The sequence below is a fragment of the Rhodococcus sp. BP-316 genome (assembly GCF_019836105.1).
In the GTDB taxonomy this organism is placed as follows: Bacteria; Actinomycetota; Actinomycetes; order Mycobacteriales; family Mycobacteriaceae; genus Rhodococcoides.
The window spans coordinates 1-115343 of record NZ_JABUEE010000010.1 but is presented as its reverse complement, the minus strand read 5'-3'; the positions used below and the strand labels follow the sequence as shown (position 1 = coordinate 115343).

Annotated in this window: 88 protein-coding genes, 1 tRNA gene and 1 pseudogene (1 of these 90 running past the window's edge); 62 read left to right on the top strand and 28 right to left on the bottom strand. The window is 66.4% G+C overall.

Annotated features, from left to right (window positions below; all coding sequences use genetic code 11):
- On the bottom strand, positions 1–24 hold the 5' end (the start) of the coding sequence (locus HQ312_RS19060) for an ABC transporter permease subunit (protein WP_222640626.1). Its footprint begins 1104 nt before the window's first position; 24 of the gene's 1128 nt are visible here — the first part of the coding sequence; the start codon lies at positions 22–24; its stop codon lies off the left edge, out of view.
- A 1-nt stretch (position 25) separates the two neighbouring features.
- Positions 26–883: an ABC transporter ATP-binding protein gene (locus tag HQ312_RS19055; protein WP_222640624.1), complete on the bottom strand. Its 858-nt coding sequence runs from the start codon at positions 881–883 to the stop codon at positions 26–28.
- 452 nt (positions 884–1335) lie between these two features.
- On the opposite strand from HQ312_RS19055, the gene dnaK reads away from it, so the two are divergent.
- Genes dnaK through HQ312_RS19035 form a run of 4 tightly spaced genes read left to right on the top strand, consistent with a single transcriptional unit; the run spans position 1336 to position 5460 of the window.
- Positions 1336–3180: a molecular chaperone DnaK gene (gene dnaK / locus HQ312_RS19050; protein WP_027506927.1), complete on the top strand. Its 1845-nt coding sequence runs from the start codon at positions 1336–1338 to the stop codon at positions 3178–3180.
- Positions 3177–3785 (top strand): nucleotide exchange factor GrpE, encoded by a 609-nt coding sequence (gene grpE, locus HQ312_RS19045; RefSeq protein WP_222640622.1) that lies wholly within the window; start codon positions 3177–3179, stop codon positions 3783–3785. Before dnaK ends, grpE begins: the two co-directional genes overlap by 4 nt.
- 43 nt (positions 3786–3828) lie before the next feature.
- Entirely contained in the window at positions 3829–5010 is a 1182-nt protein-coding gene (gene dnaJ / locus HQ312_RS19040) for a molecular chaperone DnaJ (protein ID WP_027506926.1), read from the top strand.
- A 27-nt stretch (positions 5011–5037) separates the two neighbouring features.
- Positions 5038–5460, top strand: coding sequence for a heat shock protein transcriptional repressor HspR (locus HQ312_RS19035; protein WP_027506925.1), 423 nt, complete (start codon positions 5038–5040; stop codon positions 5458–5460).
- A 3-nt stretch (positions 5461–5463) separates the two neighbouring features.
- Here the strand turns inward: HQ312_RS19035 and HQ312_RS19030 are convergent, their stop codons facing one another.
- The 3 genes from HQ312_RS19030 to HQ312_RS19020 all read right to left on the bottom strand — a co-directional run bounded on the left by HQ312_RS19030 (position 5464) and on the right by HQ312_RS19020 (position 7995).
- A complete protein-coding gene (locus HQ312_RS19030) occupies positions 5464–6219 on the bottom strand; it encodes an FAD-binding oxidoreductase (protein ID WP_308123933.1) in 756 nt (251 codons plus the stop codon).
- A 13-nt stretch (positions 6220–6232) separates the two neighbouring features.
- Positions 6233–7708, bottom strand: a complete 1476-nt coding sequence (locus HQ312_RS19025) for a trehalose-6-phosphate synthase (RefSeq protein WP_027506923.1) — start codon at positions 7706–7708, stop codon at positions 6233–6235.
- Between the two features lie 119 nt (positions 7709–7827).
- Positions 7828–7995, bottom strand: coding sequence for a hypothetical protein (locus tag HQ312_RS19020; protein WP_200933864.1), 168 nt, complete (start codon positions 7993–7995; stop codon positions 7828–7830).
- 163 nt (positions 7996–8158) lie between these two features.
- On the opposite strand from HQ312_RS19020, the gene HQ312_RS19015 reads away from it, so the two are divergent.
- From HQ312_RS19015 to HQ312_RS19000, 4 genes are all read left to right on the top strand, one after another.
- A complete protein-coding gene (locus HQ312_RS19015) occupies positions 8159–8971 on the top strand; it encodes an alpha/beta fold hydrolase (RefSeq protein WP_027506922.1) in 813 nt (270 codons plus the stop codon).
- Positions 8972–9002: 31 nt separating this feature from the next.
- Positions 9003–25127, top strand: a complete 16125-nt coding sequence (locus HQ312_RS19010; RefSeq protein ID WP_222640619.1) for a non-ribosomal peptide synthetase — start codon at positions 9003–9005, stop codon at positions 25125–25127.
- Between the two features lie 86 nt (positions 25128–25213).
- Positions 25214–26587: a lysine N(6)-hydroxylase/L-ornithine N(5)-oxygenase family protein gene (locus HQ312_RS19005; RefSeq protein ID WP_222640610.1), complete on the top strand. Its 1374-nt coding sequence runs from the start codon at positions 25214–25216 to the stop codon at positions 26585–26587.
- The gene (locus tag HQ312_RS19000) at positions 26584–26832 is read left to right on the top strand and encodes an MbtH family protein (protein ID WP_027506921.1); all 249 of its coding nucleotides are present in this window, start codon (positions 26584–26586) and stop codon (positions 26830–26832) included. Before HQ312_RS19005 ends, HQ312_RS19000 begins: the two co-directional genes overlap by 4 nt.
- Positions 26833–26835: 3 nt before the next feature.
- On the opposite strand, the gene HQ312_RS18995 is transcribed toward HQ312_RS19000, so the two are convergent.
- Entirely contained in the window at positions 26836–28305 is a 1470-nt protein-coding gene (locus HQ312_RS18995) for a threonine/serine exporter ThrE family protein (RefSeq protein WP_373425300.1), read from the bottom strand.
- Between the two features lie 203 nt (positions 28306–28508).
- Between HQ312_RS18995 and HQ312_RS22255 the strand changes: the two genes are divergently transcribed.
- The 3 genes from HQ312_RS22255 to HQ312_RS18980 all read left to right on the top strand — a co-directional run bounded on the left by HQ312_RS22255 (position 28509) and on the right by HQ312_RS18980 (position 30994).
- Positions 28509–29600, top strand: coding sequence for a GGDEF domain-containing protein (locus tag HQ312_RS22255; RefSeq protein WP_308123932.1), 1092 nt, complete (start codon positions 28509–28511; stop codon positions 29598–29600).
- Positions 29601–29760: 160 nt separating this feature from the next.
- Entirely contained in the window at positions 29761–30897 is a 1137-nt protein-coding gene (locus HQ312_RS18985) for a diguanylate cyclase (protein WP_056695894.1), read from the top strand.
- Positions 30898–30922: 25 nt separating this feature from the next.
- Positions 30923–30994, top strand: a tRNA-Thr gene (locus HQ312_RS18980).
- A gap of 286 nt (positions 30995–31280) precedes the next feature.
- Here HQ312_RS18980 and HQ312_RS18975 read toward each other — a convergent pair.
- The 4 genes from HQ312_RS18975 to HQ312_RS18960 form a co-directional block, all read right to left on the bottom strand.
- Complete coding sequence (locus HQ312_RS18975; RefSeq protein ID WP_222640609.1) at positions 31281–31538, bottom strand: cytochrome P450; 258 nt, start codon at positions 31536–31538, stop codon at positions 31281–31283.
- Between the two features lie 175 nt (positions 31539–31713).
- The gene (locus tag HQ312_RS18970) at positions 31714–33009 is read right to left on the bottom strand and encodes an MFS transporter (RefSeq protein ID WP_222640607.1); all 1296 of its coding nucleotides are present in this window, start codon (positions 33007–33009) and stop codon (positions 31714–31716) included.
- 38 nt (positions 33010–33047) lie between these two features.
- Positions 33048–33536 carry a DMT family transporter gene (locus HQ312_RS18965; protein ID WP_308123938.1) on the bottom strand — a complete coding sequence of 163 codons (489 nt, stop codon included), beginning with the start codon at positions 33534–33536 and terminating at the stop codon, positions 33048–33050.
- Positions 33537–33548: 12 nt separating this feature from the next.
- Positions 33549–33728: a hypothetical protein gene (locus HQ312_RS18960; protein ID WP_222640603.1), complete on the bottom strand. Its 180-nt coding sequence runs from the start codon at positions 33726–33728 to the stop codon at positions 33549–33551.
- Positions 33729–34267: 539 nt separating this feature from the next.
- Between HQ312_RS18960 and HQ312_RS18955 the strand changes: the two genes are divergently transcribed.
- The 10 genes from HQ312_RS18955 (at position 34268) to HQ312_RS18910 (ending at position 45201) form a co-directional block, all read left to right on the top strand.
- A complete protein-coding gene (locus HQ312_RS18955; RefSeq protein WP_222640602.1) occupies positions 34268–34693 on the top strand; it encodes a GGDEF domain-containing protein in 426 nt (141 codons plus the stop codon).
- A 494-nt stretch (positions 34694–35187) separates the two neighbouring features.
- Complete coding sequence (locus HQ312_RS18950; RefSeq protein ID WP_222626687.1) at positions 35188–36795, top strand: carboxylesterase/lipase family protein; 1608 nt, start codon at positions 35188–35190, stop codon at positions 36793–36795.
- A gap of 176 nt (positions 36796–36971) precedes the next feature.
- Positions 36972–37811 (top strand): citryl-CoA lyase, encoded by an 840-nt coding sequence (locus HQ312_RS18945; RefSeq protein ID WP_222626688.1) that lies wholly within the window; start codon positions 36972–36974, stop codon positions 37809–37811.
- Between the two features lie 4 nt (positions 37812–37815).
- Positions 37816–38715, top strand: coding sequence for a nitrilase-related carbon-nitrogen hydrolase (locus HQ312_RS18940; protein ID WP_222626689.1), 900 nt, complete (start codon positions 37816–37818; stop codon positions 38713–38715).
- Complete coding sequence (locus HQ312_RS18935) at positions 38715–39143, top strand: thioesterase family protein (RefSeq protein WP_222626690.1); 429 nt, start codon at positions 38715–38717, stop codon at positions 39141–39143. Before HQ312_RS18940 ends, HQ312_RS18935 begins: the two co-directional genes overlap by 1 nt.
- A gap of 79 nt (positions 39144–39222) precedes the next feature.
- The gene (locus HQ312_RS18930; RefSeq protein ID WP_222640600.1) at positions 39223–40749 is read left to right on the top strand and encodes a class I adenylate-forming enzyme family protein; all 1527 of its coding nucleotides are present in this window, start codon (positions 39223–39225) and stop codon (positions 40747–40749) included.
- A gap of 117 nt (positions 40750–40866) precedes the next feature.
- Positions 40867–41355: a MaoC/PaaZ C-terminal domain-containing protein gene (locus HQ312_RS18925; protein ID WP_222640591.1), complete on the top strand. Its 489-nt coding sequence runs from the start codon at positions 40867–40869 to the stop codon at positions 41353–41355.
- 4 nt (positions 41356–41359) lie between these two features.
- Entirely contained in the window at positions 41360–42418 is a 1059-nt protein-coding gene (locus HQ312_RS18920; RefSeq protein WP_308117881.1) for an alcohol dehydrogenase catalytic domain-containing protein, read from the top strand.
- A 26-nt stretch (positions 42419–42444) separates the two neighbouring features.
- Positions 42445–43761, top strand: a complete 1317-nt coding sequence (locus HQ312_RS18915; protein ID WP_222626694.1) for an NAD(P)/FAD-dependent oxidoreductase — start codon at positions 42445–42447, stop codon at positions 43759–43761.
- A 12-nt stretch (positions 43762–43773) separates the two neighbouring features.
- Entirely contained in the window at positions 43774–45201 is a 1428-nt protein-coding gene (locus tag HQ312_RS18910; protein ID WP_222640820.1) for an aminobutyraldehyde dehydrogenase, read from the top strand.
- Between the two features lie 82 nt (positions 45202–45283).
- Here HQ312_RS18910 and HQ312_RS18905 read toward each other — a convergent pair whose 3' ends face one another.
- The gene (locus tag HQ312_RS18905) at positions 45284–46954 is read right to left on the bottom strand and encodes a CdaR family transcriptional regulator (RefSeq protein ID WP_222640589.1); all 1671 of its coding nucleotides are present in this window, start codon (positions 46952–46954) and stop codon (positions 45284–45286) included.
- A 167-nt stretch (positions 46955–47121) separates the two neighbouring features.
- Here HQ312_RS18905 and HQ312_RS18900 point away from each other — a divergent pair, with 167 nt between their 5' ends.
- The 9 genes from HQ312_RS18900 to HQ312_RS18860 all read left to right on the top strand — a co-directional run bounded on the left by HQ312_RS18900 (position 47122) and on the right by HQ312_RS18860 (position 57840).
- The gene (locus HQ312_RS18900) at positions 47122–48369 is read left to right on the top strand and encodes an FAD-binding oxidoreductase (protein ID WP_222626696.1); all 1248 of its coding nucleotides are present in this window, start codon (positions 47122–47124) and stop codon (positions 48367–48369) included.
- A 122-nt stretch (positions 48370–48491) separates the two neighbouring features.
- Positions 48492–50126 carry a GMC family oxidoreductase gene (locus HQ312_RS18895; protein ID WP_222640587.1) on the top strand — a complete coding sequence of 545 codons (1635 nt, stop codon included), beginning with the start codon at positions 48492–48494 and terminating at the stop codon, positions 50124–50126.
- Positions 50123–50593 carry a hypothetical protein gene (locus tag HQ312_RS18890; RefSeq protein WP_222640585.1) on the top strand — a complete coding sequence of 157 codons (471 nt, stop codon included), beginning with the start codon at positions 50123–50125 and terminating at the stop codon, positions 50591–50593. Before HQ312_RS18895 ends, HQ312_RS18890 begins: the two co-directional genes overlap by 4 nt.
- Positions 50590–51000 carry a nuclear transport factor 2 family protein gene (locus tag HQ312_RS18885; RefSeq protein WP_222626699.1) on the top strand — a complete coding sequence of 137 codons (411 nt, stop codon included), beginning with the start codon at positions 50590–50592 and terminating at the stop codon, positions 50998–51000. The genes HQ312_RS18890 and HQ312_RS18885 overlap by 4 nt, the downstream gene beginning before the upstream one ends.
- Before the next feature lie 142 nt (positions 51001–51142).
- On the top strand, positions 51143–53323 hold the full coding sequence (locus tag HQ312_RS18880; protein ID WP_222640583.1) for an FAD-dependent oxidoreductase: 2181 nt from the start codon (positions 51143–51145) through the stop codon (positions 53321–53323).
- Positions 53324–53338: 15 nt separating this feature from the next.
- Entirely contained in the window at positions 53339–54118 is a 780-nt protein-coding gene (locus tag HQ312_RS18875; RefSeq protein ID WP_222640582.1) for an SDR family NAD(P)-dependent oxidoreductase, read from the top strand.
- 40 nt (positions 54119–54158) lie between these two features.
- Positions 54159–55007 carry a polysaccharide deacetylase gene (locus tag HQ312_RS18870; RefSeq protein WP_222626702.1) on the top strand — a complete coding sequence of 283 codons (849 nt, stop codon included), beginning with the start codon at positions 54159–54161 and terminating at the stop codon, positions 55005–55007.
- 39 nt (positions 55008–55046) lie between these two features.
- On the top strand, positions 55047–56213 hold the full coding sequence (locus HQ312_RS18865) for an acyl-CoA dehydrogenase family protein (RefSeq protein ID WP_204870069.1): 1167 nt from the start codon (positions 55047–55049) through the stop codon (positions 56211–56213).
- Between the two features lie 220 nt (positions 56214–56433).
- On the top strand, positions 56434–57840 hold the full coding sequence (locus HQ312_RS18860) for an APC family permease (protein ID WP_222640580.1): 1407 nt from the start codon (positions 56434–56436) through the stop codon (positions 57838–57840).
- 277 nt (positions 57841–58117) lie between these two features.
- Here HQ312_RS18860 and HQ312_RS18855 read toward each other — a convergent pair whose 3' ends face one another.
- Together HQ312_RS18855 and HQ312_RS18850 are read right to left on the bottom strand one after the other, a co-directional pair.
- Positions 58118–58426: a WhiB family transcriptional regulator gene (locus tag HQ312_RS18855; RefSeq protein ID WP_222640578.1), complete on the bottom strand. Its 309-nt coding sequence runs from the start codon at positions 58424–58426 to the stop codon at positions 58118–58120.
- Between the two features lie 321 nt (positions 58427–58747).
- Complete coding sequence (locus HQ312_RS18850) at positions 58748–59638, bottom strand: LysR family transcriptional regulator (protein ID WP_308123937.1); 891 nt, start codon at positions 59636–59638, stop codon at positions 58748–58750.
- Between the two features lie 99 nt (positions 59639–59737).
- Here HQ312_RS18850 and gabT point away from each other — a divergent pair, with 99 nt between their 5' ends.
- From gabT to HQ312_RS18835, 3 genes are read left to right on the top strand one after another with little or no spacing between them, the layout of a single operon-like run.
- Positions 59738–61108 (top strand): 4-aminobutyrate--2-oxoglutarate transaminase, encoded by a 1371-nt coding sequence (gene gabT, locus HQ312_RS18845; RefSeq protein WP_374198316.1) that lies wholly within the window; start codon positions 59738–59740, stop codon positions 61106–61108.
- A 21-nt stretch (positions 61109–61129) separates the two neighbouring features.
- Positions 61130–62599 (top strand): NAD-dependent succinate-semialdehyde dehydrogenase, encoded by a 1470-nt coding sequence (locus tag HQ312_RS18840; protein ID WP_222640573.1) that lies wholly within the window; start codon positions 61130–61132, stop codon positions 62597–62599.
- Positions 62600–62623: 24 nt separating this feature from the next.
- Positions 62624–65656: an NAD-glutamate dehydrogenase domain-containing protein gene (locus HQ312_RS18835; protein ID WP_222640571.1), complete on the top strand. Its 3033-nt coding sequence runs from the start codon at positions 62624–62626 to the stop codon at positions 65654–65656.
- 405 nt (positions 65657–66061) lie between these two features.
- Here HQ312_RS18835 and HQ312_RS18830 read toward each other — a convergent pair whose 3' ends face one another.
- The 4 genes from HQ312_RS18830 to HQ312_RS18815 all read right to left on the bottom strand — a co-directional run bounded on the left by HQ312_RS18830 (position 66062) and on the right by HQ312_RS18815 (position 70600).
- Entirely contained in the window at positions 66062–67270 is a 1209-nt protein-coding gene (locus tag HQ312_RS18830) for a cytochrome P450 (RefSeq protein ID WP_222640569.1), read from the bottom strand.
- A gap of 26 nt (positions 67271–67296) precedes the next feature.
- A complete protein-coding gene (locus HQ312_RS18825; protein WP_222640562.1) occupies positions 67297–68268 on the bottom strand; it encodes a PDR/VanB family oxidoreductase in 972 nt (323 codons plus the stop codon).
- 153 nt (positions 68269–68421) lie between these two features.
- Positions 68422–69147: an alpha/beta hydrolase gene (locus HQ312_RS18820; protein WP_068148396.1), complete on the bottom strand. Its 726-nt coding sequence runs from the start codon at positions 69145–69147 to the stop codon at positions 68422–68424.
- Between the two features lie 76 nt (positions 69148–69223).
- A complete protein-coding gene (locus tag HQ312_RS18815) occupies positions 69224–70600 on the bottom strand; it encodes an MFS transporter (protein ID WP_222640560.1) in 1377 nt (458 codons plus the stop codon).
- A gap of 246 nt (positions 70601–70846) precedes the next feature.
- Between HQ312_RS18815 and HQ312_RS18810 the strand changes: the two genes are divergently transcribed.
- From HQ312_RS18810 to HQ312_RS18765, 11 genes and pseudogenes are all read left to right on the top strand, one after another.
- Positions 70847–71488, top strand: a complete 642-nt coding sequence (locus tag HQ312_RS18810) for a 4-carboxy-4-hydroxy-2-oxoadipate aldolase/oxaloacetate decarboxylase (RefSeq protein WP_222640558.1) — start codon at positions 70847–70849, stop codon at positions 71486–71488.
- A gap of 111 nt (positions 71489–71599) precedes the next feature.
- A complete protein-coding gene (locus HQ312_RS18805) occupies positions 71600–72583 on the top strand; it encodes a hypothetical protein (RefSeq protein ID WP_082895498.1) in 984 nt (327 codons plus the stop codon).
- Entirely contained in the window at positions 72580–73242 is a 663-nt protein-coding gene (locus tag HQ312_RS18800; protein ID WP_222640556.1) for an RraA family protein, read from the top strand. The genes HQ312_RS18805 and HQ312_RS18800 overlap by 4 nt, the downstream gene beginning before the upstream one ends.
- Entirely contained in the window at positions 73239–73901 is a 663-nt protein-coding gene (locus HQ312_RS18795; protein WP_068148314.1) for an RraA family protein, read from the top strand. Before HQ312_RS18800 ends, HQ312_RS18795 begins: the two co-directional genes overlap by 4 nt.
- Before the next feature lie 5 nt (positions 73902–73906).
- A pseudogene (locus HQ312_RS22340) lies at positions 73907–75007 on the top strand (FAD-dependent oxidoreductase); the annotation flags it as partial.
- Between the two features lie 177 nt (positions 75008–75184).
- Entirely contained in the window at positions 75185–75679 is a 495-nt protein-coding gene (locus HQ312_RS22335; RefSeq protein WP_371829118.1) for a hypothetical protein, read from the top strand.
- A complete protein-coding gene (locus HQ312_RS18785; protein WP_222640554.1) occupies positions 75676–77283 on the top strand; it encodes a fatty acyl-CoA synthetase in 1608 nt (535 codons plus the stop codon). The genes HQ312_RS22335 and HQ312_RS18785 overlap by 4 nt, the downstream gene beginning before the upstream one ends.
- A gap of 3 nt (positions 77284–77286) precedes the next feature.
- On the top strand, positions 77287–77676 hold the full coding sequence (locus HQ312_RS18780; RefSeq protein ID WP_222640553.1) for a RidA family protein: 390 nt from the start codon (positions 77287–77289) through the stop codon (positions 77674–77676).
- A gap of 47 nt (positions 77677–77723) precedes the next feature.
- Positions 77724–78725, top strand: coding sequence for an amidohydrolase family protein (locus tag HQ312_RS18775; protein WP_222640551.1), 1002 nt, complete (start codon positions 77724–77726; stop codon positions 78723–78725).
- 99 nt (positions 78726–78824) lie between these two features.
- On the top strand, positions 78825–79502 hold the full coding sequence (locus tag HQ312_RS18770) for a GntR family transcriptional regulator (RefSeq protein WP_072680964.1): 678 nt from the start codon (positions 78825–78827) through the stop codon (positions 79500–79502).
- 59 nt (positions 79503–79561) lie between these two features.
- A complete protein-coding gene (locus HQ312_RS18765) occupies positions 79562–80230 on the top strand; it encodes an NAD(P)/FAD-dependent oxidoreductase (protein ID WP_308123936.1) in 669 nt (222 codons plus the stop codon).
- Between the two features lie 25 nt (positions 80231–80255).
- Here the strand turns inward: HQ312_RS18765 and HQ312_RS18760 are convergent, their stop codons facing one another.
- The gene (locus tag HQ312_RS18760; protein WP_222640547.1) at positions 80256–81266 is read right to left on the bottom strand and encodes a helix-turn-helix domain-containing protein; all 1011 of its coding nucleotides are present in this window, start codon (positions 81264–81266) and stop codon (positions 80256–80258) included.
- A gap of 180 nt (positions 81267–81446) precedes the next feature.
- Here HQ312_RS18760 and moaA point away from each other — a divergent pair, with 180 nt between their 5' ends.
- Positions 81447–82478 (top strand): GTP 3',8-cyclase MoaA, encoded by a 1032-nt coding sequence (moaA, locus tag HQ312_RS18755; RefSeq protein WP_222640545.1) that lies wholly within the window; start codon positions 81447–81449, stop codon positions 82476–82478.
- 112 nt (positions 82479–82590) lie between these two features.
- On the opposite strand, the gene HQ312_RS18750 is transcribed toward moaA, so the two are convergent.
- Positions 82591–83193 carry a TetR family transcriptional regulator gene (locus HQ312_RS18750; RefSeq protein WP_308123931.1) on the bottom strand — a complete coding sequence of 201 codons (603 nt, stop codon included), beginning with the start codon at positions 83191–83193 and terminating at the stop codon, positions 82591–82593.
- A 162-nt stretch (positions 83194–83355) separates the two neighbouring features.
- Here HQ312_RS18750 and HQ312_RS18745 point away from each other — a divergent pair, with 162 nt between their 5' ends.
- Together HQ312_RS18745 and HQ312_RS18740 are read left to right on the top strand one after the other, a co-directional pair.
- Positions 83356–84162 carry an SDR family oxidoreductase gene (locus HQ312_RS18745; protein ID WP_222640543.1) on the top strand — a complete coding sequence of 269 codons (807 nt, stop codon included), beginning with the start codon at positions 83356–83358 and terminating at the stop codon, positions 84160–84162.
- A gap of 26 nt (positions 84163–84188) precedes the next feature.
- Complete coding sequence (locus tag HQ312_RS18740) at positions 84189–85577, top strand: NAD(P)/FAD-dependent oxidoreductase (protein ID WP_261782476.1); 1389 nt, start codon at positions 84189–84191, stop codon at positions 85575–85577.
- 247 nt (positions 85578–85824) lie between these two features.
- On the opposite strand, the gene HQ312_RS18735 is transcribed toward HQ312_RS18740, so the two are convergent.
- The 4 genes from HQ312_RS18735 to HQ312_RS18720 form a co-directional block, all read right to left on the bottom strand.
- The gene (locus HQ312_RS18735) at positions 85825–86766 is read right to left on the bottom strand and encodes a dioxygenase (RefSeq protein ID WP_222640536.1); all 942 of its coding nucleotides are present in this window, start codon (positions 86764–86766) and stop codon (positions 85825–85827) included.
- Positions 86767–86810: 44 nt separating this feature from the next.
- Entirely contained in the window at positions 86811–87884 is a 1074-nt protein-coding gene (locus tag HQ312_RS18730; protein WP_222640534.1) for a maleylacetate reductase, read from the bottom strand.
- 73 nt (positions 87885–87957) lie between these two features.
- Positions 87958–89352 (bottom strand): hypothetical protein, encoded by a 1395-nt coding sequence (locus HQ312_RS18725; protein ID WP_222640528.1) that lies wholly within the window; start codon positions 89350–89352, stop codon positions 87958–87960.
- A gap of 41 nt (positions 89353–89393) precedes the next feature.
- Positions 89394–90197, bottom strand: coding sequence for an SDR family NAD(P)-dependent oxidoreductase (locus tag HQ312_RS18720; protein WP_222640526.1), 804 nt, complete (start codon positions 90195–90197; stop codon positions 89394–89396).
- Between the two features lie 108 nt (positions 90198–90305).
- On the opposite strand from HQ312_RS18720, the gene HQ312_RS18715 reads away from it, so the two are divergent.
- Entirely contained in the window at positions 90306–92954 is a 2649-nt protein-coding gene (locus tag HQ312_RS18715) for an AAA family ATPase (RefSeq protein WP_222640525.1), read from the top strand.
- A 6-nt stretch (positions 92955–92960) separates the two neighbouring features.
- On the opposite strand, the gene HQ312_RS18710 is transcribed toward HQ312_RS18715, so the two are convergent.
- Together HQ312_RS18710 and HQ312_RS18705 are read right to left on the bottom strand one after the other, a co-directional pair.
- Positions 92961–94139, bottom strand: a complete 1179-nt coding sequence (locus HQ312_RS18710; RefSeq protein ID WP_222640523.1) for a serine hydrolase — start codon at positions 94137–94139, stop codon at positions 92961–92963.
- A 50-nt stretch (positions 94140–94189) separates the two neighbouring features.
- Complete coding sequence (locus HQ312_RS18705) at positions 94190–96892, bottom strand: AAA family ATPase (RefSeq protein ID WP_222640522.1); 2703 nt, start codon at positions 96890–96892, stop codon at positions 94190–94192.
- 70 nt (positions 96893–96962) lie between these two features.
- On the opposite strand from HQ312_RS18705, the gene HQ312_RS18700 reads away from it, so the two are divergent.
- Genes HQ312_RS18700 through HQ312_RS18670 form a run of 7 tightly spaced genes read left to right on the top strand, consistent with a single transcriptional unit; the run spans position 96963 to position 102804 of the window.
- Positions 96963–98153 (top strand): NAD(P)/FAD-dependent oxidoreductase, encoded by a 1191-nt coding sequence (locus HQ312_RS18700; protein WP_222640520.1) that lies wholly within the window; start codon positions 96963–96965, stop codon positions 98151–98153.
- Positions 98154–98179: 26 nt separating this feature from the next.
- Complete coding sequence (locus HQ312_RS18695) at positions 98180–98593, top strand: cupin domain-containing protein (RefSeq protein ID WP_222640518.1); 414 nt, start codon at positions 98180–98182, stop codon at positions 98591–98593.
- Positions 98590–99462, top strand: coding sequence for an NAD(P)-dependent oxidoreductase (locus HQ312_RS18690; protein WP_222640516.1), 873 nt, complete (start codon positions 98590–98592; stop codon positions 99460–99462). The genes HQ312_RS18695 and HQ312_RS18690 overlap by 4 nt, the downstream gene beginning before the upstream one ends.
- A complete protein-coding gene (locus HQ312_RS18685; protein WP_222640514.1) occupies positions 99459–100364 on the top strand; it encodes an alpha/beta fold hydrolase in 906 nt (301 codons plus the stop codon). The genes HQ312_RS18690 and HQ312_RS18685 overlap by 4 nt, the downstream gene beginning before the upstream one ends.
- Positions 100365–100414: 50 nt before the next feature.
- The gene (gene purU, locus HQ312_RS18680; RefSeq protein WP_222640806.1) at positions 100415–101281 is read left to right on the top strand and encodes a formyltetrahydrofolate deformylase; all 867 of its coding nucleotides are present in this window, start codon (positions 100415–100417) and stop codon (positions 101279–101281) included.
- 15 nt (positions 101282–101296) lie between these two features.
- On the top strand, positions 101297–102154 hold the full coding sequence (locus tag HQ312_RS18675; protein WP_222640512.1) for a bifunctional 5,10-methylenetetrahydrofolate dehydrogenase/5,10-methenyltetrahydrofolate cyclohydrolase: 858 nt from the start codon (positions 101297–101299) through the stop codon (positions 102152–102154).
- On the top strand, positions 102151–102804 hold the full coding sequence (locus tag HQ312_RS18670) for a cyclase family protein (RefSeq protein WP_222640510.1): 654 nt from the start codon (positions 102151–102153) through the stop codon (positions 102802–102804). Before HQ312_RS18675 ends, HQ312_RS18670 begins: the two co-directional genes overlap by 4 nt.
- 4 nt (positions 102805–102808) lie before the next feature.
- On the opposite strand, the gene HQ312_RS18665 is transcribed toward HQ312_RS18670, so the two are convergent.
- A complete protein-coding gene (locus tag HQ312_RS18665) occupies positions 102809–104326 on the bottom strand; it encodes an FAD-binding oxidoreductase (RefSeq protein WP_222640509.1) in 1518 nt (505 codons plus the stop codon).
- A gap of 129 nt (positions 104327–104455) precedes the next feature.
- Here HQ312_RS18665 and HQ312_RS18660 point away from each other — a divergent pair, with 129 nt between their 5' ends.
- From HQ312_RS18660 to HQ312_RS18630, 7 genes are all read left to right on the top strand, one after another.
- Positions 104456–105331: an SDR family NAD(P)-dependent oxidoreductase gene (locus HQ312_RS18660; protein ID WP_222640506.1), complete on the top strand. Its 876-nt coding sequence runs from the start codon at positions 104456–104458 to the stop codon at positions 105329–105331.
- Between the two features lie 2 nt (positions 105332–105333).
- Complete coding sequence (gene folP / locus HQ312_RS18655) at positions 105334–106191, top strand: dihydropteroate synthase (protein ID WP_261782472.1); 858 nt, start codon at positions 105334–105336, stop codon at positions 106189–106191.
- 35 nt (positions 106192–106226) lie between these two features.
- Positions 106227–106934, top strand: a complete 708-nt coding sequence (gene pcaH, locus HQ312_RS18650) for a protocatechuate 3,4-dioxygenase subunit beta (protein ID WP_222640794.1) — start codon at positions 106227–106229, stop codon at positions 106932–106934.
- Positions 106927–107577 (top strand): protocatechuate 3,4-dioxygenase subunit alpha, encoded by a 651-nt coding sequence (gene pcaG, locus HQ312_RS18645; protein ID WP_222640498.1) that lies wholly within the window; start codon positions 106927–106929, stop codon positions 107575–107577. Before pcaH ends, pcaG begins: the two co-directional genes overlap by 8 nt.
- A 31-nt stretch (positions 107578–107608) precedes the next feature.
- A complete protein-coding gene (locus HQ312_RS18640) occupies positions 107609–108946 on the top strand; it encodes a lyase family protein (RefSeq protein WP_222640497.1) in 1338 nt (445 codons plus the stop codon).
- Positions 108936–110138 (top strand): 3-oxoadipate enol-lactonase, encoded by a 1203-nt coding sequence (gene pcaD / locus HQ312_RS18635; protein ID WP_222640495.1) that lies wholly within the window; start codon positions 108936–108938, stop codon positions 110136–110138. Before HQ312_RS18640 ends, pcaD begins: the two co-directional genes overlap by 11 nt.
- Positions 110139–110553: 415 nt before the next feature.
- Entirely contained in the window at positions 110554–112020 is a 1467-nt protein-coding gene (locus tag HQ312_RS18630; protein ID WP_308123930.1) for an MFS transporter, read from the top strand.
- Between the two features lie 195 nt (positions 112021–112215).
- Here the strand turns inward: HQ312_RS18630 and HQ312_RS18625 are convergent, their stop codons facing one another.
- Positions 112216–113784: an amidohydrolase gene (locus tag HQ312_RS18625; RefSeq protein WP_222640492.1), complete on the bottom strand. Its 1569-nt coding sequence runs from the start codon at positions 113782–113784 to the stop codon at positions 112216–112218.
- Positions 113785–113900: 116 nt separating this feature from the next.
- Positions 113901–115343: APC family permease (locus tag HQ312_RS18620; protein WP_308123929.1), on the bottom strand; the 1443-nt coding region annotated here is incomplete at its 5' end.

The window sequence follows — 115343 nt, the reverse complement described above, 5'->3', positions numbered from 1 at the left end:
CCAGCTGCTCGTCCGTGCCGCCACGTCAGGTCCTGTCCGCGTCGAGTGCGAGGTAGGTGTCCTCGAGCTGCGAGTCCACCCGGGCGAACTCGGCGACGAGCACTCCCGAGTCGACGACCGTGCGCAGGTGTCGCGCCGCGGCCTCCTCGTCGGGGAAGTGCAGGATGTCGGCCGACGATGCAGGCCGGCCCACCGCGCGTAGTCGCCACGATCGTTCGGTGGCGGGTGCCGACTCCCGCGTGCGCCCGTCCGTCATCACGAGCACGTCGTCCACCATCTCCGACAGTTCGGTGAGGATGTGGCTCGACACCAGCACTGCGCATCCGTTGTCGGCGAGCCGGCGGACCTCGTCGCGCAGTTCGACTCGCGAGCGCGGGTCCATGCCGGACGCCGGCTCGTCGAGTAGAAGTAATCGCGGTCGGTGCACCAGTGCGCGGGCGAACCCGAGCCGCTGCTTCTGGCCGCGGGACAACTCGTGCGCGGGTCGGTCGGCGCGGTCGTCGAGGTGCACCTGCTGCAGCAGTTCGGCGGCGCGGGCCCGGGCGTCCTTCGACGACAGGCCGTGCAGCCGCCCGAACGTCGACAGGATCTCGGTCGCGGTGAGGCTGTCCCAGGTGCCGAACACATCCGGCATCCACCCCACGGCCCGCCGAAGTGCGACCGTCTCGACCGGAGACCCATCCAGCTCGAGGGTCCCGGAGTCGGGAGCCAGGAGGCCGGCGAGCATCAGCAGCAGTGTCGTCTTGCCGGCGCCGTTGGGTCCGACCAGCCCGGTCACCCTGCCGGGAGTCAGAGTGACGTCGGCGTGGGCGACTGCTGTGTGGCGTCCGAACGTGCGGGTGAGACCTCGGGCCGTCAGGGTCGTGCCGGGAACCGGTGACATGCCGTGGACCCTAACCGTCGGACGTGCGTGTTCAGCCACACTCTCGCGTCGAGTTCCGCGGATCTGCAGAAAGCCTCGCGGTCGGGTGGGTTCACACGCGCCGACCATGCGTGAGTGCCCTCAACTCGCTGCCGGAGGCGGGATCCCGTCGATCCGGTCGACCTGTGGATGCTGAGGCACGGCCGAGTGCAGGTTTTGCCACATTTTCGCGTCGAATGCTGCCGATCCGCAGAAAGCCTCGCGATCGGGTGGGTCCAGACACGCGGACCACAGCCGGCCGACCACTCCGGGAACAAACTCGCACACCCCTCCGTTGAGCCGTACGACTGCCATTGAGCGTGGGTCACTCAAGTACGACTTGACGGGGCGAGAATCCGACAGGCAGACTTGAGCGCAGTTCGCTCAGGCAGACGCTCGAACGATCACAGCAGCATCTATCAGGAGGTCTTCACATGGCTCGTGCGGTCGGAATCGACCTCGGGACCACCAACTCGGTCGTGTCCGTCCTGGAGGGCGGCGAACCGGTCGTGGTGGCCAACTCCGAGGGTGCACGCACCACCCCGTCCATCGTCGCGTTCGCCAAGAACGGAGAGGTTCTCGTCGGCCAGTCCGCGAAGAACCAGGCCGTCACGAACGTCGACCGGACCATTCGCTCCGTCAAGCGCCACATCGGCACTGACTGGACCGTCGGCATCGACGACAAGAAGTACACGTCGCAGGAGATCAGCGCGCGCACGCTCATGAAGCTCAAGCGTGACGCCGAGGCGTACCTGGGCGAAGAGATCACCGACGCGGTCATCACGGTGCCCGCGTACTTCGAGGACGCACAGCGTCAGGCCACGAAGGAAGCCGGCCAGATCGCCGGCCTCAACGTCCTGCGCATCGTCAACGAGCCCACCGCCGCCGCTCTGGCGTACGGCCTGGACAAGGGAGAGAAGGAACAGACCATCCTCGTGTTCGACCTCGGTGGCGGCACGTTCGACGTGTCCCTGCTCGAGATCGGCGACGGTGTCGTCGAGGTCCGCGCCACGTCCGGCGACAACCACCTCGGTGGCGACGACTGGGACGAGCGCATCGTCACCTGGCTCGTCGACAAGTTCAAGGCTCAGAACGGCATCGATCTGACCAAGGACAAGATGGCTCTCCAGCGCCTGCGTGAGGCTGCGGAGAAGGCCAAGATCGAGCTGTCCTCGAGCCAGAGCACGTCCATCAACCTGCCGTACATCACGGTGGACTCGGACAAGAACCCGCTCTTCCTCGACGAGCAGCTCAGCCGCTCCGAGTTCCAGAAGATCACCGCCGACCTGCTCGACCGCACCCGCGCGCCGTTCCAGGCCGTGGTCAAGGACTCGGGCATCGCGGTCAAGGACATCGACCACGTCGTGCTCGTCGGTGGCTCCACCCGTATGCCGGCCGTCTCCGAGCTGGTCAAGGAGCTCTCCGGTGGACGCGAGCCCAACAAGGGCGTCAACCCGGACGAGGTCGTGGCCGTCGGCGCCGCACTGCAGGCCGGTGTGCTCAAGGGTGAGGTCAAGGACGTTCTGCTCCTCGACGTCACGCCGCTGTCCCTCGGCATCGAGACCAAGGGTGGCGTGATGACCAAGCTCATCGAGCGCAACACCACCATCCCCACCAAGCGGTCCGAGACCTTCACCACGGCGGACGACAATCAGCCGTCGGTGCAGATCCAGGTCTTCCAGGGTGAGCGCGAGATCGCTTCGCACAACAAGCTTCTCGGCTCGTTCGAGCTGACGGAGCTGCCGCCCGCCCCGCGCGGTGTGCCCCAGATCGAGGTCACGTTCGACATCGACGCCAACGGCATCGTGCACGTGACGGCGAAGGACAAGGGCACCGGCAAGGAGAACACGATCAAGATCCAGGAGGGCTCCGGCCTCTCCAAGGAGGAGATCGAGCGCATGGTCAAGGACGCCGAGGCTCACGCCGAGGAGGACAAGACCCGTCGCGAGGAGGCCGAGACCCGCAACCAGGCCGAGTCGCTCGTCTACCAGACGGAGAAGTTCGTCAAGGACAACGAGGACAAGGTTCCTGCGGAGACCAAGGAAAAGGTCGAGTCGGCCATCGCGGAGGCTCGCACTGCCTTGAACGGCACCGACATCGCCGCCATCAAGGCAGCGGTGGAGAAGCTGAGCACGGAGTCGCAGGCTCTGGGTCAGGCACTGTACGAGTCGGCAGCAGCCGACGGAGCAGGTGCCGACGGCGCAGCCCCGACCGACGGTAGCGACGATGTCGTCGACGCCGAGGTCGTGGACGAGCCGGTCGACACGGACAAGAAGTGAGTGCTGAGGACACCGGGAAGGTAGACGCACCCGACGTCGACCCCGCCGTGGAGGAGTCCCTCGCGGGCTCTGCCACGGCGCCCCAGCCCGGTGACGTGGAGGACGAAGCAGAGGTTCTCGAGGCAGAGCTGTCCGAGGGTTCCGTGGATTCTGAGACTGCACCCGAGAAGGACGAGCTGTCCGAGCGGACGGCCGACCTGCAGCGCCTCAGCGCCGAGTTCGCCAACTACCGGCGACGCGTCGCTCGGGACAAGCAGGTGGACATCGACAACGCCAAGGCGTCGGTGTTGGCCGAGTTGCTCGGTGTGCTCGACGATCTCGATCGGGCGCGCAAGCACGGTGACCTCGAGACCGGGCCGCTGAAGTCGGTGGCGGACAAGCTCGAATCCGTCATCACCGCACAGGGTCTCGTCGCCTTCGGTGACGAGGGCGACGCGTTCGACCCCGCGCTGCACGAGGCCGTGCAGCACGAGGGCGACGGCAACGATCCTGTCGTCGGCAGCGTGTTCCGCAAGGGGTACAAGGTGCGTGATCGAGTTCTGCGCACCGCCATGGTCGCCGTCGTCGACGGTTCGGGCGCCGACGCGGCATCCGACCAGGCATAGTTCGACCACAACGAAGATGTGATGTGAGAGGAGGAGGCGACCGGTGAGCCAACGGGAGTGGATAGAGAAGGACTTCTACAAGGAGCTGGGCGTCTCCTCCTCCGCGTCGCAGGACGAGATCAAGAAGGCGTACCGCAAGCTCGCGCGCGACAACCATCCGGACTCCAATCCGGGGGACGCGAAGGCGGAGGAGCGCTTCAAGGCGGTCAGCGAGGCCAATGCGGTGCTCTCCGACCCCGCGAAGCGCAAGGAGTACGACGAGGCCCGATCACTGTTCGCCAGTGGTGGTTTCGGACGCGGCGGATTCTCGCCGGGCGGCGGAACCAACTTCGGCGGCGGGGGTACGGCCGGCGGGTTCGACGTCGGTGACCTCTTCGGAGGTGCCGGTGGCGGAGCCGATCTCGGTGATCTGTTCGGCGGGTTGTTCAACCGTGGCGCGGCCGGTGGTCGTACCCAGGCCGCGTCGTCGCGTCCCCGGCGTGGGAGTGATCTCGCTGCCGAGGTGACGCTCGACTTCCGTGACGCGGCGGTGGGAACGTCTGTCCCGCTGTCCATCACGAGCCCGTCGTCGTGCACCACCTGCCACGGGAGCGGCGCGAAGCCCGGCACGAGCCCGCGGGTCTGCCCGCGGTGCAACGGTGCCGGTGTGGTCAGCCGCAACCAGGGCGCGTTCGGCTTCAGCGAGCCGTGCGACGACTGCCGGGGCACCGGCTCGATCATCGACGATCCGTGCACCGACTGCCGCGGCACCGGGGTGCAGAACCGCACCCGGTCGGTGACGGTGCGGGTTCCTGCCGGTGTCAGTGACGGGCAACGTGTCCGAGTGGCCGGACGAGGCGAGGCCGGTCTGCGCGGCGCTGCCGCCGGCGATCTGCTGGTGACCGTGCACGTGAAGAGCGACGCCGTGTTCGGCCGCACGGGTGACGATCTCACCCTCACGGTTCCCGTCGCGTACAGCGAACTGGTGCTCGGCACGACGCTGTCGGTGCCGACGCTCGACGGCCGAGTCGGTCTGAAGGTTCCGGCGGGAACGGTCGACGGCCGTACCTTCCGGGTGAAGGGTCGCGGCATTCCCAAGAAGTCGAAGATCGGTGACCTGTTGGTCACGGTGAAGGTGGCCGTGCCGTCCGAGTTGGACGACGCGGCACGCGATGCACTCGAGGCCTACGCTGCGGCGGAGAAGGCGAGTGGTTTCGATCCCCGCTCCGGGTGGCCCGGAGCCTGACGGTTCTGATGCGAGAGGAGAGATGAGATGACTCGGACGCCCAGCGATCCGCAGGATGCGCGCGACGCAGGCGCGGACCCGGATGCCCGGATCTTCGTCATCTCCGTCGCCGCCGAGCTCGCCGGCATGCACGCCCAGACACTGCGCACCTACGACCGTCTCGGACTGGTGACGCCGTTCCGCACCACCGGCGGTGGGCGACGGTACTCTCCGCGCGACGTCGCGCTGCTCCGCGAGGTGCAGCGTCTCTCGCAGGACGAGGGCGTCAATCTGGCGGGTATCAAGCGCATCATCGAACTCACCAATCAGGTGGAGGCGCTGCAGGCCCGCGTCACCGAGATGGCGACCGAGCTGGCCAAGGTTCACGCCGGGTACCGACGCGATCTCGTTCCGGTGCAACGCAGTAACGCGCTCGTCGTGTGGACGCCGCGCAACCCGAAGCAGACCTGACCCTCACCCCGTGCGGATGTTCTCCGCCGGGGTTCCCGTCGTGACCAGGGCACGCGTCGTGAAGCTCGACATCGCCGGTGATCCGCACACCAGCACGCGCTGCGACAGATACGGCCCGCGCCGCGCCACCACCTCGCCGACGCGGCCGACGAGGTACTCGTGAGGTGCGAAGCCGGAGTCGGGTGCCGTCTGCAGCCGCACGGCCTCGGCGGCATCGAAGAACTCGTCGCGGTACGGCGGGTCCACGGGCTCGTCCACCACCGGGATCACCGTGAGCCATGGCGCTGATCGCGCCATCAGGGACAGCATGTCGGCGGCATAGAGATCGCGGGGGTGCCTGCCTCCCACGTAGAGCCGCACCCGCGGAGGCCGTGGCCGACGTGCCAGGCCCAGCAGCAGCGCACGCATCGGTGCGAGACCTGTTCCGCCCGCGACCATCACGACGTCGTCGTCGGTGTCGTCGACACGCAGGTCGCCCGCCGGGTCGTCGAGAGTCCAAACGTCGCCCTCACGGGTCTCGCGAACGATGCTGCGACTGACCCAGCCTGCCGGTACCTCGCGAATGTGGAACTCGTACTTGCCGTCTCGCGACGGGGGCAGGGCGGGGGAGTACCGACGAGGCAGGTGCGGCGAGGTGGGCACCGTCACGGCGACGGACTGCCCCGCGGCGAACGGAACCAGATCGCCGACGAGGCGGACGATCAGAAGATCACGGCGCAGCCGATGGCACTGCACTACTTGCGCTTCGACCACGGTCACCGGTCTTCGCGCATCACATCGTCGCCTGACCGATGTCCCGGTTGGAGATCATCTGGTTGGGCTCCTCGTCGCCGGTGCGTCCCAGCGCGGCGAGGAACGACCGCGCCCAGCGATCGACGTCGTGCGCGAGCACCTGCCGCCGCATAGCCCGGATGTGGCGTCGGCCCGATTCCGGCGTCTGCTCGATCGCGGCCATCATCGCGTCCTTGACGCTGTTCAGATCGTGCGGGTTGCACTGGTACGCCTGGCGCAGTTCGGCTGCGGCTCCGGTGAACTCGCTGAGCACGAGGGAACCGCCCAGGTCGCTGCGGCACGCCACGTACTCCTTGGCGACGAGGTTCATGCCGTCGCGGATGGGCGTCACCAGCATGACGTCGGCGGCCACGTAGTAGGCGATGAGCTCCTCGCGCGGAATGGGGCGGTGCAGGTAGTGCACCACCGGATGCCCGACGCGGCTGAACTCGCCGTTGATGCGCCCGACCATGCCCTCGATCTCGCCGCGCATCTGCTTGTAGCTCTCGACGCGTTCGCGGCTCGGTGTGGCCAGCTGGATCATCACGACGTCTTCGGGATCCACCCGGCCCTCGGTCAGCAGTTCCAGGAACGCCTCGAGACGGACGTCGATGCCCTTGGTGTAGTCGAGTCGGTCGACGCCCAGCATGATCGTCTTCGGATTGCCCAGCTCTTCGCGCATCTCTCGTGCACGATCGCGCACCGGCTTGCGCCGCGACTTCTCGTCGAGATCGCCCGAGTCGATGGAGATGGGGAAGGCGCCCACGCGCACGGACCGGAAACCCACCTGCACCACACCGAGTTTGGAGCGGACTCCGATGTTGCCGCGCGAGGTCGGCTGGCCGGCGAGACGCCGTGCGAGGTAGAGGAAGTTCTGCGCGCCGCCCGGCAGATGGAAGCCGATGAGATCCGCGCCCAGCAGGCCCTCGACGATCTCGGTGCGCCACGGCATCTGCATGAACAGCTCGACGGGCGGGAACGGGATGTGTAGGAAGAAGCCGATCGTCAGATCGGGGCGCAGCATGCGCAGCATCTTCGGGACCAGCTGGAGTTGGTAGTCCTGGATCCACACGGTGGCGTTCTCGGCGGCCGCCTTGGACGTGGCCTCGGCGAAGCGTCGGTTCACCTCGACGTAGGCGTCCCACCAGCTCCGGTCGTAGACGGGCCGGACGATGACGTCGTGGTAGAGCGGCCACAGGGTGGCATTGGAGAAGCCCTCGTAGTAGTCGGCGACCTCCTGCTGCGAGAGCGGGACCGGGACCAGCTCGAGGCCGTCGTCCTCGAACGGGTCGACGTCGACGTCGGGGACACCGGCCCATCCGACCCAGGCGCCGTTGTTGCTCCGCAGGATCGGCTCGAGCGCGGTGACGAGACCACCGGGGCTGCGCTTCCAGACTCGGGAACCGTCGGGCGCCGTGTCGAGGTCGACAGGCAACCTGTTGGCGACGACGACGAAGTCCGAACCTGATGCGGTCACTGCTGATCCTCTGTCTCGACGTCGGGGCGCGCGGTAAGGCCGGCAGCCTGCCGCGACGGTGTCAGCACGTGCTTACCCCACTCGCCGAACGCCAATCGGAGTGCGGGAGCGAGCGGCGCTCAGGCGCGGACGGGCGGGTTGATCCCCAGCATGGACAGCAGCATGCGGCACTCGTCGGCGTCTGTTGCGTAGGCGGCGACGACGCGACGTGCCATGCGGGCGGTCTCGTCGGACAGGGTCTCGATCTCTTCGTCGGCGATGTCGGTCTCGGCGGGCTCGGTGGCCATGCGGGTCTCCTGGGGTCGAACGATGTGGTGGTGCAGCCCGGTGGGGCGCACTCGCGTACCTGAACTCTACGAGTTCGCGCTCGTTCCCGGCAAAACCGGACGCGCACCGTGACCGGTAGCGTCTGCCCCGAACAGCTGTCGTATCGGAAGAAGGACATCCGCCATGCCCATCGGCACCATCAACGGCATCCGCCTCAACTACACCGTGACGGGCAAGGGTCCGCTCGTCGTGATGGTCATGGGGACGGGCAGCCCCGGCCGGGTGTGGCAGCTGCATCAGGTGCCGGCGCTCACGGCCGCGGGATTCCGGGTGTGCACCTTCGACAACCGCGGCATCGCCCCGACCGACGAGTGCGCGGGCGGCATGACGATGGACGATCTGGTCGCGGACACCGCGGCGCTCATCGAGTACCTGCGGTCCGGCCCCGACGAGAAGGCAGCCGTCGTGGGCACGTCGATGGGTGCGCGCGTGGCGCAGGAACTGGCCTTGACCAGGCCCGACCTGGTGTCGCGAGCGATCTTCGCGGCCGGTCACGCCCGGCTCGACGAGTTCCAGAAGGTGCTCGGCGCCGGCGAGCGCGAGCTGGCTGACAGCTCGGCGACGCTGCCGCCGAAGTACGCGGCCGCAGTGACGGCGGCCCTGAACCTCTCTCCCGCGTCGCTCGCCGACCCCGCGAAGGCACGGGACTGGCTCGACCTGTTCGAGTTCTCCGTGCAGCCGCTGACCCCGGGCCAGCGTGCCCAGCTCTCTCTGGACGAGTCGTTCGACCGCCGGTCCGCGTACCGCGACATCACGGTGCCGTGCCTGGCGATGGGCTTCGCCGACGACCGGATGATTCCCGCCTACCTCTCGCGCGAGGTGGCCGACCTGGTTCCGGGCGGCCGCTACGTCGAGATCGCCGACGCGGGGCACTACGGATACCTGGAGAAGCCCGACGAGGTCAATCAGGCGATTCTCACGTTCCTCCGCGAGTAACGCCGGTCGAGCGTTAGGTTAGCCTACGTTCATGTCTCGGGGATCTGTCGTCACCACCGCTGTGCTGCCGTTGACCGCTGCCCAGACAGAGGTCTGGACCGCGCAGCACCTGCTGGGTGACCGCACCGACTTCGTCATCTCGCTGCTCGTCGAGATCACCGGCCCGCTCGACCTCGACCGCGCGTGTGACGTCATCCGGTCGGTCATCGCCGACGCGGACGCGCTGCACGTGCGATTCGACTTCTCCGGTCCCGAGCCCGTGCAGTACCGCAGTGACGACGAGTGGTCGGTCGGGGTCGTCGACCTACGCACGGCTGCCGACCCGATGGCGGAGGCGAAGGCCTGGATCGCGGCCGACATCGCGTCGGCGGACACCAGCGGCGCTCGCGATCTGTTCGCGACGGCGCTTCTCCGCCTGGGGGACGAGCACGTGCTCTGGCACCAGCGCTATCACCACGGCATCGTCGACGGCTTCGGCATGTCGATCATCTTCAACGAGGTCCGCGCGCGCTATGCGGATCCCGAGCGGGGAGTCGCGACCGCGGGCAGGCCGGAGGCCGGTCGTTCGAACGGAGGTGCGTGGGCTCTCGAGCCGCTGGTGGTGGCCGATGCGGAGTACCGCGCGTCCGAGGGTTTCCGTCGCGACCGCGACTACTGGCTCGACCAGATGGCCGACGCCCCCGAGCCGCCGGTGCTGCTGCCCGACGTGCCCGACACGGGGGCTGCGGTCACCGAGCGGGTCTCGGTGCCGATCGACCGCCTCGCCTCGCTGTACGACGTCGCCGAGACGGAGGACGTCCGACGCACCCGCCTCGCGCCGGCAGTGTGGATCGCGTACCTGTCCGCGGTCACCGGCCGTCACGATCTCGTCGTCTCACTGCCGTCGACCGCCCGCGTGGGCCGTCGTGCGCGGACGACGCCTTTCATGGCGTCGACCATCCTTCCCGTGCGACTGCGACTCTCGCCGTCGATGACGGTGGCCGACGTCGCGCGGGAACTGCAGCGGGCGTCGATCGGTGCGGTCCGGCACGGTCGCTTCCGCGGGGAGGACATCGCTCGGGAGCTGCGGGACTCCGGCGACCGCATGGTGCACGGGCCGGGCATCAACGTCCTCATGGTGGAGCACGGCATCGACATCGGCGGTTCGCCGGCGCACATGCACAGCCTCCAGACCGGACCCGTGCGCGATCTCGACGTCACCGTCACCGGCGGCCGGGACGACGAGCCGCTGGTCTTCGACCTGCGCTCGCGCCCCGGTGCCCACGACGCGCTGATCGGCCACCGGGACCGCTTCGAATGGGTGCTCGATCAGGTTCTCGCGCAGCCGGATCGGACGCTGTCCTCCCTGTCGACGATGTCGGAGCCCGATCTCGATCGCCTGCTGCACACCTTGAACGACACCGCGGAACCGTCCGTGTCGACGTCGGTGCCCGCTCTGTTCGCGGCGCAGGTCGCCGCCACCCCCGATGCGGTGGCCGTGGTACTGGGCGAGCGGACGCTCACCTTCACCGAGCTCTCGCAGCGGGTGCACCAGCTCGCCCATGCACTTCTCGACGCGGGCCTGCCCCGCGAGGGTGTCGTGGCCGTGTCGATGCCGCGCTCGATCGAGATGGTCGTGGGAGTGCTGGCCGCGATGGTGGCGGGCGGCGCGTTCGTCCCGCTCGATCCGGACTGGCCGGTGGATCGCCGCGAGCGGGTGCAGCAGGATGCGGACACCCGCGTCGTTCTCACGGGTGCGGGCGACGAGAAGAGCCGGTGGACGGTCGATCTCGACGACTGGCAGTTCGGCGACAGGCCGACGTCCGCTCCGGACGTCGTGGTGCACGGCTCGCAGCTCGCCTACGTCATCTTCACCTCCGGCAGTACCGGGACGCCCAAGGGCGCCATGATCCGCCACGAGGCCATCTGTGCCCGCATGGTGTGGCAGCGCGATCGGGTGCTCGGTTTCGGACCGGGCGACGCGTCGTTGTTCAAAGCGCCGTTGTCCTTCGACATCTCGGTGAACGAGATCCTGCTCCCGTTGCTGTCGGGTGGCACCCTCGTGATCGCCGAACCGGGGGGCGAGCGGGACGGTCTGTACCTCCTGGATGTCATCTCGCGTCGCCACGTCACCTTCGTCTACCTGGTGTCCTCCATGCTCGACGCGCTGCTGGCCCTCGACACGGACGGATCGTTGTCCGGCCTGCGGCACGTGTGGTGCGGCGGTGAGGTGCTCACGCCGGAGCTGTTCGCGCGCTTCCGCTCTCGACTCGGCACCACGCTGTATCACGGGTACGGGCCCGCGGAGGCCACCATCGGTGTGTCCCATGTGATCTACACGGGCGACGCTCCTCGCATCGCCACGTCGATCGGCCGCCCCAACCCGAACACGCGCCTCTACGTGCTCGATTCGTTGCTGCGCCCGGTGCCGGTCGGCGTCGGGGGAGAGCTCTACGCGGGCGGGTTCCTCCTCGGTCGTGGCTACGTGGGCGCACCGGACATGACCGCGTCGCGTTTCGTGGCCGATCCGTTCGGCCCCGCCGGCGCCCGGCTGTACCGCACCGGCGACCGAGCACGTTGGGCGGAGGACGGCACCCTCGACTTCCTCGGCCGGGTGGACAACCAGGTCAAGATCCGCGGCATGCGCCTCGAGCTCGAGGAGGTGGAGGCCGCGCTCGGCTCGTGCCCCGGAGTGCGACGCGCCGCCGTCGACGTGCGCCGAACCGGTGCGGGCGCGGCGTTTCTCGCCGCCTGGGTCGTGCCGGACGGCGCCGCGCTGACACCCGAGGTGCTGCGCTCGCACTGTGCACGCGTCCTCCCCGAGTACATGGTGCCGTCCACCTACGTGGTGCTCGATGCCTTCCCCACCACCGCGAACGGCAAGGTCGATCGGCGGGCTCTGCCCGATCCGGAGCAGGTGCGCGGCGACGCCGTGGCCCCGCGGACCGAGCGGGAGCGCGTGCTGTGCGAGGTGATGGCGTCGGCGCTCGGTGTGGAGAATGTGGGTGTCACGGACGACTTCTTCGCCCTGGGCGGCGACAGCATCGTGGCGATCACGGTGGTCGCGCAGGCCCGCGAACGAGGGCTGGCGATCGGCCCGCGCGACGTCTTCACCCTGCGTACCGCCGAGGCGATCGCCGGCGCGGCTCCGGCGGAGCTGGTGACCGTCGATGACGATCCTGTCGGCGAGGTGGTGGCCACGCCCATCGTCGCGCGGACACTCGAGCACGGCGGCATCGGCGCCGCGTTCCACCAGACCGCCTCCGTGGCACTGCCTCCGGGCACCGACCCGGCTCTTGTGTGTGCGGCCGTCGAGCTCGTCGTCGCCCACCATCCGGCGCTGCGTGCCGTGTGGAGCGAGGGTCTTACCGTGCCCGCCGACACCGTGTCCCCCGAGTTCGGCACGGGCTCCGTCGCGGACACCGTGGCCCGCCTCGATCCGACGCGGCCGGGTGGCATGGTGGCCGTGTCTCTCGAGGCCGACACGCTGATTCTGTCGGTGCACCACCTCGTCGTCGACGGGGTGTCGTGGCGCATCCTGCTCGGGGATCTACTGACGGCACTGGGTGCGCTGAGCGAGGACCGCACGCCCACGCTGCCACCGGTCACCACGTCGATCCGCCGCTGGGCGAGCCTGGTCGACGATGCCGCGGACGCCGGCCACTTCGACCACGAACTACCCTGGTGGCGTGAGGTTCTGACGACCTCGAGCGACACCGTCGGTGCTCGCACACTCACCGCGGCCGATCGACTGTCGGCGACGCACACGGTCACCACCCCCGCCGACGTCACGGCGGCACTGCTGACCGACGTCGCCACCGCCTACCGCACCGGGCCCACCGAGGTGCTCCTCGTAGCACTCGCCCGCACCCTCGCGTCGTGGGACGGGTACTCGGCGCCGTCGGTCGTCGTGGACGTGGAGGGACACGGCCGCGACGTCGAGGTCGTCGAGGCTGCGGGGGTCGAGGCTGCTGGGGTCGATCTGACGCGCACCGTCGGGTGGTTCACGACCGTCCGTCCCGTTGCACTGCCGACCGGTCCGGACCCGGACGCCGATGTTCTGCTGCAGATTCGGGACTCGCTGCGCTCGGCACCTGCGTCCGGCGTCGGATACGGCGCACTGCGGTACCTGCGCCGCGAGCCCGCTCTGGCGGAGGCCGCGGCGCCGAGCGTCCTGCTCAACTACCTCGGCCGCAGTACCGACGTGGGGGTGTCCGTCACCGGGGGCTCCGATCCTGATCAGCCTGCGGCGCACGCGCTGACGATCGACGTGATCGAGACCGGGGGACAGCTCGTCTCGACCCTGCGCTGGGTGCCGGGTGTGGTGGACGACAGCATCGTGGATGCGTGGACCGCCGCACTCGACCGCGTCGCCGGATCTGCGTCGAGCGCTCGCCGCACCTCCGCAGACTTCCCGCTCGCCGCTCTCGGCGCGGACGACGTCGCGGCGCTCCCGGACGACGTCGAGGACGTCCTGCCCCTCACCGCGGTGCAGGACGGCATCTACTTCCACAGCACTTTCGGAGACACGGACCCGTACGTCGTGGGCCAGGTGGTCGAGATCGGTGGCCCCGTCGACAGTGCCGTGCTCCGCACCGCGCTCGAGCACGTGGTGGCTCGACACGCATCGCTGCGCACCAGCTTCCGACCCCTCGCCGACGGGCGCGTGGTCCAGGTGGTGCATCGCACCGTCGATGTCCCGTTCACCGTGTCCGACAGCACTGTCGACGAGGTGCTGGCCGATCACGCCGGCGCCGGCATGGATCTGGGCACCGCTCCGCTGGTGCGCTACACCCTCGTCCGCCACGACGAGACCCGCTCGTCTCTCGTGCAGTCGATCCACCACATCGTCGCGGACGGGTGGTCGATCCCGATCATGCTGCGCGAGATGCTTGCTCACTACGGGGACACTCCGGCTCTTCCGGCGGTCACCGCGCCCGCGGCGTGGGTCCGCCACCTCGCCGAGCGCGACATCGACGCGTCGGCACGGGTCTGGCGCGCCGCACTCGCGGGTGTCCGCGAGTCGGTACCCGTCCCGGCGTTCGGCGCCGCCGGCAGCGGTACCGCATCCGTGCGGGTCGACCTCTCCTCCGACGTCACCGCCGTGGTGTCGGGACGTGCGCGCGATGCCGCGGTGACGCAGGGTTCCCTGCTGCACGGAGCCTGGGGTCTCGCGCTCGCACGCGCCACCGGTCGACGCGACGTCGTGTTCGGGTCGACGGTGTCCGGACGGTCGGCACCGGTCGCCGGTATCGAGTCCATGGTGGGGCTCTTCATCGACACCATCCCGGCACGATGGAGACTGCGAGCGGACGACACCGTCGCCTCCGCGGTACAGCGCTGGCAGCAGGAGCAGGCCGATCTGCTCGATCACCACCATGTCGGCGTGCCGACGCTGCGTCGTGTCGCGGGGGTGGACTCGTTGTTCGACTCGCTGGTCGTGGTGGAGAACTACCCGTTGGGCGACACCGCCATCGCCGATCCGTCCGGCACCATCGCGTTGACGGGTATTCGGGTCGAGGAGAACTCGCCGTACCCGTTGACGCTCATGGTGATTCCGGGTGATCGGTTGACGCTGGAGCTGAAGTACGACGCGGCGCTGGTCTCGGCAGCGATGGCGCAGTCGATGCTGGACACCGTCGTCGCGGTCGCGACCGCACCGGCCGACACCCTGGTGTCCGCCGTGATGCCGACGGACCGTCCGGCGGTCGTCGACGCGCCCTCGTCCGACAGTTCGACCACCCTGGTGGATCTCCTCGAGGTGCAGCGCCGGACCACCCCGAACGGCGTCGCCCTCGTCCACGGCGAGGAGTCCCTCACCTACGCCGAGCTGCACTTGCGCGCCGAGCGGGTCGCCGCCGGTCTTCGCGAGCGTGGCGCCGGTCCGGGATCGGTGGTGGCGGTGGCACTTCCGCGCTCGATCGATCTGGTGGTCGCACTGCTCGCGGTCGTCCGGTCGGGCGCGGCGTACCTGCCGCTCGATCCGGGGTACCCGGCCGAGCGTCTGGCCTTCATGATCGAGGACGCGCATCCCGCCGCGGTGATCGACGGCGATCTCGCACCGTTCGAGGCCGAGCCGACGGCAGCACCCGGGCCCGCCCCAGCCGACGCCGCGTACGTCATCTACACCTCGGGATCGACCGGCCGTCCCAAGGGAGTGGTGGTGCCGCACAGCGCCATCGTGCCCCGCCTCGAGTGGATGCGCGATCACACTCCGCTCGCCGTGGGCACCCGAGTGCTGCAGAAGACGCCCTCCAGTTTCGACGTCTCGGTCAGCGAGTTCTTCGGACCGCTGGTGTCCGGAGCGACGCTCGTGCTCGCGGACCCGGATGCGCACCGCGACACCGCCCGTCTCGTCGAGGTGATCCGCGCGCAGCAGATCACCTGGGTGCACTTCGTCCCCTCGATGCTCGACGCGTTCCTCACCGATCCGGACGTCGCGACGTGCACGTCGCTGCGCGTGATCGTCTGCAGCGGTGAGGCATTGTCCGCAGAGTCCGCGCGCCGCGTCGGCGCGCTGCTTCCACACGTGCGCCTGGACAACCTCTACGGCCCGACCGAGGCGGCCGTCGACGTCACCGCCGCACAGGGCGTGCAGAACCACCCCGGCGACGCTGTGCCCATCGGATCTGCGCTGCCCGCCGTCGGGTTCCGCGTACTCGACGGGTGGCTGTCGCCGGTGGGACCGGACGTGCCGGGCGAGCTGTACCTGGCGGGTCCGCAGCTGGCGCGCGGGTATCTTCGCCGCCCCGGTCTCACCTCCACCAGGTTCGTCGCCGGGCCGGACGGGGAGAGGCTCTACCGCACCGGCGACATCGTGCGGTGGCGCGACGGGGCGCTGGACTACCTCGGTCGCGCCGACACCCAGGTCAAAGTGCGGGGCTTCCGTATCGAGCTCGGTGAGATCGACGCGGCGCTGCGCTCGCATCCGTCCGTCGACCGGGCCGCCACGGTGGTGCGCACCGACCGCGGGACCGCGCAGATCGCCGCCTTCGTGGTGGGGTCGGTGGACGAGGCCGCACTGCGGTCGTACCTGGCCGACCGTCTGCCCGAGCACATGGTGCCGACGACGCTGTCCGTGGTGGCTGATCTGCCGACCGGCCCCAGCGGCAAGCTCGACCGGGCAGCGCTGCTGGCCGCCGTACGCGCGGACACTCCCACCACCACGGAGACGGGGTCGGGTCCGGTCGCGCTGCTGTGCACCCACTTCCACACCGTTCTCGGTGGAGCGGCGGTCGGTGAGGACGACGACTTCTTCGCCCGCGGCGGCGACAGCATCCTGGCCATCCGGCTCGTGAACCTGGCGCGGGGCAGCGGTCTCGAGATCAGCGCCCGCGACGTCTTCGAGAAGCGCACTCCGCGTGCGCTCGCGGAGGTCGCACGGGTCGAGTCTCCGCAGGCCGCCACGGTCGCGGAGTCCGGTGTCGGGGAGGTGCGCCCGCTCCCCGTGGTGCACCGACTGTCCGAGTGGTCCGGTAGCACCGATCGCTTCAACCAGTCACTGTTGCTGGTGGTTCCGGCTCCGGTCGACAAGACAACGCCGCAGCGCACCGTCGATGCGCTGGTGCAGCATCACGACAGCCTGCGCCTCGTCCTGACCCGTCACCTCCGCGGTGTCTGGACCACCGCGGTGCGCCCCGACGCCTCGGTCACCGTGCACCGCGTCCACGCGGTCGATCTCGACGAGTCTGCGTTCGCCGACCTCGTCGCGCGCGAATCCGATGCCGCCACCGACCGTCTGGCTCCCGAGGCCGGCGCCGTGCTCGAGGTCGTGTGGTTCGACCGTGGCTCCGAGCCCGGCCGGCTACTGCTCGTCGCGCATCACCTCGTCGTCGACGGGGTCTCGTGGGGCATCCTCGTCGAGGACCTCGCACTGGCGTGGATTGCGCACGACAGCGGCCAGACCCCGACGTTGGACCGCGTGCGGACCTCGCTGCGGGAGTACGGGCGCCTGCTCGACGAGAGTGCCCACAGCCCCGCTCGTCTCGCGGAACTGGACCACTGGATCGCCGTCACCGTTCCGGGCGGCGCGCTCATCACCGGCCGACCTCCGGTCTTCCCGCAGACACCGAGAGACACCGACCACGCCGTGGTCGGTCAGGGCGACGTCCGCACCGTCGACGTGTCGTCCGAGGTCACCGCCGAGGTGCTCGGCAGTGTGCCCGCTCTCGTGCGCGGCGATGTGACCGACGTCGTCGCCGCAGCGCTCCGGCTCGCCCTCACCCGGTGGTCCGTCGACCGCGACGTACTGGTCGACCTCGAGCGCCACGGTCGGTCGGATGCGGCGGATCTCTCGCGCACCACGGGGTGGTTCACGTCCATCGCTCCGGTCCGGCTGCGGCCGGGAACCGATCCCGTCACGGTGCTCGCGGAGACGAAGGAGGCCCTGCGTGCGGCGCCCGACGGTGGCCTCGGCTACGGGCTCCTGCGCTACGGGAACGCCCGCACCGCAGCCCTTCTCGCACGTGGTGAGCAGTCGCAGATCCTGCTGAACTACTTGGGCCGGGTGCCGGCCGCCGGGTCGGCCCCGTTCGACAGGGCTCCGGAGACCGTGCGTACCGATCCCGATGCCGACATGGGCGGTCCCTACCGTCTGGTGATCAACGCGCACGTGACGGACGGTGCACAGCCGACCCTCTCGGCCCAGTTCGCCTGGTCGTCCGCGCACCTGTCGTCCGAGGCGGTCACCTCGCTCACCGACGAGTTCCGCACGGCGCTCGGAGATCTCGCGGAGGCCGCCCGCACACACGACGGACCGCCGATCCTCACGCCGTCGGACGTCCCTCTCGTCGACCTCACTCCCGACGAGCTGACGGCGCTGACCGCACAGGGATCCGTCGAGACCGTGTGGCCGTTGACTCCTCTGCAGGAGGGACTGGTCTTCGAGAGCCTGTCCGCGGGGGAGCGCGACATCTACACGGCGCAGTTCGCGCTGGACTTCGATCACCGCCTCGATCTCGATCGGCTGCGTAGTGCCCTCGCCGGGCTGCAGCGCCGCCACCCACAGCTGCGCGCAGGGTTCACGCAGACGGCCGCCGGTGTGCCGGTGCAGGTCGTGTCGTCGTCGTGCGAGGTGCCCGTCCGCGAGGCACACGCCGGAGACGACGACGAGGCCGAGCGGTGGATGCAGGAGGACCGCGACACCCCGTTCGACCTGTCGACACCACCGCTGTGGCGGGTGCTCGTGCTGCATCTCGACGGTGGGCGCGATCGCCTGGTGATCAACCGGCAGTTCCTCGTCTGGGACGGCTGGTCCAACGGTGTGGTGGTGGGAGAGTTGCTCGCCCGCTACGAGAATCCGGGGCTGCCCGCGCCGGCGGACACCGCGTTCGAGCGGTACCTGACGTGGCTCGCGGAACGCGACCGCGTCGCGGCCCGCACCGCGTGGGCGACGGCGATGGCCGGTCTCGACGAGCCGACGCTGGTGGCGCACCGCGCCGCGCCGCCGGTCGGTATCCCGTTGCGTCGACGCGACGAGCTCGATGCGTCGACGACGGCCGCGCTCGTCGCCGCCACCCGTCAGCGCGGTGTCACGCTCAACGCCGTGGTCACCGCCGCTCTGGCACTGGCGATCTCGTCGGCCACCGGCCGCACCGACGTGGTCTTCGGCATCACGGTCGCGGGCCGACCGCCCGAGGTCGAGGGACTCGACACCGCACCAGGGATGTTCCTGTCGACGGTGCCCGTCCGTACCGTGCTCGATCCCCGCGAGAACGTCGACGCCCTGGTCCGCCGTGTCCAGGGCGACCGCGTGGAGGCGATGGAGTTCGATCACCTCGGTCTCGCCGAGATCATCGAGGTGTCGCCGCACCGCACTCTGTTCGACACGCTCTGCGTGGTGCAGAACTTCGTCTCCGAGGACTCGGCGGCGTCCCTGAACGCGGCGCACGGTGTCGCGGGCACCGACAGCATCGACCACACGAACTATCCGCTCACCGTCGTCGTCACGCCGGGTGCTCGGATCGCCGTGACGGTCGAGTACCGGCCGGAGGCGATCGACGTCGAGCGCGTCGACCTGATCGCGGACGAGTTCACCCGCCTGGTGGCCGGATTCGCGACCGAGGGGTCGCGTTCGGTTCTGCCGGCGCTGCCACGCCTCGACCGACAGGTCGACGAGGTTCCCGATCTCACCGTGACCGAGATGCTGCTCCGCACAGCGCAGAAGGATCCCGACGCGATCGCACTCGTCGCCGGGTCCGAGCACCTCACCTACGCCGGGTTGGCCGGCCGGGTGGAAGGTCTGGCGCGCGTCCTGCTGGGCCGCGGTGCGGGACCGGAGACCGTGGTGGCTCTCGCGTTGCCTCGCGGTCTCGACATGGTGGTCGCGCTGTTCGCCGTGTTGCGCACCGGCGCGGCCTATCTACCCCTCGAACTCGATCACCCCGATGCCCGTATCCATGCTCTGCTCGACGACGCTCGTCCGCTGTGCACCGTGACCACGGAGGCGGTCGGTCGCCGACTGAGCGGACGCGACGGCATCGTCGTGCTCGAACCACTCCACGACGAGTCACCGCTCACCGCAGCCGAACTGGGGGCGTTCGCGCCCGGAACGCCGCATCGGCTCGATCACCCGGCCTACGTGATCTACACGTCCGGGTCGACCGGGACGCCCAAGGGCGTCGTCACGCCGTACCGCGGACTGACCAACATGCAGCTGAACCACCGGTCCGCCATCTTCGACCCGGTGGTGGATGCGGCACACGGTCGGACACTGCGGATCGCACACACGGTGTCGTTCGCGTTCGACATGTCGTGGGAAGAACTCCTGTGGCTCGTCGAGGGTCACGAGGTGCACGTCGCCGACGAGGTGCTGCGCCGCGACGCCGATGCCCTGGTCCGCTACATCGACGAGGAGCGCATCGACGTCATCAATGTGACCCCCACGTACGCATCCCTCCTCCTCGAGACAGGTCTGCTCGACGGGCATCGACCGGCGCTCGTCCTGCTGGGCGGTGAAGCCGTCGGCGACGACGTGTGGTCCGCGCTGCGATCCACCGACGGCGTGCTCGGCTACAACCTGTACGGCCCCACCGAGTACACGATCAACACCCTCGGCGCGGGTACCGACGAGAGCGAGACGCCGACGGTCGGGTTGCCCATCCGCGCCACCGAGGCGCACGTGCTGGACGGCTGGCTGCGGCCCGTACCGGACGGCGTGGCCGGCGAGTTGTACATCGCCGGAGCCGGACTCGCCCGTGGCTACGCGGGACGGTTCGGCCTCACGGCGGACCGCTTCGTCGCCAACCCCTTCGGGACGGGGGAGCGCATGTACCGCACGGGTGACCTCGTGCGTCGCCGCGTCGGAACGGGACTGATCGACTACCTCGGCCGCACCGACGATCAGGTCAAGATCCGCGGTCACCGGGTGGAACTCGGTGAGGTCGCCTCGGTCGTGTCGTCGGTGGCCGGCGTCCGCCGCGCCGCGGTCGTCACCTCGACGGGGCCGGGCGGGCTGGCCCGGTTGATCGCCTACGTCGACACCGACGCGGATGCCGAATCGGTACGGGCGGCCTGCGCCGTGGTCCTGCCGGACTACATGGTGCCCACCGTCGTGCTCGTCTCGTCCTTCCCGATGACCGTCAACGGCAAGCTCGACGTCGCCGCACTGCCGGCGCCGGACGAGAGTGCCGTCGACGCTGTGCCGCCGCGGACCGAGGTCGAACGGCTGCTGTGCAACGTGTTCGACGACGTGCTCGGCCGCCGCGGCACCGGGATCCACGACGACTTCTTCGATCTCGGTGGCCATTCACTTCTGGCGACTCGCGTCGTCGGCCGTGCACGGACCGCGCTCGGCACCGAGCTGAGTGTGCGCGATCTGTTCGCCGCGCCGACCGTGGCGGGTCTCGCCGCGCTAGTCGGATCGCGAGGCGATGACGCGCGGCCGGCTCTGCGTCGGTACGACCGGCCGGATGTCGTGCCCATGTCGGCTGCGCAGCAACGGCTCTGGCTTCTGCATCAGCTTAATCCGGACTCGGCCGCCTACAACTTTCCGATCGTGCTGCCGCTCCCCGAGCAGCTGGACGAGGATGCGTTCCGGCTCGCCCTCGCCGACGTCGTCGAACGGCACGAGTCGCTCCGCACCGTCTTCGGCGATGCGGACGGCGTTCTGGCGCAGCACGTTCTGACGGACGCGTCACCGGAGTACTCGGTTCACGAAGGCGATGCCGCCGCCGTGGTCGCCGAGATGACGGCGCGGCCGTTCGATCTGCGCCGGGAGATCCCTATCCGTGCGGCGCTGATCCGGAACGAGGACACCTCGTGCGTCGTCGTGCTCGTCCTGCACCACATCACGACCGACGAGTGGTCGGACCGGCCACTGCTGGCCGACCTGATGGCGGCCTACGCCGCGCGACTGTCCGGTGACACGGATGCCCGTCCTCCGCTGCCCGTGCAGTACGCGGACTACACGCTGTGGCAGGCCGATCTGCTCGGCGACGCCGCAGATCCGGAGTCGCTCGCGGGGCGTCAGCTCGCGTACTGGCAGTCCGCCCTGGCCGGCGCTCCCGACGAGATCGAACTCGCGACCGACCGGCCGCGTCCGCCGCGGCCGAGTCATCGCGGATCGGTGGTGCGTCGCACCGTCGATCCCGAGACCGTGCGCGCCCTGCGGACACTCGCGCGGAGTCTCGACGCGAGTGTCTTCATGACCCTGCACGCGGCGTCTGCCGTGCTGCTGCACCGGATCACCGGGTCCGACGACATCGTGCTCGGCGCCCCGGTGGCCGGGCGCGGTGAGGAGGGGCTCGACCAGCTCGTCGGGTTCTTCGTCAACACGCTGGTTCTGCGCACCGCGGTCGACGGCCGCTCCACGCTGCAGCGGGCGGTGGAGGAGGCGCGCAGCGTCGACCTCGAGGCCTTCGCGCACGCGGATGTGCCGTTCGACGCAGTGGTGGCGCGGGTCGCTCCCGAGCGCAGCCTGTCGCGGAACCCGCTGTTCCAGGTCATGATCAGCCATCACACCGGTCCGCTCGGCGACGGTGACGCGGCGCTGATGACGCCGGCGAAGTTCGACCTGGTGTTCAACTACACCGAGGATCTCACCTCCGACCGCCTGGTGCTCGAGCTCGAGTACGCCGAGGATCTCTTCGACGCGTCGACCGCCGAGGCCGTCACAGCACGTCAGCTCGCGGTGCTCGACGCACTGGCGACCGACGCCACGGCGGTGGTCGACGACGTCGACATCTTCCTGCCCACCGAGCGCGACGACGTCCTCCGGCGCTTCAACGACACCGCCCGTGCGGTGCCCGAGGAGTCGCTGTTCGAGTCGTACCTGCGGTGGGTCGAGACGACTCCGGACGCGATCGCTGTGGTGGACGAGACCACGACGTGGACGTACGCGGATCTGCACGAGCACGTCCTCGACATCGCCGCGGAGTTGCAGCGGCGCGGTGTCGGTCCCGAGGCCGTGGTCGCGGTCGCGGTGCCGCGGTCGGTGTGGACCATCGCGGCGACCATGGGGGTCCTCGCGGTGGGCGCGGCGTATCTCCCGCTCGACCTGAAGCATCCTGCGGACCGGCTCGAGTACATGGTCACCGATTCCGGGGCGACCCTCGCCCTGACGTCGGCCGCGGCCACCGCGCAGGTGCCGTCGGCGGCCGAACACGTCCTCGTGGAGGACATCCCGCCGTCGACCGGTGTCGAGCTCGTGCGACCGGCTTCGCTCGAACTCGCGGCGTACGTCATCTACACGTCCGGTTCGACCGGCCGCCCCAAGGGTGTCGTGGTGCCGCACGAGGGCATCTCGTCACTCGTGGCCACGGCGGAGGACCGCATGCGACTCACCACCGGATCGGTGGTCCTGCAGTTCGCGTCGGTCGGCTTCGACGTCGCGGTCTTCGAACTCGCCATGGCCCTGTGCACGGGATCGCGACTGGTGATCGTGCCCGACGATGCGCGTGTGGCGGGTCCCGAGCTCACCGACTTCTGCGCCGAGCACGGGGTGACCCACGCGATCATCCCGCCGTCGCTCATGGCGGCGCTCCCGCCGGGATGTGCACTGCCCGAGGGGTGCACCGTGCTCGTCGGTACCGAGACGGTGCCGCCCGCGGTGATCTCCGCCTGGTCCGAGCATCTGAACCTGCTCGCGGCGTACGGACTGACCGAGGCGACGGTCAACAACACTCTGTGGCAGGCCCGTCCGGGCTGGACGTCGTCCGTGCCCATCGGCGTGCCCGACCCCAACGAGCGGGCGTACGTGCTCGACGATCGGCTGCGGCCCGTCCCGGTCGGGGTGTCGGGGGAGCTGTACATCGCCGGCCGCGGGCTGGCGCGCGGGTACCTCGGGCAGCCGGGGCTCAGTGCCCACCGCTTCGTGCCCGATGTCGCCGCTCCCGGCGGCAGGATGTACCGCACCGGCGACCGGGCACGCTGGCGTGCCGACGGCAATCTCGACTTCCTGGGGCGCGTCGACGACCAGATCAAGGTGCGGGGGTTCCGGATCGAGCCGGGCGAGATCATGGCCGCGATGGCGTCGTTCGACGGTGTCGATCAGACCGCCGTCGTCGTGCACGAGTCGTCCGAGGTGAGCCGACTCGTCGGATACGTCACCGGGCGTGACGACCTCACGGGGGCCGCGGTGCGGACGCACGCGGCGACGGTGCTGCCGGACTACATGGTGCCCACTCTCGTCGTGGTGGTCGACGGGACGTTGCCGTTGACACCCAACGGCAAGTTGGACCGAGCTGCGTTGCCGCAGCCGGAGTGGTCGTCGGTGGTCGGCGGCCGCGCTCCCACCACGGACGTCGAGCGTGCGCTGGTGCGCAGTGCCGCAGCGGTTCTGGGCCTGGACGAGCTGGGGACGGACGACGACTTCTTCGCTCTCGGCGGTCATTCGATGGCCGCGATGCAGTGGGTGTCGGCCGTCCGCGCCGAACTCGACGTCGACATCTCGGTGCGCGACGTCTTCGAGGCGTCGACCGTCCGCGCCTTGGCGGAGCGACTCGCCGATCGCGGTGGACACGAGGGACCGCACCTGACCGCGCACCCGGACAGGCCCGACGTGGTGCCGCTGAGTCCGATGCAGGAGACCAGGCTGCAGAACGGGCACGTGGTGCAGGCCGACCACGCTCTGGTTCTCGAGCTGCCCGACGTGGACACCGCGGTGCTCGCCGCCGCGGTCGGCGATGTCGCAGAGCGGCACGAACCGCTGCACTCGGTTCTGGTGCCGGGTGAGGGGTCCGCCCTCGGCGATCCGGTGGCGCTCGAGACCGTCGACGTCGGGACAGACGACATCCGCCGCCGCGCCTACGAGATCGCACAGGAACCCCTGGATCTGACGCAGCGACCCGGTCTGAGAATCATGCTGCTACAGAACGATTCCAGGGAAAGAATAGTTCTCCTGGTCATGCACTACTGGGCCGTCGACGAGTGGTCGGTCGTCCCGTTGCTCACCGATCTGATGCACGCTGCGCAGGCGCGCTCCGGTACCCAGGCGCCGGAGTTCACGCCGCTACCGCTGCGGTACAGCGACGTCGCGCGCTGGGCCGTCGCCCGACGGGAGGCCGACGACTCGGCGATCACATCGTGGCGCGAGACCCTGGACGGTGTGCCGAGTCGAGTGAGTCTTCCGATCGCACTGGGTGAGTCCGGATTCGACGCCGTCGCGATCGACATCGATGTCGACGTGGTGCGAGCGCTACGCAGCATCGAGGGTGCGGGTCTCGTGTCGGTTCTGCACGCTGCCTTCGCGTTCGCTCTCACCGACCTCGGTGCGGGTGAGGACCTGGCGATCGCCACGATGGTCGCCGGCCGCGACGACGAGAGCACGCACGCCATGGTGGGTGCGTTCGCCGACGTCGTGCCGATCCGCACGCGAACAGGATCCGATCTGGCGACGGTGGCTCGTCGGGTGCAGGCGGAGACCGTCGCGGCGTTGAGCCGTTCCGGTCCTTCCTATGTCGACATCGTCGAGGGCGCCGGCGTGCGCGAGATGTACCGTCCGCAGTTCCTGGTGGTGCACCACCACGTCGCAGATCTCGGCGACGCCGGCGCGGCACTCCTGCCGGTACCCGTCGGTCGACCGTGGGCTGACCTGACGCTGAGCGTCCACGAGAGCGAATCGGACCACGACGCTGCACTTTTCGCGCAGCTGCAGTTCGCTGCGGGCGCCGATCGCGGGGCGATCGGTCGGTTCGTGGAACGGCTCACTCTGCACCTGCGATCGGTCGTCGAGGGCTAGTGGACCAGCAAAGGCTAGGCTAAGCTGACCGACGGTCCCGACGTCCACGCGACGATCCGATCCGGGACGGAACGGGTGGGAGAAGCATGAGCAGTCCAGAAGTACTCGACGTCGTGGGTGTCGGTTTCGGACCTGCGAATCTCGCGCTGGCGATCGCGATCGAGGAACACAACGAGACGTGCGCGGAGCACGAGCGCGTCCGGGCGGTGTTCGTGGAACGTCAGGAGAGCTTCGGGTGGCATCCCGGCATGCTGCTCGACGGCGCGACGATGCAGATCGCGTTCCCGAAGGACCTGGTCACGTTCCGCAATCCGCGGAGCGGGTTCACCTTCTTCAACTACCTGTACGAACGCGACCGGCTGGTGGACTTCGTCAATCACCAGACGTTCTTCCCGACGCGGCACGAGTTCCACGACTACCTGTCCTGGGCTGCCGACCGGGTCGACGCCGACGTCCGCTTCAGTACGTCGGTCACGGACATCACGCAGGACGGCGACGTCCTGACCGTCCGGTGCGACGACGGCACAGTCGTGCGCACCCGCAACGTCTCCGTCGGCGCCGGGTTGACCCAGCGGGTCCCCGAGTGGGCATCGCTGTCCGCACGGTGCTTCCACAACCACGACTTCCTGCCACGTATGGCCGAGCTGCCGAAGCCGACCCACGGACGGTTCGTGGTGCTGGGCGCCGGCCAGTCGGCGGCCGAGGTGGTGCAGTACCTGCACGGTCACTACCCGCACGCCGAGGTCCACAGCGTCTTCGCGCGGTACGGCTACAGCCCCGCCGACGACAGCCCCTACGCCAACCGCATCTTCGATCCGTCCGCGGTCGACGAACTGCACCGGGCACCGGCCCTCGAGCGGGAGCGGCTCATCGCGCTGCACCGCAGCACCAACTACTCGGTCGTCGACATCGAGCTGATCGAGGAGCTCTACCGCGCAGAGTACGCGGAGCGCGTCAGCGGTCACCGCCGGCTGTTCATGCGCCGCGCGTCCACCATCGACGGCGTGGTCGAGACGGCCGACGGCATCGAGGTGACCATCCGGGACAGCATCGACGGCATCGCCGACACCCTCGACTGCGACGCGCTCGTGCTCGCGACCGGCTTCCGGCCCGCGCCTCTGCGCCCGCTCCTCGGCGAACTGGCGCCCGAGGACGGCGGCCCCCGCGTCGTCACACGCGACTATCGCCTGCTGGCGACACCGGAGGCCGACACCGCCGGTGCACCCGGTGTCTACCTGCAGGGCGGCACCGAGACCACGCACGGCATCACGTCGTCGTTGCTCTCGAATGTCGCGATCAGATCCGGAGAAATCCTGAACTCCATCGTTGCGAGGCGTGCCGGTGGCGCGGTCCTTGCTAGGGTCGACACCGGTTCCACAGGCGCGGCGACCCGCGCCGAGACCGACAAGGCCCGCCGGGAACGCCCGGCATCGACGTTTGCAGTGAGCGAGGCAAGATGAGCACCAACCCGTTCGACGACGAAGACGGACGCTTCTACGTGTTGGTCAACGACGAGGATCAGCACTCGTTGTGGCCCACCTTCGCCGAGGTGCCCCAGGGATGGCGCGTCGTGTTCGGCGAGGAGAGCCGGGCAGCGTGCCTGGAGTACGTCGAGAAGAACTGGACCGACATGCGTCCCCGCAGTCTCCGCGAGGCCATGGAAGAGGACGCCGCGGGTCGTCACCGCGTCGAGAATCCCTCCTGATCTCTACTTCCAGCGCGCCGCGGACCGTCTCCGCGACCTGACCGGAAGCTTCGAGCGCACCGAGTCCGCGCGGCCCAGTCTCATGATGGGTCGACGCAGGGACTCGGTGCGTTCGACTATGCGGGGGCGGCGCAGTGTGCGCGCACCCCATTCGCCCAGCGTGACGCCGCCGGCCAGTGCGCCGCCCGTGCCCACCGCCGCCAGCAGTGCGCTGAGGCCCAGCAACGTCTGATCGTTGAGCAGGGCGAAAAGGCCGCGGTACACCGACAGACCCGGCAACAGCGGGGTGATACCGGCGACCGCGACGATCAGCGGCGGAATCAGGGCGCGGCGAGCCATGAGACCACCGGCGAAGCCGACCACCGTCGCGGCGATCGCGGACGAGAGCACCGGCCCGAAGCCGACCTGCTGCGCGATGAGGAACACCAGCGCACCGGCGAAACCACCGGCGAACGCCGCCGTGAGACCTCGGCGCTCCGCGTAGCAGGCCAGTGCGTAGAAGAGGGCCGCGAAGGCGCCGGCAAGCACCTTGGTGGGCACCTGGGCGAGGTCCGGAGGCGCGACGTTGCTCATGACCGGCAGCTCCGCGCCCAGCAGCGCCGCCAGTCGCAGGGTGGTCGCCACGCCCGCGATGATGCCGCCCGTCATCATCAGCAGTTCGAAGAAGCGGGCCGCGGCGGTGATCGGGGCGCCCGTGATGGCGTCCTGCACCGAGCCGACCAGCGACAGCCCCGACAACAGCACTGTCACGCCGGCCGCGATGACCTGGGACGGCAGGATCGAGATGCCCAGTTGTTCCTGGAAGTTGTACAGCGTGATGGCGGGCGCCGACGCGATGAAACCGCCGACCACCTGCTGGAAGAAGAAGGGCAGACCGGCACGGTTCAGCACTCGGCCGACGCGGTCGATCACCATCGTCGACAGGAAGCTCACGGCGGCCACCAGCACACCGCCGCCGAGCAGCACCGAGATCGCCGCGGCCATGCCCGCCCACGCCAGGGTGGCGATCCACCGGTTGTAGGGGTGCGGTGCGCGGGTGACCTCCTTCAGCTCCGCCAACGCGACCGCCGGTGTCGGCACCTCCAGGCGGATCTTGCGGGCGAGAGCGTCCACGTCGGCCAGGCGCGTGAAGTCCATGGACCGGTAGTGCACGATGCGCATCGTGCTTGCCGGGGGGAGGGTCGGGCCGCGGTAGGCGCTGATGACGATCGAGTTGTAGGTGACGTCCACGTCGCACCGGGCCAGGCCGTACGTCGAGGCGATGAACTGCACCTGGTTGGCGGTGTCGATGGCACCGGTCCCGGCGGCCAGGGTCACCTCACCGACACGCACCGCGAGGTCGAGCACCTCCGACACGCTGGCGTCGTCGGTGAGGTCGATGGGCTGGAGCGGACTGGGTGCACCCGCCGGGGTGTCGACGATGGCGCGTCGCTCGCCTGTCATGCGTCGTAACGTCGACGCGAAGCCCTGCAGGTAGGTCATTCCTTCTCTCGGTCCGCTCTGGTGTCCGGTTGTCCCGACGAAGGTACCGGGTCCACCCGGGTGTTCCCTGACCGAGGCGGCTCACGCCCGCACACCGTTTTCGGCGTCCGGATGCGCCCACTCGTGGCACAGTGCTGGAACCACGTCGACCGTCGGGGGGCGACGACGTCCGACACTGCAAGGACGGCCCCACCGTGCGCGTGCTCCCCGGAATCCCGGCGGCCGACGTCGACTACGAGAGCGTCGTGGCGTACCACCGCCACGGCACCGCGATCCGGCGAGCGCCGTACCTCATAGCGTTCGCATGCGTCCTGCTTCTCGTGAAGACCGGTGCGGATCTGGCCACCGTCCGAGGTGCCGGGTTCCGTCCGACGGTTCTCCTCGTGTCCGCAGCGGTCACCGCCGCTCTCGCGCTGTGGTGGCTCCGCGGACGAATGCCGGGTCGCTACGGATCGGTCGCGTTCGTGGCCGTCGCCGACATCGTCGTCCTCGCCCCGCTGGTGGTGCTGCCCCCGTCGTCGGTGATCGTCGTTCAGAGCGTGCTGTTGCTCGCGGTGGGTAACTACGCGAGCGCGTTCCACGGCCTGCGCATGTACCTCGCGCACAGCATCCTCGTCCTCGGGGTGACGACGGCGCTGGTGCTGCGAGCGCTCGCCGTGGGGTCCGAGAGCCTGGTCGTCGTGGCCGCGACCGCGGTGGTCGTCGCGTTCGTCGTGTACGGCGGATCCACGCTGAACCACGTCTTCTTCACCCAGCTTCGCGACGACGCGGTGCGGGCCCATCACGATCAGCTCACCGGGCTGCGCAATCGTCTGGGCCTGCTCGTCGACGTGGAGAAGCAGATCCGTGACGCCGCCGGCGTGCCGGTCACCATGTCGATCCTGTGCATCGATCTCGACGCGTTCAAGTCCGTCAATGATCGGCACGGCCACGCGGCCGGCGACGAGGTCCTCAGACGCGCCGCCGGTCGGATCGCCGCGGTCGCCGGGGACGCCGTCAGCGCGCGGACGGGCGGGGAGGAGTTCGCCCTCGTGGTCGTCGGTGTGGGTGACCCCGCGCCGGAGATGGCGAACGCCCTTCTTGACGCCATTCACCGCCCCGACGATCCCACCCCCGTCACTGCGTCCGTCGGTGTGTCCAGCGTCCCCGTGCCGTTCGGACGCGTCGATGTGCGTGACCTTCTGGACACGGTTCTCGCCTCTGCTGATCGAGCCATGTACGAGGCGAAACGGTGCGGTGGGCATCGCGCAGCCGTCGCGACGGGCGACGACGCGCACTGCCTCTGACGACCGGAAACCGTCCTATACCTCGTTCGGTCGGTCTTTTTCGGGCTCTGTTCCCGCAATGACCGTGTCGACCGGGGATCGTGTGCCTACCATTGCGGTCGACGACGGTGTGGGGACCACCGTCGACACTGTTGTCCGTTTCGATGCAAGGCTGGCTCGAGTGCGTGTTCTCCGCGAATGGTGGTCGTCCGACATCGACTACGCGTGGGTCGCCAATTACCACCGGACCCACGCCTACCTGAGGTCGGCGCCGTACTTCATCAGCGCGGCCTGCTTCCTGCTCGCAGTGAAGACGGTCGCGGATCTGGTCACAGCCCGTGACGCCGGACTCGGCGCATCCGGGTGGGTGTTCGCCGTGGCCACCGTCGTCTCCATCGCGCTCGGTCTGATGTGGGGTCGCGGCCACTTCCTCTCCCGGACGTGGTCGCTGCGCTTCGTCATCATCGGCGACGTCACCATCGCCGCGGTGCTGTTCGCGTTGCCGCCGTCCCAGATCGTCGTCATCTCCGCCGCGCTGTTGGTGACGGTGGGGAACTACGCCAATGCGTTCCACGGCGTGCGCGTCTTCGTCTGCCACGAGGCCTGGGCCATCGGCGTCGCCGGGCTGCTGTTCCTCCGACTGGTGACCACCACGTCGGTGGAGGTGTCCGCTGCCGTGTCGACCCTGGTCACCGTCCTCGTCGTCCTCTTCGCTGCGTCGTCGCTCAATCACCTGTTCTTCACCGCACTGCGTGACGACGCGGCGCGCGCGTTCTACGACCAGCTGACCGGTCTACGGAACAGACGCGGGTTGCTCGTCGACGTCGAGTCGATGCTCCGCAGCGCGCGACTCGCACCCGCCGACGGCGCCACCGTCGTGTCCGCCGTCTGCCTCGATCTCGACGCCTTCAAGTCCGTCAACGACCGCTTCGGCCACACCATCGGCGACGACGTCCTCCGCAGCGCTGCCGCCCGGATCGGTCGGGTGTCCTTCGACGCCGTCTCCGCTCGCATCGGCGGCGAGGAGTTCCTGGTCGTCGTCGCCGGCGACGAGTCGAGGGGACCGGCCGTCGCCCGCGCGCTGCTGCACGCCATCCATCGAGACGACGACGCGACACCGATCTCCGCATCCATCGGGGTGGCCTCCCTACCCCTGTCGCAGGCCCGCGGCGACACCGCCGTGATGCTCAACAGCCTGCTCGATCGCGCCGACGCCGCCATGTACCAGGCGAAGCGACAGGGCGGGAACAGGGTCAGCGTCGCCGACCCCGGAACCGACGGGGTGGGCGGGCGCCGGCAGGAGGGGCTCTCGTTATGATGGAGCCGCTCGGTTCGCCGGGCACGCCTCCTTAGCTCAGTGGTAGAGCACTCGCCTTGTAAGCGAGCGGTCTTCGGTTCAATCCCGAAAGGAGGCTCTTGAAATGCCTCTGAACAGCACAAATGCTCCGAAATAGCCTCATCTGACCTCTCGTTTCACGACTTCCTCCGTACGTCCATGCAGGTCCGCCACGGTCCATGGGCGTCCACGCACCTGCGAAATGCCCCGAAACTCGGCTCGCTGTCACGAGTTGTCACAACTCATCCTCAACTCGGTCAGTGAACTCGGGTGGACGTGTGTGGCTGTGGGTGGACTTCCGAGTGGAAGAGTCCACAACAGTCCGATGGACCTGTGGGGACTTCCGTGGACGGAAACCACTCACTTCACGGCCGGTTGCCGGTGGCGTGGACCCGGATCCGCTCGACCACGTCCGAATAGGTCGACAGGAAGTACAGGGCAAACGCCATCACACCGGCTGATGTCTCCTGGCCCGCAACCATGAAGGTGAGTATCTGATTGCGAATATTCTGATCGGACAGCCGCTTACCCCTCGCCCGGTCCGCGGTGTTCAGCGCCAGATCGAGAAGATCACCGCTCCTCGGGGCGTCTCGCTCGCGCCGCGTCGCGACGATAACGTCCACGAGTCACTGTGCCACGTCGATGTCGTCTCGGTGTCGGTTGCGTTCACGCCTGTAGATCGGCGCCTCGAGAGCGGGGTGGGAGTAGGCGGCGCGGTTGATGTATTCCAGTGCACGAGAGATCCGCAACGTGTGGCGATCACTGGAACGGAGTACGTTGCGGAGCAACGATCACCGATTATTTTCTGCTTGTGGCCCGGACCTCGCGGGAGGACGTGGCGGTCGGGTTCTGGCGACCGAGGCGTCGACTCAGCACCACTCCAGCAACAGTGCACGCACCCGCCACCACCATCATCACGGCGACCGGTAGCCAGTTGTCGGTCCCGCCGATGCTCGCCTCGGCGACGACGGGGGTGAGTCCGCCCGCGATCGCGAAAGAGACCTGGTACCCGAACGAGACCCCGGAGTAACCCACCTCGGGAGGAAAGAGTTCCGACAGGAAACCCGCCAGTGGTCCGTACATTCCGGCAATGCAGGCAAAGCATCCGACGAATCCCAGGAAAGCAAGCCACCACGAACCGGAACCGAGTAATGGCCAGAAGGCGAAACCCCAGGCGGCCACACCTACCGCACCGACTGTGATCGGAATTCTGCGACCGACAAGATCCGATATGAACCCGGATCCGATCAACATGGGAAGGTAGACGGCCTGGGCTGCCGTCGTCATGGCCAAGAGTTCACCGCTACTGAATCCGAATCGCTTTCCGTAGGCCACCGCGAAAACTAGAACCAGCGAATACGTTGCCGCGGTACCGATCGGCAGCGCAAACGACACGATCAGTTCGCGAGGGTAGTATCGGAAGATCTCGAGGAGGGGATGGCGGACGGTCCGGTCATCCTCCTTTGTGGCCAGGAACACCGGGCTCTCGTCAATATTTCGGCGCAGCCAGAATCCGAAGACCAGAAGGAAAATGCTGGCAATGAAGGGAATTCGCCACCCCCAGGTCTCAAACTGTCGGGAGGTGGTGACTGCAGCGATGATTGCCATGGTTCCCGAAGCAAGCAGGAATCCGACGGCGGCTGAGGCGCTGGTCAGCGATGTGAGAAATCCACGAAACCGTGATCGATGCCCGTGCTCGGCCATCATGAGTACTGCGCCGCCGTATTCGCCGCCCACGCCGATTCCCTGGATAATTCGCAGAATCACGAGAATCACCGGCGCGGTGATACCGATTTGTTCATAGGTCGGAAGTACCCCTGTGCCGAATGAGGCAACGCCCATCAGGACAAGCGTTACCGTGAGTATCTGCTTTCGTCCGATGCGGTCTCCGAGCCAACCGAAAACAATCCCGCCTATCGGCCGCGCCAGATAGCCGGCAGCGAAGGTGGCGAACGCCGCCAGGGTGCCCGCTGCGGGGCTGGCTCCTGAAAAGAATGCCTTATTGATGACGAGGCTCGCCACCACTGCGTAGATATAAAAATCGAACCACTCGATCACGGTTCCGATGGTGCTCGCCAGATAGGCCTTCTTCATTCCGTGACACCTTTCTCGACGGATCGCTTCGAGGAAAGCTAGTGAGGGTCGCGGGGAGCAAGCCAGTGGAGCATGTCCGGCTCATGGGCTGCCGGTTTGTGAATCCTCTGAAACATGACGGGCCCCAGTGTGCCTTCGTCTCCACGGGCGGGCCCGGCCCTGGAGCCGCTGACGAGGTGGAGCACCCCGATCGAGACGAGGATGAGGATCACATCGATCATCGCAGGCACGGTGAGTCGATCTCCGAGAACGAGGAACGCCAACTCGGTGGCCGTGGCGGGTTCGATGAGTGTGGCGACGACCGCCGCGCTCGCCGGTGCGGTACGCAGACCGGAGTAGAGCAATAGATACCCCGGTGTCATGGTGACGACACCGAGGTAGGCAAGGGCGAGAAACGACGTGGTGTCGGAGGTCACGACGGAACCTGTCGACGCTGCGATCGGGAACAGGAACGCGGCGCCGATCGCTGTGGAGGCCGTCGTGAGGGCAAGAGGCCTCACTCGTCCCGCCGTACGCATGCTCAGCACTGTCGTCACCGCTCACAGAACGCCCGAGCACGTGGCCATCCCCAACCCGAGCGCCCGATCACCGGAACCCGCGTCGCCGTGTTCTGCGGACGAGCTGACCAGAACGAGACCGATCACCGCCGCGATGACGACGATCTCAGCCCGGTCGACGGACGTGCGCGTGCGCGTGCGCGTGCGCGCCAGCTCTCCCACGCTGGCACGAGTACCGTTGCCGACCCCAGGCTCAGAACCGTGGCGGTGCTGGAACCGACATGGGTGATCGAGGCGAACCACAACGTCTGGTACCCGGCAATTCCTGCGCCTAGCATCGCGATTCGGGCCGGATGAGCGAGTACTGGCTCTCCTACCGAGCGAACCAACCCCAGGGACGCGGTGGCCACGACGAGCACGAGCGAGGCAATGGCGAGACGCTGCGCGCTGATGGCGATCGAGCTGAGCGCCGCGTGGGAGTGGATCATCTCGAAGGCTATGGGCGCTGTGTCCCAGAGAATTTCGGCCATACTGATCTGCGCGATTCTGCCCGGAGCGTTTCGGGTCCGAGGTCGGGTATATGACATGACAACCTCCTGCGCGCAAGAACGACGGGCACCGGCACGGCACGTTCTCGCAACGGCGCCTGGTGCCGTCGCTCGTGCGCTCGAACGGGGTGTGGGCGCTGGCGGCGGTCCGCGTGTTCACCGCCGTCACGGTGGGGGGGCCGACTCGTCGCGGCGTGGGCGACGATCACCACCGTGCTGGTGCCGACGATTCTGTTGGCATCCCTGCGCTCGTCCGTCACGGTGATGACGGCACGCCTGGTCGATCGTGCCGACACCGACCCGCTGACGGGCCTGCTCAGTCGTCGAGGTCTGACCGCACGGGTGGCGGTGATGCTCGATCAGGCCTGCTCCTCCGGTGTTTCGCTGCAGGCGTGCCTTGTCGACATCGATCACATCAAGTCCGTCAACGACGAATTCGGTCATGCGATCGGCGACGACGTTCTGGTCGAGGTCGCGGCGACACTGCATGCGGTGGCGGAGCCGGACGCGGTGGTGGCGCGGTTGGGCGGGGAGGAGTTTCCGGTGCTCGGTCTCGTCCCGAGCATGGGCGGCGTGGAAGGAAATCGTACGGGCGAGACGAGGCTGCGTACGTGCTCGCCGAACCATTGCCCCGGGTGAACCGTAGGAGCAGGTGAGTGACACATGAGCCGGCGGTTCGCAGAATCCCGCCGCTTCCCTGACATCACGGGCCTCTTATCTGCTGTCTCGCGGAAGACTTCCTGGTCGGAGGCCAACAATCATTGTTCTGTTTGGCCTACTTCCAGTACGCGCTGTGACTCAGGACTCGTAGCGTGTCCGCGGGTGGTCCGGGCTCGCGAGTACGACGACGGCTCGGATCACTCCGTAGGCAACTGCACCGATGCTCGGCGCAGGACGAGTGCGCAGGTTCGGGACGAATGGATCGCTGACAGCGGCCGCGGAACGAGTGCTGTGTGCACGCGGAGAAGGCCATGGAGGAGAGGACTCAGCGTTCTCTCGGTGTGGAGCAGGCTCCACGACGGAGTCGACTCCATGCGCCGATATCTGTTCGTAGTTCCACGATCGAAGGGTTGAAGATGAGCAGTAGTCCGCGAAGTTCGCGCCGAAGCTTTCTCAAGATTGCAGCAACAAGCATGCTGGTCGTCACCGGTTGTTCCACGGGGTCCGAGCAGGGTGCCGCGGCCGGTACAGGTACGCAGTCGGCCGCGACCGGCGAGGACCCGATCGTTCGACTTGCTGCCGGGTCGTTGCGCGGCATCAATTCTGACGGATTGAACGTCTACAAGGGGATTCCGTACGCAGCGCCTCCTGTCGGCAACCTGCGGTTCAGGGCTCCTCGTGCGGTGGTCCCATGGTCGGGAGAACGAGATGCCCGTACCTTGGGTCACCCGTCAGTCCAGACCAACGCCGACCTTTCGCCCTGGCTGGATCCGCAACCAGAGTCCGAAGATTGCTTGGTTCTCAATGTCTGGGCTCCGGAGTCGGGCAGCGCGGGCAAGCCCGTCATGTTCTGGATACACGGTGGCGGATATCAGGTCGGTTCCGCCGGCGCTCCTCTGTACGACGGCGCCAACCTGGCGCGCACGGAGGATGTCGTGGTGGTCGGGGTCAACCACCGGCTCAACACATTCGGCTACATGTGGCTCGGCGATCTGGTCCCGGAACTGGCCGGCGACGGCAACCTCGGGCAGCGCGACTTGGTCGCTGCGCTGGGCTGGGTCCGCGACAATGTCGCGGCGTTCGGGGGTGACCCGTCGAACGTGACGGTGTTCGGCGAATCGGGTGGCGGCGGCAAGGTCAGCTCTCTGCTCGCTACGCCGTCCGCACGCGGATTGTTCCATCGGGCGATCGTGCAGTCCGGTTCGGCGCTCGAGATTCAGACCAGGGAGCAAGCGACGGAAGCGGCGCGCGCCACGCTGGCGAAGCTGGGTGACGGCACCTTCGACGTGAACAGATTGCAGCAGATCGGGGTCGCAGAGCTGAAGGCGGTATCGGGTGACCTCGGGGCCCCGTATGGACCTGTACTCGACGGTGACTTCATGCCGCACCAGACGTGGGAGGGCGGTGCGCCCGCAGAAAGCGCTGGTGTCGCGATGATGATCGGCAACAACACCCACGAGATCGTGCTCTTCCAACCCGATTTTGCCGATCCGATCGCGGACGACGCTCAGCTGGAGCAGCGATTTCGGGCAGCGAGCTTCTCGCCTGCACTCTCCCCGGAGCAGTACCGAGGGTTCCTGGAAGGGCACCGGGCGCTACAGCCGACGGCCGACCGACACCATCTGTTGGCCGCCATGACATCGGATCCAGCGTTCTTCCGGGACGCACGGCAGCAAGCAGACCTCAAAGCCGCCCAGAACGCAGGGGATGTGTTCTTGTACGAGTGCACCTGGGAAACACCGTGTTTCGGCGGTCAATGGGCGGTGCACGCCGGTGAGATCCCGTTGGTTTTCGGAATCTTGTCGTATGAGTCAGCGTGGGACGGTCTCGACAGTGACGCCGCGCGTGCAGCGGCCGATCCGCAGAACCATCAAGCTCGACTGTCACGAGAGATGATGGCGGCATGGGCACGTTTCGCGCGTGACGGCAATCCGTCGTCTCCCGCTCTCGATTGGCCCCGATGGGACGACCGAACTCGTAGCACCATGGTGTTCGCGGGTGAGAAATCCGTATCGGTCAGTGGTTATGCAGACGAGCGCCTCGCCTTGGTGGAGGGGTTTCCGAAGAACCCCATCCTGTAGTCACCTGGAACCACGACATGGACTCGACGCGATGGGTGGGCGATCTCGCTCACCCATCGTGAGGCTTCCAATGGATTCGCGTTCCCTTGGTTGGTACGCCAGCGGCTTATCGCGTTCGAACGGCCTAACGTCGGCCTCAGCGACGTCACCCATCCACATTCGACCGGAAGCAGCGTATGAGTGAGAGCACGGAAACCTCGAAGTACTGGCACACCGAGATCAGCGAGATCACGCCGGAAACGGTGTACGTCCGCGGCTACAAGCTCGACGATCTGATCGGTCTGTCCTTCACTGCGTCCATCTACCTCATGATCAAGGGGCGGTTGCCGTCTCCCCAGGAGACCCGTGTCCTCGATGCGGTGATGACCGGTGTCCTCGACTACGGCCTGGAGAAGTCCGGTACCGCGGCAGCACGCTACGTCGTGTCGTGCAACCCGAACATGCAGGCCGGCATGGCCGCTGCGACATTGAGTGCCGGGGACTACGGGCTGGCCACCGAGAACACCGCCCGCTTCATCGCTGAGACCCATCGGAGTTTCGTCGAGTCGGGCGCCACCGACATGGACGCCTTCGCCGACGACGTGGTCGCGGACGCCCGCACGAACAAGCGTCGCATCCCCGGCTTCGGCCACCCGGTGTTCAGGAACGTCGACCCGCGTGCGCAGATATTGAAGGACATCGCCGTCGAGGCGGGGTTGTGGGGTGAGCCGGTCGAGTTGTACGAGGCCGTGCACCGCGCCTTCATCAAGACTCCCGGTCGTGAGCATTTCCCCATGAACGACGTCGCAGTGATGGCCGCGATCACAGTGGCACTCGGCTTCACCCCGGAGGAGTCCACTGCCCTGGCGATCATCGGAACGCTGCCCGGCATCGTGGCCCACATCTCGGAAGAAATGACTTCGCGGAAGGTGCAGCGATCGATTCCCCGCGACACCGTCGACTACGAGGTGTCGCGGCGTGATCTCCGGACCGACTTGGCAGCGGCCGGCTGGCCGCAGGAACACAAGGAGAGCTGACGCAATGACCACCCTCAGGATCGCGACCTCCACATTCGAGCTGCGCTCGGAGAGCAGTGTCGACTCACTCCTCGAGCACATGGGCGATATGGTGCGCCGCGCTGCCGAGGCCGAGGCCGAACTGGTGGTTCTTCCCGAGTTCGCCAGCACCGGGCTGCTCGGTTCGATCGCCGACCACGAGGTGACGGCGGCCACCATCATCTCGGATTACCGCGACATTCTCGCGCCTCTGTTCCACGACATAGTCCGCGGTGTCAGCGCCCTTGCTGTGGAACACGATGTCGTCGTCGTGGGGGGTAGTCACAACCGCATCGCCGAGGACGGCTCGCTGCGCAACACCGCGGTCATCGCTCACCCCGACGGGCGAGTGGAGTTCCAGGACAAGATCCACCTGACACCCAACGAGCACTCGATGGGTGCGCAGGGCGGCGATCAGGTGCTGGTGACCACGATCGGGCCGTTCACCGCCGGGGTACTCATCTGCGCCGACATCCAGTTCCCCGAGCTGTCCCGTTACCTGGTGGCACGCGGCGTCGACCTCATCATCTGCCCATCCCTCACCTGGAACCGCCGCGGCGTGCACCGTGTGCGCGTCGGATGCCAGGCACGCGCCATCGAGAACCAGCTCTTCGTGGTCATGTCGGCGCTCGTCGGCAACAGTGGGTTTCCTGTCGACGCAACCCTCTACGCCGTAGGCAACGCACTGGTGTCGACCCCGGTGGATCGGACGTTCGGCATCAACGACGGTCTCCTCGCGATTGCGGAGGATCAACGTGAGAACCTCGTGTTCGCCGACCTCGACCACGCTCTCGTCGAGAAGTCTCGAGCCAACCCCGAAGCACCCGGCCTGTCCCTGCGCCGTACCGAGGTGTTCGCCTCCCTGCGCTCCGAAGTCGACTACTGATGCCGGTGGTACTGCACCACCGGGTGCGTTACCACGAGACCGACGCCCAAGGGTTCCTCTTCAACAGCAGGTTCCTGGAGATCGCGGACGTGGGTCTGACCGAGTTCGTGCGTGCGGCCGGGTGGCCGTACCCACGGCTCCTCGCTGCGGGAGTGGACCCCTCGGTGGTCAGAGCCGCGGTCGAGTTCACCTCGCCGGCGCGCTTCGAGGACGTCCTCGCCGTCGATGTGGCCTGCACCCATGTGGGACGGTCGAGTTTCCGAATGCTCACACGGGTGACGCGTGAGAACACGGCGATCGCGGAGATGGAGCTGACGTACGTCGCTGTCGACCCCGTCGCCGCCACCGCCCGCCCACTTCCGGCCGATGTCGCAGACGCGCTGCGCAGTAGCCACATCGCACCGTCCATCTCAGGAGACTCCGAATGATTAGCTGCACCCTCGGAGACGGTGTCATCACCGCCCTGAGCTGGCCGGTCACGCACGTAGACGAGAAGTGAGAGAACTGATGGACGACCGTATGGCGTACTACCTCGCGGTACTCGAGAACAGCGCCGCCGAGATGCCCGACCACCCCGCCCTCATCGATGAGGGCGGCACTGTCGGGTATCGCGACATGATGACCGAGGTCGGCAGGCGTGCCGATATCCTCGTCCGCGCCGGAATGGTTCCGCGACAGCGGGTGGCTCTCGTGGCGGAGAACTCCGCCCGCTTCCTCATCACCGCACTCGCGGTGTGGAAGGCAGGCGGGGCTCTGGTCACCATCTACCCGTCCAGCGCGAAGGACGACCTCTCGTACAGCATCGCCGGCGCCGACCCAGCGTTGGTGCTGGTGGACCGGGCCTCCGCGCCCGCCGTGGCCGCTGCACTCACCGACCATCGTCCGACCGCCATGATCGACGGCGAGGACTTCACCGTGAACTCGGTCCGCGCGGACACGGCGCCCAGCCCCGACCATGTCCGTGCGCGGTTGCGTCTGATCACCTACAGCTCGGGCACCACCAATCGACCCAAGGCCATCATGGTCTCGGACGTTGCGCTGCTCAACGGAGCCGAAACCTTCACGTCCGTGTGGCATCTCGGCCGAGAGGATCGGACCGTCGTCGCGTTGCCCATGGCGTGGCTCTTCGGTCTCGCGTCGACCTCCATGGCGACGTTGTACGCCGGCGGCACCGTCATCGCGCTACGGCGCTCTCGACCGCAGATGATTCTCGATGCCATCGCCGATCACCGCGGGACCTTCCTCGGTGGCGTGACCACCATGTTCACCAAACTTGTTCGGCACCTCGACACCACTGTCGACAAGCCCGACGTGAGCAGCCTGCGACTCTGCGTATCCGGCGGTGAGGCGCGGAACGATGCAGCCTTCGATCGTTGGGCGTCTCACACGGCGGTTTCCGTGCTCGACAACTACTGCGCCACTGAGTGTTTCCCGCTGGTCACGTATGATCCCACGGTCGATCCCACCCCTGTGCGCGGTGCCGCGGGAACTGTCGTGCCGACCAACGAGTTCCGAGTCGTCGACGACCGAGGCCGAGAGGTCGAACGCGGGATGGTGGGAGAGGCCCAGGGAAGAGGGCCCGGATTGATGCTGGGTTACTGGGACGACCCGACGACCACGGCCGAGGCCATGGTCGACGGCTGGTACCGCATGCGTGACCTCGTGCGTGTCGACGAGCGCGGATACGTCCATGTCGTAGGTCGTCTGTCGGACATGATCATTCGCGGAGGGAGCAACATCTCACCCGCCGAGGTGGAGCGAGTGTTGCACTGCCATGCCAGTGTTCGTGCGGTCGCCGTGGTGGGCCTTCCCGACGAGATCTACGGCCAGAAGGTCGTCGCAGCCGTCGTCCTCGCAGACGACGCCGCCCTCGACGCGGATGCCCTGGGCGCGTTTGCCGCCGAGCAGCTCGCGTCGTTCAAGGTACCCACCGAGTACGTCGTGCTCGACGCGCTCCCGCAGAACACCACGAGCGGCAAGGTGGACCGCCGCGCCGTCGCTGAACTCCTGGCGGCACCGTCCGCACGGTCGTGACGCCGAACTCGTAGGAGAATTTCCTACAGACACGGCTGATCACCGGCGTGCTCACAGTACTGCTCGCGGTAACTGCGCTGACAGACTCGACCTCGAATACAACAGTCAGGAGCTTCAATGTCACAGCACGTAGCAACTCGTTCGGCCGATTCCAGCATCGGCGGTGGAATGTTCCTCGATGACTTCGAGGTCGGACAGAGCTGGACCTCGCCCGCACGCACCATCGGCGAGGCCGACCTGGTCAACTTCGCCGGGATCTCCGGTGATTACAACCCGTTGCACACGGACGAGGAGTTCGCCTCACAGACGCAGTTCGGCGGCAGAATCTTCCACGGTCCCGGCGTGTTCGCCATCGCGACAGGACTGGAATCGCGCCTCGGTATCAAAGAGGGCACCGCCATTGCATTCCTCGGCATGAATTGGTCACTCAAGGGCGCCGTCAAGATCGGTGACACCATCCGCGTCGAGCAGTCGGTCGGTGAGGTCAGGCCGTCGTCGTCCAAGCCCGACCGCGGAATCATCTCGTTCGAGGTCGAAGTTGTGAACCAGCGCGACGAGGTGGTCCAGGAAGGTCAATGGCTCGTGATGTTCAAGCGGAGGCCATGACCCGATGACTATGCGTGCACTGGTGAGGCGGGGGGCCTCGGCGATCCTCGAGACACGACCCGTACCTGTACCGGGTCCGACCGACGCCATTGTGAGGACGACCGCAGCGTCGATGTGTTCCGCCGATATCGCAGCACTCGTCGGGGACATCGATGTCCCCGACGGAAGAGTGTTGGGACACGAGGCGGTCGGCACTGTGCACGCACTGGGACATGACGTCGACGGTTTCGAAATCGGTGACCGGGTAGCGGTGTCCTCCGGAACCAGCTGTGGACGCTGCCGGAACTGTCAGCGGGGCTACGACGGACATTGCGGTGGACGCGAGTGGGGTGCGTACAGCTCCGGAGTGAGCCGCGACGGTAGCCTCGCAGAGTTCTTCACCGTGCCCGACGCGCGTCGAAACCTCGCTCCGATTCCGGATGGAGTGGAGGACTGGGCTGCGGTGTGCGCGGCTGATTCCTTGTGTACCGGTACGTCCGCGTACGAGCAGGCCGCCCTGCCGCTCGGGGGCGTGGTCGCCGTGTTCGGTCAAGGCCACGTCGGGCTCGGCGCCACGGCCGGCGGTCGGGTGTCGGGGGCAGGGCTGGTCGTCACCGTCAAGGCCCGTGCCGGCGGTGAAGACGTCTCTCGAGCGATGGGCGCGGACGTGTGCCTCAACCTTGCCGAGCACGACGTCGTCGCCGAGATCGACCGGCTCACGGAGGGTCACGGCGTCGACGTCGCCGTCGAGGCGAGTGGCGTTCGTGAGTCCTTTCCGCGGGCTGTCGAGGTGACTCGCTTGGGCGGCGTCATCTCGGTGCTCAGCTCGTACAACGGTCCACCCGACGCCGAGCTGTCGATTCCGTTGGCTCACTGGGGATGGGGTGTCGGTGACAAGACCGTGCTGTCGAATTTTGCGAGAACCGGTAACGAACGACTGGGTCGTGTGCTGCGGCTCGTGTCGACGGGTCGCCTCGATCCGGCGCCCATGATCACTCACCGCTACCGGTTCGACGAGGTCGACCAGGCCGTGGCCGACCTCCGAGCTCGTCGCGGAGTGATCAAACCTCTCATTACATTCTGACCAGCATCGAGACCTCAGGAGAACTCATGTCGAACGAACGCTACGACGCCGTCGTCATCGGTGCCGGTATCGCGGGTATCACCGCCGCCCGCGATCTCACCGACCGCGGTCGTTCCGTGGTGGTGCTCGAGGCGGGGGACCGGATAGGCGGGAGGACGTACAACCGCCCCTTCGCCGGACTCGATCTCACCGTCGACTTCGGGGGAAGTTGGATCAACCGATCGCTGCAACCGCACATGAGGCGGGAGACGCAGCGATATGCGATCACGGTGAAGGAGGATCCTTCCGTCACCGGAGCATCCTTCTATACCGGCGGCCGCCGACGGTTCATGCCTGTGCCTGCGGACGAGCTGGCCGATCTCGAACGTGCCCTGGCGTTCTTGCGAGATGCCTCTCATCGGGTGGCGACCAACCGACCGCTCAGTGAACAACCGATCAGGGACATCGACGTCACTCCCGACGAGTTCTTCGCCGGATTGGAACTGCCGGATCTGACCCGCGAACTGCTGTACGGGATGATCTCCTGCTACGCCGGTGCACCGTGCTCGGAGATGTCGATGTTGCACATCGTCGCTCAGGTGGCCGCCTACGGCCACTCCACGACGGGCTTCGTCACTGCGCTGTCCGAGCGTTTCGTCGGCGGTAGTGTCAGTCTGCTGGACGCGATGATCGACCGATCGCGACTGGAGGTGCGGCTGGAGCACACAGTGGCCCGGATCGCGCAGGATTCCGATGGCATCACGGTATCCACCGTGGACGGGCAGCATGTCGACGCGCGAGTCTGCATTCTCGCGACACCGACCAACGTCATGCGTCACATCGACATAGTCCCGGGACTCGACCCCGCGAAACAGAGGGTGCTCGCGCACAATCACGTGAGCCGGGCCACCAAACCCAGCATCCTTGTTCGAAATCTCGGAGGCCGACCCTTCGCACTGGGCACGGGAACATTCCAGATGATCTCGCACGCCTACCAGGTCGACGATGATCGCGACATCCTCTACGCCTTCGGCTGTGAGGGCGGTGACAACGACATCGACTTGAACGATCGGGCGGCGGTGCAGACTGCGGTCCGCCAGTACTACCCGGATGTCGAGGTCCTCGCCGTGGACCACCACGACTGGAACGCCGATCCTCTTTTCGACGGCACCTATCGCGTGGACCGCGCTCACGAAGGTTTGGACTCGTTGGCCGTTCTCAACCGGCCGGAAGATCGAATCGTCCTCGCGGGAACGGATGTCGACGATTCCGTGTGGCGTACCTGGATGGAGGGCGCACTCAACAGTGCACGCTTTGCCGCCGACTACGCCGACGCGCGACTGGCCGACATCACCAGCGACTAGGAGATATCCATGATGACCGAATTCCACAACGTGATCGGCGGCCGCGAGGTCGGCAGTGCATCTGGTCGGACCTACGACGTGTACGACCCCTGCACGGGCGACGTCTACGCGCAGGCACCCCTGTCGGACGAGGTCGACATCGACCGTGCCTACTCCGCGGCAGCGGCCGCGCAGAGCGCATGGGCACGGACGACGCCGCAGGACCGATCCACGGCACTGCTTCGGATCGCCGACGCCATGGATGCGCACGCTGCCGAACTCACCGACCTCGAGGTCCGTGACACCGGCAAGCCGTACGCACAGACCCTCGCCGAGGAGATCCCGGCATCGTCGGACGTGTTCCGATTCTTCGCCGGCGCCGCGCGAATCCTGGAGGGACGTTCGGCCGGGGAGTACATGGCCGGGCACACCTCGTGGATCCGGCGTGAGCCCATCGGCGTGGTCGGGCAGGTTGCTGCCTGGAACTATCCGCTGATGATGATGGCGTGGAAGATCGCCCCTGCCCTCGCCGCGGGCAACACCGTCGTGCTCAAGCCTGGCGATACCACCCCGGCCAGTTCGACCGTGTTCGGCCGCTTGTGTCAGGACATCCTTCCCGCCGGCGTGCTGAACGTCGTGTGCGGAGGGCGGGACACGGGCCGAGCGTTGGTTGCCCACAGGACGCCCGAGTTGGTGGCGATCACCGGTTCGGTTCGGGCGGGGATCGATGTGGCCACGTCGGCAGCCTCCGATCTCAAGCGGGTTCATCTGGAGCTGGGTGGAAACGCGCCCGTGCTGATCTTCGACGATGCCGATATCGCTGCTGCGGCAGCGGCCGTGTCGGCCGGCGGTTTCGTCAATGCCGGCCAGGACTGCACTGCGGCCACCCGAGTCCTGGTGTCCACGAAGATCCACGCGGATTTCGTGGCAGCTCTCGTCGAGGCGTCCGCAGGGGTGCGAACGGGTTCCTCACACGACAATGGTGTCACTTTCGGGCCGTTGAACAGCGAGAACCAGCTGCGGCATGTCACCGGCCTCCTCGACCGGCTGCCTTCGCATGCGCGAGTGGAACTGGGGGGATCGAGGCAGGGTGACAGCGGGTACTTCGTCGAGCCGACGATCGTCTCGGGTCTGCGGCAGAACGACGAGCAAGTGCAGACGGAGGTCTTCGGACCCGTGATCACCGTCCAGGCGTTCGACTCGGAGGCGGAGGCCATGACGTGGTCCAACGAGGTCGACTACGGACTGGCGGCAAGTGTGTGGACCTCGAACCACGGGCGGGCTCTTCGCGCATCGCGGGACCTCGACTTCGGGACCGTGTGGATCAACACCCATCTGACAACCGTCACGGAAATGCCGCACGGAGGATTCAAGCACTCCGGGTACGGAAAAGACCTGTCGATGTACGGATTCGAGGACTACACCCGGATCAAGCACGTCATGTCGAACATCGACGTCTGACCGGGACCCTCCCGGCAGGTGTGCGGACAGCCGCTCGGTCGGCCGACGGGCCGAGCGGCGCGCACCGGCGGGATGTACGAGGTCAGCTGTCGTCCATGACGACGCCCGGGCCGGCTTCGGTGCCGGGATAGTCGGTGGGGGTGCCGCTGGCTGCGATGTCGGCGGCGCGTGCGTGGCCGGAGTTGCGACGAGTCACCCGTGCCGTGCGTGCGTCGAGTTTGCCGCTGAGTTCCAGCGCCGTCAACGCGAGGTAGACGGACGAGATGTCGCCGGCGTCCTTCAGGTGGACACCGAGCGCTTCCTCGATCTTCGACAGTCGGTAGCGCAGGGAATTGTGGTGGATGTCGAGTTCGGCCGCAGCAGCGATGATGTTCTGACCGTGATCGAAGTATGCGCGCAGCCCGTCGATCAACGCCTCCCGATCCCGAATGCCGGCGAAGTACACCTCGGCGCGAGCGGCCATCTGATCGAGTCCTACGTCGGAGAAGAGAGCAGTGGCGAGGTCGAAGTCCTCGTAACTCATCGTCGTCTTCTGAGATCCGCTGCGGCGCAATGACTGCACAGCGAGCTGTGCGTCGTGGTAGGAGTCTGCCGCATCTGCGACCACTGTGATCCGTCGACCGATTCCGCACTGAAACTTCACTGGACCGGACTGACGTGACAGCAGTGCTGCGATCTCGGGAGTGTCGGCCTGGGCCAGCACGGTCACCGTGTTGTCCCGCACCGTGATCAGGTGTGAAACGCTGGCGGCGGCGAGCGTCGCGGCAGTGGCGGCTGCGAGTTGTTCGAGTGTTTCGGCCAACCGTGCCTTTCGGGTCGAGCGGACCGGTCGCAGCACTACCACCCGCGCCGCGCCGGTGAAGGTGACGCCCAGGCCCGCAAGTCGTCCCGCAAGCTCCGGATCGTCGCGGATCGGGCGCAGCGCCAGAATCTGTTCGAGGACCGTGGCGCGGATGGCCCGCTCCTGGGCGCGGGAGATGGTCGTCATCCGGCGATCGACCTCGACGAGCGTCGCGGCCATGTGAACTGCCGAGATCACATACGGATCGGGGAAGGGTTGACGCCGTGACGTCGCGACGAGCCAGCCGAGATGCTCGTCGGGCTCGTCGAAGTCCTCCAGTCGTGTCGCGACGCCGTGCCATCCGTCGATGTCGATGATCTGCGATTCCGAGTGCGTCTTGGAGATCTCTCCGAACAGCAGTGACAGCGGAACAGGCCCGGTGGCATGGAGGACGTCGCCGTTTCGATCGAGCAGGACGATGGTCGCATTGCAGAGCTTCTTCAGGCGAGAAGCGAGACTCTCGATGGTGGAGCGGTCTGCCAGCGCACGGCTGAGTGTCCGCTGAAGGGATGCCAGTCGACGTGACACCGACTCGTCGACACTCTGCGCGGCACGCTCGGTGGCCGAGATGGCGTCAGCGGGCGTTCCGCCCTGTTCGAGGACGACGATCGCGTGGGTGCGGCTGCGGTCGAAGATGTACTCGGCGATCGTCTGGTCCGTAGGGGCGCGAACGACCACGGCGCGCGATTCTGCGCCGTCCAGCAGAGCGCGGACCGTGGCCACGTCGATGAGGGCTTCCGGACAGACGACCAGTTGCTGGGTGTCGACTGGCAGCGGGTCGGCGGCGAGCCAGATGACGGCACCGCTCACCTTGCGATCGAGCCACGCGCCACTGTTGCCGATGAGTGATGCCGCAGAACCCAATTCGCCCAGAACGGTGCCCAGCGTGCACTCCGCCGTCGTGCTGGACATGACAGCCTTTCTTCCCGGGTGTCGAGCACACTACCGACATCTGTCGGGGCCGCCGATGGAATAGTTACGACACCCGCAGTCCGATCACTGGTGTTCTACTGTCGTTCGGGCGAGGTCGACTGACGTAGTGTGCGGTCATCGTTGCACGCTCGGGAAGGAGACCCGTCATGGTCGCCTCGGAACCACTCGCCACCGCCGACGTCATCGTGGTCGGTGCCGGCATCGCTGGAATGTGTACTGCGTACGAATTGCGAGCGAGAGGCTACGACGTCGCGGTCCTGGACCAGCGATTCGCGGCGTTCGGCGGCTCGGGTCGAAATCCGGGCGCCGTGTGGCTGCAATTACAGCGCGGCGGCCTGGAGCTCGATCTGGCACGGGCAGGCGCCGCCCTCTACGCCGAGTACGCGGACCGCATCGGGGGTGGATTCGACCACCGCACCCGTGGTGGTCTGTTCTTCTACGAGACGGACGAGCAGCAGGAGATCCTCGCCGACTACGTCGCTGACAGGCGACGCCACGGTCTCAGCGTCGAATTCGTCACGCGCGCAGACGCACTCGCGCACGCGCCCCTGCTCCCGTCGACCGCGATCGGGGCAGTGTACTGCGCTGAGGACGCTCAGATCGATTCTCAGCGATTCGTTCGCGCACTCGCGACCAGCTGCACCGAGGCGGGTGTGAAACGGTTCGACAACACCCCGGTGCTGTCGACGATCCGACGCGGGGACACCATCACCGGAGTGCGGACCACCCGTGGCGACGTTCACGGACCGGGCGTCGTGTGGGCAACGGGCGCATGGGCGCGGGGCCTGGACGCCGAGGGTGTCTCCATCGCGTTGACCACGAGCCGGATGGGCCAGATCGTCACGCAGCCGCTCGCCCAACGACCGAGCGTGGTCATGCACGGTCCACGCGGAGTGGCGTCCTGTGGTGCGCTCACCGACCTGCCCGGGTTCCGTCGCGAGGCTTTCGCGGCGCCGAACCCGCTCGGTGTGGTCCGCGACGACCCGGACGCGACACCGTCCGACTGGGATTACGACGACTCCATCACGCAGTTCTCGGACGGCTCTCTCCACATCGGATCCAGTATCGACATCACCGGTTCGCTCAACCCGCACATCAGCATGCGTGCGACGCAGTCGATGATTTCCACGACGATCGATCGGTACGCGGAGTACAGCACCTTCGGTGTCACGTCTCTGTGGGCGGGGCTGCAGAGCACGACGGCAGACCTGCTACCGGTGGTCGACAGAGTGGACGGCGCCTACGCCACCATCGGTCACGCTTCCGGTATGGCCACAGGACCGGTGGCGGGCCGTATCCTGGCGTGCCTGATCGCGGGTGAACACCACGAGTTCGCCGACAGTCTCCGTGCGGATCGGCCCTCATTGACCTCTTCGCCACCTGCCCATGTCTGACGGTTGCTGTGGATCCACCGACACATCGGCTCGTCGATTGTCGTAATTCCGATACCCGCCTCCGGGCTCGGCTCCTAACTTGGGGGTAGTAGGCAAACGCCACCACGGCCCGAGGGAGTGTCATGTCAGGCAAGTTCGGCGGAGCGACCGAGACTCCGGATGTTCTGATCGTCGGGTCGGGCCCGTCGGGCGCCACCGCGGCACGCATTCTCGCGGAGGACGGTTTCAGCGTCACGGTGCTGGAGCAAGGTGGCTGGTTCACCCGTGCGCATTACGCCAGTGACAAGCGTGAGCGGGATGTGCTGTTGGCAGGTCCGTTGTCACCCGACCCGAACGTACGCAAGATGAGCTGGGACTACCCGGTGGACTGCGTCGACTCCGACGTTCACCCGCTGAACTTCAACGGGGTCGGCGGTAGCACCGTCTACTACGGTGCCGAGTGGCCACGTTTCGTCCCCTCGGACTTCCGTGTCAACAGTCTCTACGGCGTCGCCGACGACTGGCCGCTGACGTACGAGGATCTCGAGCCGTACTACTCGCTGTGCGACGAGATGGTCGGAGTGTCGGGGGTCGACGGCGACACGGCATTCCCGCCGGGGTGGGATCTGCCCCAGCCCGGTGTCCCCATCGGTCGCGCCGGCATCACCGCCGCGGAGGGTATGAACAAGCTCGGTTGGCACTGGTGGCCGGGAACCAACGCGATCATGACCCACAGCGAGGGGGACAGGGGTGCCTGCGCCCGGTGGGGGACCTGCATGTCGGGTTGCCCCGAGGGAGCCAAAGGATCCTTCGACGTCGCGATGTGGCCGGCCGCACTCGGCGCGGGCGTCAGGCTGATCACCGGTGCCCGAGTTCGGGAGATCACCGTCGACAAGGCAGGACTCGCGACCGGGGCGACCTGGCTCGACGACGACGGCGCCGAGCACCACACCTCCGCGCAGGTGGTCATCGTGTGTGGAAATGGCGTGGGGACCCCGCGACTCCTGCAGATGTCCACATCGTCCCTTTTCCCGGACGGCTTGGCCAACTCGTCGGGACTCGTCGGGCGCCGTCTCATGATGCATCCCTTCGTCGGTGTGATGGGGGTCTACGAACGTGACCTCGAGAGCTGGCTCGGACCTTTCGGCGCTTCCCTGACTTCGATGCAGTTCGCTGAGACCGATCTGTCGCGCGGTTTCGCGCGTGGAGCCAAGTGGTCGTGCCAACCGATCATCAGCCCGATGGAGGTGCTGCACCGCTACTCCGAGCTCCTGCTCCCCGAACGGTCCGGCGCGGCAGGACAGCGTCTCGTCGAGCGGGTACTGGGCCGATCCTTCGAATGGGGTGCCATCATCGAGGACCTCCCGGACGAGTCGAACAGGGTCACGCTCAGCACCGAGATGGTGGACGGGTCCGGGCTACCTGCGCCCAAGCTGACGTACAAGATCTCCGAGGACACGCGTCGAAACATCGATTTCAATGTCGCCCGCATGCGCGAGGCACACGAGGCGGCCGGTGCCGTCGAGACACGGCGAGTCGACTGGCTGCCGTCGGTCGGATGGCACCTGTTGGGTACCGCACGCTGCGGGAACGACCCGAAGAACTCTGTGGTCGATCAGTACGGGCGCTCACACGACGTGCCCAATCTCTTCGTCATGGACGGCAGCGTGTTCGTGACCTCGTCATCGGTGAATCCGACGCCGACCATCACCGCATTCGCCGCTCGGGCAGCGATGCATCTGGCCGAGACCGCTTCCGCGCAGAAGGTGCCTGTATGACCACGACCGACAACGACGTGACCGAAATCGACAGCGCCCGCCCGGGCCTAGCCCTTCTGGTCGACGTGCTTCTGCCCGGCACCGACACTCTGCCTTCCGGGCGCGAGGTCGGCGCCCACGAGCGCTTGCTCGATCAGGTGCTCGCCGCCGATCCCGCACTGGTGGCACCGGTGATCGCCGCCGGCCGACGCGCCGGTGACGCGATCTCGGTGACCCTCGACGACGTCCAGATCTGGGATGCCGAGACCCGCGAGCCCGTCGTCTTCGCCTTGACCGCGGCGTATTACATGTCGTCCGCGGTCTACAAAGCGCTGAAACTTCCGCTTCCCGGGCCCCGTCCGATCAGACAGGCCACCGAGGACGAGAAGTATTCGGAGGAGCTTCTCGCTCCCGTCCGATCACGCGGGGCGATCTACGTCGGCGCTCCGACACGACCCGTCACCGATCAAGGAGTGGATCACCCGTGAGTGAGAACGCCCTCGAAACCATCTTTCGCACCCAGATGGCCGCCTATGCCGACTGCGACGTCGAAGCTCTCATCGCAACCTTCACCGACGACTGCGTCTTGGTGGACATGGCGGACGTCGACCACCCATTCGTCGGCACCGACGCCGTCCGCGGATTTCTCGTCGATTACTTCGCAGCTTTGCGTCACGTCGTCGTCGACGTGACGATGGTGGCCACTGGCACGGACAGCGTCATCGGAGAACTCGACGTGACCGCGAACTACGTCGGTGCACCGTTCACCGAGCAGACACCTCGGCCCATCCGACTGCGCTACTGCGTGGCCGAGGAGATCCGCGACGGCGGCGTCTCGAGTGAGCGCTTCTATTGGGACAGTGCAGATCTCGAGCGGCAGCTCACCGTGGTGTGAGATGGCCGCTATCGACCCGGACGTTGTAGGTATCACCAACTGGTGCCGGTGTCCGCGGTGAGTCGCACTAGATACACCACGGTGGTCCCAGATTTACCGTGATCTCAGTTCACACATCATCATTCATGAAGAGGAATCGGACATGTCGCTCTCCCGCCGGTACTCCGTGTTGTTCGACGCCGTGCGCATCGGTCCGAAGGAATCGAAGAACCGCTTCTGGGCCACTCCCCACGCCATCGGTTTCGGCTCGGACCATTCGGGTTCTGCCGCCGGATACCGCAGCATGCGCGCCGAGGGAGGGTGGGGCGTCGTCTTCACGGAAGCGACGACGATCACTCCCGAGATGGACAAGTCGCCGCACCGGATGTCGCGGCTGTGGGACGAAGGGGACGTGCGGAACCTCGCCCACGTCGCGTCCGAGATCCAGCGCCATGGCGCGCTCGCCGGGATCGAACTCGAGTACAACGCCGCCGTCGGTCCGATGACCGAGGGGCGTGGGTTGACCCCGCGCGCCATCGTGGCGACCCCGGGGGAGTCCGCGCTCGCGGTGCCGTACGCAGGCGGCCTCATCGAAGCAGACGGTGCGGCCCTGGCCGAGATTCGTGACATCTACGTTGCGGCCGCTCTTCGAGCGAAGAAGGCCGGGTTCGATCTGATCACCCTGCACTGCGGACACGCCGCGTCGATCTTGGCTCACCTGCTGATCCCCTACTACAACACCCGGACCGACGAGTACGGCGGCTCACTTCAGAACCGCGCTCGGTTCCACCGCGAAGTTCTCACGGCAGTCCGCGCCGCGGTCGGACCCGATGTGGCCGTCGGGTTGCGTCTCGGCGTCGACACGCTCGACGCCCCTCTCGGCCTCGGTGACCGCGGGTTACGCGCCGACGCCGACACCCCGCTGTTCATCGAGCACATGGACGACCTCGTCGACTACTGGGATTTCGTCATCGGTGGTTTCGACTGGGCACAGGACGCACAGTCATCGCGTACGGCCGCCGAGAACTTCGAGAAGCCCTGGGTGGGCGGGCTGAAGGCGTTCACGGCGAAACCCGTGGTCAACGTCGGTCGTCTGAACAGCCCGGACACGATGGTCGACATCGTGAACGCAGGCCAGTGCGACTTCATCGGTGCCGCTCGCGCGGGTATCTCGGATCCGTTTCTTCCGAACAAGATTCACTCCGGAAGCATCGAGGACATCCGAGAGTGCATCGGCTGCAACTACTGCGTGTCACGCGACATCGGCACCATGCCCATCGGGTGTACCCAGAATGCCACCACAGGTGAGGAGTTCCGTCGTGGTTGGCACCCGGAGAAGTTCTCCCGGGCCGTCAACCACGAGAACGACGTACTCATCATCGGCGCAGGACCGGCCGGCATGGAATGTGCGACCGTGCTGGGCAAGCGTGGCATGCGCAACGTCCACCTGGTGGACGCGGCCGATCATCTCGGCGGAAGCATCGACTGGGTCGCCACACTTCCCGGTCGGCACGAGTGGCGGCGGCTGATCGAGTACCGCGAACATCAGTTACGCAAGCTGGGCAACGTGGAAGTCATCCTGGGCAACCCGATGACGGTCGAGGACGTCCTCGACTACGGCGCCGGAATCATCATCACCGCCACCGGGTCGCATTACACCCGCGACGGAATCAACCCGCACGATCGAACGGCGTTCGGGCTCGAAGCCGTTCTCGGAGATCGTCTGCTGACCCCCGAGCAGGTGGTGCGTGACGGCGCCCCGGTCGGGCAGCGGGTCGTGGTCGTCGATTCCGACGGCTACTTCATGGGGCCCGGCATTGCCGAGATGTTGGCTCAGCGGGGGCACGAGGTTATCCTCGCCGCTCGTGGTGAACACATCGGTGAGTACCAGCGATACACCCGTGAAATCACCCCGACCCTGCGGGATCTCCGCCACCTGAAGGTGGGACTACGCGTGGAGACCACCGTGACCGCGGTCGGCCCGGACAGTGTTCGGCTCAGCTCACCGGACCGTGACGACGAGGTGATCGGAGTCGACACGGTCGTCCTCGTCGGCACCCGAGCAGCGGACGACGAGATGTATCACGGCCTGATGGCGCGGCGTGACGACTGGCAGGCCAACGAGGTCTCCGCGGTGTACCGAGTCGGCGATTGCGTGCGTCCGCACTTCATCGCCGACGCCATCTTCTCCGGACATCGGTTGGCGCGCGAGATCGACAGCCCGGATCCGACCCGACCACTGCCGTTCATTCGCGAGCGTCGCATCATCGGCGGCGGCGATGCCGACTTCGTGCTCGGCGCGCCGGCCCAGCAGCCCGTGTTCCTGAACCTGTCCACTCACTAGCGAGAGATCACCAAGATGACGACAACACCGCGCACCGTCCTGATCACCGGCGCTGGGAGTGGTATCGGCGCTGCCGTGGCCGACACTTTCACAGCGCACGGTGACCGCGTCCACCTGCTCGACATATCCGAGTCGCGGCTCGAGTCGGTGATGGCCTCACTGCCGGAGGGGAGCGCAGAGTCGCACGTCGTCGACGTCACCGATTTCGACGCGGTGGGCAGTGTGGTCTCGTCGATCGCCGCCGCCGGACAGATCGACGTGCTCGCCGGTTGTGCCGGGGTGTTCGACGGCTTGGCAGGTATCGAACAGACCAGTCGCGCTCTGTGGGACCGGGTGATCGACATCAATCTCACCGGCACGTTCAACGTGGTCAAACCAGTTGCACAGCAGATGATCTCGCAGTCGTCCGGTTCGATAGTGCTCATCGGGTCCATTGCTGCGTCGCGTGCGCTGCCCGACGGGCTCGCCTACGTCACCTCCAAGGCTGCGCTGGAGGGCATGACGCGTCGTCTCGCAGTCGATCTCGGCCGGTACGGCATCAATGCCAACCTCGTTGCGCCCGGTGTGGTCGAGACCGGCATCCGTGCCACGTCGGAGGAAATACTCGGTGACGTGGTGCCCGACACGAATGTGGGCGTCGGCACGAATCCTGAGCTGATGAAGATGATCATCCCCATGCAGCGAGGCGGCCTCGCTTCCGAAGTGGCCGCGACCGTGTACTTCCTCGCAGGCGACGGCGCTGCCTACATCACCGGCGATGTCATCCACGTCGACGGCGGCTGGATAGCCACATAGCCGACCCCCTGTCCTGTCCGACATTCCGAGAGGCCCTCTCATGCCCTTGCAACTCCCCGACGGCAAGCGTCTGGCCGTCTCGCTGAGCCCGGACTTCGACGCACAGAGTGTGTGGATCGGCACCTTCCGGTCGACCTCCCAATCGAATCTCTCGCGAGGAGAGTTCGGCGCGGAGGTAGGCGCCCCACGCTTGCTCGACACGTTCGATCGCTTCGGAATCACGACCACCTGGTGCGTTCCCACGCACACCATGCAGACGTTCCCGCACGCGGTCGCCGCCGTCGTGGACCGGGGACACGAAATTGCGGCGCACGGGGTTTACCACGAATACGTTCCCAAACTGGAGCTCGACGAGGAACGGCGGCTCATGGAGCTGCAGGTTCGTCTGCACGAAGAGCTCATCGGACGTCGTCCGCGAGGGTATCGATCACCGGCTCTCGACGTCACGGACAACACTCTCGCGGTGCTCGCCGAGTTCGGGTTCGACTGGGACTCGTCGCTCATGGGCCGAGACTTCACCCCGTACCACCCTCGAATGGTGACCACGATCGATCTGGAGAAGGGCAACACCTTCGGAGATCCGTCGCCGCTTCTGGAGTTTCCGGTGTCGTGGGGACTGGACGACTTCCCGGAGCTCGAACTGCTCAAAGGCAGTGCGACACAGCAGTCCAACGACACAGTGCTCCAGCGGTGGAAGGACGCGTTCGACTTCGCCTACGAGAGATGCCCCGGCGGAATGATGACGTGGACGCTGCACCCACAGACCATCGGTCGCGGATTCAATCTCTTGATGCTCGAACGATTTCTCCACCATGTCGTGAGCCACGACGGGGTCTGGTTTCCCACCATCTCCGAGGCCGCTGACGCCTGGACCGACCCGCCTGCCTGATCCGACCAGTCCTCATTCTCCCGACACCCAAGGAACATCATGCCCTCCGCATTCGTACCCGCCGGCCTCACCGACGACCATGTACAGCTTCGCAAACTCGTGCGCGACTTCGTCAACGCTCGCGTCATACCCACTGCCTCGGAGCGCGAGGCCAAGGACGAATACCCGGACGACCTGATCCCCGAACTCGCAGATCTCGGTCTGTTCGGTATCACCGTCTCCGAGGAGTACGGCGGATCCGACCTCGACTACGTCAGCTACGGCTTGATCTTCGAGGAGTTGGCGCGAGGCTGGATGGCGCTCGCGAGTCTGGTCTACACCACGAGCTCGGGTGGGTACCTGATCAGCGAGTTCGGAACCGAGGACCAGAAGAACCGGTTCCTGCCGGACATGGCGGCAGGTCGGCGTATGAGCGGTATCGCGCTCACGGAACCTTCCACGGGTAGCGACCTGAAGAAGATCACGCTGTCCGCCCGGCGCGACGGGGACAACTACATCGTCAACGGAAGCAAGATCTTCATCACCCACGCACGGCACGCCAACCCGTTGGTGACCCTGGTCAAGACCGATCCCACCATCGAACCAGCACACCGCGGAGGCATCAGCCAGCTGCTCGTCGAGCAGGACACACCCGGGTTGAGCTACGGCAGCGACTACAAGAAGCTCGGTCACCGTGGACTCGAACTGTGCGAGGTCAACTTCGACAATGCAGTCGTGCCGGCGGCCAATCTCCTCGGCGGCGAGGAGGGCAAGGGCTTCTACCAGATGATGGCGGCTCTCGATCGTGGCCGCATCTACATGGCGGCGGCATCGACGGGAATGTCGCGAGCGGCCCTCGAGCATTCCGTCGAGTACGTCAAGCAGCGCGAGACGTTCGGCAAGAAGCTGTCCGAGCATCAAGCCGTCCAGATGAGGCTCGCTGACATGGCGACGAAGGTGGAGGCGTCGCGCCTGCTGTACCTCAACGCCGCTCTCAAGACCGATGCCGACGGCCGTGCGAGCGCCGAGTCCGGGATGGCGAAGATCTTCGCGACCGAGTCGGCGATGGAGGTCACCTACGACGCCATTCGGCTTCACGGCGGATACGGGTACATCAAGGAGTTCCCGCTGGAGCGGTACATGCGCGACGCTGCGCTCATGCCGATCGGTGAAGGTGCCAACGAAATGCTGCGCATGATCGTTGCCAAGGAATTGACGGCGAAGTAACACGTCCTGTCCGACGACGGGTCGATTACCAAAGCCACGCTGACGAATTCGTGAGTTCACCGATGGTTCACCATCAGTCGGAGCTCCATACTTCGGACCGAGGCGTGATTGCTGTCACGTACCAGAGATGATCGGAGACATCGGTATGGAGTCAACTGGATCGGTCGGACGACCGGTGACCGAAGAACCCGGTGCGACTGCACCGAAACTCGGCGGAAACATGGGAGCGTTCGAGCTCGTCTGCACTGTGCTGGCCTACAACGGTCCGGTGGTGGTCTTCATAGGTTTCATTCCCGTCGCCGTTCTTCTGGGAAATGGAATCGGAGTTCCGGTGTCCATTTTGGTGGCCGGACTGTTCATCGCGTTCCTGGCCACCGGGCTGATTGCGATCGCACGCAAACTCCCCATTGCGGGCGGCTTCTACGCCTACATCAGTGCCGGGCTCGGGAAGGTGGTCGGCCTGTCCGCTGGATTCACAGCGATGATGTGTTACTACGTCGCGTGTCTCAGCGTGTACGCGCTGGGCGGCACCGCCGCCCGTGCCCTCATGTCGGACGTCGTGCACGGCCCCGACCTGCCGTGGTGGGCATGGTCGCTGGTGCTCTCGGCAATCGTCTCCGTTCTCGGCTATTTCCGAGTCGACCTTTCGGCGAAGGTGCTGACGCTTTTCCTCACCCTCGAGTTGGTGTTCTTGGTGGTGTACGACCTGGCGGTGGTCGGACGGGGTGGAGCAGAAGGAATCGGGGTCGACTCCTTCAGTGGCGACGCCGTTTTCTCGGGGTCGATCGGCATCGGATTCATGTTCGCCCTCGGCCTCTACGGTGGGTTCGAGGCCACCGTGATCTTCCGCGACGAGGTGCGCGATCCGAGCAAGACGATTCCGCGCGCCACGTACGGAGTGGTGGGCCTCCTCGCTCTTCTCTACGGGGCCACGGCATGGATGTTCGTCAACTCCTACGGTCCACAGGCGGTGCTGACCGCCGTGACCGAGGATCCCGCGAGCGCGGCCACTGCCAGTGTCAAGGAGTACATCGGAACCGTCGGGTACGACATCGCAGCGCTGCTACTGCTCACCAGCGCCTTTGCGTTGATGCTGGCGTCGCACAACATCACTACTCGCTACCTGTTCAACCTCAGTGCCGACGGCATCCTTCATCGGTCGCTCAGTCGCGTCCATGGAACGCACTTCTCACCGCACCGGGCGTCCGTGGCGATGACGGTGGCCTCGCTGGTGGGACTGCTCGTGATCGTGGTGCTGCGGCTGGACGAGGGCTTGATGTACGGGCGCCTCGCCGGCCTCTACTCCTACACGTTCCTGATCCTGCTGCTGATGGTCGCGCTGGCCATCGTCAATTACCTGATCAAGAACCGCACACCCGGCGAGAGCTTGGTCCCGCCGGTCCTGACTGCCATCTCGGCGATCGCCGTGGCCGTGGTCCTCTACCTCGCCACCATGAATTTCACGCTGCTGACCGGAACTACCGGCGCCGCCACGACTTTCATGCTCGTGATCATCTACGGGGTTGTGGCACTGGGATTGATCACCGCGGCCGTGTATCGCAAGCGCAATCCCGAGGTCTACGCGCGCATCGGCCGCGACGAGCAGGAGTCGGGAACACCGGCCTGACGGCTTTCAGGGGAACCGAAAGTCGGGAGCGTGCTCGGCGGCGTTTGGGCGTCATCAGAGGCCGGGGCTGGGGGAGGGGCGAGCAAGTGCTCAGCTCCTCCCCTCACTGCCCGGGCGCTTCACCGGGTACATTACCTGCGCATCGACGTGGACCACGCTGCGCGACCGTGCGGTGAATCCGCTCGATGATCTGTACCACGCCGGTGCTGCGGATGGTTGCGATGAATCGTCGTCGGCACCAAAGTGATCCACCGACCGGCACAGTGGCGAGCGAACTCTATGTTCGCCATCCCGCGCCGGCCGCGTAGAGGCGGCGGCGCCTTCGCCACGCGGGCCTGTTCCACTTCTCGAGAAATCGCTCCTCCGGCGAGAGTCCGCCCCAGATCCCGTAAGGCTCCTCCGCGTCCATTGCATATTCGAGGCACTGAGCGGCCACTGGGCATACTTCGCAGAGTTTCTTCGCTGTCGCTTCGCCGGCTGGATCTGTGTCGAAGAAAGAGGCCGATCGTTCGCCTCGACACGCAGCATCCAGTTGCCAATTCCAATTCTCTGTATGAGCGGGTGGCAGTGACGGCCCTCTTCGCATGATGTCCCCTCAGTGAATTCGCCACATGTCCGGCAGGATTTTCGCGCTGGGACACACATGAATACCCGTGCGGTGTGCCCAAGCCTCACCCCGTGGCAGGTGATGTTCTGCGTCAGCCGGAGTTCGAGCCATTCGAGCTTTCGAGACCGCGCTTTTCTCAGTTGTCTCGACGTTACGTGTAAATGGGTATGTCTACCAATAGGAAATATTCCTACATGCCGGACAAATGTGTGTTCACTTCACGACGTGCCGTGGTCGGGCGAACAGGCCCGGAGTTTCGAGGCATGGGTGCTCGGGAGTGCGGCCGGCGCGTATCGGTCGTCACGTCTCGTTCTGGACAACCCGGTAACGTTCCGCGACGAAAGAATGCAGCCGGTGCGCTATGTCGGCGAGCGTGTGCGCGCCGGCATGGTCACTGCGCCAGGAGGCGTTCAGTTGGATGCTCAACACAGTGGAATTCGCGCGTATCAGGGCCGGCGCCAGGCCGAATCGGGGGTCATCGGTGACGATGGCGATTCCACGGCCGGCTGCGGCGAGCGCTTGGGCAATCGTTCCGTTCGCCGCTTCGATCGGTCGTCCGGTGTCACTGTCCCAGCTGCTGATGGCGTTGCGGAGTGCTTCCCGCGCAGCTGTTCCCTGCGGCAGAAGGACGAGCTGCTCCCTCGACATGTCGCCGACCGTCACTTCCGCGCGACCGGCCAGCTCGTGACGGGGGTGCGTGTAAGCAAGTACCGGAAGTGTTGCGAGGTGAAAACACTCGTAGGTGTCGCCGGCGGCGTCGGCGGCAATCACGATGTCCGCGCCCTCTGTCACCATGTCGTCGAGTTCCCTGCCGTCCGAAGCAATGACGTCCACGGTCGGGTCGCTGTCTGCGAGAGTCGCGACGAACGGTGCCACGATATCCGTGAGAGTGACTGTCGGAGCGGCGATGGACAGACGACGAAGTCCACCGTGAGCGTAGAAGTCGGCTGTCGAGACGAACACGTCCGCACGCCGCAGAAGGGACCGGGCATCACCGAGTAATCGGTGTCCCGCAGGAGAGAGCGTGAGTCGATTGCCCGAGCGATCGAACAGCTCGACGCCCAATTCGTTCTCCAGCTGTCGGAGTTGCCGGGACAAGGATGGTTGCGCCACTCGCACGGCCGTCGCTGCAGCATTCACCGAACCTGCGTCGGCGATCGCGACGAAATAGCGAAGGTGTCGAAGTTCCACTATGCCTTCCGGACATCGAGTTTGTGCCGAACAAGTCTTGGACAGGATAACGTCGCAGCGCAATTATGAGAGCACAGCCCCACTATCAGGAGTAATTCGATGACAACTATGCAGCAGTCGATCGACACAGCCATTCCCCAGAAGCGCCGCCTGGTCACTGCCGTCCCCGGGCCCGGGTCCGTGGCATTGGCGGAGCGCCGTCGCGCTGCCGTTGCTGCCGGAGTCACCTGCGTGGTACCGGTGTTCGTCGAACGGGCCGCAGGCGGTGTCGTCGTCGACGTCGACGGCAACTCGTTGATCGATCTCGGATCCGGCATCGCGGTGACCTCGGTGGGCGCGAGCAATCCTGCGGTGGTCGCTGCAACAGCCGCGCAGGCGGCGGCATTCACTCACACCTGCTTCATGGTGACCCCGTACGAGGGCTATGTCGCTGTTGCGGAGAAGCTGAACGAGTTGACGCCCGGCGATCACGCGAAGCGGACCGTACTGTTCAACTCCGGCGCCGAGGCCGTCGAGAACGCGATCAAAGTCGCTCGGCTCGCGACCGGCCGCGACGCCGTCGTGGCGTTCGATCACGCGTACCACGGGCGCACCAATCTGACGATGGCGCTGACTGCGAAGTCGATGCCCTACAAGCACAACTTCGGACCGTTCGCGCCCGAGGTCTACCGCATGCCCATGAGTTACCCGTACCGGGATGACCTCGGCAACGACGGTGTCGCCGCGGCCCGGCGCGCCATCAGCGCGATGGACAAGCAGCTCGGCGCCGACACGATCGCTGCCCTGATCATCGAGCCGATCCAGGGCGAAGGCGGGTTCATCGTTCCAGCGCCTGGTTTTCTGCCCACTCTTGTCCAGTGGTGCCGAGACAACGGGGTGGTGTTCATCGCGGACGAGGTGCAGAGCGGTTTCGCGCGCACAGGACAGTGGTTCGCCAGTGACCACGAGGGCGTGGTGCCGGACCTGATCACCATGGCCAAGGGCATTGCCGGCGGAATGCCGTTGTCCGCCATCACCGGTCGCGCGGAGCTGCTCGATGCGGTGCACGGCGGCGGCCTCGGCGGCACGTATGGTGGCAACCCCGTCGCGTGCGCCGCGGCGCTCGCGTCGATCGACCAGATGGCTGTACTGGACCTTCCGGCCCGCGCTCGCCATCTCGAGACTCTGATCGTCGACTCGCTGACAGCCGTGGCCGATCGTATGGCCGCGCAGGGTCGAGGCGTCATCGGCGAGATCCGCGGCCGCGGCGCCATGATCGCAGTCGAGTTGGTCGTGGCCGGCACCACCGATCCGGACGCGCAGCTCACCAAAAATATTGCAGCAGAGGCTCTTCGGCAGGGTGTGATCGTACTGACCTGCGGAACCTTCGGTAACGTCCTGCGGCTCCTGCCTCCGCTCGTGATCGACGACGAGCTGCTCACCGATGCGCTCACTGTCCTCGGTGACGCCATCGACTCCTGCGCCAACTGAAGACAAGGACGCCAACACACCATGGTCACACTTTCCCCCGTCGCCGGCACAGATGTCCTCGACGGTGTACCCAGAGGCCTCTGGATCGGCGGCGAGTCGATCCCCGCTGACGGCAACGCCACCTTCGAGGTGCTCGACCCGGCCACCGAGCGGAGTGTGGCCTCGGTCGCGAACGCCTCCGCCGACGACGCTCGACGCGCGGTGGACGTCGCCGTGGCGGCAGCGGCCGACTGGGCAGCGACCTCGCCCCGTGAGCGCAGTGAGATCCTTCGCCGCGCTTTCGAGCTGCTCATCGCGCGCGGCGAGCAGGTCGCAGCGCTGATGACCCTCGAGCTCGGCAGGGCACTGCCCGACAGCATGGCCGAGGTGAAGTACGGGGCGGAATTCCTCCGGTGGTTCGCCGAGGAGGCCGTGCGCATCACCGGGCGATACGGGCTCGGTCCGGCAGGCACCGGACACATCGTGGTCGACCATGCTCCGGTCGGGCCGTGTCTGGCGATCACGCCATGGAACTTCCCGCTGGCTATGGGAACTCGCAAGATCGGTCCGGCCTTGGCAGCGGGCAACGTAATGGTGGTCAAGCCCGCACGTGAGACTCCTCTCACCATGTTGGCCCTGGCCGCCGTGTTCGCGGACGCAGGACTCCCAGCCGGTGTGCTCACCGTCCTGCCGACCACGGATGCGCGCGGCGTCGTCTCCGCCGTCCTCGACGACGACCGCATCCGCAAGGTCAGTTTCACCGGGTCCACTACCGTGGGCAAGGCGCTGATGGCTCAGGCAGCCGAACGCGTGCAGCGGTCGTCCATGGAGCTCGGTGGGAACGCCCCCTTCATCGTCTTCGACGACGCGGACGTCGACGCAGCGGCGGACGGCGCGTTCGCTGCGAAGATGCGTAACGGCGGCGAGGCCTGCACCGCGGCCAACAGGTTCCTCGTGCAGGCCGACGTGGTGGAAGAATTCACCGATAAGCTCACCGCGCGGATGTCCGCACTGAGTCTGGGCGCCGGGTACGAGGAGGGCGTCACGCTCGGGCCGCTGGTCAGTGCTGCGCAGCGAGACAGCGTCTCGGCGATGGTCGAGGCGGCGAAGGCGCAGGGCGCCCGTGTTCGACTGGGCGGCAGTGCACCTGACGGCCCGGGATTCTTCTACCCGGCAACCGTTCTCGACCAGGTCGATGCATATGCGCCGATCACCCGGGACGAGATATTCGGACCGGTGGCGGTGATCAGCAGTTTCGACACCGAGTCCGAGGCGATCGAGGCAGCGAACTCCACGGAGTACGGGCTCGCCGCGTACTTCTACAGCCGCGATGTGGAACGGTGTCGGCGCGTCTCCACCGCACTGGATTCCGGGATGGTCGGTGTCAACCGAGGAGTCATCTCAGACGTCGCTGCGCCGTTCGGTGGAGTCAAGCACTCCGGGATCGGACGAGAGGGCGGCACCGAAGGCATCGCCGAGTACCTCACCACCAAGTACATCGCCCACACCTGAGAATTGCTCTGACCGGAGACCATCGTGACCGTTCTGCACACCGATATCCGCCCCGCGGCGACGCCGACAGTCACCTTCACGCGTCGGAGCGCCACCACCACAGCAATAGTGACATGGCCACGTGACGACATGATTCTGGCCGAGGTCTGTGTGATGTTCGAACGACTCGGACTCAGGGTGACCCGGCATCGTTCGATCACAGTCCACGAGTCGACCACCGGGATCGGTGTCACGGACGAGTTCGAATTCGTCGATCACAACTATTCGGACACCACCCTGACTCTGATCGGCGAGGCGTTCGCTGCGGGCGTTGCCGGGTCGTGGAGCATCGACCAGTACGCGACGCTGGTGGCGAGCGTCCGGATCTCCTGGCGGCAGGCGACATTGCTCCGGGCGATGTGTCGCTATCTCCGACAGACCCCGGTGGGCCTGTCGGAGACCTATCTCGTCGACGCGCTCGCATCCGATCCCGGGTTCACTCGAGCCGTGCTGCACGCGTTCGAGAGTCGGTTCGATCCGGCTGCCAACCGCCGGGACGGTGCCCAGCAGCAACTCGACCACATCATCGAGGGAGCGCAGTCCTACGACCAGGATCGGATGCGTCGCGCGTTCTCGTGCTTCCTGGCCGCAGTTCAACGAACCAACTGGTTCCAGCACAGTGTCGACGGCTCGCCCAAGTCCTGGATCAGCTTCAAGATCGACTCGAGCCGGCTCCTGAGCCCGGGTGAGATCGTCCCGTTCCGTGAGATCTTCGTGTGCACGGCAGAAGTGGAAGGTATTCATGCGCGCAGCGGACCGGTCGCCCGCGGTGGCCTGAGGTGGTCGAACAGACCGGAGGACTTTCGCACCGAGGTGATCGGCCTGTTGAAGACGCAGGCCGTCAAGAACGCACCCATCGTGCCGATGGGAGCCAAGGGCGCCTTCGTGACCCAGCGCAGCACCACCGGCATCGACGGATACACCGTGTTCATCCGCGGACTTCTCGACGTCACCGACAACATCGTCGGCGGCGCGGTCGTTCACCCGCCGCACACGGTGTGTCTCGACGGTGACGATGCCTATCTCGTGGTCGCCGCCGACAAGGGCACCGCGTCGTTCTCCGACAGAGCGAATGCCGTCGCGGAAGAGTACGACTTCTGGCTCGGAGACGCGTTCGCCTCCGGAGGCTCGACCGGTTACGACCACAAGGTCATGGGGATCACCGCCCGGGGCGCATGGCTAGCGGTGCGACGCCACTTCGACGAAGCGGGACACGACATCAGCGTCCGACCGTTCACTGCTGTCGGCATCGGCGATATGTCCGGTGACGTCTTCGGCAACGGCATGCTGCTCGCCGACACCACACGGTTGGTGGCCGCCTTCGATCACCGCCACATCTTCCTCGACCCCGATCCGGACCCGGCGCGATCGCGGGCCGCGCGCAGTGCGCTCTTCGTCCGCTCCGAGTCGTCCTGGGCCGACTACGATGCCTCCGCACTCTCGCCCGGAGGCGGAGTGTGGCCGCGGGACGCCGTGTCCATCACACTGTCCCCGCAGGCGCGGCGGGCGCTGGACACACCCGAGATCACGGTGTCGCCGGACGAGCTCATCCGCACGATACTGCGGGCGTCGGTAGATCTGCTCTGGAACGGTGGCATCGGAACGTACGTGCGTGCAAGCACCGAAACCGATCTCGATGCGCGGGATCCCACCAACGATCGGGTCCGCATCACCGCACGCGACCTGCGCTGCGCGATAGTGGTCGAAGGTGGGAACCTCGGACTGACGCAGAACGCCCGGATCGAATTCGCGCTCCGCGGTGGCAGGATCAACGCGGACTTCATCGACAATGCGGCCGGCGTCGCCACATCGGACCGCGAAGTCAACATCAAGATCGCCCTCGACTCCGCAGTCCGAGCCGGGCGCCTGACCGTGCAAGCCCGAAACGACGTCCTTGCCGGCGTCACCGACGACGTGGCCACCGGTGTCCTGAATGACAGCGACGACCAGATGCAGGCCATCAGCATCGCTGCTGCCGCCCTCGAACACTTCGATCGGCAGTCCCGATTGATCGACGATCTGCGGTCTGCCGGTGGCATCGATCCTGCCCTGGAGGGACTTCCCACGGGCGCCGAACTCGCCGCGCGGCACGGTCGTGGTCTGACACGACCCGAAATCGCGACCCTGCTCGCTCAATCCAAGAACCTGGTAGCCCGCGAACTCCTCGAATCATCGGTTCCGGAGGACGCTTCCCAACTGGGGCGTCTGCACGACTACTTTCCAAGCTCAGTCAGACGCATCGCGCCCGCCGACATCACCGACCATCGTCTGCGTCGAGAAATCGTGGCGACGACACTCGCCGACGAACTCGTCAACAGGGTCGGACCCGGGACGATCTACTGGCTGCAGGAGCGGTTCGGGGTCACGACCCCCGATGTGGCCCGCGCCTACATCGCCGTCACCGAGATATTCTCGAGCCGCCTCCCTGCTGACCTGCCGAATTCGACGGCGTCGTGCAGAACGACAGAATTGCGCACGGACGGCATGCTGGCCGAACCAGCGATGGCATGGCTGCTCCGTCACCGTGGTGGTCCGATAGCCCCACACGCGGAAGTCGAGCGATACGCCCACGGTGTGGCGATTCTGGCCGCAGCAGGGGTTCTCGGCGAGATCGGCGTCTCCGTTGCGCTGGCGGTTATCGACGTGGCTCATGACGCCGGCCTGCCGGTTGTCGAGGTCGCCGCTGTTCACGGCGGAGTCGACGACATGCTCGGGCTGTGCGAACTCTCGGCGGCCCTCGAGGCCGACGTGGACGCGCCCCACGTCGAACTCCTCGCCCGCGCCGCACTATACGACGAGCTGCACGACCTCCGGGCGGCACTGGTGACCCGTATCGTGCTCGACTCTCACGCGGAGATGAATCAAAATACATTGTTGCACTGGGCAAAACGTGATCGCGACAAGGTGGAGCGAGCGATCAGGCTGCTGACGACAATCTCCGCGAACGGGGGCGTCGATCTACCGGGGGCCACGGCCATGCTCGGAGTGCTCCGTACTCTCGTCGTCTGCCTACACTGACTCGACGTCATGCCCGGCTCGGTCGACCGACCACCGTCGATCATGTCGCGTCCACTGTTTCCGCGGGGGCCAGGACGATGTCGAAGCGCACACGCGAGCAGGTGGTGTCCGCGAGGTCTCGCCGTCGGGAGTCGTTGTGCCGACGGGTTGTTCGACGAAGTCCTTGACCAGGGAGTCCTTCAGGCCGAAGACGGTGTCGTGGCCGAGAAGGTCGTCGCCGCGGCCGAAGATGTGCGTGTCCTGCGTTCGGGGCTCGGGAGATGACGAGCCAGAGGATGAGCGCCACCTCCGACAGGATCGTCGCCGCAAGAACGGCGCCATCCGCCCATGGTGTCGGCGAACGACCAGATGGTGCTGGTGGACAATGCGAATGCGCCGGTGGCGAAGGTGCCGATGAGCTGGTCCCTATCTCAGTGACACGCGCAGCGGCAGGGATTTCCAGGATCGCATCGTGTTGTTGAGATGTCGCTCGGTTTCGCCCGCAAGGCTGATCGTGGAGATCCTCGCGGCCAAGGCCGTCAGAAGGACTTCGGCTTCCAGTCGGGCGACATGTTGCCCGACGCATCGATGGATTCCCATCCCGAAACCGACATGTCCTGAAGGATCTCGGGTCAGATCGTAGCTGTCGGGCGAATCCCACCGACGGGGATCGTGGTTCGCTGCACCCAGAGACAGTAAGACTTTGGCTCCGTCCGGCACATCTGTGCCGTCGATCGACATGTCGCGCGTCGCCGTTCGATGGAAGGTTTGAACAGGAGAATCCCATCTGATTGCTTCATCGAACGCCGTGCGTGCTCGAGTGGGGTCGTCGCGCAGACGCATCCATTGCTCAGGATGTGATGCAAGGGCGTACAGAACTGCCGCCAGACCACTCGCCGTGGTGTCGAACCCAGCTGACAGCAGGGACCGTACAAGGATCGGCGCCTGCTGTTCGGTGATGTCCCCGCGGTCGGCAGCGGACCACACCTGCGCGCCGAAACCGTTGTCTGTGAGGTTCTCGCGTCGGCAGTGAGCCATCGTCCACTCCACGGACCCAGCCTCGTGGACCTTCTGTGCACTGGCTTTCATCAGCGCGCTGTCGAGAGGTCCAACGGAGTTGAACACGAAGTCGCCCAGCGGCAGGAGATGTTCACGACCTGTATCTGGTATGCCGATCTCGTCGGCAAAAATTTTCAGTGGCAGCGCGTTCGAAAGAGCATCGATTCCGTCGAATTCCGTGGAGTCCGAGAGTAGTTCGTCCACCAAGCTCTCGGCGGCGATCGACCAGCTTGCTCGAAGTTGCTGGACGGCTGGTGCTCCGAGAATCTTCGACAGCACCAGGCGAGGCGCATCGTGGCGAGGCGGGTCTGCCTCGAGAAGGGGGCTCGGCGGTCGGATGGGCTTCTCGAAACGGAAGTTCGCAATGCCGACGCCGGCTGACGATTGGTACGACTGCCAGTCCGTGAGTGCTGCACTCACGTGGTCGAATCGACCCATTGCATAGACACCGTAGCGCTCGAGATAGACGACCGGGCCGGTCTCTCGCAGATGGCGATGGAATGTGGACGGATCGGCCAGGATCTCGAGGTCGTACGGGTCTGCGTCGCTCACCGGCGCTCGGGAGGATGTAGACATACGGTCACGCCCTTTCTGCTGTTGTCTCAGAGGTCCAGCACGAGCTTGTCGGAACAGGAGCTGGAGACGCACACGAACATCGAAGTCTGCGAACGGTGTTCGTCGTCATCGAGAATCGAGTCTCGGTGGTCGGGACGTCCCGCGAGGACAGTCACCTGGCACGTTCCACAGGTTCCTTCGCGACACGAGGAGAGAACGTTCACCCCGCACGCGCGGACGGCGTCGAGGATGCTGCTACCGGGCCGGACCGTCACGGTTCGGCCTGAACGGGCGAGTTCGACGTCGAAGGGCGCATTGCGGACCGGGGCGCTGCGTTCTCTCGGGACGAAGCGCTCGGTGCGGAGCGTACCGAGCGGCCTGCCGGTGCAGAGTGCTTCCACCGCATCGAGGAGTCGGCCCGGCCCACATGCGTACAACTTCGTGTCGACACCGGCTCTCTCCGATATCCACTCGGCCAGAGGGAGCAGGCCACCGCGATCCTCCGGGACGATCGTGACATCGCCACCCATATGAGAGATGTCGTCCAGGTACGCCATCGCTCGGCGAGTGCGCCCACCGTAGAGCAGTCGCCACTCCGCGCCGAGTACCTGCGCTTGCCGGATCATCGGCAGAAGTGGCGTGATGCCGATGCCTCCGGCGATGAACGCATATTTCTGTGAGGGCACCATCGGAAAGTTGTTCCGCGGTCCTCCGATGCCGATATGGTCTCCCACTTTCACGTGGTCGTGGATCAGAGCGGATCCGCCGCGTCCCTCGCTCTCTCGCAGAACTGCCACGCGATAGCTGTAAGGGTCCCACCGATCTCCGCACAACGAATACTGACGGGTCATTCCGTTCGGCAATATCAGGTCGATATGCGAGCCAGGCGTCCAGTCCGGCAGTCGTTGTCCGGAAGCGTGGCGGAGCGTCAGGGCGACGACATTCCGTGCGACCGTCGTTTTTTCGCTCACGACATAGGGCGACTGCGCGGTCACGTTGCTCTGGAGTTTCAGGTCCATGTCGGATTCCCCTGGTGTTCGAAGACATGTGGAGCGATCAAGTCGAAAGACCTGGATCGTGCGATGAGAGATTCGGCAACAGGCGTCGCCTTTCGTGTGACGTCCGGCCGGCAGCGACGCCGTGCTGCCCGTTTCGGTGGACCGGCACTGCCGTCAGGGCGCGAGGACAGACTGTGTCAGGAATACAGCGATGTCCTGTCGGATCTGTGCGGCCACCGCAGCGGGGCGCGAGAGGAACGGATTGTGTCCGGCGTCGAATCTGGTCGTCTTGGTGGTGTGCTCACTCATCGACTGTTGAATCGAGGGGGGCAGCGCACGGTCCTGTTCGCAGAGAATGTAACTCGTGGGGACTGACTTCCAGATGGCATCCCGTAGGGGGTGTGCGGCCGAATCGAGACTCTGGTGGGTCAGTCGCCCACTGTGTTCTGCAGCCCGCTCCGGGGGGAGGTCGTGGTAGAAGACCTCCTCCGGGTGGAGTGCATCCATGTACCCCTCGCTGGGGTGGACATCCCACCAATCCGGCAGCCCGTGCTCCCCGGCGAGGTCTGCCACGGACTGGCCTACGTCCAGCACCCATGCAGCGATGTAGACCACCCCGATGACGTTGTCCAAGCCGCACAACGCCTGGGTTGTCGGAAGTCCTCCGTACGAGTGGGCGACCACGACCACCGGTTCGGTGATCGATCGGACCATCGAGCGAATGGCGTCGACGTCGTCTTCGAACGACCCGAGTTTCGCAGGGTCGTGTCCGGAGGAGGGGAGTTCGACAGCGTCGACAGTGTGGTCGGTCATCTCGGCTCGGAGGTCGTCCCACACCCACGCGCCGTGCCACGCGCCGTGAACGAGAACTACGGTCGGATTCTTCTGATCGTGCGTCATGACAGTCCGTTTCCTAGGGGCGAGGGGATGGTTGCGGTGCAAGGCTTGCGACATCACGTCGCGACAGCTGCGATGGTCAACCGCGTGAGTGATCGACGGCCGTCGCGACTGTTCTGTTCGATGTCGCGGCCGGGCGCGGCGCCCGGACAGCGTCGAGGTCACGGCCGGAGCGCTCGGGCAACGACAGGGCGGCCCATGCACTCGCTACCGAGATCACCACCAGGAACAACGCTATCGGCCAGGTGTTCGTGCCGCCGCCCGCGGCTGCGAGCAGCGTTGTGGCGATGAGGGGGGAGAATCCGGAACCGATGGTCTGCGCGAGTTGGTAACTGGTGGATACTGCGGTGTACCGAACCTCGGTCGGGAACAATTCGGTGAGCATCACCGGTGCGACCCCGTTCACCGACGTCATCACGAATCCGAGATAGAGCGACACGGTGATGACCATCGTCGCGGTGCTACCCGTGTTGACGAGGTGGAAGATGGGAAAGGCCAGGACTGCGGTTGCAGTGATCCCGGCGATGATGACCGGGCGACGTCCTATCCTGTCGGAGAGCGCGGCATAGACCGGCGTCATGACGATGCTCGACAGGGTGCCCAGGAGTACTGCGGTCAGAGCAGCGGAGCGTGAGTGCCCGATCGTCGGCGTGTACGAGAGAAAGAAGATCGCGAAAACGCCCATCCCGCAATAGGGTCCGATCTGAAACAGGATGGACTTCAGCAGCGTGGCCGGCTCGGAACGGGTCAAGGCCAGAATCGGGGTTCCCTGTGCGGGAGCCTTCGTGGCCGAGCGGTTGTCCTCGAAGACCGGGCTCTCGGAGATGCGAGCCCTGAAGTACATGCCCAGAGCGAGCAGGCCGAAGCTGCACAAGAAGGGTACCCGCCAGCCCCAGCTGAGCATCTGATCCTCGGGCAGCGAGGCAACCCACAGCATGGCTCCGGTGGCGAGGACCGATCCGGTAGGGGCTCCCATTGCGGCAGAACTGCTTGCAAGGCCTCGCTTTTCAGTACTCGCATGCTCGGACACCATCAAGACCGCGCCGCCGTACTCGCCGCCGACCGCGAAGCCCTGCACCAGGCGCAACATGACGAGCAGCAGCGGTGCCGCCGCGCCTATGCGGTCGTAGGTCGGTAGCAGGCCGATCGCACCGCTGGTGATTCCCATCGTGACCATGGTCACCACCATCACATTCTTTCGGCCGAAGCGGTCTCCGAAGTGCCCGAAGACAATGGCGCCGACGAACCGGGCCGCGTAGCCGGCGGCCAATGTCGCCAGAGCGACGAGAGTGCCGACGACCGGGCTCAGGTTTGAGAAGAAGACTCGATTGAACACGAGGGCAGCGGCGGTGCCGTAGAGGAGAAAGTCGTAGTACTCGATCGTCGTCCCGAGGTAGCTGGACAGTGCGACGCGGCGGACGTACGAGGGTGATCGATCTGGTCCGAGGGTGCTCACGGGCAGTCCTTCCGAGGATCTGTGTCGGCGTTTGCAGCCGCTACTCGATGCGTGATGTGACTCACACTGTTGGGCTGCGAGCAACGTACATCACATGCAAGATTGAATGCAATAGCGCGTAGGTGTGCACTCGTCAGCCGGATAGTCGCAGCTCACGGCTATTGCATTCAATATTGAATGCAGCGTATGGTCCACATCACACGGTCGATCGTCGGTGATCGGCGCCCATGAAAGTGAGACACATCGATGGTTGCGACAGCTGCCGAACGCGCACCCGCCACGGGCGCGACCCCGACCGAACGCTTCTCCGCTGCCACGGCGCACGAGGCGGCCGGCCGGATCGGCGCGCTTCCGGCCCGGATTCGGCCCGCCTATGACGGTGCGGAGATTTACGGTCCCGCCTACCCGGTGTTGTGTCCGGTGGGGGACAACCTGTGGCTGCACCGCGCTGTCGCCGAAGCGTCCCCGGGAGACGTGCTGGTGGTTCAGACGACCGCCGGCGCGGAGTACGGCTACTGGGGTGAGATCCTCAGCGAAGCCGCGCGCGCCCGCGGCTTGGGCGGACTGGTTCTCGATGGAGGTGTCCGAGACGTGGGCGCTCTCGCGCACGTCGGCTTTCCCGTCTTCTCCTCGTCGATCTGCATCAATGGCACCATCAAGGATCCTGATGCACCGGGCAGGCTGGGTGGCCCGATTCGACTGGGCGCCCACCGAATTGCGCGCGGCGACGTCATCGTCGGTGATGTCGACGGTGTCGTGGTCATCCCCCGAGATCGGTGGCCCGAGGTGCAGAAAGCCTCGCGGGAGCGTGAGGAGAAGGAGGCCGCGATCATCGCCCAGATTCGATCCGGCGCCTCCACCCTCGACCTGTACTCCTTGCCCCGCTGACATCTCCTCCCCGCCGGTGGTCGGGTGCTCCGACGCCGTGTCTCACTCACGAAAGAGGTTTTCCATGTTCATGTTTCACGCTACAACAGTCAGGAACGAGGTCGATGCACGATGAGTCGAATCGTGGCCGTCGTCGGCACTTCTCACAGCCCGATGCTCGGCATGGAGCCAGAGCGCATGTGGAATCTGCGTGCCGAGAACGACGCGGCAGGCGAGTACGACCTGTACGACCGACGGGGAGCTGTTCGCACCTTCGAGGAACTCGTCACCGCGGCTGACGGCCGATACGACGACGAACTGTCCCTCGAGACCTGGAACGCGAAGTACGACGCAGCATCGGCCTGTGTGGACCGCCTTCGCAAGGACCTGATCGCGCTCGAGCCCGACCTGCTCATCGTCATCGGCGATGATCAGGAGGAACTGTTCACGGCCCGCAACCAGCCTGCGATCGCGGTGTATCACGGCGAGAAGATCGAGACGCACAAGCCGATCGAGATGGGAAACCCTCTGCTGAGCCAGGTGCAGCGCAACCTCGGCATGGACGGCGAGATCTACCCCGCGCATCCGACGGCCGCGCTCCACATCATCGAGGAGTTGATCTCCCGCGATTTCGACATTGCGTCGAGCTCGGAAACCGAGACCGAAGGTGGCTTCGGCCACGCCTTCGCGTGGGTGGTGGGCAAGATGCTGAAGAACGTCACCATTCCGATGGTGCCGGTACTGATCAACACATACTTCCCGCCCAATCAGCCGACCCCCGGCCGGTGCTACGACCTCGGCCGTGCTCTGGCCGGTGCGGTCGACTCTCTGCCCGGTGACCTTCGAGTCGCCGTCGTCGCCTCGGGCGGGTTGAGCCACTTCGTGGTCGACGACGAGCTCGACCGTCGCATCCTCGACGCCATGATCGACCACGACGAAGCTACTCTGCGCGCTCTGCCTGTCGAGCAGCTGAACTCCGGTACGTCCGAGGTTCGCAACTGGATCGCCGCTGCCGGCGCAGCACAAGATCTCGACCACCGCTGGAGCGAATACATCCCCGCCTGGCGTAGTCCCGCCGGCACCGGTATCGGTCTCGCGTTCGGGCTCTGGACATGAGCGAGTGCGGACGGCTTGCCGCGCTCGACACCTGTGCGGTCTCGGACGCGCTCGACGCGCTTCGACTACCGGGTGCGGCACTGGGTCTGCATGCGGTGTCCGGTGAGCGTCGGATCTCGGGACGCGCCGTGACTGTCGATCTCGTCGAAGCAGAGGGTGCCGGCGCCGCGCCGAGGCATCTGTGCACCGCCGCAGTCGATGCCTCCGGACCGGACACGATCATCGTGGTCGCGCATCACGGACGCTCACACGTCGCGGGTTGGGGCGGCGTGCTGTCCGCCGGAGCCGTCGCTCGCGGTAGCGAAGGCGTGATCGTCGACGGTGCGGTACGGGACCTCGATGAGGCCCGCCAGTTCGGACTGACCGTGTACGCGGCGACGTCGGTACCCGTCACCGCACGCACACGCATCGTCGAACGAGCGTGGGATGTGCCGGTCGAGATCGCCGGCGTCCGAGTCGAACCGGGCGACTACGTACTTGCCGACGGCAGCGGAGTGGTCTTCGTTCCGCGCGATCGTATCGACGAGGTACTCGCCATTGCCGAGAGGATCGCCGCCAAGGAGGCCCTCATGCTCACCCGTGTCCGAGAGGGCGAATCGATGGCGACTGTCATGAGCGCCGACTACGAAACCATGCTCGATCGAGAGGCAAGCCGATGACCGACCATGCGCAGATCACCGAAGACCTGTCCTCGCTCGACACGAGTCACCTCAGCGACGCACTGGACAAACTCGGCCTCGCCGGACAGTGCGCGGGGCTGCTCCCCCTCGATCGCACGGTTCGTCTCGTCGGTCGGGCCTTCACCGTTCGCTATGTCCCGGTGGGGGACGACGGCGGAACAGTCGGTGACTACATCGACGACCTCGACCCCGGCACCGTTGTCGTCCTGGACAACGCGGGGCGCCTCGACACGACAGTGTGGGGGGATCTCCTCACCGCGACCGCATCTCATCGCGGTGTGTCCGGGACCGTCATCGACGGAGTGTGCCGTGACTCCGATTGCGCAGTGGAGCTGAACTACCCGGTGTTCAGCCGTTCGCGGTGGATGCGAACCGGCAAGGACCGCGTACGGGTGGACGGCTACAACGTGCCGGTGTCCGTCGGCGGCGTACGGGTCGAACAAGGGGACTGGCTCGTCGGCGACGCCGACGGGGTCGTCTCCATCCCGCTCGGCCGGGTCGGCGAGGTCATCGACCTCGCGTCCGGAATTCGCGACACCGAAGACGTCATTCGACGCGCCGTCCGATCAGGACAGTCGCTGACCGACGCGCGCCGCGCGCACGGTTACCACACTCTGCAGACCCGACGGAAAGGCTGACCGGCATGGCTCTCGCCGACATCGCCGATGTCGTGATCGTGGGCGGTGGCCCTGCGGGGTTGACGGCCGCGATCCAACTCGCGCAACTGGGAATCGACGTCACCGTCTACGAGCGACGTGCCACCACGTCGCACCTCCCGCGAGCACACCTGCTCAACCAGCGCACGATGGAGATTTTCGACGCGATGGGGGTCGCGGACGACGTGTACGCCCTGTCACCGCCCGAGGACCGATGGCACCGTGTCGGCTGGTACACCTCGCTCGCCGGCGACCGACCGGGACAAGGCAGGGAAATCGGCCACATCGACGCCTGGGGAGGGGGCGCGGACCGCGAGCGGTATGCAGCAGCCAGCCCCAATCGATACGCCAACGTTCCGCAGATGCGCCTCGACCCGCTGCTCCGGACACACGCAGACCTGCACTGCGCGGGCAAGATCCACTACGGACACGAGGTGCGTGACCTCCGGCAATGCGATGGCCATGTCGAGCTCGACATAGTCGAGATGGCCTCGGGTTCCACGCACACGGTGCGAGCTCGTTACGTCATCGCCGCCGACGGTGGGCGAGTGTGCTCGACACTGCTCGGCGTGTCGATGGAAGGGCCGACACAGCTTCTGGACATGGTCAGCATGCACGTCACCGCAGACCTGTCCTCCTGGGCCGTCGACGACCAGGTACTGCTCTACTACTTCGTCGATCCCAGTGGTTCGGGTTCCTTTCGAGGAAGCATCTGCGCCATGGGGCCCGACACGTGGGGGACAGAATCTCGCGAATGGGCATTCCACCAGGCGTTCTCCTGGGGAGACCCCGCAGCCAAGGACACCGACACCCTCGTCGCTCGTGTCCGGGACATGCTGGGTATCCCGGATCTGCGCTTCGATGTCCACGCGATCAGCCATTGGGAGTTCGAAGGAGTGACTGCCGCGCAGTACCGTGTCGGCGACGTGTTCCTGGTGGGCAACGCGGCTCACCGCCATCCGCCGACCGGTGGGCTCGGACTCAATACCGCGGTGCAAGACGTCGACAATCTTGTCTGGAAGTTGTACCAGGTACTGCGCGGGCACGCCGGCGACGAACTGTTGGACACCTACGACGTAGAGCGCCGCCCGGTCGGCCTGTTCAACGTCCGTCATTCGCTGGAGAACGTCGGCGGTCATCGACGCGTCGCAGCAGCCCTGGGATTGAGTGCGGGCATCTCGACCGACGAGGGCTGGGCGGCCATCGACGCGTGGCTCGCACCGGGTGCCGACGGGGAGCGGCGCCGCGCCGATGTCGCCGATGCGGTGGCCTCCAACGCAGACGATTACGGCCAGCTCAATGTCGAACTGGGCTTTCACTATTCGGAGGGCGCTGTCGTCCCCGACGGCAGCGCCCCACCGGTCCCGAGCAACCCGTTACGGGACTACATTCCGACCAGCCGGCCAGGCCACCATCTGCCGCACGCACGGATCGACCAGAGCGCGTCGGCCGGATCGACCCTCGATCTGATAGATCGCCGGCTGTTCACCCTGCTCGTCGATCCTCGGACCGCACAGATCTGGACCGATGCCGTGGCCGCACGACACTTGCCCGTCGAGGTCGTCGCCATCGGCGGAGACGGCTCGGACGAGCGGCCGGGAAGTTGGACACGACTACGCGAAGTGGATTCCGGCGGTGCAATTCTCGTTCGTCCCGACCGCCATGTTGCATGGCGGGCGATGACATTGCCGTCCGAACCGGGATCCGACCTCGCTGCTGCGCTGCACACACTCACACGCACGGAAGGAGCGCTGGCATGAACGACTCGGTCCCTGTCATCGATGACGTGATCTCCGCCCGTCGACATTCGGTGGCAGACGTCCTGCACCGCACCGCGAGGCGAGTCCCGACCAAGACGGCACTCGTCGGCGGCGATCGCGTCATCGACTACCGCGAACTCGACACCTCGGTCGATGTCGTCGCCGGGGCACTCCATGCCCGTGGTGTCCGCCGCGGCGATCGAGTTGCGATTCTCTCGCGCAACAATTGGCAGTTCGTCGTGCTCACCTACGCCACAGCGCGGCTGGGTGTCATCCTCGTCCCGATCAATTTCATGCTCACCGCAGACGAGATCGCGTTCATCCTCGGCAACAGCGAGATCGCAGTCATGGTCACCGAACCGGCGTTCGTACCGGCTGCCGAGCGAGCACTCGCCGTCTACGATCGGCCTCTGGCGGCGAGGGCAGTCATCGGAGCCACCGACGACCACACCGGCTGGGAGCCATTCGAGTCCTGGCTCAGGGTAGGCGACGCCGCTCCCGATGTGGTTGTCGGAGATGATGATCCGGTACGGATCATGTACACATCGGGTACCGAGTCGCGTCCCAAGGGCGCACTGCTGTCCAACCGTGCGCTGATAGCGCAATACACCAGCTGCATCATCGACGGCGGAATGGCGAGCGAAGACGTCGATCTGCACACCCTACCGCTGTATCACTGCGCACAGCTCGATTGCTTCCTCGGCCCCGACATCTACCTCGGAGCCACCAGCATCATCCTTCCCGCGCCCGACCCCGACAAGATCCTGGCGGCGATCGAGACCCATGCCGTCACCAAGTTCTTCGCACCACCGACGGTGTGGATCTCGCTGCTGCGATCTCCGAACTTCGATCGAACGGACCTGTCGTCTCTTCGCAAGGGGTACTACGGCGCATCCGCGATGCCCGCCGAAGTGCTGCGCGAGATTCTCGAGCGCTTACCGGACGTGCGGCTGTGGAACTTCTACGGACAGACCGAATTGGCCCCGGTCGCCACGATCCTCGGTCCCGATGAACAGGTGAGTCATCCGGGTTCCGCCGGCCGCCCGGTGCTCAACGTCGAGACCGTCGTCGTGGACGAGAACAACACCGTTCTTCCGGTCGGAGAGATCGGGGAGGTCGCTCACCGCAGTCCACAAGCCACCCTCGGTTACTGGCGTGATCCGGTACGTACCTCGGAAGCGTTCCGCGGCGGCTGGTTTCACTCGGGTGATCTGGGCTGCTTCGACACCGACGGCAGGCTGACCATCGTCGACCGCAAGAAGGACATGATCAAGTCCGGCGGGGAGAACGTCGCCAGTCGCGAGGTCGAGGAAGAGATCTACCGTCATCCGGATGTCGCCGAGGTCGCCGTCTTCGCGATTCCCCATCCGAAATGGGTGGAGGCCGTCTGCGCGGTTGTCGTGGGCAAACCGGGAACCGACCTCGACGAGGTGGCAGTGCGGTCACACTGCTCGAATCGATTGGCGGGATACAAGATCCCCAAACACGTCGTGATCGTCGACACCTTGCCGAAGAACCCGAGCGGAAAAATTCTCAAGCGAGACCTACGCACCGCCTTCGCCGACCTCGCAACTACAGCCGACCTCGCAACCACGGAGAGATGACCGATGACACGTCGATCGATCGAGATCCCGGGCCTCCACCACGGCAGAGCCCCCATCCCGCAGGCCTCGCTGGTGGGTCCGTTACTGACCTCGAGCGGAATCAACGGACTCGACCCCGACAGCGGCGCCGTACCCGAGACCGTGGACGCGCAGGTAGCGCTGATCTTCTCCAATGTCAGCCGCATCCTCGACAAGGCGGGCGGCACCACGGACGACATCGCCAAACTGACGTTCTTCGTGCGAGACCGGGCGGCACGGGCGGTCATCGATCCGCACTGGGTGGCGATGTTCCCCGACGAGGTCAGCCGCCCGGCACGGCACACCCTCGAGTACCCGCTTGCCGACCCGCTGCTCATCCAGTGCGAACTCATCGCGTACGTCGGCGACGCCTGACACCCCGCGTGACCCACACGATCGAACTACCCCCAGACACGAGGAACATGATGATCATCGACTCACACGCCCACATCGTGGCACCCGACGGCTTGTACGCCTTTCGCGCGAACCTGATGGCCGACGGTGGGTATCACATCGGGCAACCCAAGATCAGTGACGACTCGCTGGCCGCGTGTGCGCACAGCAACGTCGAGACCATGGACGCCGTCGGCACCGATGTGCAACTGCTGTCCCCGCGCCCGTATCACCAGGGACATTCGATGAAGCCCGCACGGCTGGTGGACGCGTGGATCCGCGCGAACAACGACGTCATAGCGCGCACCGTCGAGATGCACCCGACACGGTTCGCCGGTGTGGCCGGTCTGCCCATCACACCCGACGAGCCGGTCGAACGTGCGTTCCCGGAGCTGCGCCGTACCGTCGAGGAGCTCGGATTCGTCGGTGTGACCGTGAATCCGGATCCCCACGAAGGCACCGGCACAGCGCCGGCCCTCGGAGACCCCTACTGGTATCCGCTGTTCGAGCAACTCGTCGAACTGAAGGTTCCGATGCAGGTGCACTCGGCCGGGTGTTACAACGGCCGTGAGACCTACAGCGAACACTTCATCACCGAGGAATCGATCGCGATTCTGTCGATGATCCGGGGAAAGGTGTTCGAACGCTTTCCGACGTTGAACGTGATGATCTCGCACGGCGGTGGCTCCGTGCCGTATCAGCTCGGTCGATGGCAGGCCGAACATCTTCATCCCGGACTCGGCGGCGACCCGCATGCGCCGCGCTTCGAAGACCACCTGAAGCATTTCCATTTCGACACCGTTCTGCACTACTCACCCGCGCTCGAACTGCTGCTCAAGACTGTCGGGTCGGACCGAGTGCTCTTCGGAACGGAACGTCCCGGTAGCGGCTCGACCGAGAATCCTGAAACGGGGCGCCCATTCGACGATTTGAAGCCGGTCATCGAGGGCTTCGACTTTCTCGACGAGACCGACCGCAGAAAAGTATTCGAAGAGAACGCGCGACGCGTTTTCCCGCGGCTGAAGGTCTGAACTGCGCGGAGTGGACCTCCTGTCGGACGAGGGGCGTGATCTGCGATTAGGCTGCAGGTCACGCCCGTCCTGTAGGGACGGGTTCGGATCGTGGAACGGATGACCTCGGGCGAGGAGGATGGGATGGCGTTGCGGACACGGCTGGGTACCGCCGGAATCATCGCCCAACTACGCAAGCTGATCCTCCTCGGAGAGCTCGTCCCTGGTGAGGCACTGCGCCAGGAAGAGCTGTCACAACGACTCGGCGTCAGCCGCGTCCCCATCCGCGAGGCATTTCTCGTCCTGGCCAACCAGGGTCTGCTGGTGCACCGCCCGAACCAAGGCTTCGTCGTGGCGAAGCGAACAGCGTTCGAGCTCAATCAGTTGCACACGTTGCACACTCTCCTCGAAACCGAACTCAACTCGAGCATTCACTGGCCGGACGCATCCGCACTCGAGCACCTGCGCAGCCTCAACGCCGAGATGGAAGCGAAGGCCGACGACGGCGATGTCATCGGGTTCATCGACCTCAATCACGAATTTCATCGGTCAGTGTGGAGTTTGTCGCCCCACAACCTGGTGATCACCGAGGTCGAACGCATCTGGACTCTGTCGGATGCATATTTCGTCAGCAACTACGGATCCTCGGAGCGACGGCGGCACGCTGTCGAACAGCATGCGCAGATCATCGACGCCCTCGCCGCCAAGGACATGTCGATGTTCCAGAAAGTGTCGGCCGAGCACCGTGACGACACGCGCGGGGGAGCAAACGACGCCCTGACGCGCGCCCACACCTGACTGATCCGGCGGAGCCCTGACATGCTGCTCAGGAAGCAGGCCTTCGTTAGTCCGGGTGAATCCAGCTGATCGGGTCGTCGAAGCCTTGGAAGCGAGAGGTCTTCGGTTCAATCCTGACAGGAAGCTCTACGTCCGCGCATGTCCGGCACGGTCCCGGGGCGCCCGGATCAGAGGTACCGCGTCTCGACGACCTGGCCGGGCACGACGTGCTCGTCGTCGGCGGCGGTGACTCTGCGGTGGACTGGGCGCTCAGCTTGGAACCCGTCGCGGCGTCGGTATCACTCGTCCATCGGCGCAGTGGTTTTCGAGCGCATGAGCACAGTCTGAAACTGCTGCAAGACTCGACAGCGTCGGTTCTGACGCCGTACGAAGTGCAGGCGATGTCGGGTGACGACACCGTCGAGTCGGTAACGGTAGTACGAGCCGATACGGGTGACCATCGCGAACTGCCTGCCACCAGTGTCGTTGCGGCGCTCGGATTCAAGGCCGCTCTGGGACCGATTGTCACCTGGGGGTTGGACAAGCACGGGCGCGACCTCGCAATCGACCGGTTGATGTGCACCAATCGATGCCGCGTGTTCGCTGCCGGCGACGTCGCCGGGCACGACAACAAGGTCAAGCTCATCTCGGTCGGCTTCGCCGAGGCAGCGGTTGCGGTCAATCATATTGCTGCACTGGTCCATACGGGCGAACAGGTGATGCCAGGCCACTCCAGCGATCAGATCTGATCTGCGGTCACTTCCGGATCCGCGGTTATTCCGGGTCGTGGAGGCGTCTCGGTCGGGTGACGGCGTGTACGTCGCCCGACCGTTCGGCGGCCGCGGTTCGATACTGCCGCGGACTGACGCCGTACTCGTCTTTGAACGCTCTGCTGAACGCCGCCAGGTCCGTGAACCCCCAGTGGGACGCGATCTGGCCGAGCGATCGATCGACGGCGACGCACGCGACGATCTCCCGTCGAGCCTTCTCGAGCCGTCGCGAACGGATGAAGCGAGAGACCGTCGTGCTGCTCTCGGCGAACAAACGGTGCAGTTGCCGTGTCGAGATGAGCATTGCTTTCGCGACAACGGTCGGGGACAGATCGGGGTCGGCCAGCTGGTCGTCGATGAACCTCTCGACGTCACGCATCAGGGCGCGGCCACCGACCGTGGGTGCGGATCCCAACGCGGTGCGGGCTATCGCGCTGACCAGATCGCCGATCTCGTCGGCCACTGCATGTGCACCGGGGCCCGTCGCGGTCCGCGAGGACGCGAGGTCGTGGAGGAAGCGGCCCAGCACACCGCTCATCCCGCTACGACCGTCGAACCGCACGGCTGTGAGTCCGGACGTTTCGTCCTCGGTCAACGAGATCAGTGCGCGGGGCCAGGTGAAGACCTCGAGCGACCATTGATCGTCATGTGGGTCACCGTCGACGATCCAGTCGAAGGGTCGTGACGTGTCGTAGAGGACGAAGTCGCCTCTACTGAGCTCACATTCGCGATCGTCCTGACGAACGACGGCGCTTCCCCGTCGGATCATCCCGATCTGCAGGAAGTCCTGGTGGTCGGAGGCGATCAACCGGGACTTGCGTTCGATGCGCTGACTGGTCGACATCACATTCGATACCTGCAGGTGCGCGATCGATTGCGAACGGACAGATCCCGTGAAGCGACCGTCCCCGACGTCGGCCACGTCGAGCGCGACGAAGTGCGCTCGCAGCATGTCGGCCCAATCGACCGTGCTCGTCGTACGAGCCGGTAACGCGAACCCGGATCTGTTCAGCATGAGGTCCCTTCTTCCTACTGAACGAATTAATCCCCGTTTGTTGCGCGGGTGTTGAGAACCCGTGACAGGGCCGAGAACATCTCCGAACTGGCCGTTTGCAGCGTCCGGGCCGTTTCCGACGACCAACAATTCGTCGCTGGCGGCCAACCATGAAGGCGGCACACGAGGCACCGTGGGGCCATGACGAACGACTACGGCTCGGGCCTGCTCGACGCGCGGGGGCGGCCGTTGCGTGATCTTCGGATCTCGCTCACCGACCGATGCAACTTCCGGTGCGTCTACTGCATGCCGAGAGAGACGTTCGGACCGGACCACGCATTCCTTACCAGCGATCGATTGCTGAGTTTCGACGAGATCGAGCGGATCACCCGTGCATCGATGCGCCTCGGTGTGCGCAAGGTGCGGTTGACAGGAGGCGAACCACTTCTGCGCGACGACATCGAGACTCTGATCGCGTCGCTGAAGAAACTCGATGGGCTCGAGGTCGCCATGACGACGAACGGGGCACTTCTCGGCGACCGCGCTGTCGCACTGGCCCGCGCCGGTTTGGACCGAGTCACGGTGAGCCTCGATTCCACCGATCCGGAGACGTTTCGACGCATGAGCGATACCCGAGTGCCGGTGGCGAGGGTTCTGGGCAGTATCGACGCGGCCGCGGCCGCCGGCCTGGGCCCGGTGAAGGTCAATGTCGTCGTGCGCCGCGGTGTGAACGAGAACTCGGTACTCGACCTGGCGCGCACGTTCCGCCGGTCACCGGTGACGGTCCGGTTCATCGAGTACATGGACGTCGGGTCCACCAACCGCTGGCAGCACGACCAGGTCATCGGTGCCGCCGAGATCGCATCGACCATCGGCGCGGAGTTCCCACTCGAACCCGTACCGCCGCGCTACGCCGGTGAGGTCGCCCGCCGATACCGGTACCTCGACGGGGGCGGTGAGTTCGGCATCATCGCCTCGGTGACCCGTCCGTTCTGCGGCGACTGCACCCGCGCTCGCCTGTCCGCCGACGGCCAGGTCTACACCTGCCTGTTCGCGGGCTCCGGCACAGACCTGCGAGCGTTGATTCGATCGGGCGCCGACGACGACGCGATCGAGAACACTCTGCGACGCCTGTGGTCGGCGCGATCGGACCGCTACTCCGAACTGCGGTCGCATTCCGCCGACGAGTCACCGATCGGTCCGCGGGTCGAGATGTCTTACATCGGTGGATGAATGAAGTCCGTCGCCGAGCACCGTCGGCGCATTCGTGAATCCACCTGATCGGATGCGCCGTCGTTGTCACGACCATCGCCACCATGCACCACCCGTCGAGAACGGCCGCCCGTCACGACATCGGTTCAGCGAGAGCGACCAGAGCGTCCGCCAGTACATGCAGGGACGCCCTCGAGGCATCTGAATCGCGGTCGGCGAGCCACGCCAGGGCGGTTCCGTCGACCGCAGTCGCCACCAGCCGAGCCAGAGCGTGAAGGTCGACTGTCCATCGAACGTCCGCATGTTCGGCAACCGAGGCCAGCAGCGATGCCGCCCGCTGAGTGTAGAGGCTGTATTGCCAGCGACCGAGAGATCCGGGATCGTCCGGCGCTCTCATGTCCAGCAGCGTCAGCTCGTACACCACCATCTGTCGGGGGGCGTCGACCACGATCGACTCGTGGATGAGATCCATCGCCGCCACGAGCGTGTCACGCAGGTCTTTTCCGTCCAGTGCACGTCGATCGAGGTCGGCGGTGATCGTACCGACTGAAATTTCTGTGATCCGTTGCAGTAGCTCCGCTTTGGATCGAAATGCGTAATGGAATGCACTTTGCGGCATCGCGGCTTCCGCGCATATCGATCGTGTGGTGGCTGCAGCGACTCCGTCTCTGGCCATCACGGTCAGAGCCGCCTCCACCAGCAGCGCGCGGCGGTCCTCGGCCGTCAGTCGAGCCACGTAGCCCCCTTCCTCGCAGATGCGATCAGCCTACGACTCTTCGGTCACGCGACTCTGTCGACGTCTGACACCGCACTTCCGCACTGGCGCCCATCAGGATTACTCCGCTAGTGTGTCAACTGACTGGGTCGCGTGACCAACAACATTTTCGGAGAGGACAACATGAGGAAGTACGCTCTCGTCACCGGTGCGGCTGGGGGCATCGGCCAGGTGGTGGCACGCCGTCTGGCCGACCGCGACTACACGGTTCTTGCTGCCGAGCGTGACGATGACCTGGCCGCTCGCGCTGCGCACGCCATCACAGGGGCCGTTCCGATCACGTGCGATCTCGACGATGCAGACGCCGTCCGATCTCTGTGTGAACGGGTCTCGGCAGAGTGGACAAGCAACCTCGAGATCGCCTTTCTCAATGCGGGAACAGTCGTTCCGGGCGACGTGGTGGACTCCGATCCTGCCGACATCGACAGCCAGCTGCGCATCATGCTGTCCTCGACTGTTCACCTGGCGCAGGCTGCGGCGCAGGTCATGTCTCGACAAGGCCACGGTCACATAGTCGCAACAGTGTCCCAAGGGGCAGTGTTGTCGCTACCCGGATCGGCTGCGTATTCGGCCGCCAAAGCAGGACTACGAGCATTCCTCGCGGCTCTGCACCTGGAACTTCGGGGGTCCGGGGTGACAGTCGGGGGTGTCTACCCGAGTGCGGTCGACACGGCCATGCTCCGCCACGAGGCGAATCACAACGGCAGCCTGCTGAACTTCGTGGGCACAGTCTCCACGGTCGAGGACGTCGCCGACGGCGTCGACAAGGCGATTCGTACCGGTGGACTCGAGGTATTTCTCCCGCGCTCCGACGCACTCAGCGTCAAGTTGTTACAGCTGTTCCCTCGCCTCGTACCCCTTCTGCTTCCACTGGCCGAGCGCATCGGTGAACGCGGGCGCCTACGGTACCTGGCCACCACGTCATCGTGATCAGCTTTCTCCCTGAAGGAAACAGCATGCACAGCAACACGACACAATCGGAAACGATCGATCGAAGCTCGGCCGTCGCTATCATCGGAGCCGGCCCTGCTGGGCTCAGTGCTGCACGACTTCTGCGCCAACACGGCGTCGAATACGATCATTTCGAACGGCACACCAACGTGGGCGGAATCTGGGACATCGACAACCCCGGAACCCCGATGTACGAGTCGGCGCACTTCATCTCCTCGCGAGACGTGTCCGGATTCTTCGATTTCCCCATGCCCGACCACTTCGGTGATTACCCTTCGCGTGTTCAAATCTTCGACTACACACAGAATTTCGCACGCACTTTCGGGCTCGACGAGATCATCGAGTTCGGGACCCCGATCACTGACGTGCGAGCAGACGGCGACACCTGGATCGTCACTCCCGCTGGGCAGACCCCCCGCCGGTATCGGGGAGTGCTGTGTGCGTCGGGTACCAATTGGTACCCCCGCGTACCTCGTCATCGCGGCAACTTCACCGGCGAAATCCGGCATGCCGTCACCCACCGCAGCGGACGCGACTTCGCCGGCAAGCGGGTTCTTGTCGTGGGCCTCGGGAATTCGGGGGCGGATATCGCGTGCGACGCTGCTCAGTTCGCAGACAGCGCCTATATCAGCGTTCGCCGTGGATACCACATCATACCGAAGCACATTTTCGGGAGACCGGCCGATTCTTTCGACGAGGGCGTCACGATACCAGGGTGGCTCGAACGCCCAGTCTTGTCAGCACTCCTTCGTCTGTTGGTGGGTGACGTCACTCGCTGGGGACTGCCGAAACCGGACCACAAGTTGTTTCAGACGCACCCACTGCTCAACAGTCAACTGCTGCACCATCTTCAGCATGCAGACATCGCGGTGAAGGACGATATCGAACGATTCGATGGAAATCATGTCGTGTTCACCGATGGATCGCGACTCGAGATCGACCTGGTGCTCTACGCAACCGGTTACGAAATGCAGATCCCGTATCTCGACAAGAGCACTTTCGAATGGGACGGCGACCGCCCAGCACAATATTTGACCGCATTCAATCGGCACCACCATAACCTGTTCACGATCGGCTTCGTCGAAACCAACTCGAGTGCATACACACTGTTCGACAACATTTCGAATGTGGTCGCCCAGTACTTGAGGGATCAAGTGACCCGACCGACGTCGGCCGCCAAGTTCGACGAGCTGATAGCGAACGACCGCCCGAACCTCGCCGGCAGCCTCCACCTCGTCGACTCACCGCGTCACGCCGGCTACGTCGACGCGAAAGCGTTCAAGAAGCATCTCGCGCGAGTTCGGCAGCTGATGAACTGGAGTGACCTGGAGCCGGGTCCAGCGAAGTCGATGCTCGAGGCTGTCAACGTGACAGCGCGTCGGAACCGGCCGTGACGAGCTGGTGCGCTGCACCGTCGTGTCCGTCGACCGCGTGTTCTGCGACCGGGGGGAATGGGACCCGGGTCGGCGGTGGACACGGTGACGACGACCGGGCGAGCCGAGGCGGCGTACGTCCTCGTCGACCCACTTCCCTGGACCGGCGTTGCCGACCGTCCGGAGTGATGCGACGTTTCCTCGCGTCCCTCCCATGAGTTCGCCGGTCCGCGCGCACAGAAACCGGAGGCGACCGACGACAGGAAGGTCAGGTCGGCGCCGCGTCGACGCCCGTGGGCGCGAGGACGATGTCGAAGCGCACCCGCGACCAGGTGGTCTCCGCGAGGTCTCTGCCGTCGGGAGTCATTGTGCCGCATGGTTGTTCGACGAAGTCCTTGACCAGAGAGTCCTTGACGCCGAACACGGTGTCGTGGCGGAGAAGGTCGTCGCCGCGGACGAAGATGTGGGTGACCAGCGTCCGGAGCTCGGGAGCGCTCACCATGAAGTGCAGGTGTGAGGCGCGCATCGGGGAGCGGCCGGTCGCGGCGAGCATGCGTCCCACCGGTCCGTCGTGCGGAATGGGATAGGGGGTGGGAGTCAACGCCCAGAATCGGTAGGCGCCGTCGGAGTCGGTGAACAAGTGGGCGCGTGCGGAAACGCGGTCGTCGTCGTACTGGACGTCGTAGAAGCCGTCCTCGTCTGCTTCCCACACTTCGATGCGTGCGTTCGGTACGGGATGCCCGTCGGTGTCGCGGACGGTGCCTTCGACCCAGCACGGCTGTCCGGCGGCCCCGCCGGAGAGGTCGCCGCCGTTGTCGATGCGCGGCGCGTCCTCGACGAAGAACGGCCCGAATACTGTTGCCTCGGTGGCGTCGCCGTGGGCGACGTTGTCGACGTTGATGGTCTGCATCGAGGCCCCGAGTACGTCGGAGAGCAGGATGAATTCCTGGCGGCGGTCGTCGGTGATGTGGCCGACCTCGGTGAGGAACTCGATGGCGGTGTTCCATTCGTCCTCGGTCAGGCGTACGTCGCGGACGAAGGCGTGCAGGTGTGTCACCAGTGACTGCATCACCGTTCTCAGGCGCGGGTCGGCGCAGCCGTCGAACGAGCGCAGCACGGTGGCCGTCAGCGTCTCCTCCACCGCTGCTTGCTCGGGCGTGACGGCGGAACGTGACCGCGGCGTGGTCGTGGGGTCGATGTGTCCGGCCATGGCTGCTCTCTCTGATCCTTTCACGGTGGCGTCATGGTCGTCGGTCACGCGGTTGCGACAGGTTGGTCGCCGGCCAGGGCCGCCCGCAGCAGTGTTGCGACGGCCTCGGTGGTGACGGGTCGGGGATTGCCGTAGGACCGGCTGGTGACCTCGTCCGCGATGCGGTCGATGTCCGCCTCGTCCATGCCGAGCTCACGCAGTGAGGTCGGTGCACCGAGTTCACTCGCGAGCCGCCACAGTCGATCCGCCGGCGCGCCGTCGCCCGGCAGTGCCCGCGTGAGTGCGGCGACGGCCGCGGGTGCGTAGGGGGAGTTGAAGGCGAGGACGTGCGGGAGGACCACGGTGTGAGTGGGGGCGTGGGGAAGGTTCAGTGTTCCGCCGAGGGCGTGGCAGAGCTTGTGGTGCAACGACATCGTCGTCGCACCGAGGGCCGTCCCGCACAGCCAGGCGCCGTAGAGCGCCTGGCTTCGTACGTCCAGGTTGCCGGGTGAGGCCACGACCGCGGGCAGAGCCGCGGCGAGCGCACGCACCCCGTCCTCGGCGAGCAGGGAGATGACGGGATTGGCGTCCGGGGCGTACAGCGCCTCCACGGCGTGCGCCATCGCATTGATCGCACTGGTCACCGATATCTCCACGGGCAGAGCCAGTGTCAGATCTGGATCGTAGACGACACTGCGGGGCAACACCTTCGGATCGCGACCCGTCTCCTTCCGCCCATCGGTGGTCAGGCCCCACACCGGGGTCATCTCCGATCCAGCGTAGGTGGTGGGGACCGCGACCACGGGAAGGGAGTGCTTCAGCGCGATGGCTTTGCCCAACCCGATGGCGGACCCGCCGCCGACGGTGACGCACCCGTCCGCTCCCAGTTCGACTGCGGCGGCGGCGGCCCGTTCGGCGACGTCCGCCGGAACGTGCATCACCGCGTCCGCGCGCACTCCGACGCACCGGCTTCCGAGGAGACCGGCGATGCGATCCGCGGTGTCCCGCCGGCCGGGTGAGCAGAGCACCAGCACCCTGTTCAGCCCGAGCAGGTCGAGTTCCTCGGGCAGAGACGCCAGCGCGCCCGACCCGAAACGCACCCGCATGGGGTTCGCCTCGTACACGAAGTCCTGAGTCATGGTGTCGCTTTCCTGGCCCTCCATGGATGGTGTCGGTCGTCGACCGGGAGTGCGCGCCGGTCGACGACCGTGATCAGAGGGCGCTCACGTCGAGCTTCTCGTTGCGGAAGTCGCCCTTGTAGTAAGGGAACTGAGCGACGACTGCCCGGATCTCGATCTGGGGGTGGCCCACGTCGCCCCACAGGACCGTCACCTCCGTGCCCTCGACTGCGAGTTCGCGGTCGAGGTAGGCCAGCGAGATCATCGTGTTCTCGACGAACGCGGGGGTGCGACCCGTCGCGAGTCCCACCTTCCTGCCGTCCTTCAGTACGTGATCGATGCGCATGCGGCCCTTGTGGTAATCGTCGACGGAGATCACCGGGTCGTTGCTCATGGGGTCGTAGACGACGGCGTCCGCGCCCCGGAACTGTGACGCGTACACCGCACCGATGTCGTCGGCGTTCCACTCGAGTGTGACGGTGGTCCGCTTCGAGCCCTCCGCCTTGATCTTCTGCAAGGCGGCCTTGCCCGGGAACTCGTGGTCGAAGTTGACCAGGTAGCCCCAGCGGACGTCGAACGGGGTGACCCACGCATTCTTCGGATCGTCCGAGGCGCTGCCGTGCAGACCGATGTCGAACGGAATGATGTGCTGGATGTACTCGGTGAGGGCGGGCCAGCTCTCCTTCACCGGGTCGAGAAAGTGGATCACCTGGTTGGGGTAGCCGGCGACGGTGTGGTTGACCAGGGAATAGTTCCAGAAGCCTTGGGGCTTCCCGCCGGCGGCCTCGACTTCGGCGCGCAGTTGTCGGTAGGCCTCGCGGGCGTGAGTGGAGGGTCCGTGGATCTCGTAGGCGAGAGCTCCGGACATCCCGAGTCGGTGCACGGTGGCACCGGCGCCCGCGAGGGTGATCACCTTGTTCTTCGCGAAGGCCAGGTCACTCAGATCGGCGCCCGTGACCTTCTCGATGATCGACTTCGACTTCGGGCCGTCGATCTGGAAGAAGTACTCGTCCTGAACCCACGTGCCCTGCACGTCGAGGTCGGAGGTGTCGAGGAAGAACGCCAGCACGGGCGCGAGCCAGTAGGTGCGGAAGTGGTCGTCGCCCACCTTGAGCAGGACGCCGTCGGCGATCATGTAGCCGTCGTCGTTGCAGATGACGACGTGCTTGGACGAGCCCATCTCGAGGAGACCGAAGTCCTTGTTGACGCACACCGAGTTGAGGAAGGTCGCTGCATCCGGACCGGAGACGTCGTAGACGGGGCTGTTGCTCAGAACGAAGCCGATGGACGCCGCGTCACGCGAGGCGAGGAATTCCTCACGCGTGGTGGAGTACTCCGCAGGAACCAGGCCGAATCCGATGTCGGTGAACACGTTCGAGCCCTCGAAGATCGGGCTGCCGGGTGTGAACAGGACGTCGTGAATCGGAGTGCCGGGAGCGACCCCGTCCACCGAATCAGCGCTCGTGTCGGCAGGTTCCGTGATTGTCACAGGTTTCTCCATCTGTTGTTCCTGAACTGTGTGAGAGGCGGTCACGTCAGCACCCGGTCCTCGAGGTCGTCGTTGCGGGTCTCCGCGCCGCCGATGGTGACACCGCCGTCGACGCTGAGGCTGTGTCCGACGACGTAGCTGGACGCCTCCGATCCCAGCCACAACACGGCCTGCGAGATCTCGTCGGTCCGACCGAGCCGCCTCATCGGCACGGCGCTCAGCAACCGGTCCGTCCAGCTGCTGGGGAAGGAGGAGATGAACGGTGTCTCGATCGGTCCGGGGCACAACGCATTGATGCGAATTCCCCGCTCGGAGTACTCGTTCGCGGCTGCTTTGGTGAGACCGATGACGCCGTGCTTGGCCGCGACGTAGGGCGTGAGTCCGTACGCTCCGATCAATCCGGCCGCCGAGGCCGTGTTGATGATGGAGCCACCACCCGAGGCGAGCATGTGTGGGATCTCTGCCTGCATGCAGTAGAAGACGGACGACAGGTTGACGTCGAGGGTCCGTCGCCACGAGGCCGGGTCCTGCTCGAGCATGAACCCGTGCTGACCCTCGGCGCCTGCATTGTTGTGCGCGACGTCGAGCCGGCCGAATCTGTCGACGACGGTGTCGACGGCGCGGTGCACGGCGGCGTCGTCGGCCACGTCGACCTCGACGAAGATCGCCTCGCCGCCGCTCGCCTCGATCTGCTCGACGGTCGTGCGCCCGGCAGCTGCGTCGATGTCCAGAACGGCGACACGAGCGCCGGCGTCGGCGAATGCCGTCGCACTGTCACGGCCCATGCCGCTCCCGGCGCCGGTCACGAGAACGGCCTTTCCGGTGTAATCGAAGGTGACGCTCACTCGGTTCCTGCTTTCTGTGGTCTTTCCGAGAAGAGTCGTCGTCGGCACCTCGTGATCGCATCCATGAGTCCACCGGTTGCTGTGATCCAGGTCATCTATTGTGGGGCTGTGAACACCGATGTTCCTCCCTCGACCGGCCGTGAGACGGAGATCAGGCAGCTGTTCGAGATCGTCGAGGGCGTCCACAGCGGTGTCGGCGGCGCGGTGGTGGTCGTCGGCGAATTCGGTAGTGGGAAGAGCACTGTCGGGCGAAGCGTCGGTCCACGGGCCGGGCTCCGCACACGATTCGTACGGGCGCGGGCGGGCGAGCACGGGACAGACCTGTTCGCTCGACTGCTGGGGACGGGTCCCATCACCGACGACGTGGACGACGTCGTGGGCGCGAACGCTGCTCTGGATGCGCTCGCCGACGCGACCCGCGGCGGGCCGGTCGTTCTGGTGGTGGACGACCTGGACCGCGCGGACCATTCGGCGCGCAGACTGCTCGGTATTCTCGCCCGCCGGGTGGCGTCGCTACCGGTCTTCCTCGTGCTGATCGGGTGGCGACGCGGTGAGAGTCTTCCGGCCGGTGCCGCGGTGCTGCGGCTGCATCCACTCTCGTCCGGTGACACCGCGGCGACAGTTCGTGGCTGCCTCGAAGCGTCGGTACCCGACTCGGTCGTCGACGACATCGCTGCCGCGTCCGGCGGAAATCCGTTGGCAGCTCGGGAGATGGCAGCGGTCCTGACCCCCGAGGAGATGGCCGGCCACGCGAGTCTCCCGGAGCCGGCCGTGCCGGGCCCGGCATGGACTGCGCGGTGGAGCATGCTCGCGCAGGGCCTGTCGGAGACGGGGCGAGCAGCGATGCTGGTCGTGGCGGTGGGGGACGGGCTTCCGATCACCGTTCTCGAGGGCGCCTGTGCGCGTCTCGGGCTGGGTGCCGACGAACTGGACGTTCTCGAGAGCCGACGGTTGGTGCGAGTCGACGAGTCCGGCCGCGGGTGGTCGAGGCGTCCCCATCGCAGCGCTACTTTCCACAGCGCGGACGCGGAGTCGAGGCGAGCGGTGCACCGCGCTCTCGCGGACGAGTTGCAGGACACCGCCGATCTCGTCCTCCCCCGGGCCCTGCACCGCGCAGCGGTGGAGGAGGGGACGGGCACAGACGCGGGTGACGAGTTGGAATCGGTTCTGCGGACAGTGGACGCGTCGCCCGCTGCGCTGAACGGATGGCTTCGCGCTGCCGAACTCGCTACGGAGGACGACGCTCGGGTTCGTCGGCTGGTGTCCGCTGGTCTGGTCAGCTGGGTGATCGGTCGGCCGGCTCAGGCCGAGTGGCTGGTGACGAGCGCCGGAGTCACCGGTCGGGACGTGTCCATCGCCGGGACCGCAGCGCAGATCCGGGGAGCCGTCGCGTTGAGCCGCGGATTGCCTGCCGACGCGTTGCGCATCCTCGTCGACGGCGCGGGAGCTGCAGCCCGACGGGATCCGCGGCTGGCCGTCGATCTCGCGGCCCGCGTCACCGGCCTGGCGTGGTGGGGAGGGCGCGCAGACTGGGCCGAGAAGGCGGCGAACCTCGCGGATTCCATCGAGGACGAGGCCGTCGAGAGCAGTGGCGTCTTCGCGGCCCTGGTTCGTCAGGCGGCGCCCGCCGGCGTCGACGTCATGCGCGACAACTTCCGCCCGGCCATCGGTGACCTGACTCGCTCACTACGGGACGCGGTGAACTTGATCGAGCCGCGGGAGCTGCTCTTCGCCGCGGAGATCGCGACGATGGTGGGTGACGACGTGGGCACCCGGGTGTTCTGCGAGCGAGCGATCCGTGCCATGCGGGTGCGCGGTCGAGCCACGGAGTTGCCGTTCGCGCTGCAACTGCAGGCGTTGGTCCTCGCGGGTCAAGGCCGCCTGGAGGCCGCGCGTGCGGCAGCGGACGAGGGTTTGTCGCTCGCAGCACACGCAGGGGAGGAGACCGACGGTGCCTTCCAGCACACCGTCCTCGCGCACCTCGCCGCGCTCGACGGTGACACGGCGTCGTGCGAACGGCACCGACGCGCGGTGACGGGCCGCGGCGCCGAGCATCCGACGGCCTCGCTCGACTGGGCGGCGGGTCGGTCGGCGGTGTCGATGGCCCGGTTCGACGATGCCGTCGAGATACTCGTTCCGACGGTGCTCGGCGACCGTCGTCACCCCGAGGTGAGTCTGCTCGCGACACCTGATCTGGTCGAGGCGGCGGTCGCCGTCGGGAAGTCCGATCTCGCGGAGCGAGCACTCGAACGTTTCGCGAGATGGTGCGATGCGGGATCGTCGTGGGGCGGTGCGGTGCAGTTTCGGCTGACTGCGCTGGCGGCAGGTGATTCGGAGGAGTTGTTCGACAACGCATGCCGTGCAACGGGTCTGGCGCAGCGCCCGTTCGAGTCGGCACGAACTCGATTGGCCTATGGCGAGTTTCTGCGGGGGAAGCGCCGCCGTGTGGAGGCGCGCGAGCACCTGCACACCGCGCTGGGTGTGTTCGAGAGCCTCGAACTCCCGGCGTGGATCGACCGGACCCGGTCGGTGCTGCGGGCGAGTGGAGAGGGCCGCACCCACGACATCCCGGTCGTCGACGTCCTCACCCCGCAGGAACTCGACATAGCCCGCATGGTCAGCCGCGGCCGCTCGAACCGCGATGTCGCGGGGGCGCTGCATCTGAGCTCTCGCACGGTCGAGTACCACCTGTCCAAGGTGTACGTGAAGCTCGGCCTCGACTCCCGTGACCAGCTGGCAGGGGCTCTGGCGGACTGACTGCCGTCAGTTCGCCGCGACCACCGTCATGTCCGACAGCGTCTGGAACCGGTGCAGGTTCTCCGCCTCGCCGAGCACACCTGCGGTGAGGCACACGAATGTCAGATCACGTTCCGGATCGACGAAGAACTGGGACGATCCCGCCCCGTATCCGCCGAACGTGCCCGGCGAGGACATCGTGCCGAAGAACGTCTGTCGCAGGCCTGAGCCGCGCATCATGAATCCCAGACCGATACTCGCGAGCCAGGGCTGCCAGTGCTTCTCGGCGACGATGCGGCTGTACCGCTCGTTGACGAGGTCGCCCGTCTGGACGGTCGTCGCCATCGCGATCGACGCGGGGGACAGGATCCGCTCACCGTCGAGCTCCCCGCCCCGACGCAGCATCTCCGCGAAGCGGAACAGATCCGAGACGGTCGACACGCATCCCACCCATGGCAACTCCGCGCCCTCGTGCGCGGCGGATGCGGTGTCGACGATGTCCTGTGGCGAGAAGAACTGTCCGGGAGGGAACTTCGCGACGACGGGCACGAGGCGATCCGTCCACGCCGCAGGCGCGCCCATGCGGGTGTCGGCCATGCCCAGCGGATCGAGCAGCTCGTCGTGGAGGGTCTGCGTGAACGAACGCCCCCGGCCGAGCGTTCGCACCACTATCTCACCCAACAGCGCGTGAGCCAGGCACGGCGAGTAGCTGACGCGTTCGCCCGGCGGGGCCACCAGATCCATCTCGCCGATCGCTCCGATGGTGCGCGAGAGGTCGGCGCAGTCCATGGGCGGCAGCGGCCACGGCGTGGGGCTGGTACCTGCTCGGTGCGTCATGAGGTCGGCCACGCTGACACGATCCTTCGCGCCGACGCGAAACCGGTCTGGACCCCGGAACTCCGGAACGATGTCGACGACCTTGGTGATCGGGCTGAGCAGTCCCTGCTCGAACGCCTTCAGCACCAGCACGTTGGTGAACTGCTTGGTGGTCGAGAAAATCCAGAACACGTCGTCCAGGGCGGCCGCTCGACCGGTGGAACGGTCGCTGTAGCCGACCGCCTCGTGCAAGCCGATCTCGCCACCTCGGGCGACGAGTACGACCCCACCGTCGTACAGGTCGTCGGATACATCGGATGCCATCCGCTCGGTGATCCGGTCGAGTGCGCGGTGGTCGAGAGAGGTCGAAAGAGTAAGCGATCGCGTCATGTGTCGAGGGTGCGAGACACCGTGCTCACTCGCATCGGTGTGATCACCAGTCACCGGCCGTCGAGGACACCCGGCAATTGTTTCCGCGAGCCGATTCCCAGCTTCGTGTAGACCTTGTGCAGATGCGACTCGACGGTCTTGCGACTCAGATACAGCTGCTCTGCGACCTGCTGGTTGGACGCGCCGTCGGCGACCAGACGTGCCACGGTGAGTTCCTGCGACGTCAGCATGGTCGCCGCGTCGGGTCCGCGTCGCGCTCGTTCCGCCGTGGCGCTCAATTCGGTGGCTGCACGCTGTTCCCATGCGGTGACACGCAGCCGGGCGAAGGTGGCCATCGATTCCTGCAGCACCACGCGGGCGCGGACGCGCTGCCGCCTGCGTCTGAGGCTCTCCCCGTGGAGCAGCTGGGTCCGTGCGACCTCGAACGGCCGATCGGGATCGGTGCTGCCCTCACGGAACCATCGCTCGGCGTCGCTCTCGCTCTCCGCGGTCAGAGCGTGTAGACGCGGCAGCACAGTCGCCGCCCAGGGGGAGCCGGCGGCAGCCCACGCAGCGAACCGGGGAAGGGCGGTGCGCGCGATGTCGGGCCGACCGCTTCGTACGGCCGCTTCCACCAGATCGGGAAGTGCGAAGAGTGCGGTCGGAGGGTGCGTCGTGGCCGACTCCGGGTCGGTGACCTCCTGAAGAATCTCGAGCGCGCTCGCAAGTCGACCGGTGGCCAGGTCGGTGCGCCCCATCGCCCAGTGCGCCGCAGCGGCGATGTAGCCGACGTCGCGCCCCGTCACCAGACGCAGCGCGGCGTCCGCGGCCTCCCGCACCGCGTCGGCCGATCCGCGCAGACCGTCTCCGTGCGCCGTCATCGTCAACGCGAACGCTTGGCTCCGGCCGTCCCCTATCCGACGGGCGAGGACCGCGCCCTCGGCGAGGAGTTCCGCCGCGCTGGTGGCCTGCCCTCGCCACATCTGCACCGATGCCAGTACGTGCAACGTGAAGCACAATCGGAACACGTCGCCCTCGGCGCGCAGCAGCGCCACGGACTCGGTGAGGTGGCGGAACGCGGCGACATCGTCGCCGAGAAGCATCGCAGACTGTCCGGCCATGCGGTGATCACGCGCCGACACCGCGTCCGTGCCCGCGTCCAGCGACACCCGGAGGTGCACTCCCGCCGACTCGAGGTCGCCGTCGAACAGTGCGGCGCAGCCACGGACAGCACCGACAGTGATGCGATGGGATGTCGTCACCCGGCCGGCCTCCGGCCTTCCCGACGCGACGTCGTCGGACAGGTCGGCGGCCAGCTCGGCGACACGGGCGATCCACTCGACACGGCCGGACCACCAGGACACCTCGGCGGCGTCCGCGAGCGCTTCGAGCTCGAGTGAGTCGTTCGCGCCGTGGATCAGCTCCGCCGCTCGGATCGGGCGCTCCAACCCCTCCTGCGGTGTGCGGCCGGCCGCAGCCATGAGACCTTCGGTCAGCAGGATCCGCGCGCGTGCCTCGACCGGCGCATCATCGGTGTCGACGCGAAGCGCGGCGCGCTCGGTGCCGTCGGGATCGCCGGACGCGAGCCGAGCCTCGGCGACCCGGGCCCAGCGCACCGACCTCCGCTCGGCGTCGACGGACAGGGCCGCGGCCACGTGGAGCGCGCGGGCCCGGTCCGACGGAGTCAGCGCGGATCCGGCCCGGGTGACGGCGCGCTCGAGGCGGGTGGCGCCGTTCTCGTCGGTGGTGGTCGCAGCCCGGGCCCGGTGCCAGGCCGCGCGCAGGTCCTGATCCGCTGCGACGGAGTCGAGTGTGTCGGCCAGCGCGGCGTGGGCGCGGCGTACGTCACCGGACGGGGCGAGCTCGAGCACGGCGGCCGGGAGAAGCGGGTGTACCGGCGCGACTCCCGAGGCCGTCTCGACCAGGAGCCCGCTCTCGACCAGCTCGGCGAGGGCCGCGTCGTCGACGAGGGACTCGGGTATCGCCGGCATCGGCACGGAGCCGGGACAGTCGCAGGCGACGGACCACAGCAGCCCCAGGTGGCGCGCGTGCGGTGACAGGTGTCGGCGGGCGAGCCACAGTGCCGCCACGGCCGAGTCGGCACGGCGCGACACGTCGACGCCGCTGTCCGCACGGAGTACGTCCGGAGTGATCAAGGCGCGGGTGGACAGCACCAGAACTCCCGGGTTGCCCGCTGCCCGGTCCACGATCGCCTCGACGACGCGGCACCGTCGGCGCTGCTGGTCGAGGGTGTCGCCGTCGGAGGTCGCGACCGTCTCCACGAGCGTGCGGCTGTCCTCGTCGGTCAGTCGATCCAGTTCGAGGCCCCGTGAGACGGTCCCGATGGGCCGGCGACCGGCGAAAACGATCCCCCACGACCCCGCCAGCGCGGCCACGTCGGTGAGAACCTGTTGCGACAGCGAGTCGGCCCGGTCGACGTCGTCGACGATCACGAGAGTCGGCACGGCGGCGGCGAGACGAGTCAGCAGCGCCGCCAGCGCCTCCGGATCCGTGGTGAGTTCGTGCTCGCCGGGCCGATGCACGGGGCCCAGCAGTTGGTGCAGCAGCCCGCCGGGAATATCGGATTCGGAGTCGTCTCCCGCTGCCGCGAGCACACGCAGATCGGGGGACGCACCGATGTGCGCGAGCAGCGCCGACTTTCCCGACCCCGGTGGACCCCACACTTCGAGCGACCCACCGCGCCCGGCCCGGACCTCGGCGACGAATTCGGTGAGTCGAGCGATCTCGGCCACCCGGCCGACGAGCTGGTGCATCCGGACAACCTCCTGCCGACTGGTGGTCACCCCGATGCGAGCCGATCGCCGGATCGTGAGCATTGTGACGGTGAGCACGAATGATATCGCCGTCGTCGGCGCCGGCCCAGTGGGTGCGTTGACCGCGCTCGGTCTCGCCCAACGCGGGCACCGAGTTCTCCTGCTCGAGTCGGAGCAGGAGCTTCCCACCGCGCCCCGCGCCATCGTCTACTACTGGCACGTTCTCGAGGGACTCGACGCCCTCGGCGTCCTGGACGACATCGATGCCGCCGGGATCCGCAACACTGCTTTCCGCACGCGCGTCCTCGCCACCGGAGACGAGGCCGTGGTGTCCCTGGCGCCGCTGGAGGCGGTGACCCCGCGCCCGTGGAACATCCACCTGGGCCAACACGACGTGGTGCGCATCGCCCTCGACCATCTGTCGCGTCTGCCGAACGCCACCCTCCGACTCGGCGCTCCCGTGACCGCGGTCCGCCAGGACGGGCACGAGGTCGTCCTGGACGTCGGCGGGGAATCGCCTGGCGAGGTGCGCGCATCGTGGGTGGTCGGCGCCGACGGCGCACGCAGCGCTGTCCGTACGAGCCTCGGAATCGGTTTCGACGGAACCACGTGGAAGGACCGCTTCGTCGCCACTGATCTCCGGTACCCGTTCGACGCGGCCGGTCTCGGTAACGCCAACATGATGCTCGACTCCGAGAACGGTTGTGTCATTGCGCGTATCGACGACTCGACGTGGCGGTGGACGTGGGGTGAGTCGGCCGAACTCGCCGCCGACACCGTCATGGACAGACTTCCCGCTCGTCTCGCCGCCCTGGGCTTTCCCGACGTGCCCTACGACGTCGTCACCGCGACGCCGTACCGCATGCACCAACGTTCCGCCGACCGCATGCGTGAGGGTCGGGTACTGCTCGCCGGCGATGCAGCACACGCGACGAACCCCACAGGCGGGATCGGCCTCACCAGTGGCATGTACGACGTGTTCGCGCTGCTCGACCCGCTGAGCGATGCCGTGCACGGCTCGGACGACGCCCCTCTGGACGCGTGGGCGGCCGAGCGACTGCGCATCTTCGACGAGAAGGCCTCACCGATGGCGACGGCATCGAAGCGTCGGGTCTACGACGACACCGACCGCGACGCGCTCGTCGGCTTCGTACGAGGTTCCGCCGCGGCCGTCGACGACGCGGAGGCCGTTCGACGGTTGTCCGCGATGACGGTGCTGCGCAGTGGTTTTCCGCGCCACCACACATCGTTCGTCTCATGATCACTCGACCACAGCAGGAGGGTTCCATGTCCACGATCACGATCGCCCGAGGCGGCCGTCAGGGATCACCCGCCGAGCTCCGGACCGGCACCTTCGTCGGCGAGGTCTGGGGCGATCCGGTTCTGCCGGCCACCGGGGGATGGTTGGTCAACAACGTCCACTTCGCCCCCGGCGGTCGGACCAACTGGCACACCCACGGAGTCGGTCAGGTTCTGATCGTCACCGCCGGTGAAGGATTCGTGTTCGACGAACACGGCAACGGCGGACGTATCGGGGTCGGCGACGTCGTTCACATTCCCGGCGAGACGCAGCACTGGCACGGTGCCACCTCGGGCGCGTTCATGACACACACTGCGATCTCCGTGGGTGGCCACGACTGGGGTCGTGAGGTCACCGCCGACGAGTACCGGCAGGCGCACGACCAGGAGTTCCGCGCATGACGCTGTCGATCGGATTCGTCGGGCTCGGGCGAATGGGGCGGCCGATGGTCGCGGCACTGCAGCGAGCCGGGTTCTCGGTGAGCTCGTACGACCGGTCACCCGGCGCGCGGTCGGCGACCCCCGGCAGCGTCGACACTCTCGCCGACGTCACCGGCGACGTCCTCGTACTCATGCTCCCGAACTCCGCGATCGTCGAATCGGTCCTGACGGACCCGACGTTCGCTGCCCTGCGTGCAGGGGCCGTGGTGATCGACATGAGTTCGTCGGAGCCCGCCAGCACCCGCAGGCTCGGTGAGCAGCTCGATGCGGTGGGTGTGCACTACCTCGATGCGCCTGTCTCGGGTGGTGTGTCGCGCGCCGAGAGTGCGAGTCTGACCGTGATGGCGGGCGGCCCGTCCGAGGTGCTCGAGCGCGTCCGGACAGTGCTGGAAGCACTGGGAACCGTCACCCACGTGGGTGAGCTGGGCGCTGGTCATGCGATCAAGGCGTGCAACAACGTGCTTGTGGGCGTCACACTCCTCGCGTCGGTCGAGGTACTGGGCATCGTGCGTGCTTTCGGGGTCGACCCCGCAGTCGCGTTCGAGGTGATCAACAATTCCACGGGACGCAGTTGGTCGAGCGAACACAAGGTGCCGACGTTCGTTCTCGCCGAGGAGTACCGCTCCGGATTCGGACTGGGGCTCCTCGCCAAGGACATGGGCATCGCCGTCGGACTCGCCGACGGCCTGGGCGTCGAGCACGAGCTGCTCGGATCGGCGACGAGAATGTGGCACCGAGCCGGTGCCGAGTTGCCGAGCGATGCCGACCATACATCCATCGCGGAATGGGTTGCAGCGCCACCGGTGTCCGTGCGGAACGGTGTGTCGTGACCAGCGTCGCTCAGCGCTGGATTCTCGACTCCGATCACTCGGACGCGGCAATGTTCGTCGAGACCCGAGTACCCGACTCGCCTCGCGGGCCGACGATCGTTCTCGTGCACGGCGGTGGTGGGCAGGGGACCGATTGGGGCACCACCCCCGACGGACGACCGGGGTGGGGGGACCTTCTGGTCGAGCAGGGCTTCCGGGTCCACATCGTCGATCGACCCGGTCACGGTCGGTCACCCGGCCGCACGCCCGCCCCCGCGGCGGTGGACATGACGGCCCGAGTGTTCGCGCCCGGCGCGCGGTCCGATCACACTCAGTGGCCCGGACCGGGAGGTGTCGACGATCCCGCAGTGCGCATCCTGGCCGCGTCGGCGACGGGACTGCCCGCGGATCTGGTTGCGGCCCAGAGAGTCGACGCTCGACTTCTCGTCTCGCTGCTGGAGGAGCTCGGACCGTCCGTGGTGGTCGCGCACTCGCTGGGTGCGTGCGCGGCGTGGCTCGTGGCCGAGTCCAGGCCCGATCTGGTGTCCGCGGTGGTCGCGCTCGAGCCCGCCGGGCCGCCGTACCTGGATATGCCGGGAACACCGCTGCGACTGCCCGCCGGCATCACCGCCGCACCGCTGTTCGACGGCGAGCGAGCCGCGGGACTGACCTCGGTCCCCGTCGCGATCGTCGAGAGCGACACCTCGTCGATGGGCGCCGCGTGCGGACCGGTCGCCGACTTCCTCCGCCGCGCAGGCGTGGCGGTCGACCACGTCGTCCTCGCCGAGAGAGGGCTCCATGGGAACGGCCACGGACTCGCTCTCGAACTCGACAACCGCGAGGTTCTCGGTGTGGTCCTCGACTGGATCACCGCGAACGCGCGAACACCGTTTCCACTTCCCGACACAGGAGAGCACACGTGACCAGTTCATCGCTCACGACCGCGCGCACCCAACCGGCGACCGCCGGCAGCGTGCAGGCCACCGACCCCGATCTCGCTCGTCTCGTCGTGCGCTGCGAGGACCAGCCGGGCGTCGTCGCCACCGTCGGGGGTTTCCTGACCCGCGCCGGTGCGAACATCGAATCCCTGCAACAGCACACGACAGCACCGAACGGCGGCATGTTCTTCCAACGCACCGAGTTCCGGATACCCGGACTGTCGGCGGCACGGGACGAACTGGAGGCCGGCTTCGCTTCCGAGGTCGCGGCCGGCCTCGGGATGGAGTTCACGCTCACCGAGGCCGCGAAGCCCAAACGCGTGGCCATCATGGTCTCGAAGACCGACCACTGCGTCCTCGACCTGTTGTGGCGCAACCGCCGTGGGGAACTGGACATGACGATCGCCATGGTCATCTCCAACCACGCCGACCTCGCGGCCGATGTGCGTCCCTTCGGGGTGCCGTTCTTCCACATCCCGGCGACCAGGGAGACGCGAGCCGAAGCGGAGGAACGTCAGCTCGGTCTGCTGCGCGACAACGTCGATCTGGTGGTGCTCGCCCGCTACATGCAGATCATCACCCCACACTTCCTGGCCTCGGTCGGTGCGCCGCTGATCAACATCCACCACTCCTTCCTCCCCGCCTTCATCGGCGCGGGGCCCTATCAAAGGGCCAAGGAGCGCGGCGTGAAGCTCGTGGGAGCGACGGCGCACTACGTGACCGAGGATCTGGACGAGGGGCCGATCATCGAGCAGGACGTCGTCCGCGTCGATCACCGACACCAGACCTCGGACCTGGTTCGGCTGGGTGCCGACGTCGAACGCGCCGTCCTCTCACGCGCGGTGCGCTGGCACTGCGAGGACCGTGTCGTCCGGCACGGCAACTCCACCATGGTGTTCTGAAGGAGACGACGATCCATGACTGCTCGACTGATGGACGGCAAGGCGGTCGCCCGAACCGTGCGCGACGAGGTCGCCGCCGACGTGTCGGTGCTCATCGCATCAGGGCGCCCGGCGCCCGGTCTCGCGACGGTGCTGGTCGGCGACGACCCGGCCTCGGAGGTGTACGTACGCAACAAGCGCCGGCAGTGCACCGAAGCCGGGATGGCGGACCTGCACCGCCACCTTCCCGCCGACATCACTCAATCCGCGCTGGAGGCAGTGCTGGACGAGTTGGCCGCCGATTCCGCGGTGTCGGGAATCCTGCTTCAGCTGCCCGTACCGAAGCACCTCGACACCACAGCCCTTCTCGCGCGCATTCCGGCGAGCAAGGACGTCGACGGATTGACCGTCACCAACGCGGGGTTGCTCGCCCGCGGCCGCGTCGGCCTGGTTCCCTGCACGCCCGGTGGAGTGATGCGGTTGCTCGACGAGTACGGCGTGGCCCTGTCGGGTGCCGATGCCGTGGTGATCGGCCGGTCGGAACTGGTGGGTCGCCCGATGGCCCAGCTACTTCTGCAGAGGGATGCGACGGTGACCCAATGTCATTCGCGGACCGAGGATCTGACCGCGGTGTGCCGCAGGGCCGATGTCATCATCGTGGCCGCCGGGGTGCCGGGCATCCTGGGCGGTGATGCCGTGATGCCCGGCGCCACGGTGATCGACGTCGGCATCCACCGAACCCCCGACGGCTTGACCGGTGACGTGCGTTTCGCCGAGGTGGAACCGGTGGCCGGACTGCTCACCCCGGTGCCGGGCGGTGTGGGCCCGATGACGATCGCCATGCTTCTCGCGAACACCGTTGCGGCGGCGCGTGCCCTCGGCGACGTCGCGTGATCCCCTGGACGGACCTGTCACATCGGCTCGATCCGCGTGCGCCGCGCATCCCGATCTTCCCGCCTCCGACTTTCGCGACCGTGGCCGAGATGCCCGCAGATCCGATGACGGTGAGCAGGATGGACATGGTGGTACACACCGGAACTCACGTCGATGCCCCGTGTCACTTCGTGGCCGGCGCCGAGAGTATCGACGAGATCGACCTGTCGAGACTGACGGGAGAGGGTGTCGTGTGTCGCGTCGACGCCGGCGAGGACGAGGTCTACGGCGTCGAGGCTCTGCTCGATCGCGGTCTCGTACGCGCCGGCGACATCGTCGTCCTCGACACGGGATGGTGGCGTCACGCCGGTACCCCGCTCTACGCACGGCATCCCTCGTTGTCGGTCGAACTCGCGCAGTGGCTCGTCGACCAGGACGTGTCCATGGTCGCCGTCGACACCGGCACCCCGGATCTGCCTGTGCCGCTGCGTGCCGACGGGTTCACGTGGCCCGTTCACCTGATCCTGCTCGGCGCGGGAGTGTTGATCGCCGAACACCTCACCGACCTCGCCCCCTTGTCAGGGCAGCGGGTCGAATTGATTCTGGCCCCGTTGAACATTCGGGGTTCCGACGGCGCGCCCGTGCGCGCCGTCGGTCGTCCCCTGCTCTGAACCGTCAGACCTGCCGGAAGCGACGTCCCCAGATTCCGGATTTTCCGGGCTGGAGGATGCCGTCCGGATCCAGGGCGTCCTTGATCGTCTCGTTCAGCCGCATGAGCGCGTTGTCGTTGAAGTCGAGCGTCGACGCCACCTGATCCATGTGGTGCAGGTTGGTCCGGTAGATCGGGTAGCCACGCTCACTCATGACGGACACCATGCGTGTGTAGTTGTCGTACACCCGTTCCGTCTGCTCGGCGTTCGTCGAGTCGAAGAACATCGTGCTGATGTGGATCACCGAACGCGGGGACAGCATCAGGCCGGAGAAGAACTGCTCACCCGTCTCCTGATACAACGAGCGCATCAGCCGTGACGTCTCGACCACGTCCTTCCCGCGAAGCGGACCGACCGGTGAGAAGTCCAGGTGCGCAGTCGTCTTGCCGTACATCGTCTCGAAGAGGGCGAGGATGTCCATGTCGGGGATGCCCGCCATGACGCGGTCCTCGTGCCCGGCGTGGCTCGTGCGGTCCGTACCCGCGTAGTCGCGGCGTCGGAGCGTCGCCGTGGGGATCGTGCCGAGGGTGCGCTCGACAGCGACCCAGTGGGCGTCGACGGCTTCCGACGTGCCGTACAGGGCGAATCTCGCCAACCAGCGGGAGGCATCGGGATCGAAGGACGGGTTGCCGTCCTCGTCGAGGCGGACCCCGCGCATGATCGTGGGATAGTTCGTGACCGTGTTACCGAGCATGAGCTCGCGCATACCGTCGGCGACCGCCTCGAGGGCGTCGTCGCCGCTGAACTCCACCCAGCACGAGGCATACGTCTCCGGGCGTCGCTGCAGCCAGAAGCCCATCTTGGTGATGATGCCCAGTCCCGACGAATGGAACAGCCCCTGCAACTGCGGGCCGAACGGGTGGCGGTAGACGTGCGCCACCTCGCTGTTCGGCATCGCCCACATCCCGGTGCGGACCACCTCTCCGTTCGCCAGCACGATCTCCATGCCGCACACGTTCTCGGCGTGGTCGCCGTACTGGGTGTATCCGCGGCCGTACTCGGTGCAGTTGCCGATGACACTGCCCCAACCGAGGTCGGGAATGGACGTCCAGAGCCGCCCTCCGGCTGCCTCGAGAGCCTCGTAGAGATCGAACCAGCGCACCCCGGGCTCGACGACGACGTACGCGAGGTCCTCGTCGATCTCGAGGACCTTGTTCATCTCGCGGAGGTTGACGACGACCGAGCCCTTCACTCGCGGCGCCGGGCCGCCGTAGGTGTTGTTGCGGCCCTGGCTGAAGGTCCACAGCGGCACCCGGCACTCGCCGGCTATGCGCACGACGGCCTGAACCTCCTCGGTGGACGTGGGGCTGACGACAGCGGACGCGTCCCAGTCGGCCGACCCCTGCGCGGTGTACGGGTCGCGGAACTCTTCGATGGTGGCGGTGTCGGTGCGGACCCTGTCGGCGCCGATCACCTCGGCGATGCGGGTCAGGGCGCGGTCGAGGTCGCCGAGGTCGATCGGTGGTGTGGAGAGAGTAGTCATGACCCCAGCGTCGGTGACGCCCGTCACGAGTCGCATCCATGAGGCGACCAGTGGCACGGTTGCCGGACGTGCACCACCGGTGGTCCCACCGATGCGACGGGTACATCGTCCGGACGAGCATTGCCTGCCATGAAGACAGTGACAGGCAGAGTGGCCGTTGTCAGCGGTGCGGCCAGCGGAATCGGACGAGCGACGGCCGACCGGTTGGCGGCAGCGGGAGCCAAGGTCGTCATGGCGGACGTCGAGGCGTCGGCACTCGCGACCGCCGTCGACGAGGTGCGGGCAACGGGCGGCGAGGCCATCGGGGTACGTACCGATGTCTGTCGCGTCGAGGACATCGAGACGTTGGCCCAGCGCACCCTCGACGAGTACGGCGCGGTCCACATCCTGTGCAACATCGCCGGCGTCGAGGGCGGTGCACCGTTCGGAGAGCTTTCCCGCCGCACGTGGGAGTGGGTCATGGGGGTCAATTTCTGGGGCACTCTCGACGCGTGTCGAGTGTTCCTCCCGCACCTGATCGCGCAGGACGAAGCGCACATCGTCAATTGCGCGTCGATGGCCGGGTTCGCTACCGGACTGCCCACGTTCCATCCGTACGTCTCGTCGAAGTTCGCCGTCGTCGGTATGACCGAGAACCTCGAAGTGGAACTCCGTACCACCACCGCGCCGCACGTGGGCGTGAGCCTGCTGTCGCCGGGACTGGTGAAGACGAACATGAACAAGTCCGAGCGCAACCGACCGACGGACGTGCCCGCGACCGACACCCAGGACCTGCGCAGGAAGGTGCACGCCACCATCGACGAGCAGACCGAGAAGTTCGGCGTCACGCCCGAACATGTTGCCGACCTGGTTCTGGAGGGCATCACGGAGAACCGGTTCCACATCCTCACTCACCCCGAACAGACGATCGCCGCGTTCCGGAGCAGGTTGGCGTGGATGGAGAGCGGCACTCCGCCTCGTTCGCCCGCCGACGCTCCTGACGTGGGCGCTCCCGCGTCGACGTGACCATGACCCGCGTGATGGGGATCGTCAATGTGACGCCGGATTCGTTCTCGGACGGCGGTGTTCACGCTGGGCGCGGGCCGGCGGTCGAGCATGCGCTGCACCTCGTCGACGACGGCGCCGACCTGGTCGACGTCGGCGGCGAGTCCACTCGGCCCGGAGCGCTGCGGGTGGACGCCGACGAGGAGCAGCGAAGGGTCCTTCCGGTCCTGCGCGACCTCGTGGCAGCCGGAGTTGCCGTCAGTGTCGACACGATGCGTGCAAGCACTGCGGCCGCCGCTCTCGAGATGGGTGCGGTGGTGATCAACGACGTCAGCGGTGGCCTCGCCGACCCCGATATGTGCGCTGTCATCAGCGGATCCGGTGCGACGTACGTCGTGACGCACTGGCGTGGTCACAGTGCCGGCATGGTCGGCCTCGCGCAGTACGACGACGTCGTCGAAGACGTGTGTACCGACCTTCTCCGACGCGTCGACGATCTGGTGGCCGCCGGCGTCGACTGTTCGCAGCTGATCCTCGACCCCGGCCTCGGCCTCGCGAAGCGACCCGAGCACGACTGGCGCCTGCTCGCCTCCCTGCACCGAATCGTGGGGCTCGGATATCCGGTACTCGTCGGAGCGTCACGAAAATCGTTTCTGGGGGAGCTCACGCGTAGACCCGACGGGACCGTCGATCCCCCCGCAGACCGCGATGTCGCCACCGCTGCCGTGACGGCGCTCGCCGTCGCTGCCGGTGTCGACCTGGTGCGGGTACACGACGTTGCCGTCAATCGGCGAGCGGTGGCGTGTGCCGAGCCGCCCTCGGCCGGCAGTCCCTTCGTCGCAACGAACACGTCATCGTCAACCGTCAGGAGTGCACTGTGACCCCCTCGGGGATCGACCAGTCGGGGGCGCGGCAGGTGCCGGGTGCCTACCGCGATCAGCTCGGTACACACCCACCGCGAGACGTGCTCGACTACCGCTCGACGGCACTCCGTCATCCCGCTCGACCCCTGATTCTCCTGCCGCAGCGGCTCACGGAGATCACGGGACCCGTCCTCGGTGAGGGGCGCATCGCCGAGGGCGATGCGGACCTCACTCGTGCGCGCGGCGGAGAAGCGTCGGGGCAACGCATCATCGTGCACGGCCGGGTTCTCGACAGTGACGGGCGCTGCGTGCCGAACACACTGGTGGAGGTGTGGCAAGCGAATGCAGCCGGTCGGTATCGACATGCCCGTGACACGTGGCCCGCGCCGCTCGATCCCTACTTCGACGGTGCGGGGCGCGTGATGACAGACGCCGCAGGACATTACCGATTCACCACCGTCAGACCCGGCGCGTATCCATGGGGAAATCATCACAATGCCTGGCGCCCCGCGCACATCCACTTCTCTCTGTTCGGTCGTGCATTCACCCAGCGCCTGGTGACTCAGATGTATTTTCCCGACGATCCGATGTTCTTTCAGGATCCGATCTACAACGCCGCCCCCGAAGATGCCCGGCTGCGCTTGATCGGTGCCTTCGATTACGAAGCTACGCAGGACAACTGGGCCCTCGCGTACCGATTCGACATCGTCCTTCGAGGACGCAATTCCACTCCGTTCGAGGGAGACGATCACGATGAGTGATTCCGATGTGGCTCACGCGTTCGCACCTCGGTACCCCGTCACCCCCGGCGCAGACTTCACGACTGCACCGTTCGGACAGACACCCTCACAGACCGTCGGCCCCTACCTGCACATCGCCTTGCCCTGGATCGACGGGCCCAGCGTGGTGCGCGCCGATGCGGTCGGTGCCATGATCGTGAGCGTCACCATGGTCGACGGCAGCCGCACACCGGTGTCCGATGCCATGATCGAGACCTGGCAGGCAGATGCAGCCGGCCGGTTCGATCACCCCGACGATCCCCGCGGACCTGCATCGTCGACACCGCCAGGATTTCGAGGTTTCGGTCGAGCGGTGGCCGACGCGTCCGGCACGGCAGCTGTGCGGACTGTCAAACCCGGGCCGTTGCCGGCGGAGAACGGTCGAATCGAGGCGCCGCACATCGACCTCGCCATCTTCGGACGTGGCATGCTCGATCGGCTCGTCACTCGCATCTACTTCCCGGACGAGCCGTCGGCCAACGCTGCGGACCCCGTTCTGGGGGCACTGACCGCCGAACGACGCGGCAAGTTGATCGCACGGCACACTGCCGCTGGATACCATCTCGACGTGGTGATCCAGGACAGCGATCCGGACGGCGACGAGACCCCGTTCTTCGAGCTGTGACAGTTCGAGCTGTGACAGGGGGAACGCGACCATGACGCGCGGTCATCTGTTCGATCCGACGTTCGGAGCTCGGGACGTCTCGGCCACCGTCTCCGACCAGGCCTGGGTGACAGCGGTTCTCGACGTCGAGGCTGCGCTCGGACGGGCGGCGGCGCGCCACGAGCTGATTGCACCGGAGCATGCGGGCACGATCGCGGCGGCCGCCGCGGAACTCGGTGCCCCCGGGGGAGTCGACATCGAGACACTGGGCATCGACGCCGCAGTGGGTGGGAATCCTGTCATTCCTCTGGTGTCCGCTCTTCGTGCGGCTGTCGCCATGTCAGGCGTGCCGGCATCCGCAGTGCACATCGGTGCGACGAGCCAGGACATCCTCGATACGGCATTGATGCTCATCGTGAAGAACTCGATCGCGACGGTCCGGCGTTCCATCGCTGCCTGCATCGATGCGGGAGCCGATCTCGCGCTCGTCCACCGCGGCACACCCATGGCAGCTCGCACTCTCGGCCAGCAGGCTCTGCCGACCACGTTCGGCGCCGTCGCTGCCGGCTGGACCTCCGGCCTTCTGCGTGCCGACGATGCGCTCGCCGGCGTCGCCGCGGCGGCCTCGGTCCAATTCGGCTGCGCAGCAGGCACTTCGGCAGCTGTGCACCCGTACGGTCTGCGCCTCGCGGACTCACTCGCCGACGAACTGGGACTGACGCATCAGGGCATTCCCTGGCACACCGACCGCACCCGCATCGCAGAGATCGCCGGCGCCCTCGGCACTGCCGCGGGGGCCATCGCGAAACCCGCCCTCGACATCACCTCGCTGGCCTCGACCGAGCTGGGCGAGGTCAGCGAAGGCTCACCCGGTGGTTCTTCCGCGATGCCGCACAAGCGAAACCCGATCGCCGCCGTCACCGCCCGCGCAGCGGTGCGGCGGGTACCCGGCCTCGTCGCCACCGTTCTGGCCGGCATGGACCACGAACACCAACGTGCGACCGGTGCATGGCACGCGGAGTGGGAGACGATGACCGACCTCCTGCGTCTGACAGCCGGGGGAGCCGACCGACTCGCGGTGAGCATGGGCGGTCTTCTGGTCCACGCCGATGCGATGGCCAGAAATCTCGACATCACTCACGGGCTACTTCTTGCCGAGCGCGTCACGACGGCGCTCGACGCGCACACCGACCGCGCTCGAGAGATCGTCACAGCCGCGTGCGCCGCCGGAGTCACACTCGACACCGACCCCGCCATCACCGAGTACCTCGAACCGGCTGCGGTGCGGCACCTGCTGGACCCGGCCGACTATCTCGGGCACGCCGGAGGCATCGTCGACCTCGTCTTGTCCGTGGTTCACCTGCGTACCGGAGGACATCATGACCGTTGAGTTGTCCTACGACGTAGTCCCTAGCCGTTCGCCGATGAGAACGACGGTCGTGTTGGTCGGGTCGCTGGGCTCCGATCGATCCATGTGGGATGCCCAGTGCAGTGCCCTCACCGAGGTCGCCGACATCATCGCTGTCGATCTCCGCGGACACGGACGATCTCCCACACCGAGCGGGCCGTACACGATCGCCGAACTGGCCGAGGACGTTCTCGCGGTCCTCGACGCGAATGGACGCGATCGCGTTCATCTGGTCGGTCTGTCTCTGGGTGGCGCAGTGGCCCAATGGATTGCGGTTCACCGGCCCGCCCGCGTGCAGACGCTGACGTTGATCTGTACCGCGGCGCACTTCGGTGACCCGCGGGGCTGGTCCGAGCGAGCCGCGGCCGTGCGAGCGAAGGGAACCGATTCTCTTGCGGACGCGGTCGTGTCTCGCTGGTTCACACCCGAACTCCTCGCGCGCGACGCCGACCTCGCCTCTCGCCACCGCCGTATGGTCTCCGCCACGTCGGACGAAGGGTACGCCGCGTGTTGCGAGGCGCTGTCCGGTTGGGACAACCGAGAGGATCTGGGCCGAATCAGCGCACCCACCCTCGTGATCGCGGGTGAGCAGGATCCCGCCACACCTCCCTCCGGTGCTCGGATTCTCGCCGACGGCATCGCACGGTCTCGCCTACACACCCTCACCGCTGCAGCGCATCTCGCGAATGTCGAGAAGTCAGGAGAAGTGACCCGGTTGCTCGTCGACCATATTTCACCCGGAGAGTACGAAACGGGGAGGGCTGCAGCGCACGCCGAGGGGATGCGGCAGCGTCGGAGCGTACTCGGGGACGCACACGTCGACCGGAGCATCGAACGCACCACCGACGTGACGGCCCCGTTTCAAGACTTCATCACCCGCACGGCATGGGGCGATGTCTGGGCACGGCCCGGACTCGACCACCGCCTCAGGCGCCTCTTGACGCTCGCCATTCTCACCGCGGTCGGTAACCAGCACGAGCTGGACATGCACATCAGGGCGGCGTTGCGAGCGGGGCTGTCCGCCGACGAGCTCGCCGAGGTGTTTCTCCACACCGCGGTGTACGCGGGAGTGCCGAACAGCAACGCGGCCTTCGCGCTGGTGGATCGAGCAGTGGATGCACATTCGGTATCCGGTGACCAGTCCCCGTCTCGTCGCGAAAGTAATCGAACGTGAGTGCTGGATTCTCGCACCGAGCCGCTCTTCAGAATTGATGGGATCCGACAAATATTATTACTCAAAGAATGACGTGAATGGTCTTTCGGTTTAGCAATCTCGAGGCAAGGCTTGCTTGTAGAGGCGAGACCTGGCCCACACCCTGCGTCGACTGGACTGGACAAATCGGAGCGCGTCTGCCCAGCGCAGAGTCGTCGGAACGCATTACTGGGCTTTATCGAATGCCGCGTTTGCTCACATCGTCCGAGCCGTGTCAAATGCGAGAAAGTCGCGGTGCAATGGATCGCGATCGCGTTTGACGAATTGTCGTCGTTCTGGTTCCATAACCCGAGGAATGCTCTTTCCTGAATCGTCGAAACAGAACTTGGGGTGGCGCGTGTCCGACGCGCTGAAAACAATCACCACAGCATCGACTGTGGACAATCCGAACCATGAACGGCGATGGCTCGTGTTGGTCATCGTCGCGGCGACGCAGCTCATGATCGTTCTCGATGCCACTATCGTGAACATCGCGCTTCCGCAGGCGCAGGCGGATCTAGGTATATCGGACGGGAACCGTACGTGGGTGGTCACTGCCTACGCTCTGGCTTTCGGCGCTCTACTTCTCCTCGGCGGCCGAATCTCCGACTACTGGGGTCGACGCAAGTCGTTCCTTGTGGGAATGACCGGGTTCGCGGTCTCCTCTGCTGTCGGTGGTCTCGCACAGGAATCGTGGCAGCTCTTCGCCGCCAGGGCCGGCCAGGGTGTGTTCGCGGCACTACTCGCACCGGCAGCACTGGCGATTCTCACCGTGACGTTCGTCGAGCCGAAGGAGCGTGCGAAAGCATTCGGTGTCTTCGGGGCCATAGCCGGCGGCGGCGCTGCGGTGGGCCTGTTGCTCGGCGGCGTTCTCACGGAATACCTCAGCTGGCGTTGGTGTCTGCTGGTCAATGTGCCGGTTGCCGTGGTGGCCGTCATCGCGGCTGCATCGGTCATCGTGGAGTCCAAAGCCGCGGGCGACACCCGCTACGACATCGTCGGCGCGGTTCTGGTCTCCATGGGGCTGGCCTCGTTGGTGTACGGATTCACTCGAGCCGAGACAGGGTGGGGCTCACCGGCAACTGTCGCGTTCATCGCAGCGGGGTCGGTGCTGATCATCGTCTTCGGCTTCGCGGAGCGGCGCGCCACCAATCCGCTTCTACCGCTGGGAGTTCTCTTCCACCGCGACCGCGGCCCTGCATTCTTCGGCTCACTCATGGTGGGGTCGATACTCGTCGGCGCGACCCTGTTCCTGACCTTCTACTTTCAGATCGTTCTGCAATTCAGCCCCGTGATCGCTGGACTGGCTTCGCTGCCCATCACCGGTGGAATCTTCGTCACGGCCGGCGTCGCTTCGACGTTGCTTCCCCGTGTCGGCCCGAAGCCCATCATGTCGATCGGCCCGATCATCTCGGCGATCGGTCTGCTACTGCTCGTGAACATCGATGTCGACACGTCGTACTGGACCCATGTGCTGCCGGCGCTCGTACTGGTCGGCTTGGGCCTGGGTCTGCTGATCATTCCGCAGCAGAACGTCGCACTGATCGGTGTCGCGAATCATGACGCAGGTGCGGCCAGTGCATTGATCAACGCAACGGTGCAGGTGGGAGGGGCGCTCGGTGCGGCGATCTTCACGTCGATCTACACCTCCGCGAAGCAGTCGTACCTCATCGACACACCTGCACCGGAAGCGCCGGCGGGTGCCGGCATGGAGCGCTTCTTCTCAGCAGAAGTGGCGGGGTATCACGCGGTGTTCACGGTGGCAGCCGTCTTCATCGCGGTGATCTCGCCGGTCGTGTTCTTCGTCGTCCGTGCGAAGAAGGATGATCTGCCGGCAGGAGAGGTCGTCGTGCACGCCGGCTGACATGCGTTCCGATGACAGAGCAGCGCCGCACCAGGTCGGTCGACACTGATGCGGCGCCGCTCGGTCGGCTCGTATGTGGATTCGTCTCACCGAGATGTCAGCGAGGAGGCATCGATCCGCCCACGATGACGTAGGGACCAGGCCCCGTCAGGGCGCTGAAGCTGCGTGATACGCCGGTTGTCGGGCGTGTCTGGGTCATGCCCTCTTGTACACGGTGCGGCCTTCGAACACCGTCCGCAGCACCTCGCTCGCGCCGATCTCTGCGGTGGGAATCTGGAAGATGTTGCGGTCGAGAACGATCATGTCCGCGGACTTGCCCACCTGAATGGACCCGCGGGTATCGCTGCGTCCCACCACCGCTGCCCCGCCGAGGGTCAGTAGTTCGACCGCTGTCTCGATGTCGACCGAGTCGTCGCCGCGTTCGAGCATCCCTTGCACGGCGGGGAACAGGTTGGGGTCGGGGGTGATGATCCAGTCGGAGCCGATCGTCATGGTGGCGCCGGCGTCGAGAATCGTGCCGAACTTGTACCCGTCCTGCAGCCCGTACTCCTCGATGTGCCAGATGGCCGGAGACATCTCTGCCACGACGCCGAGTTCGCCGAAGCGGTGGTAGTCGTCGTCGTGGATGAAGGTGCAGTGTGCGATCTCGTGGGAGGGGCCGCCCTCGCCGTTGGCCGCGCGCACGGTCTCGAACGCGTCGAGCGCCGCGCGCACCGATCCTTCTCCCGCGCAATGGATCTTCACCGACAGTCCGGCGGCGTCGAAGCGGGTGAGGACGTCGGTGAGTTGGCTGGGTTCGACGAGGATGTTCGACGGGTCGATGTTCCCGTGGGCGTCGAGGTCGGCTTGCGTCATGTGTGGGGGTAACGGCGCACCGTCGAGCCAGATCTTGATGAAGCGCGTGTCCAGATGGGTGCTGGCCCAGGCTTCTCGGTCGGCGATCATGCGGTCCAGGTCGGCGGTCGAGGCCATCCCGAAGCCTTCCTCGCGCCACACGAGGTGGGCGGCGACATGCAGGTCGAGTTGACCGTTCTCGTCGAGATGCCGGTAGGCCGCCAGTGCTTGCGGTGAGGCGGACGCTTCCTGGATCGAGGTGATGCCGAACCGGTGGCATGTGGACACCGCCCACGTGAGGGCAGAGCGGTAGATCTCGGCCCGGTAGTCCGGGATGGAGCGCAGCACGGGCCAGCGGGCCTGTTCGACGAGTTCCCCGGTGAGTTCGGTGGTTCCGGCCCTGCGGATGTAGCGGCCTCCGGCGGGATCCGGTGTGGAGTCGTCGATACCGGCGATCTCGAGGGCTTTGGTATTCACCAGGGAGTGATGAATGGTGTAGTCGTACAACATCACCGGCTGGTCGGGGAACTTCTCGTCGAGGAACTTCCGGTCCAGCTCACCGTCGGCGAACGCGGCCGGGAAGAACTCGCCGCCGACGATCCACGCATGCTCACCCTCGTCGACGAGGGATGCGCACTGACAGCTTTCGAGGTCGTGCACGATCTGCTGCGGTGAGCCGGCCGGCGTCAGACGAGCTTCGTACTGGTACTTCAGACCGCTGAACAGCAGGTGGGTGTGCGCATCGTGCAGGCCCGGCATGACCGTGCGCCCCTGCAGGTCGACGACGTCTGTTCCGGCGGAGGCGGCCGAGGTGACGGCCGCGTCGTCACCGACTGCGGTGAACACCCCGTCCTCGATCAACACTGCTGACACCCAGGGCGTCTGGGGGTCGACGGTGTAGATGCGGCCGTTGACGTATGCGGTGCTCATGGCGACTCCTCGATGGTGTGGTGAGTTCGAGACCCCCGACGGGGCTGCCCCGACGTCGGCGCAGCCGCTACAGCGCCCCACCCGGGGAGGCGGGGCGCTGCGGCCGCGCTTCTCGATCAGACGAGTTCGGCCTCGAAGTTGACGTTGGGTCGCAGTGTGGCCCAAACGAATCCGGCGAGTGCGAACACGGGGATGAGCAGCAGCAACCATTGCGCGGTGCCGCCCTGGCCGCCGAGCAGGACGCCGTAATTGCTGATGGCGAGGTAGGCCACGTAGCCGAAACCGGCGACGGCGATCACGGGGCTGATCTTGGTGGTCCACGGGTTCGTCTCGAGCTTGGTGCGGGCGAAGAACGCGATGATCGACACCGAGGTCAGGATGAGGATCACGATGAGCGCGACGGTGCCCAGAGCCAGCAGCCAGCTGTAGGTGACGGTGAGCGCGTCGGCGCCGGCGAGTTCGAATCCTGCCAGGACGACTGCGTTGATGATGCCCACGACGGCGGCGGCGACGGCCGGACTGCCGGAGGAGCGGGTCGTGGTTCCGAGCTTGTGGGGCAGGACGTTCGCGCGGCCGAGGGCGAACAGGTAGCGGGCGAACATGTTCTGGAAGCCGATGAGCATGGCGATGAAGCTGGTGACGACGAGGATCTCGAGGGTGGTGGCGAGCCACGGTCCGACCTCGTTCTCCGCGACGGCGAAGATGAGTCCGGCGGGGTCGGCGGCGGCGGCTTCCTGGACTGCGTCGTTGCCGATGGAGTTGCCGATCGCCCAGGTGGTCACGGCGTAGAACACGCCGATGAAGGCGATGGATCCGTAGATCGCGCGGGGGATGGTGCGGCGTGGGTCCTTCGCTTCCTCGGAGAAGACCACGGTCGCTTCGAATCCGGTGAAGCAGGCGAAGGCGAAGAGGAACGCCACACCGAGGCCGGGGCTGACGAGGGCGGACGGATCGAAGGCCGCGAGGGAATTACCCGACGTGCCGCCACCTCCGAAGATGATCACCGAGTCGAGAAGGACGAACACGGCGATCTCGAGGGCGACGAGGACACCCAACACCTTGAGGCTGAGGTCGATGCCGAGCATGGTCAGGCCGGTGACGACGACGAGGACCACGAACATCAGCAGGGGCCTGGGGATGTCGATCCCGAGTTTGCTGGCGATGGTGTCGTGCGCGAACACCGAGAACAGTGCCCACAGCGCTGCTTGCAGCGATCCGTAGAACAGCACGGCGAGTCCGGCGCCCGCGGTGGCGGTGCGCGATCCCAGACCGCGAGCGATGTAGGCGACGAAGCCGCCCGCGTTGCTGATGTGGCGGCTCATGGCGACGTATCCGGCGGAGAACAGCGCGAAGAGCACGGCGGCGAGCAGGTAGACCATGGGTGCGGTGGCGCCGTTGGCGGAGAACACGATCGGTGAGGCGCCGACGATGGCGGCGATCGGTGCCACTGCCGCGATGACGAAGAAGATGATCGCGGTGACGCCGAGTCGTCCGGGGCGCAGACCCGCACGGTCCGCGGTGGGCGGCAGGTGGGGTTGGGCGGCGGAGCTGCTGGGGGA

What these genes read in the sequence shown, in the direction of transcription:
- HQ312_RS19055 (WP_222640624.1), bottom strand. Translation starts at nt 883, where the DNA reads ATGTCACCGGTTCCCGGCACGACCCTGACGGCCCGAGGTCTCACCCGC.
- HQ312_RS18900 (WP_222626696.1), top strand. Translation starts at nt 47,122, where the DNA reads ATGGTCGCCTCGGAACCACTCGCCACCGCCGACGTCATCGTGGTCGGT.
- pcaG (WP_222640498.1), top strand. Translation starts at nt 106,927, where the DNA reads ATGAGTGATTCCGATGTGGCTCACGCGTTCGCACCTCGGTACCCCGTC.
- HQ312_RS18830 (WP_222640569.1), bottom strand. Translation starts at nt 67,270, where the DNA reads ATGTCTACATCCTCCCGAGCGCCGGTGAGCGACGCAGACCCGTACGAC.
- HQ312_RS18890 (WP_222640585.1), top strand. Translation starts at nt 50,123, where the DNA reads ATGACCACGACCGACAACGACGTGACCGAAATCGACAGCGCCCGCCCG.
- HQ312_RS19005 (WP_222640610.1), top strand. Translation starts at nt 25,214, where the DNA reads ATGAGCAGTCCAGAAGTACTCGACGTCGTGGGTGTCGGTTTCGGACCT.
- HQ312_RS18950 (WP_222626687.1), top strand. Translation starts at nt 35,188, where the DNA reads ATGCTGGTCGTCACCGGTTGTTCCACGGGGTCCGAGCAGGGTGCCGCG.
- HQ312_RS19015 (WP_027506922.1), top strand. Translation starts at nt 8,159, where the DNA reads ATGCCCATCGGCACCATCAACGGCATCCGCCTCAACTACACCGTGACG.
- HQ312_RS18880 (WP_222640583.1), top strand. Translation starts at nt 51,143, where the DNA reads ATGTCGCTCTCCCGCCGGTACTCCGTGTTGTTCGACGCCGTGCGCATC.
- HQ312_RS18735 (WP_222640536.1), bottom strand. Translation starts at nt 86,766, where the DNA reads ATGGCCGGACACATCGACCCCACGACCACGCCGCGGTCACGTTCCGCC.
- HQ312_RS18785 (WP_222640554.1), top strand. Translation starts at nt 75,676, where the DNA reads ATGAACGACTCGGTCCCTGTCATCGATGACGTGATCTCCGCCCGTCGA.
- HQ312_RS18970 (WP_222640607.1), bottom strand. Translation starts at nt 33,009, where the DNA reads ATGAAGAAGGCCTATCTGGCGAGCACCATCGGAACCGTGATCGAGTGG.
- HQ312_RS18825 (WP_222640562.1), bottom strand. Translation starts at nt 68,268, where the DNA reads ATGGACCTGAAACTCCAGAGCAACGTGACCGCGCAGTCGCCCTATGTC.
- HQ312_RS18660 (WP_222640506.1), top strand. Translation starts at nt 104,456, where the DNA reads ATGAAGACAGTGACAGGCAGAGTGGCCGTTGTCAGCGGTGCGGCCAGC.
- dnaK (WP_027506927.1), top strand. Translation starts at nt 1,336, where the DNA reads ATGGCTCGTGCGGTCGGAATCGACCTCGGGACCACCAACTCGGTCGTG.
- HQ312_RS18875 (WP_222640582.1), top strand. Translation starts at nt 53,339, where the DNA reads ATGACGACAACACCGCGCACCGTCCTGATCACCGGCGCTGGGAGTGGT.
- HQ312_RS18640 (WP_222640497.1), top strand. Translation starts at nt 107,609, where the DNA reads ATGACGCGCGGTCATCTGTTCGATCCGACGTTCGGAGCTCGGGACGTC.
- HQ312_RS18865 (WP_204870069.1), top strand. Translation starts at nt 55,047, where the DNA reads ATGCCCTCCGCATTCGTACCCGCCGGCCTCACCGACGACCATGTACAG.
- HQ312_RS18945 (WP_222626688.1), top strand. Translation starts at nt 36,972, where the DNA reads ATGAGTGAGAGCACGGAAACCTCGAAGTACTGGCACACCGAGATCAGC.
- HQ312_RS18760 (WP_222640547.1), bottom strand. Translation starts at nt 81,266, where the DNA reads ATGCTGAACAGATCCGGGTTCGCGTTACCGGCTCGTACGACGAGCACG.
- HQ312_RS18795 (WP_068148314.1), top strand. Translation starts at nt 73,239, where the DNA reads ATGACCGACCATGCGCAGATCACCGAAGACCTGTCCTCGCTCGACACG.
- HQ312_RS18840 (WP_222640573.1), top strand. Translation starts at nt 61,130, where the DNA reads ATGGTCACACTTTCCCCCGTCGCCGGCACAGATGTCCTCGACGGTGTA.
- HQ312_RS19000 (WP_027506921.1), top strand. Translation starts at nt 26,584, where the DNA reads ATGAGCACCAACCCGTTCGACGACGAAGACGGACGCTTCTACGTGTTG.
- HQ312_RS18770 (WP_072680964.1), top strand. Translation starts at nt 78,825, where the DNA reads ATGACCTCGGGCGAGGAGGATGGGATGGCGTTGCGGACACGGCTGGGT.
- HQ312_RS18870 (WP_222626702.1), top strand. Translation starts at nt 54,159, where the DNA reads ATGCCCTTGCAACTCCCCGACGGCAAGCGTCTGGCCGTCTCGCTGAGC.
- HQ312_RS18810 (WP_222640558.1), top strand. Translation starts at nt 70,847, where the DNA reads ATGGTTGCGACAGCTGCCGAACGCGCACCCGCCACGGGCGCGACCCCG.
- HQ312_RS18710 (WP_222640523.1), bottom strand. Translation starts at nt 94,139, where the DNA reads ATGACGCGATCGCTTACTCTTTCGACCTCTCTCGACCACCGCGCACTC.
- HQ312_RS18855 (WP_222640578.1), bottom strand. Translation starts at nt 58,426, where the DNA reads ATGCGAAGAGGGCCGTCACTGCCACCCGCTCATACAGAGAATTGGAAT.
- HQ312_RS18910 (WP_222640820.1), top strand. Translation starts at nt 43,774, where the DNA reads ATGACCGAATTCCACAACGTGATCGGCGGCCGCGAGGTCGGCAGTGCA.
- HQ312_RS18705 (WP_222640522.1), bottom strand. Translation starts at nt 96,892, where the DNA reads ATGCACCAGCTCGTCGGCCGGGTGGCCGAGATCGCTCGACTCACCGAA.
- HQ312_RS18940 (WP_222626689.1), top strand. Translation starts at nt 37,816, where the DNA reads ATGACCACCCTCAGGATCGCGACCTCCACATTCGAGCTGCGCTCGGAG.
- HQ312_RS18675 (WP_222640512.1), top strand. Translation starts at nt 101,297, where the DNA reads ATGACTGCTCGACTGATGGACGGCAAGGCGGTCGCCCGAACCGTGCGC.
- HQ312_RS18800 (WP_222640556.1), top strand. Translation starts at nt 72,580, where the DNA reads ATGAGCGAGTGCGGACGGCTTGCCGCGCTCGACACCTGTGCGGTCTCG.
- HQ312_RS18665 (WP_222640509.1), bottom strand. Translation starts at nt 104,326, where the DNA reads ATGACTACTCTCTCCACACCACCGATCGACCTCGGCGACCTCGACCGC.
- HQ312_RS18625 (WP_222640492.1), bottom strand. Translation starts at nt 113,784, where the DNA reads ATGAGCACCGCATACGTCAACGGCCGCATCTACACCGTCGACCCCCAG.
- HQ312_RS18905 (WP_222640589.1), bottom strand. Translation starts at nt 46,954, where the DNA reads ATGTCCAGCACGACGGCGGAGTGCACGCTGGGCACCGTTCTGGGCGAA.
- HQ312_RS18730 (WP_222640534.1), bottom strand. Translation starts at nt 87,884, where the DNA reads ATGACTCAGGACTTCGTGTACGAGGCGAACCCCATGCGGGTGCGTTTC.
- moaA (WP_222640545.1), top strand. Translation starts at nt 81,447, where the DNA reads ATGACGAACGACTACGGCTCGGGCCTGCTCGACGCGCGGGGGCGGCCG.
- HQ312_RS19020 (WP_200933864.1), bottom strand. Translation starts at nt 7,995, where the DNA reads ATGGCCACCGAGCCCGCCGAGACCGACATCGCCGACGAAGAGATCGAG.
- pcaD (WP_222640495.1), top strand. Translation starts at nt 108,936, where the DNA reads ATGACCGTTGAGTTGTCCTACGACGTAGTCCCTAGCCGTTCGCCGATG.
- HQ312_RS18935 (WP_222626690.1), top strand. Translation starts at nt 38,715, where the DNA reads ATGCCGGTGGTACTGCACCACCGGGTGCGTTACCACGAGACCGACGCC.
- HQ312_RS18915 (WP_222626694.1), top strand. Translation starts at nt 42,445, where the DNA reads ATGTCGAACGAACGCTACGACGCCGTCGTCATCGGTGCCGGTATCGCG.
- HQ312_RS18775 (WP_222640551.1), top strand. Translation starts at nt 77,724, where the DNA reads ATGATGATCATCGACTCACACGCCCACATCGTGGCACCCGACGGCTTG.
- HQ312_RS18930 (WP_222640600.1), top strand. Translation starts at nt 39,223, where the DNA reads ATGGACGACCGTATGGCGTACTACCTCGCGGTACTCGAGAACAGCGCC.
- HQ312_RS18780 (WP_222640553.1), top strand. Translation starts at nt 77,287, where the DNA reads ATGACACGTCGATCGATCGAGATCCCGGGCCTCCACCACGGCAGAGCC.
- HQ312_RS18745 (WP_222640543.1), top strand. Translation starts at nt 83,356, where the DNA reads ATGAGGAAGTACGCTCTCGTCACCGGTGCGGCTGGGGGCATCGGCCAG.
- HQ312_RS19010 (WP_222640619.1), top strand. Translation starts at nt 9,003, where the DNA reads ATGTCTCGGGGATCTGTCGTCACCACCGCTGTGCTGCCGTTGACCGCT.
- HQ312_RS19035 (WP_027506925.1), top strand. Translation starts at nt 5,038, where the DNA reads ATGACTCGGACGCCCAGCGATCCGCAGGATGCGCGCGACGCAGGCGCG.
- folP (WP_261782472.1), top strand. Translation starts at nt 105,334, where the DNA reads ATGACCCGCGTGATGGGGATCGTCAATGTGACGCCGGATTCGTTCTCG.
- HQ312_RS18740 (WP_261782476.1), top strand. Translation starts at nt 84,189, where the DNA reads ATGCACAGCAACACGACACAATCGGAAACGATCGATCGAAGCTCGGCC.
- HQ312_RS18925 (WP_222640591.1), top strand. Translation starts at nt 40,867, where the DNA reads ATGTCACAGCACGTAGCAACTCGTTCGGCCGATTCCAGCATCGGCGGT.
- HQ312_RS18920 (WP_308117881.1), top strand. Translation starts at nt 41,360, where the DNA reads ATGACTATGCGTGCACTGGTGAGGCGGGGGGCCTCGGCGATCCTCGAG.
- HQ312_RS18690 (WP_222640516.1), top strand. Translation starts at nt 98,590, where the DNA reads ATGACGCTGTCGATCGGATTCGTCGGGCTCGGGCGAATGGGGCGGCCG.
- gabT (WP_374198316.1), top strand. Translation starts at nt 59,738, where the DNA reads ATGACAACTATGCAGCAGTCGATCGACACAGCCATTCCCCAGAAGCGC.
- HQ312_RS18860 (WP_222640580.1), top strand. Translation starts at nt 56,434, where the DNA reads ATGGGAGCGTTCGAGCTCGTCTGCACTGTGCTGGCCTACAACGGTCCG.
- HQ312_RS18695 (WP_222640518.1), top strand. Translation starts at nt 98,180, where the DNA reads ATGTCCACGATCACGATCGCCCGAGGCGGCCGTCAGGGATCACCCGCC.
- HQ312_RS18895 (WP_222640587.1), top strand. Translation starts at nt 48,492, where the DNA reads ATGTCAGGCAAGTTCGGCGGAGCGACCGAGACTCCGGATGTTCTGATC.
- HQ312_RS18805 (WP_082895498.1), top strand. Translation starts at nt 71,600, where the DNA reads ATGAGTCGAATCGTGGCCGTCGTCGGCACTTCTCACAGCCCGATGCTC.
- HQ312_RS18820 (WP_068148396.1), bottom strand. Translation starts at nt 69,147, where the DNA reads ATGACGCACGATCAGAAGAATCCGACCGTAGTTCTCGTTCACGGCGCG.